This window comes from Geothrix sp. 21YS21S-4 (assembly GCF_030845995.1).
In the GTDB taxonomy this organism is placed as follows: domain Bacteria; phylum Acidobacteriota; class Holophagae; order Holophagales; family Holophagaceae; genus Geothrix.
Window position 1 is genome coordinate 732,896 of record NZ_CP132719.1, and the last position, 113,347, is coordinate 846,242.

The following is a 113,347-nucleotide window of genomic DNA, read 5'->3' on the forward strand; positions in this document are numbered from 1 at the left end:
GCTGGGCGGGTTCGTCTTTCCGCCCGAGCACTGGCGCTGGGCCTTCTTCGTGGCGGCGGCGCTGCTCCTGGCGGCGACGCTGGCCGCCTACGCGGGGCTGCCGGCGGAGCGCCAGGGCGGCGCGCGGGCGGCGGAGACGGTGCGCTTCCGCGACGTGCTGCTGCGCCACGACCTGTTCAGGCTCTACTGCGTGAGCGCCGGGGCGTTCTTCGTGTTCTCGTCGGTGTTCAACTACCTGCCGTTCCACCTGCACGGCGCGCCCTTCCACTGGTCCACGCGGGCGGTGACGCTGCTCTACCTGTCCTACGTCGTGGGCATCGCGATGGGGCCGCTGGCGGGCCGCCTCAGCAACCGGATCGGGAACGGCACCGCCATGGTGGCGGGGGCCGTCGTCTTCGGCGGCGGGCTGGCGGTCACCCTGATTCCCGCGGGGTGGGCCATGGCCCTGGCGCTGGGTCTGGTGTGCGCGGGGTTCTTCACCATCCACGCGTCGGCGGCCGGAGCCCTCAACCGCAAGCTGAGCGCGGGTCGGGGCCGGGCCAACGCCTGCTACGTGCTGTTCTACTACCTCGGCGGCGCCGCGGGCATCACCCTCAGCGGCCACGCTTACCACCGCGCCGGATGGCACGGCGTTGTCGCCCTGGCCGCCATGGTTCTGCTCGTGCCGTTGAGCACGGGCGCCATGGAGATGCGGGGGATGGCGAAAGGCTAAAGATCACCGCCAAGAAGGACAAATCAGGTCTTGATGCTTTTCTTGGTGCTCTTGGCGTCTTGGTGGTGATCCTTTTCGAGGTCAGGGTGCGGCCATCTCCTCCGCGGCGCGGGCGAGGTAGGTCTCCAGGAGGTTGGGCACCTGGTTGGGGGTGAGGGGGCCGTGGACTTCGTCGCCGATCATCACGACGGGGGCCAGGCCGCAGGTGCCGACGCAGCGGGTGCTCTCCAGGCTGAAGATCCCGTCCTTGCTGGTCTCGCCGAAGTGGATGCCCAGTTCGTCCATCAGCTTCTGGGCCACCTTCTCGGCGCCCTTCACGTAGCAGGCGGTGCCGAGGCAGACGTTGATCAGGTACTTCCCGCGGGGCTGGAGGCGGAAGTAGTGATAGAAGGTGGCCACGCCCGTGACCTTGGCGAGGGGAATCTGCATCAGCTGGGCCACGGCCTCCAGCTGGCCGGGACCCAGGTGGCCGAAGTGGGCCTGCACCATGTGGAGGGTCGCGATGAGCATGCTCTCGCTCCGCTCGCCGCGCCGGTTGGCGTCGATGAAGGCGAGGACATCCTCGGGGAGCATGGCGCGGTAGCCGCGCTCCAGGTCGGCCCAGTTGTCGGTGGAGCTGGGGCAGCAGGCGCTCATCGGATCCCCCGGGGCGTGCGGGCGGTGTAGTGCGTGTGGAGCAGGTCGTGGGCCACGGGTCCCAGGGGCTCGCCGAGAAACTCGGCGTACAGCTTCTGGACGTCGGGGTTGTCGTGGCTGCAGCGGACGGTCTTCGCCGCGTCGATGCTGTAGAGCGCCTGGGCCCGGGCCTTGGCGAGCTCGCGGTTCAGGACGTAGGTGCCCATGGGCGGATAGGGCTGGCCCCCGCCGCAGATGCACCCGCCGGGACAGGCCATGATCTCCACCAGGTGGTAGTCCTTCTCGCCGCGCTGGATGGCGTCGAGGATGACCTTGGCGTTCTGGAGGCCGTTGGCGACGGCGACGTTGAGGGTCTTCCCTGCGAGGGTGAGGGAGGTCTCCCGGATCTCGCCGGTGACGCCGCGGACTTCGGTCAGCTCCAGGTTTCCGAGGTTCTTCCCGGTCAGCTTGAAGGCCGCCGTCCGCAGGGCCGCCTCCATCACGCCGCCCGTGGCCGCGAAGATGGCGCCGGCGCCCGAGGACGCGCCCAGGGGATGGTCGAAGTCGCTGTCCGGCAGGCGGGTGAAGTCGATGCCGTAGGACTTGATCATCTGGGCCAGCTCGCGGGTGGTGATCACCGCGTCCGTGGTGGGGATGCCGTCCAGAACGTGCTCCGGCCGCGCTGCCTCGAACTTCTTCGCGACGCAGGGCATCACGGACACCACGTAGATGTCCTTGGGGTCCACGCCCTTCTGCTGCGCGTAGTAGGTCTTGATGAGGGTGGACTGCATCTGCATCGGGCTCTTGCAGCTCGACATGTTGGGGATCAGCTCGGGGTAGAACTTCTCCAGGAAGCTGACCCAGCCGGGGCTGCACGAGGTCAGGAGGGGCAGGGGGCCGCCGCTCTCCAGGCGCCTCAGCAGCTCGTGGGCTTCCTCCATGATCGTGACGTCGGCGCTGAAGTTGACGTCGAACACGGCGTCGAAGCCCATCCGGCGCAGGGCGGTGACCATCTTCCCGGTGACGGCGGTGCCCACGGGCAGCCCGAAGGCCTCGCCCAGGGCCGCGCGGATGGCGGGAGCCGTGGTCACCACCACGTGCTTCTCGGGCCGCGGATGGCTGAGCGCCGCCCACACGCGCTCCGTGTGGTCCTGCTCCAGGAACGCGGCGGTGGGGCACACGTTCACGCACTGCCCGCACTGGATGCAGGCGCTCTCGTCCATGGGCGCGAGGTTGGCGGGGCCGACGACCGTGGTGAAGCCGCGCCCGTGCTGGCTGAGGTTGAACACGCCCTGGACTTCGCCGCAGACGCGGATGCAGCGCCCGCACAGGATGCACTTCTCGGCGTTCCGCACCACGGACGCGCCCGTGTCGTCGATGGGGAACTGCTTGCGCTTCCCCTCGAAGTGGCGCTCGCGCACCCCCATGCGGTAGGCCAGGTTCTGAAGCTCGCAGTTGCCGTCCCGGTCGCAGGTCTGGCAGTCCCTGGGGTGGTTGTCCAGGAGCAGCTCCACGATGTCGCGCCGGGCCTGGCGGATGACGGGGCTGTTGGTCTGGACTTCCATGCCCTCCCAGGCCTTCGTGGCGCAGGAGGCCAGGCAGTGGTCGAAGCCCTCCACCTGGACCACGCACACCCGGCAGTTGCCCTCCAGGCTGAGGTCCGGGTGGTAGCAGAGGCGGGGGATGTGGATCCCGAGCCGCTCCGCCGCGTCCATGACGGTGGTGCCCGTCGGCACGAGGATGGGTTCGCCGTCGATGGTGAGGTTGATCATCTGGGACATGGGACGCTCCTACACCCGGTCGATCGCGGCGAACTTGCAGACGTCGAAGCAGTTCCCGCACTTGATGCAGGCGGCCTGGTCGATGACGTGGACCTCCTTGCGGGAGCCGGAGATGCAGGACACCGGGCAGTTGCGGTCGCAGATGGTGCAGCCGATGCACTTTTCCGCGTTGATCTCGTAGCGGATGAGGGCCACGCACTTCTTCGCGGGGCAGTGCTTGTCCGCGATGTGGGCCATGAACTCGTCGCGGAAGTGCTTGAGGCTGGAGAGCACGGGATTCGGCGCGGCGCGGCCCAGGCCGCACAGGCTGGTGCGCTGGCACAGCTTCGACAGGCGCTCCAGCTTGTCCAGGTCCGCCAGCTCGCCCTTGCCCTGGGTGATGCGCTCCAGGATCTCCAGGATGCGGGTGGTGCCCTCCCGGCAGGGCGTGCACTTGCCGCAGCTCTCCTCCTGGCTGAAGGCCATGTAGAACTTGGCGATGTCGACCATGCAGTCGTCCTCGCCCAGGACGATCATCCCGCCCGAGCCCATGATGGAGCCCGCCTTCTGGAGGGGCTCGAAGTCCACCTCCATGTCCTGCCAGGCGGCGGGGATGAAGCCCCCCGCGGGGCCGCCGGTCTGGATGGCCTTGAGCTGCTTCCCGCCGGAGACGCCGCCGCCGATGTCGTTCACCACGCGGGAGAGGGGCGTGCCCAGGGGCACTTCCACGAGGCCCGTGTGCTTCACCTTCCCCGCGAGGGCGAAGACCTTGGTCCCGCCGCTCTTCGCGGTGCCGATGCGGGCGTACCAGTCGCCGCTGAAGCGCAGGATGGCCGAGACGTTGGCGAAGGTCTCCACGTTGTTGATCACCGTGGGATGGCCCCACAGCCCGCGGTCCGTGGGGTAGGGCGGGCGCACCTTGGGCTGGCCGCGCTCGCCCTCGATGGAGCGGATGAGCGCGGTCTCCTCGCCGCAGACGAAGGCCCCCGCGCCCAGGCGGATCTCCAGGTCGAACTCGAAGCCCGAGCCCATGATGTCCCGGCCCAGCAGGCCTGCGGCGCGGCACACGTCGATGGCGTGCTGGATGCGCTTGATGGCCAGGGGGTACTCGGCGCGGACGTAGAAGAAGCCCTTCTGCGCGCCGATGGTGAACCCGCCGATGATCATGCCTTCGACGATGTTGAAGGGGTCGCTCTCCAGCATGGAGCGGTCCATGAACGCGCCGGGATCGCCCTCGTCGCCGTTGCAGATGATGAAGCGCGCGGGATCCGCCTGCTTCCGGGCCAGGCCCCACTTGGCGCCGGTGAGAAATCCGCCGCCGCCCCGTCCTCGCAGCCGGGCCTTGGTCAGCTCGGCGATCACCCACTCCGGATCGCGCCGCCCCAGGACCTCGGCCAGCGCCTTGAAGCCGTCCAGGGCCACGTACTCGTCCAGGCTCTCGGGATCCACCACGCCCGCGTTCCGCAGGGCGATGCGGCTCTGGCGGTTGAAGAAGGCCACGTCGCCGTAGCGCTCCAGGAACTCCAGGGCGATGGGCTCCTCCCGCACCCGCAGGCGGTCGGCCGCGAGTCCCTCCACGACGTGGACGCGAAGCAGTTCGCGGAGATCGTCCTCCGAGGCCACGCGGTACAGGATCTTCTCGGGGCGGGCGAGGACGAAGGTTCCGGTCTCCTCTTCGGAGCCGCAGGCGCCGAAGCAGCCCGTGGCCACGGTGCCCACCCGGCCCGGGTCCACGCCAGCCTCCGCCAGGAGTTCGAGGAAGCGCGTCCGCAAGTCGGTGCCTCGGCCGCAGCGGCCGCCCTCGCAGAACAGCAGCTCCCGCTCCGGCAGCGCGTCCGTGCCGCGGTCCAGGACGTGCTTGGCCACGGGCGAGCCGCCCTGGATGTGCTCCGTGAAGATCCGGTGGACCAGGTTGCGGTCCACGCGCTCGTACTTCACGGGCAGCCGGCCCGGAATGTGGATGCCGAGGATGGGCTCGCGGGAGCAGCGCCCCGTGCAGCCCGTGCGGTGGAGGACGATGTCGTTCCGTCCGGACGCCCGGATGTGCCGGACGAACTCGTCGGCCACGGCCTGGGAACCGGCGGCGTGCTCGCAGGTGGCGGAGCCCACCTGGACGACGATCCGGTGATCCAGGTCCCGTTCGGCGAGGACCTGCCCGGCGCGGTCCGCCAGGGACCCGTAGAAGTCGCTCACGGAAGAAGGCATGGGATCTCCCGCCACCTCCGCGGAGAGGTGGAGTCGAAGAGGTGGAAGAGCGCGGCGGGGAGGGGACCCTGGGCCGCGGACCGGACATCGCCTGCACAGGGAGTCTGGTCATTGATGACCGATTGGTCAGTGATGCGAATCACATGCGGATGAACCTTTGCGCGGGGCCTTTCGGCGGCCGCCGGGACCGGCGCCCACCCGCCGTCCCAGGCTGTGGATCCGGCCTTCCAGACAGCCCTGGCAGGCTGTCGCGGTTTCGTGGACGCAGGCCTTCCCGGGATAGATCTCGTACTGCACGCGGAAGACCGGCGGCGTCACATTCGGCATCACGACGTTGGCCCCCCGCTGGAGGGCCAGCTCGCGGCCCTGCGCCTGGTCGATGGTCGCCAGGGCCGTGGTGCTGGGGAGGTTCGCGTCGGGGCACAGCAGCCGCGTGAGGGCTACGGCCTTGAGGGTGGTCAGTTCGTCGTTGGGGACCTGGTCTTGCGGCGCGCGGTAGCCGGCGGCCTCCGGCCCGCCCATGGGCGTGCGCGGGCTGGGGAGGAAGGGCCCCACGCCGATCATGTCCATGTCGAACTCGCGGAAGCACAGGAGGTCCGCGGCCAGGGTGCGCCAGGTCTGGCCCGGGATGCCCACCATCACGCCGGTGCCGATCTCGTAGCCCATGTCGCGCATGCGGCGCAGCTGCGCGAAGCGGTCGCTGGCTCGGCCCGGAAGGTCCGGGTGGATCCGGCGGTACAGCGCGGGGTCGCTGGTCTCGAAGCGCAGCAGGTAGCGGTCCGCGCCGGCGGCCTTCCACGCGGCCAGTTCCGCGTCGCCGCGTTCGCCCAGGGACAGCGTGACGGCCAGGGGCGTCTCCGCCTTGATGGCCCGAACTGCCTCCGCGATGAAGGCCTCCGTCAGCCCCGGGTCCTCCCCCGCCTGGATCACGACGCTGCCGTAGCCCAGGCGGTGGGCCTCCCGGGCGGCGTCCAGGATCTCGGCGCCCGTCATCCGGTAGCGGGCCAGACCGGAGGGCGCGCGCAGCCCGCAGTAGTGGCAGCTCCGCACGCAGTGGCTGGAGGCTTCGATGAGCCCGCGCAGGTGGACCTCGTCGCCCACGCGCTCCCGCCGCACCCGGTCCGCCTCGGCCCACAGCTGATCCAGCGCCGCGGGCTCCGTCTCGCGCAGCCAAGCCTCCACGGCGCTCCGGTCGAGGTCACGCACGCAGCAGCTCCAGGGCGGCGGGAAAGGGGCGCAGGGCCCGGGCCAGGATGCCCTTGGCGTGGGCGATGGCGAGGCCGTAGTTGGTGATGGGAACGCCCGCGGCTTCGCAGCGGTGGATGCGGGCGAGCATCTCGCGGCGGTTGCCCATGCAGTTGCCGCAGTGGACCACCAGGGCGTAGGGCGAAGGATCCGCCGGGAAATCGCGGCCCTGCACGTGCTCGAAGCGCAGCGGCGCGCCCGCCTGGGCCTCCAGCCACCGCGGGAGCTTCACGCGGCCGATATCCTCCTCGCCCGGATGATGGGTGCAGCCTTCGGCCACCAGGATCCGGTCGCCGCCCTTGAGCCGGTCCACGGCCAGCGTGCCGCGCACCTGGGCGGTGAGGTCCCCGTGAAACCGGCTGAGCAGGATGCTGAAGGAAGTGAGCGGCACGGCGTCGGGCACCACCGCGGCCACGCCCTGGAAGGCCTGGGAGTCCGTCACCACGAGGGCCGGCGGGCGGCGGAGGATCTCCAGAGCCGCGCCCAGTTCCGCCTCCTGCACCACGAGGGACAGGGCGTGGCCGTCCAGGAGGTCGCGGACGGCCATCACCTGGGGAAGGATCAGCCGGCCCTTGGGCGCTTCCGAGTCGATGGGCATGACCAGGATCGCCACCTGGCCGGGCGGCACCAGGTCGGACAGCAGGTCCCGGGAATCCAGGAAGCCCGCGGGCGCGGCCCGCAGGAGGGCCTCCCGCAGCGCGTCCACGCCGTCCCCCCGAAGGGCGGAGAGAGGAACGGCCACCGCGTCCCTTCCGCGGAGCCGCGCCAGCAGCGCGGGCGGCGGCGCGGCCAGGTCCGCCTTGTTCAGGGCCACCACCACGGGCAGGCCGCGGGCCTTCAGCTCAGCCAGGAGGTCCTCCTCGAAGGCGCCCCAGGCGCCGCCGCCGGCCACCACCAGGGCGAGATCCACGCGGTCCAGGACGGCGCGGCTGCGGGCCACCCGCTGCCTTCCCAGGTCGCCCTCGTCGTCCAGGCCCGCGGTGTCCACGAACAGCACCGGGCCGAAGGGCAGCAGCTCCATGGGCTTCTCCACGGGATCCGTCGTGGTGCCCGCCTCGGGCGAGACCAGGGAGACGGCCTGCCGGGTGAGGGCGTTCAGGACCGACGACTTGCCCACGTTGCGCCGGCCGAAGAGGCCGATGTGCAGGCGGAGGGTGCGGGGGGCGGGCTGCATGGATTCTCCGGCCGTTCAGCAGAACACGTCGCGCTCGCCGCGCCGGACGCGGGCCACCATGGCCTCGGCGCGGGTCCGCGCCCCTTCCTCCATCCCCGCCAGGCTGGCGGCCACCAGGGCTTCCGCCGCCTGGCGGGTGGCGGGACCGGCGTGGTCCTCCGCGAACTCCTGGAGGGTGGAGAGGGCGTTGGGCTCGCAGTGGAGCTTGATCTCGCCGGGCTTGGCCAAGTCCATGAAATCGGCGCCGGTGCGGCCCATCCGGTAGCAGCTGGTGCAGAAGCTCGGGATGAAGCCCGTCTCCGCCAGGTCGCGCACCACCTCGTCCAGGCCGCGGTGGTCGCCGAGGGAGAACTGGGCGCTGGTCCCGTCCTCCGCCTGGTAGCCGCCGGGATTGGTGCGGCTGCCGGCGCTGATCTGGCTGATGCCCAGGTGGAAGACCTCGCGGCGGATCTCCGGCCGTTCCCGGGTGCTGAGGATCAGGCCCGTGTAGGGGACGGCCAGGCGGAGGATGGCCACCAGCTTCCGGAAGTCGGCGTCGGTCACCGCGGAAGGCGGCGCCTCGCTGGCGGCGGAGCCCGCGGCGGGCTCGATCCGCGGCACGCTGATGGTATGCGGGCCGCACCCGAAGCGCGCCTCCAGGTGGCGGGCGTGGCGGAGGATCGCCAGCAGTTCGAAGCGCCAGTCGTGCAGCCCGAACAGGGCGCCGATGCCCACGTCGTCGATGCCCGCGAGCATCGCGCGGTCCATGCAGCCCAGCCGCCAGTCGAAGTCGGCCTTCAGTCCCGCGGGGTGCATCCGGGCGTAGGTGCCGCGGTGGTAGGTCTCCTGGAACAGCTGGTAGGTGCCGATCTCGACGTCCCTCAGTCGCCGGAAGCCGTCCACGTCCAGAGGGGCGATGTTGACGTTCACCCGGCGGATGCTCTCGGCGCCCTCGCGGGTGGCGTAGACGGTCCGCACCGCCTTCAGGACGTAGTCGAGGCCCTCCTGGGGATAGGCCTCGCCCGCCACCAGCACCACGCGCTTGTGCCCCTGGCGGAGGAGGTGGCGGACTTCCCCGGCGATCTCGGCCTGGCTGAGGGCCCGGCGCGGCAGTTCCCGGTTGGAGGCGCGGAAGGCGCAGTAGAGGCATTCGTTCCCGCACAGGTTCGACACGTAGAGGGGCGCGAACAGGACGATCCGGCGGCCGTAGATCTCCTCCTTCACCGCTTTGGCCGCCTCGAACAGCTCCGCCAGCAGCGCCGGGTCGCGGAGGGCCATCAGCGAGGGCAGATCCGCCTCGTCCAGGCCGTCCAGCCCCCGGGCGCGGGCCAGGATCTCGCGGATCCGGCCGGCATCGTCCCGGGGCGGGCCCTCCAGCAGCAGGCCGAGGGCGGATTCATCCAGGGGGAACGATTCCGAAGGGCCGTGCATGGAAGGAACCTCCACCGGGGAGCGCCGCTGGCAAAACATAACCCAGAGGTCCTCTTAGGGCCACCCCCGCCGTCCGGATGTTGGTCACAACCGCGCGGGCTCCCGCCGAGGCAGGGCCTGGCCCGTGCTGTACCACACCAGGGTCCCCAGGATGATCAGCCCCCCCGCGAGGGCCCAGGCGGAGGGGCGCTCGCCGATCCCCAGGAACACCCACACCGGGTTGAGGACGGCCTCCAGGGTGCCGATCACCACGGCGCCCGTGGCGGACAGGTGCTTCATGCCGGCATTGAACAGCAGGTAGGCGATCCCGATCTGGAAGACACCCAGGTAGAGGAGGATCCCCGCCTGGGGAAGGGTGGGGACGGGCCCCGCGAGGAGGGCCGGGGCGCCGAGCACGGCCACGATCAGGTTCCCCAGGATGATCGCCCCGATGGGATCGGCCTCCGGGCGGCGCTCCCGCTGGAGCTTGAGGGTGGCGGAGAAGAGGGCCAGGGAGAGGCCCGACAGAACGCCCAGGAGGTTGCCCGCCAGGGTGCCCGTTCCGAGCCTGCCCACGAAGAACAGGCCCATGGCGCCCAGGGAGATCAGGACGGCCGCCAGGTCCCTGCGGACCACGGGGCGGCCCGACAGCCGGGATTCCAGGAACACCAGGTAGATGGGGGCCGAGAACTGGAGGAAGATCGCGTTCGCCGCGGTGGTGAGCTTCGTGGCGGCCACGAAGAAGACCAGGACGCCCGCGTAGGCCCCGGCGCAGAGCAGGGACAGGCCGTCGGGCCGCGGGAAGGGCCGGCCCCCGCGGCGCTTCACCACCCAGGCCATGGTGAGGGCCGCCACCAGGCTACGAGCGCACGATATCTGCAGGGCGCCCAGGGACAGCACCTTGATGAACAGCCCGCTGGAGCTCCACAGCGTGGCCGCCAGGGCCACCAGGGCCGCGCCTCTCATCCGCTCGCGGGATCCGTCCATGGGACCCATTGGAGCATGGGCGGGAGGCTAGCCGATGGCGCCCATCAGGCTCCGCCACCCCGAGAAATGGATGCCCCCCTCGATCCGGATCAGCGCCCAGCATTCCCCTTCGGGACCCGCGGTGGGGCTGTGCTGGCAGTCGGGGCCGTGGGTGATCCAGTCGCCCGCCCGGAGATGGGCGGGACCGTCGTGGAGGGAACCGCACAGGATCAGGGAGGATTCCGTTCCCGCGTGGCGGTGGAAGGGGATGGTGCGGCCCCCGTTCAGCTTGGCGAGGCTGAAGGAGGCCCCGTTCGCCTTGTTCCGGGCGAGGTGCGCCACTTCCATCCCGCCGAGGCCCCGGCGGGCCCAGCGCCACGTCTCCTCCGGCGGGAGCAGCGGCTTGAGGGTCGCCACGGCATCCGGCGCCGCCGGAATGGCCTGGTCCGGCCCGTAGGTCGCGCGGCAACCGGCGCAGTGGCCCAGGTGGACGCGCAGCATCAGGGCGGTGAATGGGTCGCCGCCAGGCTCCAGCGCCTCCCACAGGGCCGGTTCGGGATGGTGCTGGGGACCCTGGGGCACCCGCCCTTCCCGGAGGGCCGCGAGGGCGCCGCTCAGGGCGCGCTCCGCGGGAGCGGGGGAAGCGACCGAGGAAGTGAGGCTGCGAAGCAGGGGGGCCGTCCGCCGGAGGCTCTCCAGAAAGGCCCGGCAGGGGGGGCACACGCTGAGGTGCAGCTTCAGCCCGAACCAGTCAATGGGCCCGAGCGCTCCGTCCTCGTAGTCCGTGAAGAGGGTGATGACGCGCTCGCAGGTGGGCATCAGGGGGGAGGTCATCGGCTCTCCGCCAATCGCCGGGGGGCGAATTCGGGTAGCAGGGCCCGGAGGGCGAGGCGCGCGCGGTGGACCCGCTGGCGGACCAGTTCCCGGGTAATGCCCAGGTGGCGGCTGATCTCATCCGTGTCCCACCCTTCGAGGTCCCTCAGGACGAAGACGGCGCGCTGGTCATCGGACAGCCGATCCAGGCCCGCGCGAACCTTCGCCTTCAGTTCCTCCTCCTCCACCTTCATCAGCGCCTCCGCGTCCTCGCTCCAGTCCAGAACGGTGTCGACCTCCTTGTGATGCCCCTCGTCCCCGAAACGTGGCATCAGATCTTCGATGGCGTCCTCCCGGCGGCGCACTCGCTTCCGGCGGGCCATCAGGGCCTGGTTGACGCAGATCCGGTAGGCCCAAGTGCTGAATTTGCTGGCACCTTGGAATCCGGGCAGCTCCCGGTGGATGGTCAGCAGGGCGTCCTGGAGGGCGTCCTGGCTCTCGGCCTCGTTTCCCAGGATGCGATCGATCACCCGGAACAGCATTCCCAGGTGGGGCCGGACCAGGGCCTCGAAGGCCTCGGGATCGCCCGTGGACGCGGACCGGATCAGGTCCGCTTCGCCCGGGTTCCGCGCGGCTTCGCTCATGCGGCCTCCTCGGCGGACAGGCAGGGCAGGCGGAGGGTGAAGGCGGAGCCGAGGCCCGGCCCGCGGCTGGCGACGCTGACGTGGCCGCCGTGGCGGGCGGTGATGTCCTTCACCAGGAACAGCCCGATGCCCGTGCCCGCGACTTGGCGGGTCATCTCGTCCCCGGCCCGGAAGAAGCGGTGGAAGATGCGCGGCAGATCCTTGGCCTGGATCCCCTGGCCCCGGTCGCTGACCACGATCACGGCGGCGTCGCCGTCCGCGTCCAGGGTGACGGTGGTCTGGCGCGGCTCCGCGGCGTACTTGAAGGCGTTGGAAAGCAGGTTCTCCACCACGGTGCCCAGGGCCTTGGGATCGGCCTTCACCCACAGGGGAGAGGGGGTGATCTCCAACTGGAGCCCCAGTCCGCCGGGCCCCAGCCGCTGGTCCATGGCTTCGCAGACGCCCCGCAGCCAGGGGCCCAGTTCCAGGGGGCCCAAATGAAGGACGAAGCTGCCGGATTCGGCCCGCGCCACGTCCAGGAGGTTGGCCACCAGCTCGTTCAGGCGGTCCAGGTCCTTCTCCATCAGGCTGCGGATCCGCTGGCGCTGCTCGTCGGCGAGCGTCCGGGTGAACAGGGTCTCCGTCCACACCTTCAGCGAGGCGATGGGCGTCTTCAGCTCATGGGTGACCGCCGACGTGAAGTTCCGCTGCCGCAGCTTGAGATCCAGCTCCTCCGCCAGCTTCCGGTAGAGAAGGACGAACCCGAACAGGACGGCCCCCACCATGAAGGTGCCTTCGGCCGCGGCCCGGAAGACGGCGTGCCACTGCTGGTTCTCCAGCTCGACCATGGGCTCGGGGCGGAGGGTGAGGTAGCCGGATCCGTCGAGCAGGGGGGGGTCGTCGGGCGAAATGGGCGCGGGGACGATGCCCACGTGGGGATACAGCGCCTGGATCGACCGCCGCCGCTCGTCCAGCCCCGGCATCGCCATCGGCGCCCGGGAGGGATCCGCCTGGGTCCGCATGTGGGCCAGGAGATGGAGGCTGTCCATCTGCCAGGCTTCGGCCCGGCTCGCCTTCAGGGCCTGGGAGCGCGCCACCAGCAGGCGCCGGGATTCGCGGATCTGGAGGCTCATCCACCACACCACCTGAATGCCCAGCACCACCGACACGGATAGGAAAATAATCCGCTGGAGCGAGAAGGTCTGGAGGCGGCTTGCCATCCCTCTATCTTGGCAGTCTCGGCCGGGGAGGCCATCCTGGAGTCCGATGTCCGCCTCGAATTCTTCCTCCGGACCCAAGCCGCCCTCTCTTCCTCCGGACGCCAAAGCGGGCTCGGGGCCGAAGCAGGTCCCTTCGCCGGCGCAGCGCCCTCCCGGGGCCGAGCTGCTGGCGGAACTGCTCCAGACCCAGCGGCAGCTGACCCAGGTCACCGCCGAGGGGCGGGACCTGCGGGCGAAGCTGGGCCGCCGCTCCCACCAGATGCAGATGCTCCAGCACGTGTCGGAGATCCTGGCGGCGACGTCGAAGGGGGGCCAGGTCGCCAGCGTCGTCCTGGACGCCCTGGTCCAGGAGTTCCACGCGCCCCGGGCGGCGGTGTGGACCCTGGAGGACGGGGGCGGAGTCTACGTTCCCAAGGAAGCCGTGGGTCTCTCCCGGGCGACCTGGTCCACCATCCGCCTGCCGGCGCCCAATCCCTTTCCCGATGTCCCCCTCGTCCTGTTCCAGAGCCAGTGGCTGGATCCGCCCGTGGGAGAAGATCCCCTGGCCGCCCTCCGCGGCGCCGAGGACGCGCCGCTGTATTTCATCCCCTTCGAGCACCAGTTGCTCCTGCTGGGGTTCATGATCCTGGCCATGCCCGCGGACCGGCGGGTGGACGAGGAGGAGCAGGATTCCATCGCCGTGCTTCAGCGGCAGACGGCGATCTCCCTCTACAACGCGTGGCTGTTCCGCGACCTGTCCGAGCAGCGCGACGCGCTTCAGCGCCAGACCCTGGAACTGGAGCGGGTGAACGACGCCCTCCGCGAAGCCGACCAGCTCAAGAGCGAGTTCCTGGCCCTCACCAGCCACGAGCTGCGCACGCCCCTCACCGGCATCCTGGGTTTCACCCGCCTCGTGATGGAGGGGCTCTACGACGACGCGGAAGAGATGCGGTCCATGCTCCAGGACAGCTACGCCTCGGGCCAGCACCTCCTGGGCCTGCTCAACGACATCCTGGATCTGGCGAAGATCGAATCCGGCCGCCTGGAAGTCCATCCCGAGCCCTGCGCCCTGGGCCCGCTGCTCGACGACGTGCGTCCCATTGCCGAAGCCTATCCGCGCCGGCCCGGCGTCGTCCTGGAATGGCCGGAGCTCGGCGACGTGCCCGAGGTGGTGGTGGATCCCAACCGCTTCAAGCAGGTGCTGCTGAACCTCCTGTCCAACGCCCTCAAGTTCACCAAGGAAGGCCACGTCTCGATCCAGGTGGAGCGCCATCCGGGCGTGGTCACCCTGCTGGTGGTGGACACGGGCATCGGCGTCAGCGCCGAAGCCCAGGCCCGCCTCTTCCAGAAGTTCGCCCAGGCCGAAGGCGGGCACAGCCGCCAGTACGGCGGCACCGGCCTCGGGCTGGTCATCTGCAAGCACCTGATGGAGATGATGGGCGGCGGGATCATCCTCCAGAGCGAGGGCCTGGGGCACGGGAGCACGCTGACCGTCACGATGCCGATCGCGTAGGCGCGGGCCGCGATGTGTGAAAATGGAACCTCCTGATCGGAGTTTCCATGTCCTACCAGCGCCGTTCCGAGTTCCTCCCCTTCACCCGCCCGATGGTGGGCGAAGAGGAGATCGCGGAGATTATCGACACGATCCACAGCGGGTGGATCACCACCGGGCCCAAGTCGGCCAAGTTCGAGGAGGCGCTGAAGGCCTACAACGGGGTGCCCCACTGCCTGGCCATGAACAGCGCCACCACGGCCCAGGAGATCACCATGCAGGTGCTGGGGATCCAGCCCGGCGACGAGGTGATCACGACGTCCCTCACCTGGGTGAGCACCCTCAGCACGGTGGTGCTCCAGGGCGGCGTGCCGGTGCTGGTGGACATCGATCCCGTCACCCTCAACCTCGATCCCGCCAAGCTGGAAGCCGCCATCACGCCCCGGACCAAGGGGATCATCCCCGTGCACCTCACGGGCCTGCCGTGTCCCATGGACGAGATCTGGCGCATCGCGGAGAAGCACGGGCTGTGGGTGATCGAGGACGCGGCCCAGGCCATGGGCGCCCACTACAAGGGCACCAAGATCGGCGGCGACCGGCGCTCGGTGATGAGCGTCTACAGCTTCCATCCCAACAAGAACATGACCACCGGCGAAGGCGGCGCCATCGCGTTCTTCGACGACGACTACGAGAGCCGGATCAAGCGCCTCCGCTTCCACGGCATCGACCGCGACGCGTGGAAGCGCTTCGCCAAGGAGGGCAGCCCCCACACGGAGGTCTACGAGCCGGCCCGCAAGGCCAACTTCATGGATCTCCAGGCGGCCATGGGCCTGCACCAGATCGCCAAGCTGGACGGGTTCAACGCCCGCCGCGGCGTCCTGTTCCACCGCTACCTGGACCTGATGAAGGACATGGAGGAGGTGATGCTCCCGTGGCCCGGCGACGCCGACCACGGCCACTGCTTCCACCTGTTCGTCCTCCGGATCCGCCCCGAGAAGATCGGCCTGGACCGCGACGCGTTCGTGGCCGCGCTGAAAGAGGAGAACATCGGAGCCGGCATCCACTACCGTCCGGCCCACGTCCATCCCTGGTACCGGGACTTCTACGGGGCGAACCCCCGGCACCTGCCCGCGGACGGGCTGCCCCACGCGGAATGGAGCGGGGAGCGCCTCCTCAGCCTTCCGCTGTGGCCCGGCCTCAGCGAGGCGGACCAGGACCAGACGGTGGCCGCCATCCGGCAGGTGATCGCCCGAGCAAAAGCCGATGTTAAAGTCGTCATTTAATCGGCATTTACCTACCGATTGAGGGGCGCCGATAGGGAAAGCGGAGGTCCCCGCCGTGCAGGTTTTCATCCTCATTTTCCTGGCGATGCTGGTGCAAGTGGCAGCGGCGGTCGTCACGTTGAGGATGAGGCGGAGCGCCGGTCCTTCCCTGGCTTGGTTGTGCCTGTTCGCGGCGCTGGTGCTGATGGCCCTCCGCCGGGCCTTTCTGCTGGTGGAGTACGCCCGCAACGGCTTTCCCGCCTACCTCCTTCCCAACGAAGTCATGAGCCTGCTCATCTCCGTCCTGCTGCTCGGGGGCATGTTCCTCGTGCAGGGGATCCTCCGCGACCGGGAGGAACAGGCCAACCGCCTGGAGGAAGCGCGGGAGCGGGCGCGGGAAGAGGCGGACAAACTCACCGCCCTGATGCGCGCCATCCCCGTGCCCCTGTGGATCGCGGAGGACGCCGAGTGCCGCGTGGTCCGGGGCAATCCCGCGGGGGCGGGCCTCCTGCGGATGACCCACGGTCCCGACGGATCCCTGGTCGATTCCAATCAGCCCCGGGCCTTCCGGATGATCCAGGACGGCCATGAGCTGCTTCCCGAGGAGATGCCCCTGCGGCGCGCGGCCCGCGGCGAGGAGGTGCGCGAGGAATCCGTGGATCTGGTCTTCGCCGGCGACGCCGCGCGGCGCCTGATGGCCTACGCCACGCCCCTCCGCCACCCGGACGGGCGGATCCAGGGCGCGATCTGCTGCCTGGTGGACCTCACGGAATTCCGGCGGGTGGAAGGCGCCCTGGCCCGGGCCCACAAGATGGAGAGCCTCGGGATGCTCGCGGGCGGGATCGCCCACGACTTCAACAACATCTTCCAGGCCATGGTGGCGAGCCTCGAACTGATCCGCCGCGGCCTGGCGCCCGCATCTCCCACCCTCGCCCACCTCGATCGCCTGGAGGCCAGCCTGGACCGGGCCTCCCGCCTCAGCCGGGACGTCCTCCACTGTTCGGGAGGCGACCTGCGCCGGCCCGAATTCCTGGACCTGTCCTCCCAGGTGGCCGAGGCCCTGGACGGCCTCGACCTGCCCGTGACCCGGGACCTGCCCGCGGTGCTTCCACGGGTGATGATGGACCCCGTTCTGATCGGCCGCGTGGTGGAGGGACTGGTGCTGAACGCCCTGGAGGCCGACTCCGCGGTGGAGGACGTGCGGGTGCGCACGTTCATGCGGAACCTCAACCGCAGCGACCTCCTGGACGGCCACTGGGCGGAGCCCCTGGGCCCGGGCCTCTATGCCGTCCTGGAAGTCTCCGACCGGGGAGACGGCATCGGAACGACCACCCTTCCCAAGATCTTCGATCCCTTCTTCACCACCCGGAACGTGGGGCGAGGCCTGGGCCTGCCCGCGGCGCTCGGCATCGTCCGCGGCCACCACGGCGGCATCCAGGTGGAGAGCATCGCGGGCGAAGGGAGCGTGTTCCGGGCCTATCTGCCCGTGCCTCACAGCCTGGAGGCGCCGCCGGCTCCGCCGGGGAGGCCGACCTCCGCGCGGAACCTCGTGCTGCTTGCCGACGACGAGCCGGACCTGCGCTTCGTCCTGGCGGAGATGCTGCAGAGCTGGTTCGGCCTGGAGGTGGTGTGCGCCGCCGACGGGCAGGAGGCCCTGGATTTGTTCCGGCAGCGGCCCCACGCCTTCGATCTCGTCATCCTGGACGCCACCATGCCGCGCCTCGGGGGCGTGGAAGCCTTCCGCGCCATGCGGGAGATCCAGCCCGACTTTCCCGGCGTGCTGTGCAGCGGCTACGCCCTGGCCTCCGCGCGGGAACAGGCCGTGGCCCAGGGCTTCGTGGATTTCCTGAAGAAGCCCTTCTCCAGCGGCGACCTGAAGGCCCTGCTGGACCGCGTCCTGGGCGCCCGGGAGCCGGGTTCCGACTCGGGTCGCATCGCGTAGTTCGGAAAAGATTCACCACCAAGACACCAAGAAAAGAGGGGTTCGATCCTCCCGCTCTTCTTGGGGTCTTGGTGGTAAGAGAGGAGCCTGAAGGCGCGTCAGGCCATCCGCTCATGGGGCAGGGTGGGCACGGGCGCGTAGAGCGTGGCGTGGGGGTCGTACATGTACAGGTTCCCCACCCGGCCCGTGTAGGCGCAGGCGAACTGGCGGATCTGGTCGGCGAACCGCGTGGGCTCGTCGCGGTCCCGGAAGATCGGCCCCCACACGGGATTGAAGGCCGCCTCCACCGCCTGCGCGAGGGCGTCGAGATCCTGGCCGTGGGCCTCCGCCTTCCGCTGGAGGGTCTCCGCCTCCGCCGCGAGCTGGACGGCCTCCCGCTCCAGGGCCTGCGCCGCGTCGGGGCTCAGCCGCGGGCCCAGGACGTGGCGCCGTCCGCGATTGCGCTTCCACTGGTCGAGCAGGACCGACGCGCGGCGCAGGGCCCGGCGGCGCTGGGTCTCCAGGTCCAGCATCTCGCGCAGGTCGGCGGCCTTGGCCTCCAGCAGCTTCAGCTCCCGCTCCAGCTCGGGGACCAGCATGAGGGTGCGCCAGGAGGCGTTCTTCTTCGACCGGAGCACGTCGCCGTAGATATGGTCGCCCACGTACAGGATCTGCTCCCCCTGGGCCTCCAGCAGCGATTCCAGCCAGCCGGTATTTCCACCGGAGAAGCACAGTTCCTGCCCTTCGAGTAGGACCGCTTCGGGCGTCTCCAGGAAGAAGGTGGGCTTCCGGCTGCTGACCACCACCAGGTCGAAGTAGTCGCGCCACCGCGGCCGGGCCTCGTCCAGCCCGTCCAGCAGGTGGCTCATCACGCCGTCCGTGAAGCTCCACTCGCTGTTGGTGAGCAGGAACAGCTTCTTGCCCTCGCGCTTCAGGCGATCCAGGGCGAGGCCCACCTGGGGATCGCGGGGGATGAAGAACTCGCGGTGCGCCAGGATCTCGGCCTTCATCTCGCCGTTCCGGTGCGCCATGTCGATGGCCCACCGCACGTCCGCGAAGAGCTCCAGGTAGTTCTCCGCGTCCAGCAGGCCGGCGTCGAACCCGTCCACCATCCGGGCGTAGAGGTAGCTCTCGGGGATCTCGAACAGGGTGTCGATGTTCCGGAAGCCCTTGGCCGCCAGGGACAGCCGCCGCCGGCCGTAGGCCGCGTCCAGCTCGGGGCGCGTCAGGGGGCGGCTGCCGTGGGAGGCGCGCACCACCTGCCGCTCGCGGTTCAGCTTGAGCAGGTTGCCCCGCAGCCCGTCCAGCACCAGGCCGCGGACGGCGAAGGCGGGATCGTAGTCCACCTCCAGCAGCCACGGAGAGTAGCCGCGGTCCCGCACCAGCAGCCGCGCCGACTTCTTGAAAGCCAGTTCGTCGATCTCGGGCGCGCGGTAGCGGGCGAGGGTGTGGTCCATGTCGAACCCCACCGCCCGGATGTCGCCCAGAGGAAGGGTCCGCAGGGCGAAGAGCTTGTGCTCCGGCGGCAGGCGGTCGTCCTCGTCCAGCAGAGGGGGTGCCGAGAACAGAGCAGGATCCCAGTTGGTCATGCAGAGGAGTGTAATCCTCGCGCCTGCCACGGGAAGGGGGGGACAGGGCCCGCGGGGCTCATCCCTCCCCTTCGTTCCCGATGCCGTGGGTGATGCTCTGGTGGCCGAAGGCCTCCCAGGCCAACTGCCGGAACCGCTCCGAATGGCCCCAGTCCCGCTCCCCGTCCATCCACAGCTTGTAGTGGATCAGCTCGTGCTCGAGGATCCTCCGCTGCACCGCTTCGGGATCGTGGCAGTTCATCCCGCACACCTGCTGGGGCCAGGGCCAGTCCCGACGGCGCAGCAGGGGGATCGACAGGCGGATCTCCGGGTGCCACTTTCCGCGCGAATCCCGCTCGATCACGAACAGCCCCGCGCAGCGCGCCATCCGCGGCGACCAGATCACCGGCGGCGGCGTCAGGTCCCACCCCGCCTCGCGGAGGATCGCCTGGGCGCGCTGGCGGAGGGTCACGGTCATGCTTTGATTTTGCGGTGAATCGGACCGGATCAGCTCCTGCCCAGAAAGGCACTGCCTAACGAGGGAATTCTCATGAATGAATTCCTAGGTTATTCCGGCCGTCCCGTCTAACCCCTCTGCTCAATGCGGATCCTCGCCTGCATGCCCTGCCGCTCTCTCATCCTGCTTCCTCGGGTCCGGGAAGTAACCTGCGACGAAGGGCCTCCATCAAAGCGTCTTCGGTCTGAAAGAGAGAGAAAGCATTAATGTTAACTAGATCGAGTTCTTGGAGGACTCGATCGCACTCAGAGGCTGGCAACGTGAACCGCCATAATCGATCTTGGGACGCGAGATTTTGGTCGAAGACGGACTCATGGCGGACGAACTGCCACTTGCTATCGATGAATTGCCAGCAGATGGTGTACTCGGCTTGTTGGAGAAAGTGCCGCGGATGAGTTCGGACGTAGGGACCCTGGGACCGAATCTGAGGGGCATTCGACGATCCAACCTTTCCAATGCCAGCGAATTCCTGGTAGGCGTAGATCGCGATTCGGTCGCCATGAGGTGCCCGGCAGGCGAAATAAGCTGCGATATGGAGGGATCTGGTCCAGTCCAATAAGGGGGAGGGAAATCCGTGGTGCCGAAGGTGTACAAGATAGTCGTAGTTGGGTAATGGAGTGAAGTGCGGTCGCTGGTAATCACTAAAAAGTTTATTGATTTCGATGCAGTTGATGGCATCCCAGCGGCGATCTGTGAATGACTCGATTAGGGGTTTCACTATTTCACCGAGCCGATAGTAGTCGCCAATCGTCCGGATGCTTGGACCATGTCGTTCCAGCGTGGTCTCGAGGCCCCACCTTGCGTCGCCTTGGCCTCGATAAAGGAAAGATGATCGGCTCAGGCGCTCGACAGGACCTGGCGAAAAAATTTCTTGCTGGAGCCCTCGGACTTCATCCTGAAGCATCCGCCAAGACTGGCAATCATACTCACAGAGCATGAAAACTCCTCGGAACTTATGCCTGCGCAGGGTTGCGGTTCACCTTCTGCAAGAAGGATAGAGCAACGCAGAGATGCAAGGTGAGCGCCGTTATTGGCTCAGCCTCCATGAGCAGACTTTCTCTGCATGATTTTTGAGCTGCTCTGGGGCATTCTCTAGATTTTCCTCAGATCGGTAAATATCCCCGGAATTCCGGCGGGTGGTTGGGCCTGCCGATTGTGCCTGTAATCTAGACTGCCCTGGGGCTTCTTATCGAGGCTTAACAGGATGAATCCAATTGAGCTTAAGGTGGGCATAGCTCATGGCAGATCAGCTCTTGCTCCAGGATTTGCCGCTGGATTTGCTCCAGATCGCGGCAGTTGATCCCGCACCCCTTCTGCGCCCACGGCCAGTCGCGGCGACCCCCAGCGGGCTCCCAGGAGAAACATCGCGCGAAGGTACGCTTTCGATGCCGGCATGAATCGAATCCATTTCCCGCCTGTTCACGAAACGAATTTCAGCACGGTGACATAGTGGCTGGTCGTCCCGCCGAGGACGAACAGATGCCAGATGCCATGGCCGTGGGGCACGCGCTTGTCCAGGATGTAGAAAACCACCCCAATCGTGTAGAAGAGGCAGCCGCTCAGCAGCCAAGCCCATCCTTGCCCATGCAGTCCCCGGCTGAGGGGTACGCATACGGCCACGCCGCACCAGCCCATCAGCACGTACATCAACACCTGTGGCGGGGATTCGCGGGCTCGCCACAACTCCTTGAGGATGCCGAGAACGGCCAGGGACCACACCACCCCCAGCAGGCCCCAGCCCAGAGGACCCCGGAGGGACACCATGCAGAAGGGCGTATAGGTTCCGGCGATCAGGATGTAGATGGCAACGTGATCGGCCTTGGCCAGATGTTCCTTGATCGGCCCTCGAAGGCTGTGAAGCAGCGTGGATGCGGCGTAGAGAAGAACCATGGACAGGCCGAAGACACTGAAGCTGACTGTCTTCAGGAGATCACCGTCCTGGAGTGATTGAGCAATCAGAACGGCTGCTCCCGCGATGGCCAAGGCCAACCCCAGCAGATGGGTCAGGCTGTTCAATCGCTCGCCGTGATACATGGGCCCCCCTGGCTAAGGGGTAACGCGCCACGGTGGGGCCCGCAGTGAATTCAATGGAACATCCGATGAGGGGTTGCACGTGGATCTTCACGGCGAAGAAACAGGGATTCCGGATTGATCGCTTCCGCGGGTCATTACACTTGGAACTTGGAGCCGAATACCTTCTAACGGTGAGGCGCGATGCCCTTGCTTTCTCGCATCCGACCGCTGCTTCCCGAAGGGGACGCGCGCGAGTTCAGCCTCCAGGCGGACTACTTCGACGGTCAGATTGACCTGAAGGCCTTTTCCGCAGCCCATCCTCATCACGCCATTCTGAATTCCAATCCCCTGATCTTGGAGCCCCGGCAGGGGAATTACGTATACCTCTCTCGATTCGGAGGGGTCGTATTCTGGAATTGCGCGGGGGACCTGATCCAGCAGGTTCATGATGAACTGAAGCGCCTTCCCGGCCTCAGCCGGATGGAAGAGCAGGCGCGGGACACCCTTCTGGTGCGCGTGGGTTCCACGGAGGATTCCGTGGGATTCAGCGAGGTGAACCTTCGGGGCCTCACCTTGGAGAAGCTGAGCATCGTCAGCCTCGCGCTCGCCCAGAGCGTGGCCCTCGATCACTTCGAGGCGGCTGTCAGTCAAGCCATGGCAAGGTTCCAGCCGGTCGTCCACGCCCTGAGCCGGGATGGAAAGCTGGCGGTCCCCCACCGGGAATTACTGCGCATTGCGGGCTTCGCCATGGAGGTCCGGGCGGTGGTGCTGGAGAATCTGACCTTGTTCGATGACCCTCCCGAGACCTGGGAGAGCGAATCCCTGGCCCACCTTGATGGCGCGCTCTTCGACCAGTTCGACCTTGAGGAACGGCTCGGGGCCATCCGGGAGAAACTCGCCTATCTTCAGGACACAGGCGCCACCTTTTTGGGGCTTCTGGACACCCGCAAGAACCATCGCCTGGAATGGGTGATCATCTTGCTGATTCTTGTCGAAATTCTTCTCGCCGTAGGCAAGGACCTGTTTAACCTGGGAGCCAAGTGAGCAGGATGGGCTCCTCGATTCAAACCGGATGATCAACAGACCTTCGTCGCACGTCTCGATGTTTGAACCTGTGGAGCACGTCTTTGCTGCAGACCCTCCCTCCGCCCGAGTCGCTGACCCATGATTCTTTTGAGGGCTTCCTTAAGACCCTCGAAGGGCAGGTACGGAATTCGGGCTACCTACTGGTTCTTCTCGACGGCCGTCTGCGGCTGGATGTCATGTTGCTGCGCCACGAGAAGAATCCGAGGGTGTACTGGGGGCTGAAGCCCCACCAGGACTGGGCGGTCAAGGCCACGCTGCTCCGGTTCGCCTCCGGGCAAGAACCCGTTCATGTGCTCTTGTCCCAGGAATTGGATGGTTCCTACGACGTGGTCGGATGGCTACTCAAGCGGGCGGAAGGACGCTTTTGGGCGCGCTCCATTCTTCCGGCTCAGGCCCAATCCCACTGGGAACACTGTGTGGCCCCGGCGTCCTCCGACCGGTACGTTTGATCCGTTTCCCTTCATCCTTTCCAGGATGGTGCGGCCGCGATCTTTCCGGTCGGAACGTCCTTGATTTTGGTGCACGCCAGGATCAAGGCCCAGGCTTCAGCCACCCAGGACCGGGATCGCGCGGGGGAAGTCTGAAATCGTGACGTGAACGCGGAGCAGGCTTCCCGCGACCCTTCTCGGTCTTATCGGCGCATCAGTTCAGGGCGCGGTGTACGTCGTCACCACGCCCGCGGGGGTGACGCCGCGGAGGTAGTGGTTGTAGGTGTCGGCCACGACGAGGTTGCCGGCGGGCGTCACGGCGATCCCGCAGGGCAGGTTGAACAGGGCGGCGGTGCCGGAGCCGTCGGCGTTCCCGGAGTTGCCCCCGGAGCCGGCGGGGGTGCTGAGGCTCCCGTCGGCCAGGACGCGGCGGATGGCGTGGTTGTGGGTGTCCGCCACCCACACGGCGCCGGCGCCGTCCACGGCGACGGCCACCGGCCAGTAGAACTGGGCGGAGGTGCCCCGGGCATCGCTGAAGCCGTGGGTGGTCTGGCCCGCCAGGGTCGTCACCTGGGCGCCCGAGGCCACGGTGCGAATGCAGGAATTCCCGTAGTCGGCGACGACCAGGGTGCCATCGGCCTTGAGGGCGAGGCCGCTGGGCTGGTTGAGGCGCGCGGCGGCGCCCGTGGCGTCCAGGAGGCCGGGCGTTCCGGCGGTGCCCGCGAAGGTGGTCACGGTGCCGTTGGCGGCCAGCTTGCGGAGGGTGTGGTTCTGGGTATCCGCCACGTAGATCAGGCCGGTGCTGTCCACGGCCACGCCGCTGGGCGTGTTGAACCGGGCGAGGCTGCCGATGCCGTCCGCCGTGCCCGCCGCGCCGGCGGTGCCCGCCAGCGTGGTGACGGTGCCGTTGGGGGCGATGCGCCGGATGGTGTGGTTGCCGGCGTCGGCCACCACCACGTTGCCCGCGGAATCGAGAGCCAGGCCCGCCGGATTGCGGAACAGGGCCGCGGCGCCCACGCCATCGGCGCTGCCGGCGACCCCTTTGTTTCCGGCCAGGAGGGTCTTGCGGTTGGTGGCGTCCACCTTCCAGATGACGTGGTCCTCGCTGTCGGAGACGAAGATGTTGCCGGAGGCGTCCGCCACGACGCCCATCGGCGCGGTGAGGTCCACGGCCGCGACCACCGTCAGGGCGACCGGCGTGCTGGTGATGGAGCCCAGCGAGTTCGTCACCGTCACCGCGTACGAGCCCGAATCCTGGGCGGTGGGGCTGGAGAGGGTGAGCGTCGCGCTGCGGCCGCCCACGATATTCTGCCCGCCCTTGGTCCACTGGTAGGACAGCGTCACCGCGCCGTCCGCCACCACGGAGAGGCTGACCGACCGCCCGGAGATGACCGAGGTATCGACGGGCTGGGTCTTGATCACCGGCGCCGAGCTTTCGTAGGGCGAGGACTTGCCTTTGGAGCAGCCGGTTCCCAGCGCGACGAAGGCCGCGGACAGGAAGAGGCCCGAGACGAGGGCGCCGGAGCGGACCGCGAACCGCCACCGGCCTGAGATTCCCTGGGGACCGACGGATTCAAGGGACATGGAACCTCACGGGAAAGGGCGCGGAGAGAAGGCAGACCCGCTTCGGGCGGGGGTCGAGCCTCAGAAAAGGATGGAGCGGATGGGGGGAAAGTTCCACGTCATCCGCGGGCCTGAACCTAGAACTCGAAGGTGGGACCGCTGAGGGTCCGCGCGTCCAGGATCTGTCCCTGGGCGTCGAGGGTGACGAGGCCCTGGGCCTGGCGGGGGGTCAACTGGGTGAGCTGCTGGAGAGCCTGGCCGCGGAGTTCGGGATTGCCGTTTTCGGCGCTCTCGAAGAACACGGCGCCCACCCGATAGGTCTGCTGGGTGTCGTGCAGCAGGTGCAGTTCCCGCAACTGGCGCTCGTCCACGGGGCTGGGGGCGTCGGTCATCAGGCAGCGGGCCTGGGCGGTCTTGGGGAAGGCGATGACCTCGCGGATGTTGTCCACGCCCGCCAGGATCATGACCAGGCGATCCAGGCCCAGCGCCAGGCCGCCGTGGGGCGGGGCGCCGTAGCTGAGGGCGTCCAGCAGGAATCCGAACTTGGCGCGGGCTTCGGCCTCGCCGATCCCGATGATCCGGAACATCCGGCTCTGGACTTCCGCGTCGTGGATGCGGATGCTGCCCCCGCCCACCTCGAACCCGTTGAACACCAGGTCGTAGGCCACGGCGCGGCACTTGCCGGGGTCCGTCTCCAGGAGGTCGAGGTCGTCGGGATGGGGGCTGGTGAAGGGATGATGGCAGGCGACGAAGCGCTGCCCCTCCTCGCTCCACTCCAGGAGGGGGAAGTCCACCACCCACAGCAGCTCGAAGCGGGATTCGTCCAGCAGGCCGAACTGCCGGCCCAGGCGCAGGCGCAACTCGCCCAGGACGCGGCTGGTCTGGGCGTCGGGCCCCACCGCGAAGATGGCCAGGCCCTCGCCCTCGATGGCGAGATGGGTCTTGAGCCGGGCTTCGTCCGCGGGCTCCAGGAACTTCTTGAAGCTGCTGGCGAGGCCCTCCTTGCCCCACTTGGCGTAGGGCAGGCCGCCGGCGCCCAGCTGCTTGGCCACTTCCTGCAGCTCGTCCAGCTGCTTGCGGCTCAGGGAACCTGCGGCCTCGCCGGGGAAGAACAGGGCCCTGACCCGGCGCTGGCCCTGGCTCTCGGCGGCGGCGCGGAACAGGTTGAAGCCCGTGTCGGCGAAGACGGCCGTGGCGTCCTGGATCTTCAGGGAGCAGCGGAGGTCGGGCTTGTCGGAGCCGTACCACTCCATGGCGTCCGCGTAGGGCAGGCGGGGGAAGGGCGCCGTCACGTCCTGGCCCACGATCTTGGCCAGCTTGATCATCAGGGGTTCCAGGACGCCCTGGATGTCCTCCTGGCGGACGAAGCTCATCTCCACGTCCACCTGGGTGAACTCGGGCTGGCGGTCGGCGCGCAGGTCCTCGTCCCGGAAGCAGCGGCAGATCTGGACGTAGCGCTCGAAGCCGCTGACCTGGAGCAGCTGCTTGAAGAGCTGGGGGCTCTGGGGCAGGGCGAAGAACTCCCCGGGGTGGACGCGGCTGGGCACCAGGTAGTCGCGGGCGCCTTCCGGCGTGGACTTGGTGAGGATGGGCGTCTCGAGCTCGATGAAATCGTGCTCGCGGAAATGGTTGCGGATGATGTTGGCGGTCTCGCTGCGGAGCAGCATGTTGCGCTGGAGCTTCTCCCGGCGCAGGTCCAGGAAGCGGTAGGTGAGGCGCAGGTCCTCGCCCACGCCCTCGTCCTCCAGGGGGAAGGGCAGGGGCGCGGCGGTGTTGAGGATCCGCAGGCCCGTCAGGCGGACTTCGACGTCGCCCGTGGGCAGGTTGGGATTCTTGCTCTCCCGCTCGGCCACCACGCCCTCGGCGGCCAGCACGAATTCGCTGCGCACGGCCTTGAGCTTGGCCAGGAGTTCCGGATCGGCGGTCTCCTCGTTGGCCACCAGCTGCACCAGGCCCCAGCGGTCGCGCAGGTCCAGGAACACCAGCGAGCCCAGGTTGCGCACCCGGCGGCACCACCCGAACAGGCGCACGGTCTGGCCCGCGTGGTCGAGGCGCAGGTCGCCGTTGCGGTGGGTGCGTTGGAAGTCGCCGAGCTGGTCGAGTCTCATAGCCCTCCAGGATCGCATTCTCCCTGAGGTGGCTCAAGGCGAGGAGAAGGGTCCGGCCGGAAGGGAATGAAAAAAGCGGAGAAAAGCGGAAATACCGAGGAGAGCGGAGATAAATCTGTTTCCGCTTTCCTCAGCTTTTCCGTATCCCTCTGCTTTCTAAATATTTTTCCTGGAGATCTTCCGAACGTGGGGTCAGTGCGCCTCGGCGCTTCGGGAGCGGGAGGCGGCCCGCCACCGCTCCCAGCGCAGGCGGGCGCGGTCCATGTAGAGGTAGATGACGGGGGTGGTGTAGAGGGTGAGGAGCTGGCTGAACAGCAGGCCGCCCACGATGGCGATGCCCAGGGGCCGCCGCAGCTCGGCGCCGGTGCCCATTCCGATGGCCAGGGGCAGGCCGCCCAGGAGGGCCGCCATGGTGGTCATGGTGATGGGCCGGAACCGGAGGAGGCAGGCCTGGAAGATGGCCCGTTCCGGCGTGACGCCCTCGCGCCGCTCCACGTCGATGGCGAAGTCGATCATCAGGATGGCGTTCTTCTTCACGATCCCGATGAGCAGGATGATCCCGATGAAGGCGATGACGCTCAGCTCCGTCCGGCAGGCCAGAAGGGCCAGGAGGGCGCCCACGCCCGCCGAGGGCAGGGTGGACAGGATCGTGAGGGGGTGGATCAGGTTCTCGTACAGCATCCCCAGGACGATGTAGACCGCCAGGAGGGCGGCGGCCACCAGCAGGGGCTGGTTCGACAGCGACGCCTTGAAGGCCTGGGCGGTCCCCATGTAGCTGCCCCGCAGGGTGCCGGGAAGGCGGATCTCCTGCTCGGCCTTGTCGATGGCGGCCACGGCGTCGCCCAGGGCCACGCCCACGGGCAGGTTGAATGAGAGCGTCACCGAGGGCAGCTGGCCCTGGTGGTTGACGGACAGCGGGGTGTTGCGGCGCTCCAGGGTGGTGAAGGCACTGAGGGGCACCATGTCGCCGGTGGTGGAGCGGACGTAGGTGTGGCGCAGTCCGTCCGGCGTCTCCATGAAGGGGGAGTCCACTTCCATCACCACGTGGTACTGGTTCAGCGAGGTGTAGATGGTGGACACGAACCGCTGGCCGAAGGCGTCGTACAGCGTGCTGTCGATGGCCTGGGGCGTGATGCCCAGGCGCGACGCGGTGGCCCGGTCGATGACGAGGGAGGCCTCCAGTCCCTTGTTCTGGAGATCCGAGTTCACGTCCGCCAGCTGGGGCACGGTGCGCAGCTTCTGGAGCACCTTGGGCGCCCAGTCGAACAGCTCCCGGGCGTCGTCCCCCTGAAGGGTGTACTGGTACTGCGAACTGGAAGAGCGTCCGCCCAGGCGGAGGTCCTGCACGGGCTGCATGAACAGGGTGCCGCCCGGGAGGTGGGCGGTCTTGCCCCGGAGCCGGGCGATGATCTGGTCGGCGGTGTCCTTCCGCTCGTCGTTGGGCTTGAGGGACGCGAACAGCCGCCCGGTGTTGCCCCCGCCCACGAAGGCGGTGACGTTCTCGATGCCCGGATCGGCCTGGACGATGGCCACGTACTCGGTCATCAGCTTCTCCATCCCGACGAAGGAGATGTCCTGCGCCGCCTGGATGGCGCCCATGACGCGCCCCGTGTCCTGCTGGGGGAAGAAGCCCTTGGGGATGATCACGTAGAGGCCCACCGTGGCGAGCATGGTCGCGAGGGCCACGCCCAGCGTGAACCGCTGGTGCCGCAGCACCCACGCGAGGGAGGTCTCATAGTGGCGCATGATCCACTCGAAGACGCGCTCGCTGGCCTGGAAGACGCGGCCGTGGGATTCGCCCGCGTGGGGCTTGAGGATGCGGGAGCACATCATCGGCGTCGTGGTGAGCGACACCAGCATGGAGATCAGGATCGAGATCGAGAGGGTGACGGCGAACTCCCGGAAGAGCCGCCCCACGATCCCGCCCATCATCAGGATCGGGATGAACACCGCGATCAGCGAGATGCTGATGGAGATGACCGTGAAGCCGATCTCCTTGGCGCCGTGGAGCGCGGCCTCCATGGGCTCCATCCCGTTTTCCAGGTGGCGCGTGATGTTCTCCACCACCACGATGGCGTCGTCCACCACGAAGCCCGTGGCCACCGTCAGGGCCATCAGCGACAGGTTGTCGATGGTGTAGCCCAGGACATACATGGCGCCGAAGGTCCCGATGAGGGAGATGGGCACCGCGACGGTGGGGATGAGGGTGGAGCGCACGCTCCGCAGAAACACGAAGACGACGAGGATCACCAGGGCGATGGAGATCGCCAGCGCCAGCTGCACATCCTTCACCGAGGCCCGGATGGTGCGGGTGGCGTCGATCAGGACCTTCAACTCCATGGCTGGGGGAAGCGACCCTTGGAGCTGGGGGAGCACGGCCCGCACGCGATCCACCGTTTCGATGATGTTGGCGTCCGGCTGGCGGAAGATGGGCACGATGATGGCCGGGACGCCGTTGGAGAGGCCGCTGTTGCGGACGTTCTCCACGGAATCCGTCACCTGGGCCACGTCCGACAGGCGGACGGCGTTCCCGTTCCGGTAGCGCAGGATGAGCGGCTGGTAGTCGGCGGCGGCCATCAGCTGGTCCGTGGTGGTGATGGACCAGGTGGTGTTCCCGCTGGTGAGGTCGCCCTTCGGCCGGTTGAGGTTGGCCGCAGCGATGGCCACGCGGACGTCCTCCAGGGCGAGGCCCTGGGCGTTGAGCAGCGCGGGGTTCACGTCCACCCGCACCGCGGGCAGGGCGCCGCCCCACACGAAGACCTGGCCCACGCCCTGGATCTGGGACAGCTTCTGCTGGAGCACCGACGAGGCGATGTCGTACATCCGCTCCCGCGGAATCAGGCGGGAGGTCAGCGCCAGCATCATGATCGGCGAGTCCGCCGGGTTCACCTTGCGGTAGGACGGGTTGTTGGGCAGGTTCGTCGGGAGGTCGCCCCGGGCGGCGTTGATGGCGGCCTGGACGTCGCGGGCGGCGGCGTCGATGTTGCGGTTCAGGTCGAACTGGAGGGTGATGTTGGTGGAGCCGAGGGAACTGGCGGAGGTCATCTCCGTGATGCCCGCGATGCGCCCGAACTGGCGCTCCAGGGGCGTGGCCACGGAGGAGGCCATGGTTTCGGGGCTGGCCCCGGGGAGGCCTGCGGAGATCTGGATGGTGGGGAACTCCACCTGGGGCAGGGGCGAGACCGGCAGGAACTGGTAGGCGATGGCCCCCAGCAGCGCCAGGGCCACCGTCAGCAGGGTGGTGGCCACCGGACGGCGGATGAACGGCGTGGAGATGCTCATTTGGCGGGCGCGCCGCGGAGGCCCCGGAGGCGGCGGGCGAGGCGGTCGAACGCCAGGTAGATGACGGGGGTGGTGTAGAGCGTCAGCACCTGGCTGAAGATCAGCCCGCCCACGATCACGATGCCCAGCGGCCGGCGCAGCTCAGCGCCCACGCCGGAACCCAGCGCCAGGGGCACGCCGCCGAGGAGGGCCGCCATGGTGGTCATGATGATCGGCCGGAAGCGCAGCAGCGACGCCTGGTAGATGGCCTCCTCCGGCGGGAGCCCGTCCTTGCGCTCGGCCTCCAGCGCGAAGTCGATCATCATGATCGCGTTCTTCTCCACGATTCCGATCAGCAGGATGATCCCGATGAGCGCGATCACGCTGAAGTCCGTGCGGCAGAGCATCAGGGAGAGCAGCGCGCCCACGCCCGCGGAGGGCAGGGTGGACAGGATCGTGATGGGGTGGATGTAGCTCTCGTAGAGCACGCCGAGGAGGATGTAGACCGTCAGCACCGCCGCCAGGATGAGCAGCGGCGTGTTGGTGAGGGACGCGCCGAAAGCCTGGGCGGTGCCCTGGAACCCGGCTTTGATGCTGGGCGGCAGGTCCATCTCCCGGCGGGCGCCCTGGATCGCCTTCACGGCGTCACCCAGGGATGCCCCCGGCGCCAGATTGAACGACAGCGTGGCGGTGGGGAACTGGCCCTGGTGGTTCACGGCCAGGGGCGCGGTGATGGTCTCGATCCGGGTGAAGGCGCTCAGCGGAACGGAGCCGCCGGAGCCCGACTTGACGTAGATGTCCTGGAGGTCCTGGGGCCGCTGGTACTGCTTGGGGTTGGCCTCCAGCACCACGCGGTACTGATTCAGCTGGGTGAACATGGTGGAGATCTGCCGCTGGCCGAACGCGTCGTAGAGGGCGTCGTCCAGCACCTGGGGCGTGATCCCCAGCCGGGATGCGGTGGTGCGGTCCAGGGTGATCCGGATCTGGAGTCCGGCGTTCTGCTGGTCGCTGGCCACGTCCCGCAGCTCCGGAAGCGCCGACAGGCGGTCCACGAAGCGGGGCACCCATTCGTTCAGCTCCTTCGCGTCCGCGTCCTCCAGGGTGTACTGGTATTGCGTGCGGCTGACGCGGTCCTCCACCGTCAGGTCCTGCACCGGCTGGAGGTAGAGGCGGATGCCCTCGATGGCCGCCAGCTTGGGCTGGAGCCGCCGGATGACTTCCGTAGCGCTCATCCCCCGCGCATCGAGGGGCTTGAGGTTGATCTGGATGCGCCCGCTGTTGAGGGTGGTGTTGGTGCCGTCGATCCCGATGAAGGAGGACAGGCTCTCCACCGCCGGATCCTTCAGGATCTCCGCGGACAGCGCCTGCTGCCGCTCGGCCATGGCGGGGAAGGATACGGTCTGCGGCGCCTCGGAGATGCCGAGGATCACGCCGGTGTCCTGCACGGGGAAGAAGCCCTTGGGGACGGCGAGGTAGAGCAGCACCGTGGACGCCAGGGTGGCGGCGGCCACCAGGAGCGTGCCCGTCTGGTGCTTCAGTACCCACGCCAGGGTCCGGCCGTAGAAGTCGATCACCCGCTGGAACACGCGCTCCGACGACTGGTAGAAGCGGCCCTGCTGCTCGGGCGGCGTGTGCTTCAGCAGCTTGGCGCACATCATCGGCGTCAGCGTCAGCGAGACCACCGCGGAGACCAGGATGGTGACGCTCAAAGTGACGGCGAACTCGCGGAACAGGCGGCCCACGATGTCGCCCATGAACAGCAGCGGGATCAGCACCGCGATCAGCGAGACCGTCAGCGACAGGATGGTGAATCCGATCTGCCCCGAGCCCTTCAGCGCCGCTTCGAGGGGCGATTCGCCCTCCTCGATGTAGCGCATGATGTTCTCGATCATCACGATGGCGTCGTCCACCACGAAGCCCGTGGAGATGGTGAGCGCCATCAAGGTGAGGTTGTTCAGGCTGTAGCCCAGGAGGTACATCACCCCGAAGGTGCCCACCAGGGAGAGCGGCACCGCCACGCTGGGGATCACGGTGGCGGCGAGGGTTCGGAGGAACAGGAAGATCACCATCACCACCAGGGCGATGGTGAGCATCAGCTCGAATTCCACGTCCTCCACCGACGCGCGGATGGTGATGGTGCGGTCCGTCAGGATGGACAGGTCCACCGACGCGGGGAGCGAGCCCCGCAGCTGGGGCAGCAGGTCCTTCACCCGGTCCACCACGGCGATGATGTTGGCGCCGGGCTGCCGCTGGATGTTGAGGATCACCGCGGGGGTGGTGTTCTTCCAGGCGGCGAGGCGGGCGTTCTCCACGTCGTCGGTGACGGTGGCCACGTCGGACAGGACCACGGGCGCGCCGTTCTTGTAGGCGACGATGAGCGGGCGGTAGTCCTCGCTGGACAGGATCTGGTCGTTGGCGCCGATGGCGTAGGCCTGGCGGAGGCCGTCGAAGCTGCCCTTGGCCTGGTTCACGTTGCTCTGGGCCACGGCGGTCCGCACGTCGCTCAGGGCGAGGCCCTTGGCGGCCAGGGCCACGGGATTGGCCTGGATCCGCACGGCGGGCTTCTGGCCGCCGCTGATGCTGACGAGGCCCACGCCCGGAAGCTGGGAGATCTTCTGCGCCAGCCGCGTGTCCGCGAAGTCCTCCACCTTCGACAGGGGCAGGGTCTTCGAGGTGAGCGCCAGGGTGAGGATGGGGGAGTCGGCGGGGTTGATCTTGCTGTAGATCGGCGGATTGGGGAGGTTCGCGGGGAGGTAGGTCCCCGCGGCGTTCACCGCCGCCTGGACCTGCTGTTCCGCCACGTCGATGTTCAGATCCAGCACGAACTGGAGGGTGATGACCGAACTGCCGCCCGAACTGGTGGAGGACATCCGGTTGAGGCCCGGCAGCTGGCCGAACTGGCGCTCCAGGGGCGCGGTGATGGCGGAGGCCATCACGTCCGGGCTGGCGCCCGGATAGAAGGTGACCACCTGGATGGTGGGGTAGTCCACCTGGGGAAGGGCGGAGACGGGCAGCTGGCGGAACGCGAGCAGCCCCACCAGGAGGAGTCCGGCCATCAGCAGCGAGGTGGCGATGGGCCGGAGGATGAACGGCCGGGAGGGATTCATCCGCTCAGCCCTTGGCGCCGGCGGGCTTGGGGAGGGCGACCTTGCTGCCGGGGCGGAGCTTCTCCAGTCCGTCCGTGACCACGGTTTCGCCGCCGGTCAGGCCCTTGCCGATGGCGGTCTCGTCCCCGTCCGTGCCCTGGACCTCGACGGTGCGCAGTTCCGCGGTGCCGTCGGCCTTCACCACGTAGACGAAGACGCCCTGGGGCCCGCGCTGGATGGCGGCGGTGGGGATGATCACCACGCCGCGCAGGGTGTCCACCAGAAGTTGCGCGTTGACGAACTGGTTGGGGAAGAGCGACCGGTCGTCGTTGGCGAACAGGGCCTTCAACCGGACGGTGCCGGTGGCGGGATCCACCTGGTTGTCGATGGCGGCCAAAGCGCCGGAGGCGAGGCGGGTGCGCAGGTCGCGGTCCCAGGCTTCCACGGGCAGTTTGCCCTCCTTGGCGGTCTGGCCCAGCACCTTCTGGATGTTGTCGGCGGGTACGGCGAATACGACGTTGATGGGCTGGAGGGGGGCGACGGTGGCGAGGCCGTTGGTATCCGTGGCGCGCACCATGTTGCCCACGTCCACCAGGCGCAGGCCGACGCGCCCGCTGATGGGCGCGGTGATGCGGCTGTAGACGAGGTTCAGCTTGGCGCTCTCCACCGCGCCCTCGTCCGATTTGAGGGCGGCGGCGTACTGGGCGACGGAGGAGACCTGCGTGTCGAGCTGCTGGCGGGAGATGATCCCGCCCTGCACCAGGCCGTCCAGGCGCTTGAGGTCCGTCGCGGCGTTGTCGTAGGCCGCGCGGTCCTTGGCGAGCTGGCCCTCGGCCTGCATGAGCTGGACCTGGAAGGGGCGGGGATCGATCTCGGCGAGGAGGTCGCCCGCCTTCACCATCTGGCCTTCGGTGAAGGCGACGCGCACCAGCTGGCCGTCCACGCGGCTCCGGACGGTGACATTGTTCAGGGCGGTGACGGTGCCGAGCCCCGTGAGGCGGACCGCCATGTCCCCCTTCCGGGCCTGGGCCACGGCGACGGGGACGGGATGCCCCGCCGGATTCGCGGCCGCATCCTTCTTCCCGCTGCGGGCGTAGAGGACGATGCCGAGGATCAGGACGCCGCCGATCGCCCAGGGGCGCCATCCACGGAGGAGCGCGGGGCGGCCGGCGGCGGGGGTGGAAGAAGGGATGTCGGGAGCGTCCATGAACAGGTCCGGGGCAGGGGGGCGGTGGAGGTCGAAGGTCAGGGGATCAGGAACGGGGGACGCGCGCCGGACCTCGGCCCAGGGCGGCGGAGAAGAGGGTTTCCCAGGTGACGAAGTCGGGTCGGGGCTTCCACTCCGGCCAGGCGGCGGTATCGAAGGAGGCGGCCAGGGCCGCCGCGTCCTTTCCGGGGTTCGCCTTGGCGTGGGCCTGGACGGCCTGGAGGAAGTCGCGGTAGCGGAGCAATTCTTTCTTTCCGCAGACGGGGCCGTGGCCGGGAATGATCCGGGCGCCATCGGGAATCCACGAGGCCACGGAGGCGATCTGGGCGACCAGCCCGTCGAAGCTGCCGCCCCCGCCTTCCAGATCCACGTAGGGCAGGATGCCGAGGAAGAACAGGTCGCCCATGTGCATGACCAGGGCGGCGGGAACTCCCACGATCACGTCGCCGTCCGTGTGGCCGGGGCCCAGGTGCAGCAGGTGGATCTCGGTGCCGTCCAGGTGGATGTTCAGCCGGGCCCGCTCCTTGGGATCCTCGGAGCCGAGGGCCAGTTCCGGCAGGCCGCCGCGCTTGGCGGGCTCCAGCTTCGCCTGTTCCGTCTCCATCCGCTTGCGGACGTTGGCGTGGGCGATGATGGCGCTGACCTGCTTCTCCAGGGCCACGTTGCCGCCCACGTGATCGCCGTGGGCGTGGGTGTTGATCAGGTACTTGATGGGCTTGTCGGTGACGGAGCGGACCGCCTCCACTAGGCCGGGCACGAGCCGCTCGAACTGGTCGTCGATGAGGACGGCATGGCGCGCGGTGACGACGAGGCCGATGTTCCCGCCCTGGCCGAAGATGCAGTAGATGCTGTCCGCGACCTTCTCCACCTTGTGGATCTTCGGCGCTTCCGCCTGCGCCGCGTGATGCGCGGCGTGGGCAGCCAGGGGCAGGGCCGCGGAGGCGACGAGGGCGAGGGCGATCAGAGCGCGCATGCGGAGGCTCCTCCGGGGTCGGCTGCTGATGGTACTCCGAGGAAGGGCTGGCGCGTCACGGGGCCTCGGTCTCGCTGGGCTCCTCGGCCGCGTCCGCGCCGAGCATGCCGTCCAGGTTGCGGATCATGGCGTGCAGTCCGCGGCTCATGGCCGCCTGCTCGGCCGAGTCCATCCCGGCGGCGAGGCCGGTCTTCAGCTCCAGGGCGAGGGCTTCGAGCTCGCGGGCGCGGGGAAGGGTCTCCGGCGCCACTTCGATCAGGATGCGCCGCCCGTGGTGCGGATCCGGCCGCGTGGTGAGCCAGCCGCGGGCCACCATCGCCTTCACCACCCGGCTGGCCGTGGGATCGTCCATCCACACGTGCTGGGCCAGGGGATGAAGGGAACTGGGTCCGCCCCGCAGAAGCACGAGGAGGACCCAGAACTGCTGGGGGCTGAGGCCGTAGGGCGTCAGCCGCGCCCACACCACCTGCTTGAGGCGGCGGCGCACGGCCGCGGCGAGCGTTCCCAGGCCGGCGCCGGAAAGGAGGTCAGAAGGCTGTTCCGGGTGTTCTTGCATAAGCAAGAAGGTTGAAACCGCCTCACCCTCGTGTCAAGGGGTATATCGCGTCCGCCCGCGGCGGCCTTATTTCCCGCGGGCGCCGGGCCGGGAGGGGTGCCGTCCGCGTTCGCCCCGGGGGGCCTGGCCGCCGGCGCCCGAGGGGCGTCCGGGCCGCCGTCCGCTGTCCCGGCGGCCGGTCTGGATGGGCTCGGCGGGAATGGTGGGATCGGGGGCGTAGCCGGGGACGACGCTCTTCGGCAGCTCCTTGCGGAGGAGCTTCTCGATGTCCTTGAGGAGCTTGTGTTCGTCCACGCAGACCAGGGACAGGGCCTCGCCTTCGGACCCGGCCCGGCCCGTGCGGCCGATCCGGTGGATGTAGTCCTCGGGCACCTGGGGCAGTTCGTAGTTCACGACGTGGGGCAGCTGGTCGATGTCCAGGCCCCGAGCGGCGATGTCCGTGGCCACCAGGACCCGCACTTCGCCCTTCTTGAAGGATTCCAGGGCCTTGATCCGCTGGGGCTGGCTCTTGTTCCCGTGGATGGCCATGGAGCTGATGCCGTCCTTGTCGAGCTGCTCCGACAGCCGGTTGGCGCCGTGCTTGGTGCGGGTGAAGACGAGGACCTGCTCCAGTCCGCGGGTCTGGACCAAGTGGGCCAGCAGGGCCCGCTTGCGCTCCCGGTCCACGGGATGGACCACTTGCCGCACCAGCTCCGCGGCGGTGTTGCGCGCGGTGATCTCCACGGAGGCGGGCGTCTTCAGGAAGGTGGAAGCCAGCTGCTTGATCTCGTCCGTGAAGGTGGCCGAGAACAGGAGGCTCTGGCGCTGGGCGGGAAGCAGGGCGAGGATCTTCCGGATGTCCCGGATGAAGCCCATGTCCAGCATCCGGTCAGCCTCGTCCAGGACGAGCACCTCCAGATGGCGGAAGTCGAGGTTCCCCTGCTGGTGGTGGTCCAGCAGCCGGCCGGGGGTGGCGACGAGGATCTCCACGCCCGCCCGGAGGGCCTTGACCTGGGGGTTGATGTTCACGCCGCCGAAGATCACCGCGGAACGCAGCGGCAGGTAGCGGCCGTAGGTGCGGACGCTCTCCTCCACCTGGAGGGCCAGCTCGCGGGTGGGCGTCAGGACCAGGGCGCGGATGGGATGGCGCGCGGGCGAGGCGGAAGTGCTGGCCTGGGGGGCCAGCCGCTGGAGCAGCGGCAGGGTGAAGCCCGCCGTCTTGCCGGTGCCCGTTTGGGCCCGCGCCAGCAGGTCGCGGCCTTCCAGCACCAGGGGAATCGCCTGGGCCTGGATGGGGGTGGGGGCTTCGTAGCCCTGTTCGCGCACGGCGCGCAGAAGCTCGGGCATCAGCCCGAGGGAATCGAAGGACATCATGTGCTCCTGAAAAGGCCCGCCCACGGAGCTTTCCGGGGGCCCGGTCAGGGCGACGAAAGAAGGTTATTCGGACTGAAAAGAGGCGGAGACCGGGGGTCGCCTGCGATCACGAAGCCATTAGTTTATCGGAATGGTCAGGATTTGGCCAGTCGCGCCGCCACTTCATCCGCCGGCCAGCTCTCCTGCTCGCCCGTGGCCATGTGCTTCACGGTGACCGTTCCGGCCTCCAGCTCGCCGTCGCCCAGGATGAGCACCGTCTGGACGCCGGTGCGGTTGGCAGTGGCCATCGCCTTCTTCAGCGCCCCGCCGCGGGTCTCCAACTGCACCGCCGCACCCGCGTCCCACAGCCGGCGCGCCAGTTTCAGGGCCTCGGTCGCCGCGCGTTCCCCCAGGGGGATCAGCAGGGCGGGAACGGCGTGGGGCGCCTCGCCGCGCACCTGCTGGAGGACCATCGCCAGCCGGTCCAGGCCGATGGCCCAGCCGAAGGCGGGAACCTCGGGGCCGCCCAGCTGCTTCACCAGCCCGTCGTAGCGCCCGCCGCCCAGCAGGGCGCTCTGGGCGCCGAGGTCGGAGCTGAGCAGCTCGAAGGCCGTCCGGGTGTAGTAGTCCAGTCCGCGCACCAGGCGCGGGTTCTCCTCGAAGGGAATCTCCAGCTCTGTCAGCAAAGCCTTGAGGCGCACGTGGTGCTTCGCGGAGGCCTCGTCCAAGTGGTCCGTGATGACGGGGTGGCCTTCCAGCGCCGCCTGGCACGCCTCGTTCTTGCAATCCAGGACGCGCAGCGGATTGGTCTCGATGCGCCGGTGGCAATCGGCGCAGAAGCGGTCCGCCCGCTCGGCGAAGAAGGCGCGGAACGCCGCGTGGAAGGCGGGCCGCGACTCCGGCGTGCCCACGCTGTTGATGGAGAAGACCATCCGCTTGAGGCCCAGTTCCTTCAGGAAGCTGTGGAGCAGCAGCAGGCTCTCCGCTTCGCTCTCGGGCGTGGCGACGCCGAAGCTCTCGGCCCCGATCTGCCAGAACTGGCGGTAGCGGCCCGTCTGCATGCGCTCGTAGCGGAACTGCTGGCCGATGTAATAGAACAGGACCGGATCGCTGGAGGCCAGGAGCTTGTGCTGGATGGCCGCGCGGACCACGCCCGCGGTGTTCTCCGGGCGCATCACCACCTGCCGGCCGCCCTTGTCCGTGAACTCGTACATCTCCTTGTTCACGATGTCGGAGCTTTCGCCGACGCTGCGCTTGAAGACCTCCAGCTCTTCGAGGATCGGCGTGCGGATCTCGCCGTAGCCGTGGCGGGCGAACACGCGGCGGGCGGTATCTTCGATATGCTGGAACCAGCGCAGCTCCGCTCCGAACAGATCCCGCATGCCTTTTACCGATTGGGCCATGATCCGACTCCCGAGCCTTCTGCTCGCCACCTTCAGCCTACTGTCTGGCGGCCCCAGCCCCAAATCCGCCGCGGTTCCCGCGCGGCTGAAGGTGATGGTGGATCCGGGCCACGGGGGCGACGACGGAGGCGCGCGGGGACCGAAGGGACTGAAGGAGAAGGCCGCGGCCCTGGACATCGGGAAGGCCGTGGCCGCCCGGCTGGAGGCCGCCGGTTTCGAGGCGCTCCTCACCCGCGACGACGACACCTTCATTCCCCTGTGGGAGCGCGCCCGCGTGGCCAACGTGCGCGGCGCGGACCTGTTCATCAGCCTCCACCTGAACGCCGCCCGCGCCCGCTCCGCCCGGGGCTCCGAGGTCTACTTCCTGAGCCTGGGCAAGGGCGACGATGACGGCCTGGCCGCCGCGGAGAACGCCGGTGCCGGTCCCGAGCCGGGCCCCGACAGCGTGGTCGCCAGCATCCTGGAGGACCTCGCTCAGAAGGCGTTTCTCCAGGATTCCGAGCGCCTGGCCGTGGCGGTCCAGGGCGAGCTCAACCGCCTCGCGGGCATCAAGGAGCGCGGCGTGAAGCAGGCCCCCTTCATCGTCCTGCGCGGCGCCGCCATGCCCGCCGTCCTGGTGGAAGTCGCCTTCATCTCCAACCCCCGCGAAGAAGCGAAGCTGAAGGACCCCGCCTTCCGCGCCAAAGTCGCCGACGCCGTCACCCGCGGCGTCCGTGCCTACTTCGGGCAGGTCAACGGCACGGCGAGGCGGACCGTAGGCGGACCTCAGGGAGCGCTCGCGGCGCCGGTCACACCGTCGGAACCGTCCCGCCGTCGATGACGTACTCCGCGCCGTGGATCGACGCGGCGCGATCCGAGGCCAGGAAGGCCACGAGTTCGGCGATCTCTTCGGGCCAGGCCGGTCTTCCGATCGGGATGCCGCCGAGCGCGTCCATGATGCCCTGGCGAGCCGCATCTTGGCTGGTTCCGCCGCTTTCCGCGAGGCGCTGGACCATCCGGTCGGCCGCCGTGGTCATGATCCAGCCGGGCGAGACCGTATTCACGCGGACGCCCTTGGGGCCCAGTTCCTTCGACAGCGCCTTGCTGTAATTGACGAGGGCGGCTTTCGCCGCCGCATAGGGAATGGTGGATTCGTGGAGCGGCAGCCGGCGCTGGATCGAGGAGATGTGGATCACCCCGCCGGAGCCCCGTTGGATCATGCCGGGCACCAGCAGGCGGTCGAGGCGCACGGCGGCCAGCAGATTCAGGTTCAGCTCTTTCTCCCAGAACGCTTCCGTCGCCGCCGCGAAGCCTCCGCCGGGCGTGCTGGACCCGCCGAGGCAATGGATCAGGATGTCCACACCTCCGAACGTCTCCGTCACCATTGATGCGACCCTTTCCGCGCCTTCCGGCGTCGTGAGGTCCGCCTGGACGAAGAGGTCGCTGGCGCCACCGGAGGGCGGCTCGGACCGGGCGCTGGTCGCGGTCCGCGCGCCGCCCGACGCGAAGCGCCGGACGATGGCTTCACCCGCGCCCTTCGTGCCGCCCGTCACCAGGACCCGCTTCCCGGAAAATTCGGTTGGATCGCTCTTGAAGTGGGGGGCCATCGTCATGACGCGATCTCCAGGCGGCCGATGCGAGATCCGTCGAGCGTGAACTTGAAGCGAAGCGGGACCGGGCTGCCGGGAAACGTGCCCGAGACGAGCGCCGTGACCTGCACGGCGGCACCATCCATGGCGACGTCCTGGATCTCCGCCGTATCCCTGTACTTCCGGCTCGTCTCTTCCATCCAGGCGCGGATGGCGGCCCGTCCTTCATGGCTCTGGCCTTCATCCTTCACGGATGCCGATTCAGAAAAGGCCGACGCGGCGGCGGCAAAGTCCCCGGTGTTCTTTCCGGAGAAATAGCGCTCGATGGATGGCGGCAGTTTTTCGGTCATGGCCTTCTCCTTTGGGAGAGACGCTTCGGCGTGCGCGCTTGTCCCGCCCTCAAGGTGGACGTAGCCTGAGGACGTGACAAGAACCGACGAAAAAGTAAGGCCCTTACTGGAAAGTAAGGACCTCTATCCCACGCCCGGCACCGCCGCGACCGCGGTGGAGAAGATCCTGCGCATGCTCGAAGGCCGCTGGAAATTGGTGATCCTGTTCCGCCTGTTCGGAGGGAAGATCCTCCGCTTCTCGGAACTGGAGCGGGAGATTCCGGGGATCTCCCAGAAGATGCTGATCCAGCAGCTGCGCCAGCTGGAGAAGGACGGGATCGTGCGCCGGGTCGTCTACCCTCAGGTGCCACCGAAGGTGGAATACAGGCTTACCGAGTGGGGGCAGTCGCTTTGTCCGGTCTTGGATGCTCTGTTGAAGTGGGAAGTGAATCGCCCCAATCCATCGGAGAGCGTGGATTTGGAGTAATCGCTTCAATCCGCCCGGTATTACCGAGCCCCCCATAGACCAACCCCCGAAACCGAAGGCTTCAGGGGACTGGATTGGTGCACCCGACTGGAATCGAACCAGCGACCTTTGGCTTCGGAGGCCAACGCTCTATCCAACTGAGCTACGGGTACTTTTTGCCGAAATGATTGGACTTGGTTGCCGATTGTTTGGAAAACATAGCAACATTTTTGAGCTAATGTTGGTTCTTTCTCCTGGCAAAACCCTGGCAATCCCTTCTGCTCTTACATCCTAACCCGAGATCCCAGATCCTAGCTACTCCACCCTACAAGGCACAGTTCAAGGCGTCGTAATTGGTCCTGGAGCCTCTGCCCCATCTGCATCGATTCGGATCGTTCCACCATACCTATCCCAAGGAGGGGGAGATATCCACAAGTCTTGGGTGACCCATGGGTGCCTTGGCCCCGATCCCGATGCGATCCAGTGGGCTCGCGACGCCGTGGCCACCGCGATTCAGCACGTGGGTGTAGGTCATGGTGGTCTCCACGTCCTTGTGGCCGAGTAGTTCCTGGATGGTGTGGATGTCGTAGCCGCTCCCCAGCAGGTGGGTCGTGAAGGAGTGGCGCAGCACATGGGGCGTCACGGGCTTGGCGATGTCGGCTCGCCTAGCGGCCTCGCGAATCGCACGCTGAATACTCTCGGGGTAGATGTGATGGCGCCGGATCACTCCGCTTTCCGGATCGGGTCCTCGCAGTCTGGAAGGGAATACCCACTGCCAGTGCCATTTCTTCCCGAGTCCCCGGTACTTTCGCCCCTAAGGCATGGGGCAGCCAGACCTCGCCGAAGCCAGCCTCCAAGTCCTGGGCGTGGAGCGCCCGCACCTTCAGCAGGTGCTCCTGGAGCGGGCTAACCAGGGCCTCCGGCAGCATGGTCACGCGATCTTTGCCACCCTTGCCTTCTCTTACGATGACCTCGCGCCGCTCGAAATCGAGATCCTTGACGCGAAGGCGGAGGCCTTCCTTCAGGCGCATGCCGGTTCCGTAGAGCAGGCGGGCGAACAGGCCCATGGTGCCGCCCATCTGATCGAGCAGTCTAAACACCTCGGCTGGCGTCAGGACCACGGGAAGGCGGGGCGCCGACTTGGCCTGCACGACCCGGTTCAACCAGGGCAGCTCTGTCTCCAGGACCGCCTTGTAGAGGAAGAGGAGCGCCGCTTTGGCCTGGTTCTGAGTCGAGGGGGCCACCTTCCCCTGGATGGCCAGATGGGAGAGGAAGGCCTCCACCTCATCGGGGCCCATGTCGCGGGGGTACCGTTTCCCGTGGAAGAGGATGAAGCTGCGTATCCACCGGCAGTAGACCGTGTCCGTGGCTGGGCTGAGGTGGCGGATGCTGATGGCCGCGTGGACCTGGTCGAGAAGTCGCGGGGCAGGGGTGGGACCAGGTTCCATATCGCTCCTCGGAGGATTCGGGCTGGCTTCGGAGGCTTGCGGGATGCCTTCAATTAAGGCGAATATTAAGCGAATTTCAACTCAAACTCCGTCCTCCAGGCACCCTGGAAGATCCCGGACATACCAACCTTCCGCCTGGCCAAGGCATCATCTCGGAACGCGGAGCGTTTAGATCGAAGATGACTCACCCATGCGGTATGATTTGCCTGCAAATTTCCTTGAACCCCACCTCATCCGCCAATCATTACGTTTGGAGAATGCCTTCCGAAAATCGGAAATCGTCGCATAGCAGTACATCCCATGCTCCTGTTCCCCCCGTTCTACGACAATTCTTCAAACCCCTCTGTCGCAGAATCTCTAGGTAGGCCGCCATGGACATAAACGCCTACCTTCATGAAATCGAGCATGCTCTAGGAAGCCTACTTGGCTCTATCTGGCATGATCACGAAAGGGCCCAAAAACTCCGGGAGGAGATTCTTCATCTAAAGGAACTCGCGGAAGATCAATACCGAAGAGCAGAGTTCACCCAGATGAATGCAATGGATTCCGAGGATTTGATGGATGGCGTAGGCCTTTACTGGGATACCTATTTTGGCCCTGATAAAGATCAACACTACAAATCCATCTCACTAGAAGAACTCGAAAAAATGTTGGAGGTACGTGAGTTTTCTATCTCGGCACTTTCAGGAAATGTACTTCAACTTGCCAAACAGGGGCTTTCATTGGCCTACGGTTCGCCATCTGATTGGCCTTCTGTTCGCCAAATTGGTTCTCAAACATTAGCTGCAGTTATTCTTCAGGCCCGCAACCAAACCGAGCATTGGGAAGAGGGCAACCCCAAACCGAAAGTGGTGATATGCTTTGATGCGTTGACCGCTGAAATGGGTCCCGAATTCTCACGCTATCGAGAGAAAAATCTTGCCTTTGAAGTTATCTCGCTACTCGGCTGGCATACTCTTGAAGACTTCAATCGAGACTTTCAAACAACGGTTGCAACCAACAGTGATTGATGGGAACTGGCGGCCTAACCCTCAGCTCAACTCGGACCCCGCCTGCATTGCCTCCCGCTCTCTTTCATCTTCCTGCTTCCTCGGCTCCGCTCAGCGCCTCGGTGCAGGCGCGGCCGGTTAGCTTCATTCGTTAGGCCTCGTTCGCCTGTCTATTTCTGTCTTCTGGGCAATCGTGGGCCACACCAGCCCAGCCATCGCGCCACGTTCCATCGCCAAATCGCGCTGTTCGCAGTTCTCCGTCAGTCCAAGAATGGCGTTATTGCTTACTCATCAACCGTCGGCCCATGGATTTCTGCCATCATCGAGGTCGCTTCAGCTTTTGCTCCTTCAGCTTCGCGCAATAACTCCGGCCATTCTCCTTTGGGCTCGTCAGCATGAATGCTCGCTCCCATTCAATCAGGCTCAAATCTCAGCACATCGTGTGCTCGGGTTGCTCCTGCTATGGGCTCGGCCTAACCTTGCGCTCAACTCGGACCCTATCGCTGCGCGCTAGCGTCCTCAAACAATTTAGCATCCCTGTCCCGCAGCAATAGGGCCGGTTAGCTTCATTCGTTAGGCGGCTTCATGAGAATCACTGCCAACCACTAATGTGCAGTTTTACAATTCATCTCGAGGGATCACTATGATATTCGCCCCTTATATACCGCACAATTTACTGAAATACATATATTTGGCAGTTATTCTTAATATGCTTATTTTCTTCTCTCCGCGGGGGTATGCAGCTGATTGCATTTGCCCAACCACAGCTCCATGGTCTGACCCAAATCGTCCTGCGAATGTCAAAGCGGATTTTGGTGCAATGGGAAACGGGGTTGCAAATGACTCCTGCGCCATTATTAATGCCATAAATTCTGGTGCAAAGTACATCCAATTCTCACCTGGGGTATATAAAATTGATTGCGAAATCCCTATAAATACGAGTTGTATTCTCGAGGGAACTGGGCCTGTGAATCAGTACAGCCTCGAATACCCCAATAATTCCACAACAGATCATGGTGCGGTTATTTTGGTTTCACACAATAACTCCGGATTGGGTGGATTCAATGTGGGTGCAGTAAATCCCAATATCCAGGTTACAATTCGAAACCTAGGTTTTGACGCCCCACCTACCTCTTCATCCTTCGCTGCGATTTTATTGCAGTGCACAACGGCCTATTTGTCTGATATTTACACATCTGGAAATCTAAATGGCCTCTTTGTAAATAATTGTTACATTGGTAAAGTGGAACGCTCTATGTTTATGGGAGGGGCTGCCTATGCCATTAAGCAGGTTGGCTCAAATAGTCTGGTGTGGGATACCATTAATTTGGGATCAGGGGCACCAAGCCAGGCACTATGGCAAATTCTTACCACTGGCGGACACACATTAATTAGAAATATTTATCTTGAAGGCCAGAATTGCGCCAATATACATATATTTAATAACTCCGGATCAACCATTACCATTGACGGGGTTTATGCAGAAAATAGCAAGCAATATGATATCTATGCCGATTATGCAAGCGATGTAACAATTCGAAATTATTTAACAAACACAGCTCCAAATGCAATTCTTATTTATAAATCAAATAACATTCGAATTGATGGCATTAGCGCTCAAAGCCCATTCTATTCAAACCCAGTTGTTAATGTGGTCGATTCAACCGGAGTATATATAGAGGGCATAAAATACGTTCCGGGCCTTGGGTACCCCTCATTATCTAGGTCCTATGTAATGATTCGTGGGATGTTTGATGGATGTCCTAGGGTAGGCATGGTGAAATCCTTCCCTCTTATCGAGGGAAGCAGGACAAATCTAATCCCATCAGATCCTCGAGCAATTTTTAGCTCAAATAGCATTCGGGTTTCTCCCGGAGGAAACGTTCAATCGCCGTTTATAAATTGGCGCCCCAGACGAATGGCTGCAATAACTGCGATTTTTAAGTCAAGTACTTTAGGCCCAAATGATTGCTATCTCCTCATTCGTAGTGGTTCTAGTTCTGTAACAATTCTCACGTGTGATTCGATCAATAGTTCTGTCCAAGAAAATGATTTTCAGGTGGTGACTTTGATCACCAAACTTCCAGATTTGCCGCTGACATTCGATGCAAATACCTTCCTAGGATTCTACAACAATTCAAATGCCGACATTCTTCTGCATTACTTGAGCATTCATGAATATGACGGTAGTTCTTTGCCAATGGGTGATTAATTTAAAATCATAAATTAAATTTTATCAACAAAATCAAAAATTCTCGCATTTGTTTAAATTCTATAACCTCCCATGCATACCAGCCGCCTAACCCTCCGCTCAACTCGGACCCCGCCTGCATTGCCTTCCGCTCTCTCTCAACATTTCGCTATTTCGGCTCCGCTCATCGCTTCGGCGCAGGCGCGGCCGGTTAGCCATATTCGTTAGGCCTCTAAGGAAATCCCATGCTCTTCCCCGGTTACATCGCAAAATTGGGCCGGGTTACAGGGGTTACGCTGGCCCTAGTGTCTTGCTCTGCATGCTTCAAATACACTTTGAACGTAAGCAGCAATCCAAAGTACCCGGGAATGGTCGGTTCGTATTACTGTTCATATGTGCTGTGCTTTAGGACTGCCAGAGTTTCCTGGTTGCGAAATAGGTGTTGAACCACTTTTGCCAGGATTCTGGTTCCATTCGTGGCTATTTTGTGGTCACTTTCAGGATGTTTTGTGGCAATTTACATTGGCTCACAGTAAATCATGGGTTGATAAAACATGATTTACCGGTTTTAATCCCCAAGCACTGGAGAGCCTAATCTGGCTTCGGAGGCCAACGCTCTATCCAACTGAGCTACGGGTACTGCGACTTTCCACCATGGCTTCGAACGGCGATTCGTTCAAGCGCGGGTCCGGGTGTCGCGCCTACCCTGGAGGGATATGCGCTTCTCTCCCGTGTCTGCCGCCGCCCGCGTGAATCCATGAGGGCCTGGCTGAAGGCCCGCGTCGGGGAGCCGCTGCTCCGGATGCTGCGGGAGGGATCGAGTCCCCAGCGGTTGGCGTGGAGCCTGGCGGTGGGGCTGGCGCTGGGGGTGACGCCGCTGGTGGGGACGTCCACGCTCCTGTGCGTGGGGGCGGGGTTCCTTTTCCGGTTGAACCAGCCCGCCATGCAGCTCGTCAACTACGCCGCCTATCCGCTCCAGGTGGCGCTGCTGATCCCCTTCATCCGGTTGGGGGAACGGCTGTTCGGCGCACCGCCCCTGCCGCTCTCCCTGTCGGTGCTGCAGGCCGCGCTGAAGGCGGACGCCTGGGGGGCGTTGCACCTGTTCTGGGGCAGCTTCTGGCATGCGGGGGTCGCATGGCTGGTGGTAGTCCCGCTTCCCACGCTGTTTCTCGCATGGCTGCTCACGCCCCTGCTGAGGGCCACCAGCGGGACCTTCCGCCGCTCCTGAGAGGCTGTCGCCTCGTCGAGGTAAGTGGAACCATGACTGGGCCAATTTTTCCTCTCGGGGCGGACGGATCGAATCCTCCTTGCGGAGGGGATGGGAAGCGGGTGAAACCGATCCAAATCGCGGCGGGTTTTGCCCGATGATGGTTCAAACAACTTGACGGACATCACCATGCGATGTATATTCAAGGCCTGGGGACGCACCTAAACCGGAGGGCCTGTGGACCGTGAACTGCTGAAGGGCAGCACCCCGCTGCTGCTGTTGTCGCTGCTCTGCGAGGGGCCCATGTACGGCTACCAGATCATCGAGACGGTCCGCCAGCGCACCGGGGGGACGTACACGCTGAAGGAAGGCGCCCTGTACCCGGCCCTGCACAAGCTGGAGGCCACCGAGTTCATCACCTCCTACTGGGAGACGCAGGAGAACGGCCGCGAGCGCCGTTACTACGCCATCCAGCCCGCGGGGGAGGCCTTCCTGTCGGCCAAGAAGAAGGAATGGAACCAGTTCGTGGACATGGTCCAGGCCTTCGTGGGACCCCGGGCCTAGGAAGCACGATGTCGCGGGCGCTCGAAGCCTATCTCGCCCAGGTAGGCTCAGGCCTGCGGGGCCTGACGCGCTGGCGCCGGACCGCCCTCCTCCGTGAGCTGGAGGCCCACCTCCGGGACGAGGCCGAGGCGCGCGGCGTCGATACCGAATCCGGCATGTCCGCCCTGCTGGCCGAGAAGGAGCACCCCAGCCTTCTGGCGGAGGAACTGGCCGCGGGCGACGGACAGGACGCCAATCACCGGGGCAGCACGGCCCTGGCGGCGGGGATGATCATCGGGCTCGCCACCGGCGGCCACATGTGGTTTGAAGGCTGGCGCTGGTACATCTGCCTGGCCTTTGCCGCCGCCCAGGGCCTGGCGGTCGGAACGGGCTATTTCTGGGCCCGGCGCCATTGGCTGCGGCTCAACCCTTGGGCCCGGACGGCGGTGGCGGTGCTCATCACCTCCCTCCTGTCCATTCCCCTGGGCTTCACCACCCATCACGGCTTCAAGCCCACGCGGCTGCTGTATGGGGCCTACACGGGCTTTCTGCTGGAGCGGCACAGCCAGGAGCGCCCCTGGTGGCAGAGCCTGCTGGAGCCCACCGTCTTCACCATCCTGATGTTCGTCATCGAGGCTGGTTTCCTGGGGCGGGTGCGGTTCCAGTGGTGGAAGGTCCCCCTGGAACTCAGCTTCAACGCCACCTTGCTCCTCAGCGTTCTGGGGGCGCTTAAGCTCAAGCGCATCCTGGCGGAGCGCTGGGTCCTGACGCCCCAGGCCCAGGAGTAGGGACAGGCCGATCGGGGAATCCCCCTTGAGATGAAGGGGATTCGGCGATAGACTGTTGGTCTTGCGTGGACAAGCCGCGTGCAATCACCCCGCTCATGGGGGCATCCGGTCGGTCCCAGGAGGAAAGCGATGCAGGAAAAAATGCACCCCGAGTTGCACGACGTGAAGGTCCACTGCGCCTGCGGGAACGAGTTCATGACCCGTTCCACCAAGAAAGAGCTGCGCGTGGAAATCTGCTCGAACTGCCACCCCTACTTCACCGGCAAGCAGCGCCTGATGGATACCGAAGGCCGCGTGGAGAAGTTCAACAAGAAGTACGCGAAGAAGGAAGTCCCTGCCGCCGCCGCTCCCGAGCCGGTCGCCGAGACGACCGAAGCCTAGCTGCGATGTTCCGAAGGACGGGCCGAGCGATCGGCCCGTCCTTTTGTTTTGGCGTGTCCCAGCATCCGTGAGGCTCCCATGCTCGACCAACTTGAAGCCGTCGATGCCCGCTTCCAGGAAGTGGAGGCGCAGCTGCAGGATCCGTCGGTGGTCTCCGACCCCAAGCGCCTGCGGGAACTGACCAAGCTGCGGGCGGAACTGGAGCCTGTGGTCCTGGCCTTCCAGGCCCAGAAGACGCGCCTCCGGCAGCTGGAGGAAGCAGAGCTGATCCTGGGCGACAAGTCCATGGACGCCGACCTGCGGGAGATGGCGGAACTGGAGATCCCCGACCTGAAGAAGGCCATCGCGGAGGGCGAGGCGGAGATCAAGCGCCTGCTCATCCCCAAGGACCCCGCCGACGCCAAGAACGTGATCCTGGAAGTCCGCGCCGGCACGGGCGGGGAAGAAGCCGCCCTGTTCGCCGCGGAGCTGTTCCGGATGTACATCCGCTTCGCCGAGCGCCGGGGCTTCAAGGTCTCGGTGCTCGACGAGAGCGACGCGGACGCCGGAGGCCTGAAGGAGGCCACCGCCGAGATCCAGGGGGACGGCGCCTACAGCCTCTTCCGCTTCGAGAGCGGCGTCCACCGCGTCCAGCGGGTCCCGAAGACCGAGACCCAGGGCCGGATCCACACCTCCGCCGCCACGGTGGCCGTCATGCCCGAAGCCGAGGAAGTGGACATCGAGATCCATCCCAAGGACCTGCGCATCGACACCTTCTGCTCCGGCGGGAAGGGCGGGCAGAGCGTGAACACCACCTATTCCGCCGTCCGCCTCACCCACCTGCCCACGAATACGGTGGTGAGCTGCCAGGACGAGCGCAGCCAGATCAAGAACATGGCCAAGGCGATGACGGTGCTCCGCTCGCGCCTGCTGCAGAAGGCCCAGGACGAGGCCGACGCCGCCCACTCCGCCCTCCGCAAGTCGCAGGTGGGCAGCGGCGACCGCAGCGAGAAGATCCGCACCTACAACTTCCCCCAGGGCCGCGTCACCGACCACCGCGTGGGCGTCACCATCCACCAGATCGACAGCTTCATGGGCGGCCAGATCGAGCCCATTCTGGAATCCCTCCGCTCGGCCTTCGAGGCGGAGCGGTTGCAGGCCCTGGAGGCATGAAGCTCCGCCGCTGAGCGCTCGCCGCTTCGCGGCTCTGCGCACGCGGCTTTTGGCGGCCCGCGATCGGACGGCCCCCCGGGCCGCCCTCCCGTTCACTTGGCCCTGCGGGCGCTGCGTTCACGGAGCGGGGCCCCCCATGGGCGGCCAGATCGAACCCATTCTGGAATCCCTCCGCGCGGCCTTCGAGGCGGAGCGGTTGCAGGCGCTGGAGGCATGAAGCTCCGCCGCTGAGCGCTCGCCGCTTCGCGGCTCTGCACACGCGGCTTTTGGCGGCCCGCGATCGGACGGCCCCCCGGGCCGCCCTCCCGTTCACTTGGCCCTGCGGGCGCTGCGTTCACGGAGCGGGGCCCCCCATGGGCGGCCAGATCGAACCCATCCTGGAATCCCTCCGCGCGGCCTTCGAGGCCGAGCGGTTGCAGGCTCTGGAGGCCTAAACAAAAGCGGGAGGCTCGCGCCTCCCGCTTTTGCGTTCGCCGAGAGCCGGCGGCTACTTCCTCAGCGTCACCCGCTCGGCGCCCGTGAGGCTGAAGGAGACGGGCTGGGAGGCGGGGATGCGGATCACCGTGTTGGCGGTGGCCGCGGCGGCGGCGGTGCCGGCGGCGGCGCCCACGGCCGCTCCGCCCAAGGCGTGATCGCCCTGGTTCTTCTTGTCGGACAGCAGCCCGATGAGGGCGCCCAGGGCCGCGCCTCCGCCGATGTACTTGGCGTTGCGCTCGCCCCTGGCAGTGGCGACCACCACGTGGGTGTCGGTGTCCACGCCCACGCCGGCGATCTCCGTGAGGCGGATGCCCAGGGCCCCTTGGCCGTTGGCGAGGCGGCCCGCGGCGGCACTCTGGGTCACCACGCCCCGGGCGGCGCTTCCGGCGCTCCACACGAGCTTGCCGTTCACCACCACGTCCGTGGCGAGGGAACCCTCCCAGGCATCCCCGGGCTGGTCTTTGTCGGTGGCCAGCTCGCGCGCCAGGGCGATTTCCAGCTTGGTGCCCACGGGGACGTCCACCACCACCGGCTTGGGCTCCTCCTTGGGAGCGGGGGCGGAGGCCAGGGTGAGGGCCTCCTGCTTCTTGGTCTCCGCCCGTTTCTTGGCATCGGCAACCTGGCGCTCCAGGGCCTTCACCTGGGACCGGGTCACCTGCTGGACGGTCTCCTTGTCGGGGCCTTCGGTCTTGTTCGCCTTGGCCTCGTTCAGCTGCTGTTCGAGCTGGGCCACCTTGGCTTCCGCCGCCTTGGCGGCCTCTTCGGCCTGGACGGCGGCTTCGCTCTTGCGGTTGCACCCCAGGCCTGCGACCAGGACCAGGGATAGGGGGATCAGGATGGTGCGCATGGGACCTCCTTCGAAGGGAATATCCTGCCGTATAGTAGGACCATCCTGCCAGGGACGATCTCAATGGCCCGACCGAACCTCAATCCTCGCGGCGAGTCCGTGCTGCGCACCCTCATTGAGGCCTACTTGGAAGAAGGCGAGCCCGTGGGCTCCCGCCTGCTGGCCAAGCGCTACCCCGAATCCCTGTCCAGCGCCACCATCCGGAACGTCCTGTCGGATCTGGAGGAGGAATCCCTCGTCGCCCAGCCCCACACGTCCGCGGGGCGGGTGCCCACCGAGCGGGCCTACCGCTATTACGTCGACCGCTGCCTGAAGGCCCAGACGCCGGGGCCGGAGGTGGAAGAGCGCCTGTCGGCGGCTCTGGACGGGTGGGACCTGGATCCTGAAGCCTGGGCGCGCCACGCGGGGCGGACCCTGGCGGACGTGATGGGCGGGGTGTGCGTGGCGCTTCCGCTGCCGCTCACCCGGAGCCGCCTAGCGCGGCTGGAGTTCGTGCCCGTCGGCCCCCGCCGGGTGGTGGCGGTATGGGTGGGCACGCGCGGGGAAGTGGAGCATCGGCTGATGGACAACGTCTGGGACTACCCGGACACCGTCCTCACGGAACTGGGGAACTACGCCACGGCCGAGTTCAGCGGCCTCACCCTGGCCGAGATGCGGACGCGGCTGCTGGATGCGCTGGAGGCCGGGGCGCGGGAAGGGGAATCCCTCCAGCTGCGGCTGCAGGATCTCGCGGCCCGCTGGCCCGACGACCGCTCCGACGGGGAACCCCCGGTGCTGGTGTCCGGTCTGGGCCGCCTGGGGGGATTTCCCGAATTCGAGGACATGAGCCGCTTCCGCAGCCTGGTGGCGGCCTTCGAGGAGCACGGGCGCCTGGCGCGGCTGCTGAACGCTTTCGCCGAGCGGGCCGCCGAAGACGTCCAGCTGCTCCTGGGTTCGGAGAATCCCTATCTCGAGGGCTGGCCCCTGGCCACGGCGGTTCGGACTGTGCGGCTGGGCCCCGCGGGCTTCGTGACCTTCGCGCTGGTGGGTCCGCTCCGGATGGACTACGGCCGGCTGATGGGGGGGCTCCGGTGGTGGTCGGGGCAGGTGCAGCGGCGGCAGGAGCGCTGAAATTCCCCGCTCAAAGAAGGCCCCTCCGCTCTCTGCGGGGCTTGTCCGAGTGCGTATACTGCTGCGATGGCCATTGATACCCCGCACGAACCCAATCTCCGCCCCCAGGAGGAGCCGGACGCGCCGCTTTCCGCCGGTGCCGAAGACCTGGTGGACCTCAATCTGGACGAATCCGTCGACGGCGACCTCCAGGCTGTGGCCGACGAGGTGGCCTCGGAATATCCCACCCAGGTCGTGCCTGAAGTGGACCTGGAATCCGCTCTCACCGAGGCGGAGCGCCAGATGGAGGAGATGCTCCGGCGCGAGGCGGAGCTCATGGATCAGCACCGCCGCCTGGCGGCGGACTTCAACAATTTCCGGAACCGCGCGCAGCGGGACGTCGCCCTGGCCGTGGAGCAGGCCGAGCGGAAGCTGCTGCTGGAGTTGCTGCCCGTCCTGGACAACTTCGACCGCGGCCTGAGCGCCAGCTATCAGGACGTGGAATCCTTCCGGTCCGGTGTGGATCTGATCCGCAAGCAGTTCGTGGAGGCCCTCCGGCGGATGAATGTGGAGCCCCTTTCCCTGCAGGTGGGCGACCCCTTCGACGCCCTCCACGCCGAGGCCCTCACGACCTTCACGGATCCCAACCTCCCCGATGGTGCCGTGGCGGCCATCTACGAACGGGGCTTCAACCTGCGGGGCCATCTCCTGAGGGCCGCCCGCGTGGTGGTCAACCGGTTGCCGGAGCCTGGAAAATCCTAGCTTCTCCAGCGCCGAGGCTGGATGCTGCATGGACAACCCATTACCCTGAAGCCGCGAACCCGGAGTTCTCCCATGGCAGGCAAGCTGATCGGCATCGACCTCGGCACCACCAACAGCTGCGTCTGCGTCATGGAGGGCGGGGATTCCCGCGTGATCCCCAACCGGGAAGGGAGCCGCACCACGCCATCGGTGGTGGCGTTCACCGACAAGGGCGACGTCCTCGTGGGCCACATCGCCAAGCGGCAGGCGGTCACCAATCCCCAGCGCACGCTCTTCGCGGTGAAGCGCTTGATCGGGCAGCGGTTCCAGGCGCCGAAGGTGCAGGAGGCGGTGGGTCGGCTGCCCTTCCCCGTGGTGGCCGCGCCCAACGGCGACGTGTGGGTGCGCGTCGGCGAGCGGGACTACGCGCCGCCGGAAGTGACGGCCATCGTCCTCCGGTCGCTCAAGCAGGCGGCGGAAGCGTTCCTCCACGAGGAAGTGGCTGACGCCGTGATCACGGTGCCCGCGTACTTCGACGACGCCCAGCGGCAGGCCACCAAGGACGCGGGCAAGATCGCGGGGCTCAACGTCCAGCGGATCATCAACGAGCCCACGGCCGCCGCCCTCGCCTACGGATTCAACAAGAAGGGCGTGAAGCAGATCCTGGCCATCTACGACTTCGGCGGGGGCACCTTCGACTTCACCCTCATGGAGATGAACGACGGCGTGTTCGAGGTGCTGGCCACCAGCGGCGACACGTTCCTCGGCGGCGAGGACATCGACCTGGCCATCCAGACGTGGCTGGTGGAGCAGTTCAAGGAGCGCACGGGGATCGACCTGTCCTCGGACCGCATGGCGCTCCAGCGCCTGAAGGAAGCCAGCGAGAAGGCCAAGTGCGAGCTGTCCACCCTCGACCGCGTGGACATCCGCCTGCCCTTCATCGCCCAGGGCCCCAGCGGGCCCCAGCACCTGGAGGCCACCCTCAGCCGCGACCAGCTGGAAGAGATGGTGCGGGAACTGGTGGAGCACACCCTCGTTCCGATCCAGGACGCCCTGGAGCAGGGCGGCAAGACCGCCAAGCAGGTGGACGAGGTGATCCTGGTGGGCGGCCAGACGCGGATGCCCCTGGTCCAGCGCCTCGTGAAGGACTTCTTCGGGAAGGAGCCCAACCGCAGCATCAACCCCGACGAGGTGGTGGCCCTCGGCGCCTCCATCCAGGGCGCGGTCCTCAAGGGCGACATCAAGGACCTGGTCCTCCTGGACGTGACGCCCCTGTCGCTGGGCATCGAGACTCAGGGCGGCGGGTTCGTGAAGATCATCCAGCGGAACGCGACCATTCCGATCCGGGACGCCCGCACCTTCACCACGGTCACCGACAACCAGAGCCGGGTGGAGATCCACGTGCTCCAGGGCGAGCGCGAGCTGTCGGAACACAACAAGAGTCTGGGGCGGTTCGACCTCATCAACCTTCCCCCCCTTCCCAAGGGCGTGCCCCAGATCGAAGTGGTCTTCGACATCGATTCCAACGGGATCGTCAAGGTCGCCGCCCGCGACCTGATGACGGGCCTTGAGCAGACCATGAGCATCCGGCCCAGTTCGGGCCTGTCGGAATTGGAGATCCAGCGGATGATCCGCGAGGCCGCCGCCAACGCCGAGACGGACGTGAAGAAGCGCGACGCCCTGAAGTACGTCGCCTCAGCGGAGGGCCTGATCTTCTCCTGCGACAAGAGCTTCGCCGAGTGCGGCAAGTACCTGGCGGAAGAGCAACAGACCATGGTCCGCGAGGTCCTCGCCCGCGCCCGCCAGGCCGTGGCCTCCCAGGATTCCGAAGCCCTGCGCGCCTGTGAAAGCCAGCTCCTTGAGGCGCAGAACCTGCTGACCGATGCGGTCCTGGCCGCCAGCGAGGCGATGATGGCTTCCCTCGACGGCGAAGGCGACGGCGCGGTTCCGCCCAACTAGGTCCCGCACTCCCTGAACGGGGCGTTTTGAGGGAGAATGGCTCCTGGAAGTGGCCATTCGGCAGCATGTCTCGCCGGGGCCTTCCTCCGGTCGCCCGAGCCCGGGCCGGACCGGTGGGGACCAGGCAACGACGACAGAGGACTGACCAGCGATGAAGCGCGACTACTACGAAGTGCTCGGCGTCTCCAAGGATGCCGGGGCCGACGAACTCAAGAAGACCTACCGCAAGCTGGCCCTGGAACTCCATCCCGACCGCAATCCGGGCAACAAGGAAGCGGAGGAGAAGTTCAAGGAGGCTGCCGAGGCCTACAGCGTCCTGTCCGACGCGGAGAAGCGGAAGGTCTACGACCAGTACGGCCACGTCGGTTTGGGCGGTGCGGGCGGCGGCCAGTCCTTCCAGTTCGACCCCAGCCAGTTCGCGGATTTCGAGGACATCCTGGGCAGCTTCTTCGGCGGGGGGATCTTCGGCGACCTGTTCGGCGGGGGACGCCGCCGCTCCGGCGGAGAAGAGCGCGGCTCGGATCTCCAGTACAACCTCAAGCTCAGCTTCCGCGACGCCATCTTCGGGAAGGAATCCGTCGAGCTGAGCATCCCCCGGCTGGAATCCTGCGGGAGCTGCCACGGATCGGGCTGCGAGCCCGGCAGCCGGCCCGAGACCTGCGCCCAGTGCCGGGGCGCGGGCCAGGTCGCCGTCCGCCAGGGCTTCTTCCAGATGCTCGCGCCCTGCCCGCGCTGCGAGGGCCGCGGCCGGATCATCCCCAAGCCCTGCCGCGAATGCCGGGGCGAAGGCCGGATCTCCCGCAAGTCGAAGGTCAGCTTCAAGGTTCCCGCCGGCGTGGACCGGGGCACGCGGCTGCGCCTGCAGAACCAGGGCGAAGCCGGGCGCTTCGGCGGGCGGAGCGGCGACCTGTACGTGGTGTTCGATGTGGAAGCCGATCCCCGCTATGAGCGCGATGGCACCGACCTCCACCAGCGCCTGGAAGTCTCCTGGCCGCTCCTGGTCGCCGGGGGCTCCCTGGACGTCGAGACGCCCTACGGCTCCGACAAGCTGAAGCTGGCCGAGGGAACCCCCGCCGACCATGTGGTGAAGCTGGTGAACGCCGGCGTTCCGCGCCTCCAGGGGAGCGGCCGCGGGGATCTCTATCTGCACCTCCGCGTCGCCGTGCCCAAGTCCCTCACCGCCGAGCAGCGCCAGCTGGTGGACCAGCTCCGCCGCAGCCTGGGCGGAGAGGCCGCCGGCGAGGAGGAGGGCTTTCTGGCCAAGGTGTTCGGCGGGACGGAAAAGAGCGGCAAGAAGAAGCGGAAGTAGGGTCTAGCCGCCCAGGTCCACGCGGCCCTTGCCTTCCCGCTTGGCGCGGAAGAGGGCGCGGTCGGCCTGCTCAAGGAGGCGGCCTGCGCCGTCGGCATGCTCGGGAAAGGCCGCCACGCCCGCGCTGATGGAAACGGCAATGAGGCGGCCGTCCAGCTCCACCGGCTGGGCCTTCAGGGCCTGGAGAAGGCGCTCGCCCAGCTTGTGGGCGCCTTGCGCGGTGGTGGCCGGCATCAGGATGCAGAACTCGTCGCCGCCGTAGCGGTAGAGGCGGTCGTGGGCCCGGCAGATCCGCTGGGCCGTGCGGGCCACCGCCTCCAGGACGAGGCTGCCCGCCGGATGGCCGTGCCGCGTGTTCAGCTGCTTGAGATCGTCCACGTCGAGGAACAGGAGGGCCAGGGGTTCCTTCCGGGCGGCGGCCTCGCGGACGGCGGGGGGCAGCTCCGCCTCCAGGCAGCGGCGGTTCTGCGCCACGGTCAGGTCATCGCGAAAGGAGAGGGCGCGGCTCTCCTCCAGGCGCCACGCATTGAGGAGCAGCGGCTCCACCTCGTCGAAATCCAGCAGGAAGCTGTCGATCCCCTCGCGCGGATCCTGGAGGCGCAGGATGGCGAGCTGCTCCGAGGGCGCCAGAAGGAGCGCCTCGCCGCGGCGCAGCAGGTCCGCGGCTTCGGTCTGGGGAAGGGGGGCTTCCGGGAAGGTGCCGTCGCCCACCCTCTGGTAGAAGAGTTCGTCCTGCCGCAGCCAGATGGCTCCGCCCCGGGCTCCGGACAGCAGCACGGCGCGGTCCAGGATCAGCCGCAGCAGCTCGTCGAGGGTGGCGAGGTGGAGCATCCGGCGCAGCCAGCCCTCGGTTCCCAGGTCGCGGTGGCGGAGGTGGTGGAGGGCCTCCCGCGCCGCCGCCAGAGGCCGGCTCTGCGGCAGCACCCAGCCCGGTTTCAGTCCCAGGACGGCGCTCACCTCTTCCGGCTCCGCCTCCCGCACCCACCACAGGACTTCGGCGCCCTCCGCGGGAACGAGCCGCGGATCCGGGCGGTCCGCCACCAGGATCAGCGTTCCCGTCCCCGGGCCGGGCGTCACGTCGTAGCCCCAGTCGCCCAGCGCCTGCCGCAGAGCCTCGCCCGCGGGCGAGGGGTGCGGTTCCAACCAGTAGATGCGGGACATGGGACTCCGGGAAGGTGCGGGGCGGGGCCGTTCAGCCCAGGGCCGCTTCGAGGCGCAGGGTCAGGTGGCGGAGGTGGGCGGCCAACTGGTCGAGCGCGGGAGCCGGGTCTTCCCGCTGGCTCCGCTCCGCGCGCACCCAGCGCTTGAGCAGGGCCAGGGCCTGCGGATCCCGGCCCCCCAGCCGCTTCGCGGTCTGGATGAGCTTGTGGACGAGGCGCGTCCGCTCCGTTCCTTCCGGGCCGCGGGCGAAGTCGTGAATGATCCCCAGAGCCTGCTGCGCCACGTCGAGATCCTGGCGGATCAGCGGGACGCGGGCGTTCACCCGCAGCAGGAACAGCTCCAGGAACCGCATGGCTTCGGCGAGGGAATCCATGCCCTCCCGCAGGGCCTTGGGCACGTCCTGGGGCGCTTCCAGCACCCATCCCAGCTCCTGGACGAACCGCTCCGCCTCCTCGCGGTCCGGCCGGCGCATCAGCGCGAATTCAGGGCTCTGGCGGAAGGCCAGGAGCTGGCGGTGCGCCTGCGCCAGCCCCAGGGCGAGGCGTGGCCAGTCCCGCAGTTCGAGGTGGAGCAGGAGCTGGCCGTGGAGGGCGGGGATCTGGTCCCACAGCCGCTGGACCCGCACCCGCAGGCGCTCGCCTTCCTCCATGGGGCTGGGGGCTCCGGGAAAGAGGCCGTCCTGGGCCTCCTGGGAGAAGATCCCCACCAGCTCGCCCATCAGCTGCTTCTGGTGGTTCGCCAGCAGGCCGCGCAGGTGCGCGAGGATCCGCGCTTCCTCTTCGGCGGTGGGCGCCGCAAGGATCTCCTGGCGCAGGCCGCGGAGGGTCTCCCCATCCTGCCGGAAGCTGAGCGCCGCCTGGCGGAGGTAGGCGCGGAGGCGCGAGGTTTCGGCGCGGGCGGGATCCAGCAGGGCGCTGCGATCCGGATCGGAAGCCCGCGCGGCGAGACGGGCCAGTTCCGCTTCCATCACGAAAAGGGCGGGGATCGCCTGCGCCGGGGAAGCCTCCGGGAACTCCAGCAGGCCGAGGAGGGAGGCGTGGGCGGCCAGCGCGCGGGCGGTGATCGAAAAGGCGGCGGGATCCGTCTCGCGGAGGGGGACGAGGGCTTGGCGGAGCCGGGGCGGAAGGCGCTTCCGCAGGAGCGGGGGGTCCACCCGCGGCAGCGTCCAGCCCAGGTGCTCCCACACCCAGCGGAGGCTCCCGCGCACCTGTTCCACCGCCGACCAGGGGAAATCCTTCCCGGCGAAGCGCGACAGGCTCATGCGCAGGTTGGCGCCGACGTGCTGGAGCAGGAGAAGCGGGTGGAGCTGGGCGCGGATCTCCTGGGGCAGGCAGGCTTCCAGTTGTTCCGAGAGGCGCCCCAGGGCCTCTTCCGGGCGCCCCTGTCCGCGGATCGCGCGGTTGAAGGCCTTCATCCGCGCGTTCAGTTGCTCCACCGCCGCGGCTCCGGCTTCCGTCCCCTCCAGCGCCGACAGGATCCGGCGGAAGGCTTCGCGGCGCTCCGCCACGAAGGCGGTCCAGCGGTCGCCGCCATCGAGGGAAGCCTCGCCCATCCGCCCCAGGGACGCGAGGAGATCCAGGAGATCCTCCACCCACGGCGGTTGGCCGAGCCCCCGCACCAGCTCGCGTTGCGCGGCTTCCGCCCGCTGGCGCAGATCCTCCAATCCGCGCTGGACCACCGACCCCAGGGCCGCCTGCGCTTCCTCCAGGCGAGCGGGCGAAAGGTGATGGAGGAAGGCGAGGAACAGCCCGAAATGGCGCCGGAGATCCGCCTGAACCGGGGATTCGCCGGCCCCTTCCGTTTCCGCGGGAGCGGTTCCGAACAGCGGTTCAAGGTCTCCCGCGCCCTCCCGCAGCAGGTCTTCCAGCAAGGCAAGATCCGCCTTGGACAGACCCTTCTCCCGGACCAACTGCCGGGCCAGCAGCAGGCGCTGGAGCGGGGATCCTGGGGCAGGCATGGCAAAAGCATACAATGGCTTGGACTTCGGAGCGGGGCGGTGGTGATACCATCCCTTAACCCAGCCGGAGGCAGCCAGTGGTCAGCAAGCTCGGGGAAATGCTCGTCAAGGCCCAGCTCATCACCGACGCCCAGTTGGAAGAAGTCATGAAAATCCAGCGTCGCGAAGGCGGCAAGCTGGGAAGCATTGTGGTGCGCCAGGGCTTCTGTTCGGATCAGGACATCGTCAGTTTTCTGGGAATGCAGTACGGCGTTCCCGCCGCCGACCTGGAGCAGTGGCCGCCCATCGACGCGTCGGTGATCGCGCTGATTCCCAAGGACCTCGCGCAGCGCCACAAGGTGCTTCCGCTCCAGCGCACCGGGAACGTGCTGACCCTCGCCATGTCCGATCCGACGGACATCTTCGCCATGGACGACGTGCGGTTCCATACCGGCTACAACGTGGATCCGGTGGTATCCAGCGAAATGGGGCTGGTGCGGGCCGTGGAGCGGTACTACGGCGGTGCCAGCGCCGTGCGCCTGGCCGATGGTGGCGGGGGACGGAAGGGACCGTCGGCGGGCCCCACCGCCAGCGGTCCGGGAGGAGGCGGGGAACTCGCTCCGTTCAATGAGCAGGACGAGCACTTCGACCTGTCGGAACTGGAGCAGGAGCTGGACGCGGACGCGGAGTACGAAGCCGCGGACGACGACGAGGAGAGCATCAACGTCGGCGCGCTCAAGAAGGGCAGCGAAGACGCGCCGGTGGTCAAGCTGGTGAACATGGTCCTGATCGACGCCATCAAACGCGGCGCCTCGGACATCCACATCGAGCCCTACGAGAAGAACTACCGCATCCGGTTCCGGATCGACGGGATCCTCATGGAGGTCATGAAGCCGAACCTGAAGCTGAAGGATCCCCTCACGTCCCGCGTGAAGATCCTCGCCAAGCTCAACATCGCCGAGAAGCGGCTGCCCCAGGACGGGCGCATCAAGCTCCGCGTGAACATGGGCGGCAAGCAGAAGGTCATCGACTACCGCGTCAGCATCCTGCCCACGCTGTTCGGCGAGAAGATCGTGCTCCGCCTGCTGGACAGCGACAAGCTGATGCTCGACCTCACCAAGCTGGGCTTCGAGCCCGAGAGCCTGGAGCGCTGGGACCGGCAGATCTCCAAGCCCTACGGCATGGTGCTGGTGACGGGGCCCACGGGGTCGGGCAAGACCAACACGCTCTACTCCTCCATCGCCAAGCTGAACACGGTGGACACCAACATCATCACCGCCGAGGATCCCGTGGAGTTCAACTTCCCGGGGATCAACCAGGTGCAGATGAAGGAGCAGATCGGGCTGAACTTCGCCGCGGCGCTGCGCTCCTTCCTCCGCCAGGATCCGAACATCATCCTCGTGGGCGAGATCCGCGACTTCGAGACGGCCGAGATCGCCATCAAGGCCTCGCTCACCGGCCACCTGGTGCTGTCCACCCTCCATACCAACGACGCCCCCAGCACCATCAACCGCCTGATGAACATGGGCGTGGAGCCCTTCCTCGTCGCCACCTCGGTGAACATCATCTGCGCCCAGCGCCTGGTCCGCCGGCTGTGCACCAGCTGCAAGGCCGTGGACACCCACCACCAGCCCGAGGAAGCCCTGCTGAAGGTGGGCTTCACGGCGGAGGAGATCCAGAAGGGCATCACCTTCTACAAGCCCGTGGGCTGTGAACTCTGCAACAAGCGCGGCTACAAGGGGCGCGTGGGCCTCTACGAGGTGCTGGAGATGTCGGAGACCTTGAAGGACATGATCCTCACCGGCGCCTCCGCCATCGAACTGCGCGAGCAGGGCCAGAAGGAGGGGATGATCACCCTCCGCCGGTCGGGCTGCCGCAAGGTTCTCGATGGCATGACGAGCATAGAGGAAATCATCCGCGAGACGGTGCTGTAGCCAGTCTTCCCCTCCATTCGCCTTCCCCGAGGTTCCCATGAGCGAAGTCGGTTCCAACTACGTCGCCTCGCTGCAGCAGCTCCTCAAGACGATGGTGGAGTACGGGGGGACGGACCTCCACATCACCACCGAATCCGCGCCCCAGATCCGCATCGACGGGCGGATGGTGCCCCTCAAGCTGCCGCCCCTGGACGCCTCTCAGACGCGGTGGCTGTGCTACGGCGTGATGACCGACCAGCAGAAGCACCGGCTGGAGGAGGACCTGGAGGTGGACTTCTCCTTCGGCCTTCAGGGGGTCGCGCGGTTCCGCGCCAACGTCTTCAATCAGCGGGGGGCCACCGCCGGCGTGTTCCGCACCATCCCGGAGCAGATCCGCAGCTTCGACCAGCTGGGCCTGCCGCCCTCCGTCGAAGCCCTGTGCAGCAAGCCGCGCGGCCTGGTCCTCGTGACGGGCGTGACGGGCTCCGGCAAATCCACGACCCTCGCCGCCATGGTGGACAAGATCAACGCCGAAGAGCCGGTCCACATCCTCACGATCGAGGATCCGGTGGAATACGTCCACAAGCACCGCCGGGCCCTCGTGAACCAGCGGGAGATCCACGCGGACACCCACAGCTTCAAGAAGGCGCTGCGTTCGGCCCTGCGCCAGGATCCCGACGTGGTGCTGGTGGGCGAGTTGCGCGACCTGGAGACCATCGAATCGGCGCTCACCATCGCCGAGACGGGCCACCTCACCTTCGGCACCCTGCACACCAACAGCACGGTCCAGACCATCAACCGCGTCATCGACGTGTTTCCCGCCCACCAGCAGCCGCAGGTCCGCGCCCAACTCTCATTGGTGCTGGAGGGCGTCATCTGCCAGAGCCTCATTCCCAAGGCGGGCGGGAAGGGGCGGGCCCTGGCCCTCGAGATCATGCTGCCCAACCCTGCCATCCGAAACCTGATCCGGGAGGACAAGATCCACCAGATCTATGGCGTGATGCAGGCCGGGCAGACCAAGTTCGGGATGCAGACGTTCAACCAGAGCCTGTCGGATCTGGTGCTGCGGAAGGAGATCACCCAGGAAGCGGCGTTCGAGTATTCCTCCAACACCGATGAACTGCGGGAGCTCGTCAACCGGGGCGTGGGCGTGGGGGCGGCGGGGGGGCGCAACGCGGCCGCCGCGAACCAGCCCGCGCCGGGCAGTTCCGTGCTCGGGGGGCGCAACCCCAACATCAAGTACACCTGAGCCTTCTCCAACCTGTCCTTCCTGCCTATCCTTGGGTTCAACATCGCCTAGCCGCTCACCGAGGTCCGCATGCCCGCTTACGCATGGAAAGGCAAGAATCGAATGGGGGAGACCCAGGAGGGTGTCCTCATCTCCGATTCCCGGGATGCCGCCGTCAACACCCTGAAGCGCAACGGCATCGAGGTGATGAACGTCCGCACCATGTCGGCGGAGCGCACCAAGTCCTTCGGGAAGGTGAAGCCCAAGGAACTGGCCATCTTCACCCGGCAGTTCAGCGTGATGATCGACGCCGGCCTCCCCCTCGTCCAGTGCCTGGAGATCCTGGGCGCTCAGCAGCAGGACAAGGGCTTCCAGCGCATCATCGAGGCCGTCCGGGAGGACGTGGAGCGGGGGCTCACCCTTCAGGCCGCCCTGGCGAAGCACCCCAAGGCCTTCAACGACCTCTACGTGAACATGGTCGGGGCCGGCGAGAGCGGCGGCATCCTGGACATCATCCTCCAGCGCCTCTCCGGTTACATCGAGAAGGCCGTGAAGCTGACGTCGAAGGTCAAGGGCGCCATGACGTACCCCGTCGCCGTCATCACCATCGCCATCGCGGTGGTGATCATCATCATGGTGAAGGTGATCCCCGTGTTCTCGGCCATGTATGACGGCCTGGGAAGCAAGCTGCCCTTCCCCACGTTGGTGTGCATGGCCCTGTCCAGCGCCCTCATCAACTACAGCTGGGCGTTCATCATCGCCATCGTGGTGATCGTGGTGGGCCTCCGCCAGTACTACAGAACCCCCGCCGGTCGTCTCCAGATCGACGCCCTGATGCTGAAGATCCCCGTCATCGGCGACGTCCTGCGGAAAGTGGCCGTGGCGCGCTTCTGCCGCACCCTGGGAACCCTGATCAGCTCCGGCGTGCCCATCCTCGAAGGCATGGAGATCACCGCCAAGACCGCCGGGAACATGGTCATCCAGAACGCGATCCTCAAGTCCAAGGACGCCGTCGAACAGGGGCGCAACATCAGCGCGCCGCTGGCCGAGACCAAGGTCTTCCCGCCCATGGTCGTCCAGATGGTGGGCGTGGGCGAGGCCACCGGCGCCCTCGACGCCATGCTGTCCAAAGTGGCCGACTTCTACGAGGACGAGGTGGACAACGCCGTCGCCAACCTCACCAGCCTCATGGAGCCCATCATGATCGCCATCCTGGGCGGGATCATCGGGTTCATCGTGGTGGCGATGTACCTCCCGATCTTCAACCTGGCGAATGTGTTCGGGAAGGACTGACGCACGGTCCTTGCAACCCACCCTCAGTCCGGAGGCTTCCATGTTTCGCCCATCCAATGACCGTCCGCGATCCCAGGGGTTCTCGCTGATCGAGCTACTGCTTGTCGTGTTCCTGATTGGCGTCATCAGCGCCATTGCCATTCCCAGCTATCTGGGACAGCGGAAGCGGGCGCGAGTCATTGGGGACGCCATCGCCAACGCCCAGACCCTGCGAATGGGGCTTGAGACGCGCCGGGCGGAAAATGGCCTCTATGGCGTAGCGGGACAGGTTTACACGTGGAAAGCGGATGGCACCGATGCCAGCGGCCCCACACTCATCCCCACCTTCCAGCCCAAGGGTGCGAGCCGCATGAATTACGAGGTCAAGGTGGATGCCAATGGCGTGGCGTACGTGTTGACGGTTACGGATCCCACCATGGGGAATGCAACGGCCTACCAGACCAATCAGGCTGGAGAGATTCTCGCCAAAATGAAGTGAGCGATTGGATCGGGCTCTAGACGCGCGATCGTCCTGCATCCCACCATGCTAAGCACAGCAATGACAAGCCTGCACCCACGCTGAAGAACGCCAGTAGCCATGGCGGAGTCGGAGGTGGGGGCGGAAAGAGTTGTTCGTCCGGAATATTCTGCCAAGTCCGGATCTTCCGTCCACTGGGCAAGCGGAGGACATTTGGCTCCGCTTGGAAAGGCGCTCCGCCCACGTGAGCTTCCTGCTGAATTGGGCCACTACGGATGACTTGTTCGGCAGAAGCGTAGGGCAGCACCCAGGGAATGAGGTCCCGGCGCCACGGTTGAGCCAGTTCCTGGCCAGTAAGCGCCATGGTGAGCAAGAGGCCCACCACCCCGAAAATGAGAGGAACCGCGGCGCTACTGATTCGATCCGAAATCCACAGGTAGATGGCCAGGACGGGCATGCTTCCGATCCACATCCACCCTAGAATTTTCACCACCTGCTGGGTGGGGAACGCCACTGCCAGGGCAGGGTTCAACCACCCCAGAACGGATCGCTCTCCCCAGAGCAATCCGCCCACGACGATCAGCATCACTCCGTTCAGGAGGAATGCCCAGACTGCCTTGGCAAGGAAAAGTCCGCGACGTGATACGGGTTGGGCATGAAGGTGGCGCCATGTCTTGTACCGATGCTCAGGCCGGAAGAGTTGGGCGGGAATCAAGGCCAATGCCACTGGTTGGAGGAAGCCCCCCCAGATGGCCACGGTCATCTTGGGAGGGAGGCTTTCCGCGAGAGCTTGCAGCCGAGGAGAAAGCTCTTTCACTCTCAATAAGGACCGTTCAAAGACGATAAACTCCACGGCGATGAAGAGTAATGGCAGCAACCAAGTTAGGCGCCGGAGGGGAGATCTCCGTAGTTTCAGGGCTTCGGCAGCGAGGAGACGAGGAAAGGCTTTCATGGGGCCTCTATCCATGAACGCGATCCCGGCGCGCGAAATGGGCGATTCCCCCGATGGCGATACCCAGCGCCAGAAGGAGCGCCCCCGGACTGTATCCCCATGGGAGAACCCTCCATCGTTCAAACAGAAGCATCGCCTGGCTTGCAAGGCCCCAGGGGAGAAATTGGGCGGCGACACTGTTGCCCACCATTCTGACGGCAAGCCAACTGCCGATCCCTGCGGTCGCCACGGCGAGCCATAAGCCGGGACTCCACATCGAGAGCCACGTGTGGAATGCCACGATGGCCAGAAGAGCCAGGGCCGAATATCCCAGAAAGCGAAGGAAAAGAGGCCAGGGAAGGGAACCCATGAGAAGGTCCGAATTGGTTTGGAGAACATATCCTCCGGCCACCACCAACAGAGCGAAGAGGATCAGCGACCCCCACGCCAGGACCGCATGACCCACCAGCTTGACCATGAAATGCGCGCTTCGCGGGAAGGGCTGGCACCACAGGTGGTTCCACGCTCGAGCTTCCCGTTCTTGCTCCCATGACAACTCGCTTACCAGTGCGGTTGTCAGGGGCATGACCACCAGATTCCAGGCGATGAAGTTCAATTCCACCCAGAATTGAAAACCAGGCCTGAACATGCGAATCCGGGCATCCGAGAACCAGCAGACGACACCGAGGAAGGCCACCTGGCAGAGAGGAGCGACGATGGTGACGAGCAGCAGCCAACTCTTTCGCCATTTCACGCGCTCTGCTGCGAAAAGAATGCCCAGAACGCTCATGCTTCCTCCAGAAGCGCCAGAAACCGGGCCTCCAGATTGGCTTTGCAAGGCGTGAGTTCAAAAAGAGCACAGCCCTCCTCCACCAGGCACGCGGCAATGGTAGGAGCTTCCTCCCGCGGTGCCCGGATCCTTATCCGTCCTTCCACCTCCCGCAGGGGGAAATGGAAACGATCCAAGGCTGCTAAGGCCTGGGTGGGATTATCGACGCACACGATCAATTCTTCGTTTTCCGCGGTGCCTAGACCTTGGCAGGATCCTTGGTACCGTAACCGCCCCTTGTGGATGATGACGAGATCCTGTGCGACCTGCTCGATCTCGGCCAGCAGGTGACTGGACAGAAAGATCGTCGTTCCGGTTTCCTCAGGGAGGCTTCGGATCAGATTCCGCATATCTTGGATACCCGCGGGATCCAGCCCATTGGTTGGTTCGTCGAGGATCAAGAGCTGCGGGCTGCCCAGTAGCGCCAGGGCCACTCCCAGCCGCTGCCGCATTCCCAGAGAGTATTCCCGGACAGGCCGCCGAGCGTCGCGGATCAAGTCCACTTGCCCCAACACCCGATCTACTTCCGTAAGGGGAAGTCCTCTCAGGATTCGCGTGATCTCAAGGTTTTCCCGACCTGTGAGATGGTCGTAGAGAGAGGGGGATTCCACGAGAGCCCCGATGCGGGCCAGAGCGGCGGGATGGCCCGCCTCGTACCCTAAGACTTCTGCACGTCCAGCGTCGGGTTTGGTGAGGCCGAGCAATAGGGAAATGGTGGTGGTCTTGCCTGCCCCGTTCGGTCCTAAAAATCCCGTAATGGTACGAGTTTGGACGCCCAGGTCAAGCTGATCCACGACGACCTGCGAGCCATAGCGTTTGGTGAGTCCGGACGTAGAAATGGCGAAGTCCATGGGGGAACGATCTCCATCACCAGTCTGCCGTGCTTCGGCTCCCTCTCCGCGTTGGGTGAGTGCAGATTCTTCATGAGAGAGATCTTTGCTTTTTACTTCTCTCTACAGGATGCGGAGACTCAATCCAGATTAGACGTCTTTAGGAACACATTCGTGCTAGCTCCCGATCCATCTTTGAACTGATTTTGGAGATAGACCGCTGAGACGAGTGTGGCCGGAGTGGCTCCGCTAGGGCTGAGCCAGCCGAATTGCACCTGTCCTAATTTGGCAACAGTAGCTGCCGCCTTAGTTGCGGTGCCATCGGAGGAAGTCTCACTGATCGCGGAGGTCGCATAAGCTCCAACCGCGCCTGAGGTATTCCAGGGGTTCTTAGCCTGATAGATGGTAGGGATCATGCTCGTAGCGGTGCTCGTTCCAAATACATTCGTATTGAGCACGGAAAGGGTTTGAACAGCTCCCGTCTGTTCTCGATATTTGTCTGCTGCAGAAATAATGTCCGACAAAATACTCGAGGCATTCTCCTGACATGAACGATCGCGCGCCCGGCTGCGCTGACCAAGGAGGGCTGGGATGGCGATGGCACTAATAATGCCGATGATGGCTAGGACTAGGAGAAGCTCGATAAGTGTAAATCCCTTCTGGTTGGGCATGAGGGGCTCCAGTCTATGGATGATCTTTGATCAAGAAGAATGCCATTTATTAAAAAAATGGGAATCCTGAAATAAATAAAAAAAGAGGGAGACTGAGTCCCCCTCTTTTGGTAGATAATTTCCTACTCTATTCTAGATTGCTGATCTTCATGAAAACATTGGAATTGGCATTGGCCGCATCCTTAAACTGATTCTGCACATACACCGAGGTGACGAAGACGCCTGGTGTGGTGGTCGTAGCAGGAAGAAGGCCCATCTGAACCTGTCCCTGCTTGGCGGCAGTGGCTGCAGCTTTGGTGGCCGTTCCATCCACGGCCGTTTCAGTCACGAGCGTCGTGTTGTAGGCAGGGAGAGCACCACTGGTGTTCCAGGGATTCTTGGACTGCCAAACCGTAGGGATTTTGGAGGTTGCAGCAGTAGTGCCGACAATGTTGGCCTGGACATTGGCGACGGTGTCTGCGGTGATGCCATCTTCCTTGGCCTTATCGATCGCGGCAATGAAATCGCCCACGATGCCGGCGGCATTGTCCTGGCTGCTCTTGTCACGGGCGCGGGAGCGCTGGCCGAGGAGGGCCGGGATGGCGATGGCGCTGATGATGCCGATGATGGCGAGCACGAGCAGCAGCTCGATGAGGGTGAAGCCGGACTGCTTCTTCATGGGCGTCTCCTTAGGAATGGGCCGAGCTTGAGTAATCAAGTCCCGTGCCATGGCGGTGAGTCTGATTCAAGATGCCTTTAGCTCTCTGCAAAGACAAGGGATTTCGGCCTGACGGTTTCTCACGCTCGGGGTGCTGAGGGATCGAGTGCCGGATTGCGTCAGGTGAGGGTGACGCGGTCGGGCCTGGGGGGGGCCTATTCCTTGAGCCCACGCCTCTCGATCAAGCGTCGGAGGGAGGGATTGCGCCCGTACTCGTTGTCCATGTGGTCGATGGTGATGGGCTCGTCGGCCTTCAGGGACTTCACGAGGCGGTCTTCGTTGAAGAGTTCACGGCAGGAGATCTGGCCCTTCTGGAGCGGAACCGCGAGGTAGTAGTCCTCGGCGGTCAGGACGTGGCCTTCGGGCAGGTCGCGGCGGGCGTAGACGCCCCGGACGAGGGCGTCGAGATATTCGACTTCCCGCTCCGGGGGGATTCGCTTCTGGGTGCCCGGGGCGCCGCACATCTCCTTGGCCTTGAGGAACGCCTTGAACCACCGGTCCGCCTGCTCGGGGGTGGAGCAGTAGGGCGAGGGCTTGGGGAAGCCCTCCTGGTCGATGTCGATGTGCCGCTCGAAGGTGCGCGCGCCCTTGGCGTAGGCGATCATCACGCTGGATTCCCAGTCGTGGTACTCGTGGGTGGAGAACCCGATGGTCAGCCCGGGATAGCGGTTCCTCAGGAATTCGATCTGGTTCATCTCGAGCTCCCCATCTTCGCTGGGGTAGAGGGACACGCAGTGGTTCAGGGCCAGGGGGATGCCCCGGTTGCTGAAGAAGGTGACGAGATCATCCACGTCGCGCAGGGAGGAGCCCCCCGTGGAGGCGATGACGGGCTTGCGGGTGCGGGCGATGGCCTCGATGAGGATCCAGTCGTTCAGGTCCGAGCTGGCGAGCTTGATGATGTCCAGTCCCAGGTCCATGCACAGGGCGACGCTGTTCTCGTCGAAGGGCGTGGCCATGGGGATGCAGCCGGAGCGGCGGATCTCGTGGACCAGGGTTTCGAAGCTCTCCCGGTCCAGGCGTGTGTCCACGGTCTTCTTGATGTACCGGATGTCCTTCCGGTCGCGGAAGTCCTTGTGGATGAACGAGTCGACGTCCCGGAACTGGAGCTTGATGGCCGCCCGGACGCTGTTGTAGCGGACCACGCGCCCGAAGTCCCGCACGATCTGGAGCGCGCGGTCGAGGCTGCCCCAGTGGTTGTTGGCGAGCTCGAGGACGAACAGTTCGTCGAAGATGTTCCGATTGATGGATGCGGCCATGGCATGACTCCGGAACAGGGGGGAGGGCAATCGATGTGCCATTTCGTCCAGGCATTTTCGGATGCCTGCTAGCCGATGATCGGCTTTTGAAATAAATGACATGAATGCCGGCGCGATGCCGGAGAAACGCTGACGTGGTTCAGGCCTGCCAGGGCGCGATCAGCAGGTTCTCCGCGAGTTCCTCCCGGCTGAGGAAGGGCGCCAGATCCTCCAGGGGAGAGGTGACCATCCGGCCATCCTCCAGCCGTCGGGAGCTGAGCTTGGGCGCGAAGCCCTGGTCGAGGTCCAGCATCACTTCGCACAGGACGGGGCCCTGGGCGGCCGCGGCCAGGGTCTGGGCGATGGCGGGGGCCATCTCGGCATGGCTCGCCACCCGGAAGTAGGGGATGGCGTAGGCCCCGCACAGGGCCTGGAAATCCGGGAAGCCGAGGCCGCTTTCCGTTCCGCAACCCACGATGTTGTCCGGGAAGAAGGCCCGTTGCGTCTGGCGGATGGAGTGGTAGCCCTGGTTGTTGTAGAGGAAGATCGCCACGGGCAGGCGGTGGGTGGCCAGGGTCTGGAGCTCCTGGAGGTTCATCTGGATGCTGCCGTCCCCCGCCATGCAGATGACGGTTTGGGAGCTGCCGGGTTGATGCCGGGCGGCGACGGCGGCGCCCAGCGCGGCGGGCAGGTCGTAGCCCATGGAGGCGCAGCCCGAGTTGCTGTAGAGGCGCTGCCCCTCCTTCAGGTCGGCGGCCTGGAACGTGGTGACGCACGCTGTTCCGTCCCCGGTGACGATGGTCTGGCCCTCGGGGAGCTGGTGGAACAGCGCCTCCGCGAAGCAGTAGGGATTCACCGGGGCCTCCTTCGCGGAGTACTCCGGCAGGACCACCGGATAGCGGGCCTGGCGGGCCTTGCACCAGGCGAGGAAGTCGCGGTGCGCCGGCGGAATGTCGTGGTTGCCCGCCGCCTCCAGCAGTGCGTCCAGGAAGGCCTTCAGATCAGCTTCCACCGGCAGGTCGATCCGCAGGGTCGGTTTCCGCAGTTCCGCCGGATCGACGTCCACCATCACCTTGAAGGCTGCGCGGGCGAAGGCGTCCCAGTTGTAGCTGATCTGGCGGATGTTCAGCCGGCAGCCCAGGACGAGGAGGAAATCCGAGTTCTGGACGGCAAAATTCCCCGGTCGATCCCCCACCGTTCCGGGCCGCCCCACGTAGCAGGGATGGCTGTTGGGCAGCAGGTCGTGGGCGTTGAAGGCCGTCGCCACGGGGATTCCCAGGCGGTCCACCACGGCTCGGAAGGCCTCATAGGCGCCGGCGATGCGCACGCCCGTTCCCGGCAGGATCACGGGTCGCCGGGCGGCCCGCAGCCGCTGCAGAACCTCTTGAACCTGCGCCTTCAGGGTGGTCGAGGTCCGCGTCGGAGCCTCGACGGCGGGATCGAATCCCTTCAGTGCCGTCTCATCCACCTGCGCGCCCTGGACGTTCATGGGGACGTCGATCCACACCGGTCCCGGCCGCCCCGACTGGGCCAAGTGAATGGCCCGCTCCAAGTGGTAGCGGATCGTGGCGGGATCGGTCACCAGGACCGCGTACTTGGTGATGGGTTCGACGATCCGGACGATGTCCACTTCCTGGTCGCCGAGCTGGCGCAGCTCCGGGTCGCCCTGGCAGGCCACCAGTGTCTCGGTGCGGACCTGTCCCGAGATGACGATCATCGAGATGGAGTCGGTCCAGGCGCCGTGGATGCCCGTGAGCGTGTTCAGCCCCCCCGGTCCCGTCGTGACGTTCACGGCCGCCATGCGCCCCGACAGCCGGGCGTAGCTTTCGGCGGCGATGGCGCAGGCCTGCTCGTGATGGCAGGCCACGTAGCGCATTCCTTCGCAGCGCCCGAAGGCGTCGTTGAGGTGCATGGCCCCGCCGCCGGTGACGAGGAACACGTCGCGGATCCCGTGGGCGGCGAGGGTCTGGGCGATGTAGTCGGCGACGCGGATCATGGGGCCTCCAGGGAGGGAAAGGGAGCGGGCGTCGGGGAGCGGAACTGCCGGTGCCAGGCCAGCGTGCGGGCCACGGCTTCTTCAAGGGTCACGCGGGGACGGAGGTCCAGCTCGCCGGCCATCCGGATCACGGCGGGCACATAGCGGGCGGGCGGCGCCCCGGCCACGGGGACCCGCTCAACCTCCACCGGCAGGCCGGCGGCGGCCCCCACGGTGCGGGCGAGTTCGAGGATGCTGACGCCCCGGTCGCTGCCCACGTGGTAGGCGCCGGATTCCCCCTGGATCAGGAGCGCCCACAGCCAGGCTGCCATCTCCGATGCGTAGAGGTAGGAGCGGAACGGCGTCCCGTCGCCTCCGACGCGGATGGGCCGTCCTTCCAGCGCGTCGCGGATGAAGTTGCCGAAGGCGAAGTGCTGGTCCAGCGGCAGGTGCGGCCCGGCGAAGGCGAAGCAGCGGGCCACGGGGCAGGGGAAGCCGAGGTCCGCGCAGGCGCTTCGGATCAGGCGCTCCGCCTCCCGCTTGCCCTGCGCGTACGCCTGGCCCGGATCATCCGTGTCGGGGGCGAGGGGGAAATCCTCCGGGAAGTGCGTGAGCTCAGGGGGCTGGGGGCCGTAGACGGCGCCGCTGCTGAGGAACAGCACGCGCAATCCGGTCTGGCCTTGCATGGCCTCCATGACGCGCCGGGCGCCGCTGCTGATCGTCTGCCGCATGGCGCGGGGATCTGCGGCGTAGTGGCGGGCGTCGGAGGAGGCCGCGCCGTGGAGCAGATGGGTGAATGGACCCCGCACGGAGGGAAATGAGCAGACGTCTCCCGCGTGGAGTTTCAGCCAGCGGGCCCCTTCGAGGTGGGGCATCGCCTCCAGAAAAGCCCGGGGATTGCGGCTCAGGACGACGGCCTCCACCCCCAGTCCGAAGGTCCGGTCGGCGCGGTCCATTACGTCCAGCAGCCACTTGCCGAAGAAGCCCGTGCCGCCGGTGATGAACAGCCTCGCTCCGCGCAGGCGCTCCCATCCCTGCACCCAGTCCACGGCTTCCCGCAGGTCCGCCTCCGGAAGGGGCGCGCCCATCAGGGGGATCCCAGGCCCGCTTCCAGGGCCGAGGCGATGTGGTCCAGCATCGGAGGGGTGAGGCCGGGGAACACGCCCACCCAGAACGTGCGGTTCATGATCGCGTCGCAGCCGTCGAGGGGTCCCGCCACGCGGTGGGGCACGCCTTTGAAGGCGGGCTGCCGCAGAAGGTTGCCGCCGAAGAGCAGGCGGGTGCCGATCTTCCGGGATTCCAAATACTGGATCAGGCGGTTGCGCGATACCGGCGCGTCCTCCCGCAGCGTGAGGGGAAAGCCGAACCAGCTGGGGTTCGCGTCCGGCAGGCTCTCGGGGAGCATCAGAAAGGATTCCAGGTGGGCGAGCCGGGCGCGCAGGCCGCGGAAGTTCTCCCGGCGGCGGGCGATGAACCCCTCCAGCTTGTCGAGCTGGCTGAGGCCCACGGCAGCCTGCATGTCGGTGAGCTTCAGGTTGTAGCCCAGGTGGCTGTACGTGTACTTGTGGTCGTACCCCGCGGGCAGGTCGCCGAGCTGCCACTCGAAGCGGCGGCGGCAGGTGTTGTCCACGCCGGGTTCGCACCAGCAGTCGCGGCCCCAGTCCCGCAGGGATTCGACGATCTTCTTCAGGGCGGAATCGCGGGTCAGGACGGCGCCGCCCTCTCCCATCGTGAGGTGGTGGGCCGGGTAGAAGCTGACGGTGGCGAGGTGCCCGAAGGTGCCCACCTTGCGGTCGCCGAATTCGGCGCCCACCGCATCGCAGCAGTCCTCCACCACCCAGAGATCATGCTTCTTCGCCAGCGCCATCACCGCGTCCAGGTCGAAGGGATTGCCCAGGGCATGGGCCAGGATGATGGCCCGGGTGCGGGGTCCGACGGCTTCCTCCAAGCGGCTTGGATCGGCGTTGCAGGTGGGCAGGTGGGCGTCCACGAACACGGGGACCAGGCCGTTCTGCAGGATGGGCGTGACCGTGGTGGGGAAGCCCGCCGCGCAGGTGAGCACTTCGTCCCCCGGCACCAGGCGCCGGTCCCCCAACTGGGGCGAGGTGAGGGCGGAGATGGCCAGCAGGTTGGCGCTGGAGCCCGAATTGACCAGCAGGCAGTGGTCCAGGCCCCACCAGACGGCGAAGCGGCGCTCGAATTCCCGGGCGAACCGGCCCGTGGTGAGCCAGAAGTCCAGCGAGGCGTCCACCAGGTTGCGGACGTCGGCCCCGTCGAACACCTTTCCACTGACGGGAACCGGGGTCACGCCGGGCACGAACGGACGCTCCTGCCACCGCTCCGTCGCGTAGGCGGAGACCAATTCCAGGATCTGGGCACGCAGCGCATCGGCGCTCATGGGCGAGCGCCCAGGAAGTCCCGGTACCAGGGGATGGTCCGCGCGAGTCCCGCTTCGAGATCGTGGGCCGGTCGCCACTGGAGGCGCGTGCGGGCCTTTTCGCTGTTCAGGTACTGGTCCTGGATCTCGGCCTTGCCCCCGCCCTGGATCACGGGCTGGAGGTCGGAGCGCCCCATGGCGCGGAGGACGGCCGCGGTCATGTCGAGGACGCTCAGGCGGCTTTCGGGGCTGAAGTTGAAGGCCTCTCCCCGGATGCCTTCCTCGCGGCTCCGCAGCGCGAGCTGCAGGTAGGCGTCCACCACGTCGTCCACGAAGATATAGTCGCGGAGGTTGGTGCCGTTCGAGCGGAGCATAGGCGCCCGCTCCTCCAGGACCGCGCGGATGGTGCCCGGAACGATGCGGCTCCAGTTGAGGTCGCCCCCGCCGTAGATGTTTCCGCAGCGGGCGATGGTCACCGGCAGGCCGTAGGTGTGGGCGTAGGTGTGGGCGATGAGGTCCGTGCAGCTCTTGGAGACGTCGTAGGGGTGGCGCCCCTTGAGCGGCATCTCCTCGACGTAGGGCAGCAGGTCGGAGTCGCCGTAGGCCTTGTCGCTGGACGCCACGACCACGGACTTCACCAGTGCGGAGTGGACGCGGCAGGCCTCCAGGAGGTTGTAGGTGCCCCGAATGTTCGATTCGAACGTGAGGAGCGGACTCCGCAGGGCGACGCCGACGATGGCCTGGGCGCCCAGATGGATGACTGTCTCCACCTCATGCTCGCTGACGGCCCGCTCCACGGCGGCGTAGTCCTCCAGCGCCCCCTGAACCACGCGGCAGGCGCCGATGGTTCCCGCTCGGACCAGTTCGCTCCGCGGATCCCAATCCCGCACGAAGGCAACCACGTCGGCCCCCTCCGCGACCAGGCGCGCGCAGAGGGAGGCGCCGACCACGCCCGTGGCGCCGGTGACAAGAACGGAGGTTCCCCGCCAGCTCATGGCCACACCTTCCAGGGCGCGCGGCCCGATTCCCACAGCGTTTCGAGGAGGTGCTTCTCGCGCAGGGTGTCCATGGGCTGCCAGAACCCTTCGTGGCGGAAGGCGTGGAGCTGGCCGTCCCGGGCGAGCTTCTCGAGGGGATCCAGTTCCCACAGGGTGGCGTCGCCGGAGATGTAGTCGAGAACGCGGCGGTCCAGGACGAAGAACCCCCCGTTGATCCATCCTTCCCCGGTCTGCGGCTTTTCGTCGAACCGGACCACCTCATCGCCCTCCAGCGAGAGTCCGCCGAAGCGGGCGGGGGGGCGGACGGCGGTGATGGTGGCCAGTTTCCCGTGCCGCTTGTGGAAGGCGTACAGCGCCTGTAGGTCGACGTTCCCGAGCCCGTCGCCGTAGGTCATGAAGAAGGTGTCGTCTTCCCCTAGCCACGCCTCGAGCCGCTTGATCCGACCCCCCGTCTGCGTCTGCGCGCCGGTGTCCACCAGGTGCACCACCCAGGGCACGGGAGCGCCGGGCTGGGAGGTGTGGCGGCCCGTTGTGAGATCCACCGTGAGGTTCGCGTTGAGGGCGTGGAAATTCAGGAAGTATTCCTTGATCGCTTCGCCCTTGTAGCCCAGGGCCACGACGAACTCCGCGAACCCGTGCGCGGCGTAGATGTTCATCAGGTGCCAGAGGATGGGCTTCCCACCGATCTCCACCATGGGCTTGGGCCGGATCGCCGTTTCCTCGGCGAGCCTGGTGCCCATGCCGCCGGCGAGGATGAGGGTCTTCACGAAACCTCCGGAACGTGGGGGGAGTCTATCACTTCGGCGCGGCGGGCTCGCGAGGGGGGCGGGCCAGAGCGAGGGTTCCCAGGGTTGTGAGGGTCGCGACGTGGACCACTTCCCCCACCAGGCTCACGGACAGCGCCTCGGCCGGTCCGAATCCGAAGGGGGTCAGGGCGAGGATCACGGCCGCCTGGTGGGATCCCAGCCCGCCGGGCAGGAGGGGGAGGGCGAAGGCCAGCATGACGAAGAGGGCCACGCGCAGAGGGGCGGCGAAGGGCAGGCCGGCGCCGGCGGGAAAGGCGAGAAGGCAACACCAGGCGGACAGGACGTCCACGAAGAAGATCGCCGCCTGCAGCAGTCCGAGTCGGGGCAGCAGGGAGACGTTCCTCAGCGCCGCGGCCTGGTCGTGGATCTCTTCGAAGCGGTCGAGCCAGATGCGCCGACGGGGCTTTCCGGCAGCCCACTGCCTCAGACGCCCGCGCAAGGCGCGACCTGAAATCGCGAGAAAACCCGCCAGAGCCAGGAGGCCCGCGATTCCGAGGGCCAGGGGGACGGTGCCGGGCCTTCCCGTCCATCCGTGACCGGCCACGGCGCCCAGGAGGGCGAGAAGGAGGGCGATGTCGAACATCCGGTCCACGGCCAGGGCCGTTCCCACGCGGGTCAGGGGCAGGCCGAACCGGTGCCGGAGGGCCGCGGCTTTCACGAGCTCTCCGCCCCCCAAAGGCAGGAACAGGCTGGCGAAATAGCCCAGGGACACGCAGCGCCAAGTTCCGGGGAAGGAAAGGCCCTTCCCCAGGACGGCCGAGAGTCGCCAGGCCCGGCAACCCATGCTGATCGCGGTCAGCGCCCCCGCAAGCAGCAGCCAGGGCCAGGCGAGGCCATGAAGGGCCGCCCGCACCTGGCTCCAGGACACCCGGGCGCCGACCCCGACGAGGAGAACGAGTCCCCCCGCCGCCAGGAACCAGGAGCGCCGGGCTTTCCACAGTCCCGCAGGTCCTTCAATCCTGGTCAAAATGTTCAATTCCCGCCCAGCGCTTCCATCAACTCGGCCGCGCCCCGGTGCTTGGGATCGAGTTTGAGGGCTTCGTGTGCAGCGGCGCGGGCTTCGTCCTTGCGGCCGAGGTCGCGGAGGATCTGGCCCTTGCGCCACCAGGCGCCGGGATAGCCGGCGGAGCCGCCTTCCAGGGGCTCCCGCAGGACCTGCTCCAGGGCGGCGAGGCCTTCGGGGCGATGTAGGCCACTGCTCGCGGCGACCTTGCCCAGCTGAAGCCGCAGGAGGCTGGGGGCGTCCACCTGCCCCAACTGGTCCTGGGTGACCTTCCAGGCCATCTCCGGCTGGCCCCCGTGGAGGTAGGCGTCGCTGACGGCGGCGACCCCGTGACCGCGCCCGCGGATGCCGGGCAGCAGGCGGCCGGCTTCGGCCCGGAGGCGGGCGTTCTTCCCCGCCTCGCCGAGCGTTTTCTTGGCCGCGCGGCCGTCGAGGGCGTCCAGCCACTGCGCCACGACTTCCGGATCCTGGGGAGCCTGGGCGAGGGCGCGGCCGAAATAGGGCTCGGCCTCGCGCCACTTGTCCTCCTCCACGAGGATGAGGGCCTGGAGGAGATCCCCGCGGGCGGGCGCCACGCGGCGGAGGCGGTCGGCGCATTCCAGCGCGCGGCGGGTGGAACCCCCCAGCAGGCCGGGCAGCATTTCGTAGGCCAGGCCCAGGCTCGTCCAGGCGGGGGCCAGCCCGGGATCCGCGGCGGTGGCGGCGCGGAGGTCGTCCATGGCGCCCAGGGCGCCCCGCAGGCTCGACAGGTCGCGCTGCCGGATGGCTTCTCCCGCCCGGGCGAGGCCGCGGGCCAGAAGGGCATCCGCCAATCCAGACTGGAGCGCGAGGGCGCGGTCGGCGGCGGCGCGGGCCTCCGCGAACCGCAGGAGGCTGGAGAGCGCCTGGGACTTGGCGGCCCAGGCCGCGGCGTCGTTTCCGTTCTGTCCCAGCCGGCTCTCCGCTGCCGCCAGCACCTTGAGGTAGCGGCCCGCCTCCAGATCCGCGCGGAAGACGGGAGCGGAAGTCTGGGTGAGGAGAAGAAGCGCGGGAACAGGAGCAGCAAGCACGGGAACCCCCAGGCGTGAAGACAGGATGGAGAGGATCCGCGCTCCGTTCCAGCTCGCGGGGGGCCGAGGTCCCGCTCTTGACTCCGGGTATAGCGGGAAATGCGGAGTTGCGCTATGCTGCACGATTGTTTGCACACGACTCTGAAGGAGATCGCATGAGCGCCAAGGGCGGGCTGTTGGAGGGCAAGCGGGGTCTCATCGTCGGCGTGGCGAACAAGCGCTCCATCGCCTGGGGCATCGCCCAGAGGGCGGCGGAAGCGGGCGCCCAGCTCTGCTTGACCTACCAGAACGACCGGCTGGGAGAGAACGTCCGCGAACTGGCGGCGGAACTGGAAGACCCCCTGCTCCTGCCCATGGACGTGGGGAGCGACAGCCAGATCGTGATGGCCTTCGACGAGATCCGCCGGAAGTGGGGCAAGCTCGACTTCGTGGTGCACGCCGTCGCCTACGCGCCCCGTCAGGCGCTGGAAGGCCGCTTCGTGGAGACCAGCCGCGAGGACTTCCGCGTGGCCCACGACATCAGCGCCTACTCGCTCGCCGCCGTCAGCCACGCCGCCGCGCCCCTGATGCCGGAGGGCGGTGCCATCGTGACCCTCAGCTACCTGGGTTCCGAGCGGGTGGTGCCGGGCTACAACGTGATGGGCGTGGCCAAGGCCGCCCTGGAAGCCAGCGTGCGCTACCTGGCCGCCGACCTCGGTCCCCAGGGGATCCGGGTGAACGCCATTTCGGCGGGTCCGATCAAGACGCTGGCCGCGTCGGCCATTCCCGGCATCGGCAGCAAGCTCAAGCAGCACCGCTCCCACACGCCCCTCCAGCGGGACACGGACCAGCTGGAAGTGGGCGACGCGGGCGTGTTCCTGATGAGCGACATGGGTCGCGGCATCACCGGCCAGGTGCTCTACGTGGACGGCGGCTTTAACATCATGGCGGGGTAGGGCTTCACGCCTTCTGCAACCGCGCCAGAACCTCCATCACCTCCGCCACGTGGCCCTTCACGCTGACCTTGGGCCAGACGTGGCGGACGATCCCCTTGGGATCCACCAGGAAGGTGGAGCGGATGATGCCTTCCACTTCCTTCCCGTACATCAGCTTCTTCCCGAACGCGCCCAGCGGCTGCAGGAGCGCGCGTTCCGGATCGGAGAGCAGGCGGAAGGGGAGCTGCTGCTTGGCGATGAATGCCTGGTGGCTCTTGAGGCTGTCGCGGCTGATCCCGTAGACCTGGGCGCCGAGGGACTGCACCCGCGCCAGGTTGTCGCGGAAATCGCAGGCCTCGGTGGTGCAGCCCGGGGTGCTGTCCTTGGGATAGGCGTACAGGACGGTCCACCGCCCCTGGAGATCCTTGTCGGTGACGGTCGCTCCCTGATCGTCCTGGAGGGAGAAAGGGGGAAGCGGGGCGCCGGCTTGGATGGACATGCGGCCAGGGTAGCGGAGGCCTGGATGTGACCCAAGCCCTTCCGTCCGGGGAATGGAATGGAGGACGAGGCCGATCATGCGCTTTTCCGAGTTCCTGGACGCCGAATGGAAGCCCGCCCTGGGCTGCACCGAACCCGCCGCCGTGGCCCACGCGGCCAGTCTCGCCGCCGCTCGGGCTTCGGGTTCCATCCGCCAGGTGCGTCTGGTCCTGGACGTGCGGACCTACAAGAACTGCCACGCGGTAGGCATTCCCAACAGCGGGGGCCGGACCGGCGTGCTGTGGGCCCTCGCCCTGGGCGCCTGCCTTCCGGATTCTTCTCACGGCCTGGCCTGCTTTGGGCACGTGACGCCGGCGGTGCTCGCCGCGGCGGAGGACCTGGTCGCGCGGAAGCTGCTGCGCGTGGAGGTGGACGCCACCCGGCCCGACCTCTACATCGACTGCGCGGTGGAAGGCGAAAGCGGAACGGGCCGGGCGGTGCTGGAGGTGGAGCACACGCACGTGGCCCGGCTGGAGGCGGATGGAGTCCAGGTGGGCGGCACGCCTGCGCCGCGGGGAGACGAACGGCCTTCCGTCAGGGCTGCGGTGGGCGCCCTGGGCCTGGCCGAGATGCGGGATCTGGCGCTGTCCCTCACCGCGGAGGACCGCGGGCGGCTGCGGGAGGGCGCCGCGGCCAACCTGGCCATGGCGGAGCACGGCGTGGGGCTTCTGCCGCCGGGCTTCGTCCCGTCGCCGGGAACGGACCGCCTCGGGCGGATGTCGCGGCTGGTGAGCGCCGGCGTGCTGGCCCGGATGTCCGGGGAGCCCCTCATGGTGGTCTCCCTGGCGGGATCGGGAAACAAGGGGATCACGGTGTCGGTGCCCGTCGCGCTGTGGGGCCGGGAAGGCGGGCACGATCCCGCGAGGATCGACGAGGCCCTCGCCTTCGCCTGCCTGGCGACCTCGGCGACGACTCACCGCCTGGGAACGCTCTCCGCGATGTGCGGTGCGGCCAACGCCGCGGGAATCGGCGTGGCGCTGGGCATCCTCCTGCTCGAAGGGGCGACGCCCGCTCAGATGGACTTGGCGGTGAACACCATGGTCGGCAACCTGGCCGGCATGATCTGCGACGGCGCCAAGATCGGGTGCGCCATGAAGGCGATGACGGGCGTGGAGGCGGCCTTCCGCGCCGCGTCCCTGGCCCTTGCCGATTTCGGGATTCCCGCCACCGACGGAATCGTGGGCGTCGATGGCGACGCGTCGCTCCTCCACCTGGGTCGCCTGGCGCGGAACGGCATGACCGGCGTGGACGCCGAAGTGCTGGAGATCATGCAGGCGAAGCTGTAGTTCCCGCACTGCGCCGAACCGAGAGCCACGCGAGTCCGAGGACCGCCGCCAACGAAGCCCAGCCCAGCGGGCTCGGATCCGTCGCGAGGCGGGGCAGCTCCTCGGCGAGGAGGCGTCCCAGGCTGTCGTGCTGGGGGCCGGGACCCAGTCCCAGGGCGGACAGGGTCGCTTCTCCCCACAGGGCGCCCAGCCAAGCGCTGGGGAATAGCGCCGCGGCCTGCTGCCAGCCCCACGGGCTCCATCGGCGGAGGGTGGAGATCGGAGAGGCGCCCAGGGTGCGCTCTGCGGCCCAGGCGGGAGAGTGACGGAAGGCGTCCAGCCGCGCCCGCAGGGGCGGTTCGAGGTGGGGCGCCAGGAGGAGCCCCAGCACGCAGAACAGGGCGGGCGGTCCCAGTCCGCCCGCCGCGGCGGCCAGGGGCAGGAGGAAGAGAAGGGGCGGCACGCTGCGGAGGGCGGACAGGACGCTCTTCCAACGATCCGCCCGCCAAGCCAGGAGGAGGGCGATCCCCAGGGCGAGGATCGCGCAGGCGCTGGCGAATCCCAGGCTCCGCGATCCGGCCAGAAGGAGGCGGAGCAGGCCGTCGCGCCCGAGGTCGTCGAGCCCCAGCGGGTGGCGGAGGCTGGGCGGTGCGCCGCCCTCGAAAGGCGAGAGCGGCAGCTCGGGGAGGAACAGCGCCAGGAGGAAGAGGAGGCGTCCCTTCACGGCGTTTCCCATTGCGAGGTCTGGGACACCAGCCACAGGAGCGCCAGCGCTCCCACCCACGCGGCGAGGCCCGCCCGATCCCGCGCCGTCACCCTCGCCAGCCAGTCGGTGCCCAGCCCGGGCACGCCCAGGAGCCGCTCCAGGACGAGGGTGGCCGTCAGCCATACCGGCAGACGCGCCGCGAGCCAGCGGCCCCACAGGCGCCGCAGGGCGAGGAACCTCACCCGCCGGACGGCGGCCGGGCCCCAGGCGGCGGGAAAGGGCGATTCCGGGGGGAGGGCCTGGGACAGCCAGCGGATCTCGCCGGGCAGGGCCGATACGAGAAAGGCCGCGAGCCACCCACCCGTCCCCGGCGGACCCCATACGGCGGGCCAGAGGGCGAGCAGGAGCCCCGCCCAGAGGAGGTCCGGAGGCGCTTCCAGCAGCGCGAGGGGCGCCGCCGAGGCCAGGGCCGGTCCCCCGACCCAGGCCGCCAGGGGCGCGACCAGAGCCAGAGCGAACAGGGCCCAGCCGGCGGGGATCAGCGCCGGGAAAGGGAAGGGCGGAGGCGCGGCGGGTTTCCACAGGGCGCCGGGAAGGGCCCAGGCCAGGGCCAGCGCCAAGCCCCACACCGCGAAGCCTCCGGCCAGGGTCGGCAGGCGCCTCATCGCGCCCAGCGCCAGCCCGCGGCCCCCGGCGTGGAGAGGTAGAGACCCTGGGGCCCCGGTTCCACCATCAGGCGCCGGTCCACCCAGATGGCGCTGTGGAAGTCGAGGAGGGGCAGGGCGGCCGGATTCGCGGCCCACAGGGCCTGGAGGCCGCGCCAGCCCGCGTCCCCCGGCTGCTGCGCCTTCGTTGCGAGCTCCCGGAAGCGGGGATGGTGCCAGCCGGTGAAGTTCATGGGTCCCCCGGATTCCAGGTACTCGAACACGGCCCACGGATGGGGATCGAAGACCACCACCGAGCAGGCCAGGTCGAAGTTCCCTTTCTGGAGCCGGTCCACAAGCAGGCCCTGTTCCATCGGGATCAGCTGGAGGTCGTAGCCGTCCCTCCGGGCGCGCTCCCGCAGGGCCAGCAGCAGTTTCTCCACGGATTCCTCGCCCGCGGCGTAGTGCAGTTTCAAGGGCGTTCCGGGCGGAGGCGGCTGAAGACGGTTCTCCCCCGGGTCGATGGCGCGAGGCTCGAAGCCCAGCGTCTCGGGCCACAGGCCGCGGCTGGCCTTCGCGTTGCGGCCCAGGAGGCGGGGCGGGAATGCGTCCTTCCGCCAGCGCTCCAGCAGGAGGAGAGCGCCGGCTCCCGTCCGGCTCCACGCCACCAACTGGGCGTGCATGGGCTGGACCAACAGGCGGTGGGTGGGCGGTGGGTCCCCCTGATGGCGGGGAGGCGGGGCGCCGATGGCGAGCCAGCTCTTTTGGAGCGCCTGGAGGACCGCGTTCGCATCGGGCAGGAGACGGAAGCGGATCCCCTCGATCTGGGGCTTGAGGAAGTGCTCCCGCCGCGTGAAGACCCAGGCCGCGGCCTCCTTGCGGTAGAGGAAGGGACCGGAGCCCCGGTCGGGATGGTTCCTCTGGGCGATGGGGATGCGCGCCAGCTCGAGCAGAAGGCGCGCCGGGGGCCGGGGCGAGCGGAGCCACACGCGCCCATCCTCCACGCCGGTTTCCGCGCCCTCGAGGATGGCCCGCTTGGTGGGGCTGGCGCCGGGGCGCAGCAGTTCGCGAAGGGTCCACACCACGTCCTCTGGCGCCACGGGACTGCCGTCAGGGAACCGCGCGTCGGTCCGCAGGGTGAACAGGAGGGCGCCGTCCTTCCGCAGCTTCCAGGAAGCGGCGAGGCGCGGGACCGTCCGCCCGTCGGCCGCCAGGCCCACCAGCGCGTCTCCCGCGAGGGACTGGAGGATCCACTGCTCGTAGCTGTCGCCGCGGATGAAGTCGAGGGGACCGGGGTCCTGGGGCAGGGACTCCTCCACCATCTGGGCGCGCAGACTCGGCGGACTGAAGGCTGCGAGGAGAGCGAAAAGCAGGGCGGCGAGGCGGTTCCGCATGAATGGGCTCGGAGGTTTCGTCCAGGATGCGCGAGGCCGGCCCCTCTGCCAAGGCGCCTTCGAGGATGGGTGTTGCTACTCTGAATGGCGGAGGCCCCGTGGCGGATCTTTCGGAGTCCAAGGCGTTCTGGTGGTGGCCCCTGCTGGCCCGGCACCGGCGCACGCTGTACACGGGCCTGGTGGCGACGGTGTGGTGCAGCGTGGCCGCTTCGGTGGTGCCCTACTGGTCGGGCAAGGCGGTGCATGCGCTGGAGCGCCACGACTGGCACGGTTCGCGGGTCTTCCTGGCGTGGATGCTGGCCTTCACCGCGGCGGCGGGCGTCGGGCGCTACCTCATGCGCAACATCCTCATCGGCCTCAGCCGCGACGTGGAGCGGGAGCAGCGCGAGTCCCTGTATCTCCACCTGCTGTCCCGGCCCTTCGCCTTCTACGAACAGCAGCGGGTGGGGGATCTCATGTCGCGCCTGGGCGACGACGTGGGCACGGTCCGGATGGCCACGGGGCCGGGCCTGATGAGCTTTCTGCAGGTGCTGTCGATCCTCCCCGTGACGGTGGGACTGATGCTCCACACCAACTGGCGGTTGACCCTGGCCGTCATGCTGCCCTTCTCCCTTCTCGCTTTGGGGTTCTACTTCATCGGGAAGCGGAGTCACGCGGTGCAGCAGAAGCTGCAACTCGCGTTCTCGGCGCTGTCCACCTTCAGCCACGAGACCATCAGCGGCGAGCGCGTGGTCCAGGCCTTCGGGCTGGAGGAGGCCCGCGTGGCGCAGTTCGGCGCGCTCAGCCGCCGCCACGCCTCCCTCAGCATGAAGCAGTCGGTGATCTTCAGCGCCTACGCGCCGCTGTCCGCCTTCATCGGCGGCATGTCCGCGCTGGTGCTCGTCGCCTACGGCGGCCGCCTCGTGGTGCGCGGCGCGCTGAACCTGGGCGATCTCACGGCGTTCACGGGGTTCCTCGCGGCCCTCGCCTGGCCGGTGATGAGCCTGGGGTGGTCCGTGAACCTCTTCCAGCGGGCCAAGGCCGGCCAGGAACGCCTGAACCAGCTGCTCCACAGCCCCGAAGCCCCGCTTCCTCCCGTGGAGGCATGGGCGCTGCCGGCCACGCCCACGGCGCTCTCTCTGGAAGAGGTGACCCATCGGTTCGAGACGGGCCGCGGCGTGGGACCGCTGACCCTGGATTTGGCGCCCGGCGACAGCCTGGCGGTGGTGGGCGGGATCGGGTCGGGCAAGACCCTGCTGCTCCAGATCCTGGCGGGCCTCCGCGAACCCCAGGCCGGGCGGATGCTCGTGGACAGCGAGCCGCTGACGGACGCCAACCTGCGCCGGCACTGGGCGGGCCTCGGCTGGGTTCCCCAGGAGGCCTTCCTCTTCTCGGACACGCTCCGGATGAACCTCGCCATGGGCCGTCCCGATGCCTCCGAGGAGGAGATCTGGGAGATCGCGCGGGTGGTGGCCCTCGACGACCTGATCCGCCGCCTGCCCCAGGGGCTGGATACCGTGGTGGGCGAACGGGGCGTGGCCCTGAGCGGTGGGGAGCGGCAGCGCACGGCCCTGGCGCGCGCCCTCCTCCGCCGGCCGCGGCTGCTGCTGCTGGACGACGCGCTGTCGGCGGTGGATGCCGAGACCGAGAGCCGCATCCTCGAGAACCTGCGGTCCTTCCTGGGAACCTCCACCCTTGTGCTCGCCACGCACCGCGTGTTCGTCGCCGAAACCTGCGGGCGGGTGCTCGTTCTGGAGGAGGGGCGGGCGGTGCAGCTGGGGACTCCCGGGCACTTGGCTGCCGAAGCCGGGCCTTTCGCCCGCCTGCGGGGCCTTCAGAGCCTGGAGCGGGAGTTTCTGGCGCCGGTGGAGCCCGCCTCCTGATTTAGGTTTCATGACATATATTGAAAGCGGCAAAATGCCTGTGAATATAATGGGCATGTAGTATTTTTAATATGAAAAAAATCTTTATTTTATCAAAAACAACCCATTTCAGTTGTATAAATTCATATCCTCTCGGACAATGCCATTATCCTTTGGAGTTTTGAAGGAGAAGCGCAGGATTTATTGGGAGGGCGAAAATGGGCGAACAGAATGTGGGGAGGACCGCGATGGCTGTCGTCAACATTTTGCTGGTCGAGGATGACGATGTCGACGTGATGGCCGTCAAACGGGCCTTCCGGAACCTCAAGATCGCCAATCCCCTTTACGAGGCGAAAGACGGACTGGAAGCCCTGGAGATGCTGCGCGGAACCGGCGGCCAGTCGCCGCTGCCCCGGCCCATCGTGGTCCTGCTCGACCTCAACATGCCGCGGATGGGCGGGCTCGAATTCCTCGACGAGCTGAGGAAGGATCCCGAGCTCCACCGCTGCATCGTCTTCGTGATGACGACCTCCGCCGCCGAGGAGGACCGCGTTCGGGCCTACGACCGGAACGTGGCGGGGTACGTCCTCAAGCACAGTCCGGGCCGCAGCTTCATGGATGCCGTGTCCATGCTCGAGCACTACTGGCGCGTGGTGGAGCTGCCGGACGTTCCATGACGAGTTCCATTCCGACCAATTGCCACATCCTGATCATCGATGACGACAGCGTGGACCGCCGCGCTGCGCATCGGGCCCTGTCGCAGGCGGGGTGGACCGGCGGCATCGCCGAGGCGGCCACGGGCCGCGAGGCGCTGGCCCTGCTGGCGTCCCGCAGCTTCGACTGCATCCTGCTCGACTACCACCTGCCTGGCGAGGACGGCCTGAACCTCCTGAAGAACCTGCAGGGGAGGACGGAAGGGAAAGCGCCGGTGGTGATGCTCACCGGCGAGGGCAACGAGATGGTGGCCGTGGAGGCCATGAAGCGGGGGGCGCTGGACTATCTTCCCAAGTCGATGATGGGCCCGGACCTCCTCTTCCACACCGTGACCACGGCCATCGAGCGGTTCCGCCTCCAGTGGGAACTCGCCCAGGCGGAGGCGCGGCTGGAGCACCTCGCCCTTCACGACGGCCTGACGGGGCTGGGCAACCGCAGCCTGTTCATGCGGGATCTCGCGAGCATGGTCGCGGGCGGCCGACGGCACAGCCAGGGCTTTTGCGTGATGGTGATGGATCTCGACCGCTTCAAGAACGCCAACGACGTCTACGGGCACGAGGCCGGAGACGAGGTGCTGGCGGAGCTGGGGCGCCGTTTCGCGTCCCTGGGGCGCGCCAACGACTTCTTCTACCGCCTGGGTGGGGACGAGTTCACCGCGCTGATCGACGCCGCCGACGTTTCCGCGGCGGCGCGCGTGGGCCACCTGATCGCGCAGGCCGCCTCAGGTCCCGTCCGCTATCAGGAGCACGAGATCTGCGTGGGAATCAGCATCGGAGCGGCTCTCTTTCCCGGTCACGGTGCGGCTTCGGAGACCCTGCTCCGGGCCGCGGACGCGGCTATGTATCGGGCCAAGCGGGGCAGCACGGGCCTCGCGTTCGCCGAAGCCGAGCCGTGAGGCGCCTCGCCCTTTTTACCGCCACCGTCGCGGGGGGCGTTTGGCGGCTCTTCGCCGTCGCGGCGCTTCTCCTCGCCTTCCTCGTGGGAGCGCTCTACTGGAATCTGGAGGCGGCCACGGAGGCCGCCTCCGACGTGGTGCATACCCAGGCCGTCGAGCGGGAACTGCAGGGGCTGGGGGAGGACCTGATCAACGCCGAAACCGGGCAGCGGGGCTATCTCCTGACCGGCCAGGAAAATTACCTGGAGCCCTACAACGCGGGCATCGCTTCCATCGGCGACCGCTTCGCACGGGCGAAGGCGCTGGCCAAGAGCGGAGAAGTGCTGGACGCCCTCCAGAGGATGGAACCCCTGATCAAGGAGAGGCTCGCCATCATGGCGGGGACCCTGGACCTCGCCCGGAAAGGGGATTGGGCGGATGCCCGGGACCTGGTGAAGCAGGGGCAGGGCAAGCAGGTGATGGACGAATTCCGACAGTTGCGGGCGACGGCCATCGAGCATGAGGCCCACCTGCTGGCGGAACGGCGAATCGCGTTCGCGGTGCGGCTCAACCGCCTCCTTCTGGTGGTCGGCGGCGGCGGTCTGCTGGCGGTCGTCCTGCTGGCGATCTCCGCGGCCCGCACGGTGAACCGCCTCAAACAGCCGGTCGTGGCCCTGCTGGGAGGCATCTCGGCCATGTCGGAAGGCGACCTGGGACAGCACGTGGAGGTCACCTCCCACGACGAGATCGGCCGGGTGGCCGAAGCTTTCAACGACATGGCCGCCCGCGTGCAGTCCGCCCACCAGGCGAGGGAAGAGAGCCAGCGGGACCTCGAGCGCAGCAACGCGGAACTGGACAACTTCGCCTATGTGGCTTCCCACGACCTGAAGGCTCCGCTCCGCGGCATCCGCAACCTGGCGGAATGGATCGCGGAGGACCTGGACAATCCGTCCGCGGAGGAGCGGAAGGAGAACCTCCGGCTGCTGCAGACGCGGGTCGATCGTCTCGACGGCCTGCTGGAGAGCCTGCTGACGTATTCTCGCGTGGGCCGGAAGCACAGCGCCGCCGAGAGGCTGGACACCGGCCGGCTGGTTGCGGAAATCGGGGACTATCTGGCGCCGCGGGCCGGCTTCAAAGTGGAAGGCTCCCCCGGCATGCCGATCATCTCCACGCCCCGCGGGCCCCTGGAGCAGGTCTTCATGAACCTCCTCAGCAACGCGCTGAAGCACCACGACGGGCAGACCGGCCGCATCGCCGTCACGGCGCGGGACATGGGCGAGCGGGTGGAATTCCGGGTGAGCGATGACGGCCCCGGAATCCGGCCGGAATTCCATGACCGCGTCTTCCAGATGTTCCAGACCCTCCGTCCCCGCGACGAGGTCGAGGGAAGCGGCATGGGCCTCGCCATCGTCAAGAAGACCGTGGAGTCCTTCGGCGGAACGATCCGCGTGGAGAGCGCCCCGCCGGAGCGGGGAACCACGTTCATCTTCGATTGGCCGAAGGCCGTGATCGCCTGATTTCCGGGGGCGGCCTCAGCTTCCTTCGCGGAACGTGACCTTGTTGATCTCGGTAAAGGTCGTGATCCCCAGGCGCACCTTCTCCACCGCGCTCTCGCGGAGGAACTGCATGCCGCCTCGGCGCGCGGCGGCCTTCACCTCGCGCACGGGCGCGCGCTGGACCAGGAGTTCGCGGATCTCGTCGTTGAGGCCCATGAACTCGATGATGGCCTGCCGGCCCCGGAATCCCGTCCCGTGGCAGTCCACGCAGCCCACCCGGTCGAACAGGGTCGCGCCCCGCAGCCAGGCCTCGTCCACGCCGTTCTCCACCAGCTCCTGGGGGCTGGGAGGCGCGGAGGGCCGCTTGCACTTGGGGCAGAGGACGCGCACCAGGCGCTGGGCCAGGATGCAGTTGAGGGACGAGACGAAGTTGTAGACCTCGACGCCCATGTGCTGGAAGCGGCCGAGCACGTCGAGGACGTTGTTGGCGTGGACGGTGGTGAACACCAGGTGGCCCGTGAGGGCCGACTGGATGGCGATCTGCGCCGTCTCCGGATCGCGGATCTCGCCGACGAGGATCTTGTCGGGATCGTGGCGGAGGATGGAGCGGAGCCCCAGGGCGAAGGTGAGACCCTTTTTCTCGTTCACCGGGATCTGGGTGACCCCTTCGAGCTGGTATTCGACCGGATCCTCGATGGTGATGATCTTGTCCTCGGGGGCCTTGATCTCGCTGAGCACGGCGTAGAGGGTCGTGGTCTTGCCGGAGCCGGTGGGCCCGGTGACCAGGAACATGCCGTAGGGCTCGTGGGCGAAACGGCGGAGCCGCTTCAGCTCGTGCTCGGAGAACCCCAGGATTTCGAGGGTCAAGGCCTGGAACTCCTCGGTGAGGTTCTCCTTGTCGAGGATTCGGATGACCGCGTCCTCGCCGTGGATGGTGGGCATGATGCTCACGCGGAAGTCGATGGCGCGGCCCCGCACCTTGAGCTTGAAGCGGCCGTCCTGGGGCTTGCGCTTCTCGGCGATGTCCAGCTCGGACATCACCTTGATGCGGCTGATGATGGGCGAGGCGAAGCGCCGGTCGATGGGCTCGGCGGCGGGATAGAGGCTGCCGTCGATGCGGTACTTGATCTGGAAGCCCGTGGCCGTGGTTTCCAGGTGGATGTCGGACGCGCGGCGCTGGAGGGCGTTGAAGATCGTGGTGTCCACGAGCCGCACGATGGGCGCCTCGTCCTTGTCCGTGAGGCGCTCCAGGTCGAGGACCTCGTCGTCCCAGTCCTCTTCGTGCAGGACCTGGACCTTGAGGGCCTCGCCGGCCTCGTCCATGACCTTCTGTCCGCTCTCGGACTTCTTCAGGACCTCCTGGATCTGGGCCTGGGGGGCGCCGGCGAACCGGAGGGGCCGCTTCAGGCGGAGGCGGAGCATGTCCTGGGTGGGGATGTCCAGGGGATCGGCCATCGCCAGCCAAAGGGCCCCGTCCCGCTCCTGCACCGGCACGAAATGGTGTTTGAGCATCAAATCCAGGGGCAGGGCCTGGAAGAGGGCGAAATCCACCGGCTCGCGGGTGAGGTCGAGGGTGGGGTACAGCTCCTTGGCCGGGCGGAAATCCTCCAAGGCGGGGGCGCCGGGCTCATTGGGATCCGTGGAGACGGGAGGATTCGTGGACGCCATGGAAGCATCCTAGCGGAACCGTTCCCCGCGGGGGTCCTAGAGCCATTGAAGCCGGTCATGGATCACAAAGGATGCCAAGGTTAGCTTCGAGCGTTGACCTCGCCGGGACCGGGGCTCCACAATGATTTGGTCTTGGAGGCTCCATGCGCGGCTACGCGTCCATTTTGCTGCTGATCCTGGTGGCGGTAGCCCTGCCGATCATCATCTGGAACCTGTCGTGGCTGTTGCGGCCCAGCTGGCCCAGCGCGGCGAAGTACTCCTCCTACGAGTGCGGCATCACCACCACCAGCGAGGCGCGCGAGAAGTTTTCGGTGCGCTACTACTTGATTGCAGTGATGTTCCTGGTGTTCGACGTCGAGACCGTCTTCCTGATGCCCTGGGCCATCCAGATGAAGGAACTCGCCGTGTTCGGGTTCATCGAACTGGGCTTGTTCCTCTTCCTGCTGCTCTTCGGCTACGGCTACATCTGGTCCAAGGGGGCCCTGACATGGGAATGAGCATGAAGCAGGCGTGGAGCGCCCCTTTGCGAAGTGAAGCGCCGCAGGCGTGCGGCACACGAGGTGCCGCATGACGATGAACCAACCCTCCGCCCTTGAGCACGTCCTGATCACCACCAAGGTGGAGAAGCTCATGAACTGGTCCCGCGCCACCAGCGTGTGGCCGGTGACGTTCGGCCTGGCCTGCTGCGCCATCGAGATGATGGCCGCCGGCGCCAGCCGCTTCGACTTCGACCGCTTCGGCGCGGGGATCTTCCGCGCGACGCCGCGCCAGGCCGACCTGATGATCGTGGCCGGCACCGTCACCTACAAGATGGCGCCCATCATTAAGACCCTTTACGACCAGATGCCCGAGCCCAAGTGGGTGATCGCCATGGGCTCCTGCGCCACCGCCGGCGGGCCCTTCGATTCCTACCACACGGTCCAGGGCGTGGACAAAGTGGTGCCCGTGGACGTGTTCATCCCCGGCTGCCCGCCCCGGCCCGAGTCGCTGATCTACGGGTTCATGAAGCTGCAGGACAAGATCATGACCAGCAGCCTGGCCGACCGGTACAAGGACATCTTCGAGGAGGTGGGCTGATGGCGGAAGCGAACGTCCCCCCGGCCGCCGAAGGCCAGCCTGAGGTCGCCGCCGGTCCCTACGTCTACGACTACAAGACCGCGCCCAACCGCCAGATCGCCCTTCCCAAGACCGTGCCCCTTCCGAGCCTCCGGACCTACCTCGCCGAGGTGAAGGCCGCCGCCGAGGCCGACGAGGCCAAGTGGAAGAAGATGCAGGCCGACTACGAGACCGCCAAGGCCAAGGCCGAAGCGGAGGGCAAGGACGCGCCCAAGCCTCCCGTCCGTCCCGTGCCCCGCAAGGATGACAACGACCTGAAGACCCCCTGGCCGCAGGAGGCGAAGGATCCGGATCTGCTCCGGCTCCAGGAGTTGCTGGGCGACAAGGTGGAAGAGGTCTTCGAGCAGGCGGGCGAACTCACCTGCCAGGTGGCGAAGGAAGCCATCCTGGAAGCGCTGCTCCTCTGTCGCGACGACGCGCAGCTGTCCTACGAAATGCTGGCCGACCAGAGTGCCACCCACTATCCGGCGGCGAAGGATTTCGCCTGCAGCGTGGTCTACCACCTGACCAGCATCGCCCGCCGCAAGCGGCTCCGCCTCCGCATCCTCGTGCCCGACGGGTTCGCGCCCAAGAGCGCCTGCGCCGCCTATCCGGGGGCGAACTGGATGGAGCGCGAGATCTACGACATGCTCGGGATCCGCTTCGCCGACCACCCGGACATGACCCGCATCCTCTGTCCCGAGGACTGGGAAGGCTACCCGCTCCGCAAGGACTATCCCGTGGTGGGGTGGGGCCAGCGCGACATCTCGTTCCGCGAAGACCGCGGCGGGATGCTCGAGCGCATCGCCCTCCAGAAGGCCGGCCAGTTGGGCATCAACCTGAAGCAACCCAAGGCTGAGTAGGAGCGGACGGTGTTCAAGAACGAGGAGATGGAAATCAACCTGGGCCCCCAGCACCCGTCCACGCACGGGGTGCTGCGGGTGAAGCTGCGGCTGGACGGCGAGACCATCACGCACTGCCGTCCGATGATCGGCTACCTGCACCGGGGCGTGGAGAAGATCTGCGAGAACCAGACCTTCTTCCAGGGCCAGGTGTGGACGGACCGGATGGACTATTGCTCCGCCGTCGCCAATAACCTGGGCTGGGCCGAAGCCAACGAGAAGCTGTTCGGGATCACCGTGCCCCGCCGGGCGCAGTACATCCGGACGCTGCTGAACGAGTTCAACCGCCTGGCCTCCCACCTCATCTGGCTGGCCACGCACGCCCTCGACATCGGGGCCATGACGGTCTTCCTGTACGCCTTCCGCGAGCGCGAGGACATCCTTGACCTCAACGAGGCCTTCTGCGGCTCGCGTCTCACCACCACCGCCTTCCGCATCGGCGGCCTGCGTGAGGACCTGCCTCCGGGCTTCGAGAAGCTGGCCCGCAAGTTCCTGGCGAAGTTCCCCACCTGCCTCGAGGAGTACGAAAACCTCCTCAACGAGAACCGCATCTGGAAGAAGCGCACAGTGGGCGTCGCCAAGTTCAGCGCCCAGGACGCCATCGCCATGGGCGTCACCGGTCCGGTGCTCCGCGCCGCGGGTGTGCCCTACGACATCCGCAAGGCCTTCCCTTACGCGGCCTACGCGGAGATGGACTTCGAAGTGCCCACCCGCACCGAGGCCGACACCTACGCCCGGTACCTGGTCCGGATGGACGAAATGCGGCAGAGCGCCCGCATCATCCAGCAGTGCCTGGACGGGATGCCCGAAGGCCCCGTCATGGCCAAGCTGCCGAAGATCCTCAAGTCCGAGGTCAACGAGGTCTACCACGCCACCGAGGCCCCCAAGGGCGAGATCGGCTACTACCTCGTGGGCGAGAAGGGCGGGGCGAACCCCTACCGGTTCCACGTGAGGGCGCCCGGATTCATCAACCTCCAATCCCTGCCCAAGATGGCCGAGGGAGGCCTGATCGCCGACATCGTCGCGGCCATCGGCACCCTGGACATCGTGCTCGGCGAGATCGACCGCTAGCCGACGAGGATCCCACCCCATGCCGACTCCGACCCTCATCCAGTCCATCGTGATCACGCTCATCCAGTGCGTGCTGGTGGTCCTCTTCGTATTCGTCGTCGTCCCCCTGACGGTGTTCGCCGAGCGCAAGGTGCTCGGCTACCTCCAGCAGCGCCTGGGCTCCACCCGCATCGCCAGCGGCCATGTGGGCCTGTCGGGCTTCCTGAACCGCGGCATGTGGAAGATGGGCAAGGTGCCCGTCCTCTCCTACTGGCGCGGCATTCCCGGCCTCCTCGCGGACGTACTGAAGCTCATCCTGAAAGAGGACATCATCCCGGCGAAGGCCGACAAGTTCGTGTTCTTCCTCGCCCCGGCCCTCAGCATGGTGTCCGCGGTGGTGGTGTTCGCGGCCATCTCCTTCGTCCCCGGGACCTTCTTCACCTTCCCGACCTGGTTCCCCTTCGTCGGCGGGCTGCCCGTCTCCGGCGGAATCGCGGACATCAACGTGGGCCTGCTGTGGATCCTCGGCGTGGCCAGCGTGGGCGTCTACGGGATCGTGCTGGCGGGTTGGGCGTCCAACTCCAAGTACCCCCTCCTGGGCGGCCTGCGCAGCGCGGCCCAGATGGTGAGCTACGAAGTGCCCCTAGCCCTCAGCCTGCTGGCGCCGGTGGTCCTTTCCGCCAGCCTCAATTTCGGCGAGATGGCCGCGCGCATGGCGACCGGGATGCCCGCCTGGGCCCTGTTCCCCCAAGTGCTGGGCTTCCTGGTCTACCTCACCTGCGGCTTCGCGGAGACCAACCGCCTCCCCTTCGACATGCCCGAGGCGGAAAACGAGCTGGTGGCCGGCTTCCACACCGAGTATTCGGGGATGAAGTTCGGATTCTTCTACCTGGCCGAGTACATCAACATGACCGTGGTCAGCGCGCTGGCGGCGGGCTTCTTCCTGGGCGGCCCCTGGCTCCTGCCTTTCGGCATCCAGGGGCTGGTGAACCCGTACCTCCCGTCCTTCCTGAGTTGGTTCGGCGAGCCCCACGCGATCTTCTTCGTGGCCAAGATCGTCTTCCTCCTGTTTACCTACATCTGGGTCCGCGGCACGATCCCCCGCTACCGCTACGACCAGGTCATGAGCGTGGCCTGGAAGTACCTGATCCCCATGGCGCTGTTCAACCTTCTGTTGGCGGCGGTTGTCCGCTGCTTCGCCGTCTAAGGGAGCGCCGATGAACAAGATCCTGAGGACCCTGATCCCCTTCGACATCGCCAAGGGCCTGTCCATCACCGGCAAGCACTTCAGCAAGGTGTTCTTCACCGCCAACCGCCGGAAGGTGCCGTACCACATCGTGTCGGAATACCCCGAGGTCCCCGTCAAGGTGCAGCCCCGCTACCGCGGCCGCCTCACCCTGCTGAAGGACGACCAGGGCGAGATCAAGTGCGTGTGCTGCCTGGCCTGCGAGAAGATCTGCCCCACGCAGGTGATCACCATCGAGAAGGGCAAGAAGGAGGGGCGCAAGATGCCCTTCCCGGTCCGCTACGACTTCGAGATGGAGCGCTGCATCTTCTGCGAGTTCTGCGTGGAGAGCTGCGGCTTCGATTCCATCATCCTCAACCACCAGTTCGAGCTGGCCGCCTACAACCGGGAGGATTTCTCCCTGGGCATGGAAGGCCTCGAGCAGAACATGTTCGACCCCTCCCCCGTCGGCAAGTTCAGCGTGGCTGAAGACTGACCCATCGCGCATTTCCGAGGACGCCCCATGGAACATCTCATCGAAACGATCGGCCGGAATCTGTTCACGGTCTTCGGCGCCATGGCGCTGGGCGGCGCCGCGTTCATGGTCGCCTCCCGGAGCGCCGTCCACAGCGTGCTCGGGTTCCTCTTCGCGATGCTGAGCATCGCGGGCTGCTTCCTCTCTTTGGAGGCGGAATTCCTCGGCATGGCCCAGATCCTGGTCTACGCGGGCGGCATCGTGGTGCTCTTCCTCTTCGTCGTGATGCTCGTCGAGCTGAGCAAGGCGAAGGAGAATCGTATCTTCCAGAAGCAGACCCGCGCCGGGGTGATCGCCGCCGCCGTGGGAGCTGTCGCCTTCCTGACCATCTTCCGGAAGGCCGTGTTCGGTGCCGCTTCGGTCGACGCGCTGGTGCTGCGCCCGGATCTGGCCCACGGGCTGAACGTGGCGAAGCAGAACGCCCAGGCCGTGAGCCGGGGCCTCTATGCGGACTACCTGCTGCCCTTCGAGATCCTCAGCGTGATCCTCCTCGTCGCGCTCGTGGGCGCGGTGGTCCTGGCCAAGACGGAGCGGGTGTGATGGTCAGCCTCAACACGGTCCTCTTCATCTCCTTCCTCCTGTTCTCCATCGGCGTGGCGGGCGTCCTCATCCGCCGCAACGCCCTGGTGATCCTCATGTGCGTGGAGCTGATGCTCAACGCAGCCAACCTGAACTTCATCGCCTTCGCCCGCCACAGCGGGTCCGTGTCCGGCCAGGCCTTCGCCCTGCTGATCATGGGCTTCGCCGCCGCGGAAGTGGCGGTGGGACTCGCGCTCGTGGTGGCCCTCTACCGCAAGCGCGACACCGTCCAGGTGGACGACATCAATCTGCTGAAGGGATGACGACGACATGACTGCCGACATGACCCTGACGCACGGCGCGAACGCCCTGGCGACCGCCGCGTCCCACCCGAGCAGCCTGCTCTGGCTGATCCCCTTCCTGCCCTTGTTCGGCTTCCTCGTGAACGGCCTCACCGGCCGCCGCCTGAAGCGCACCGGCGTGGTGGACTTCTTCGCCCTCGGCAGCGTGGGCGCGGCCTTCCTGCTCACCCTCTGGCACTTCGCGCAGCTCGTGGGCCTGCCCGCCGAGGGCCGGTCGATCCACCAGCAGCTGTGGACCTGGTTCAGCGTGGGCGGCGCGCAGGTGATGGGCGGGCTCACCACCTACAAGATCGCGTGGGCCTACAAGTTCGACGTCCTCAGCGGCTGCATGGCCCTGCTGGTGACCGGCGCCGGCTTCCTGATCCACCTGTTCAGCACCGGCTACATGGCCGAGGAGCGGAACGACGGCCGCTACTACCGCTTCATGGCCTATCTGAACCTGTTCGTGTTCAGCATGCTCAACCTGATCCTGGGCGCCAACATCATGATGATGTTCCTGGGCTGGGAGGGCGTGGGCCTCTGCTCCTACCTGCTCATCGGGTTCTACTTCGACAAGGAATCCGCCGCCATCGCGGGGAAGAAGGCCTTCGTCACGAACCGCATCGGCGACTTCGGGTTCATGCTTGGGTTCTTCCTGATCTTCCAGGTCTTCGGAAGCCTCGACTACGACACGCTGATGGGCTCCGTCCGCGAAGTGGTGAACCTGCCGGCCATCACCCTCTACGGCCACACCGCCAGCCCCACCTGGTGGTTCAACCTCATCGGCTGCTGCCTGTTCGTGGGCGCTATGGGCAAGTCCGCGCAGATCCCCCTCTACGTCTGGCTGCCGGACGCCATGGCCGGTCCGACGCCCGTCTCCGCCCTGATCCACGCCGCCACCATGGTGACCAGCGGCCTCTACATGATCACGCGGCTGAACTTCATCTACGTCAACGCCCCCACGGCCCTGGCGGTGGTTCTGGCGTTCGGATCGCTGACGGCCTTCGTGGCCGCCACCATGGGTCTGGCCCAGTACGACATCAAGAAGGTGCTGGCCTACTCCACCGTGTCCCAGCTGGGCTTCATGTTCATGGGCATGGGCGCCGGAGCTTTCACCGCGGGCATGTTCCACGTCTTCACCCACGCCTTCTTCAAGGCCAGCCTCTTCCTCGGATCCGGCGCGGTGATCGCGGCCTGCCACCACGAGCAGGACATGCGGAACATGGGCGGCCTCAAGAAGCTGATGCCCATCACCGCCATGAGCATGATCCTGGCGACCTTCGCCATCGCCGGCATCTTCCCCTTCTCGGGCTTCTTCTCGAAGGACGAGATCCTGTGGAAGGTCTTCGAGGGATGGTACAACCACGGCCACTACAACGGTCCCGCCCTGAACCTGGTGGCCTGGATCCTCGGCATGCTGGGCGCCTTCTGCACCGCTTTCTACATGACCCGTCTCATCGCCATGACCTTCTACGGCGAGTATCGCGGAGCAGGGCACGATCCCCACGGCCTGAGTGTGCCCTCGGAGGCTCATGGCCACGGCCATGACGACCACGGGCACGGCGAGCCGGCGCACGGCCACGATGATCACGCGGTCGCGCACGGTCACGGGGCTCACGCCCAGGATTCCCATGGACACGATGCGCACGACGACCACGGCCACGGCCCCACGGAAGTCTCCTGGCGGATGTGGTTCCCCGTTGCGGTTCTCGCGTGCCTGGCGGTGGTCGGCGGATTCCTGAACTACCCGGAGAGCCTGCATCGCATCCTGCCCATCGTGCCCGCCGAGATCTTCAGCAAGTGGCTGGAGCCGCTGCTCTACCAGGCGGCGCCCGCTCACCACGGCGAGCACGTGCCTCCCGCGATCGAGTACGGCCTCATGGCCTGGGCCACCCTGGTGTGGGCGCCGGGCGCCATGCTGCTGGCCTGGTGGATCTACAAGGTGGATCCTACCTGGAGCCGGGCGAGGGCCTTCGTCACCCGCTTCCCGAACCTGTTCCGCTGGGTGAACGCCAAGTACTACGTGGACGAGTTCTACGAGGCCGCCCTCATCGGGCCCATCAAGCGCTTCTCCGCCCAGCTCTGGAGCTTCGATACCTGGGTGGTGGACGGCATGGTGAACGGCGCGGCGCGCGTCACGCTCATCTGGGCGCACATCATGCACTGGGTGGACCAGAAGCTGGTGGACGGCGCGGTCAACCTCACCGCCTTCGTGGTGCAGGAGACCAGCTCGGTCTTCCGCAGCCTGCAGAGCGGCCGCGTCCAGCACTACGCCTTCGTGATGTTCGTCGGCTTCCTCGTCTTCGCCTTCTGGAAATTCCTCGCCTAGCCCTTCCTGGTTGGAGTCCCCCCATGTTCACCGCTAACACGACACTGATGCTGGTGGCGACCTTCCTGCCCCTCCTGGGCGCGCTGGTCCTCCTCCTCGTGCCCAAGGACCAGCGCCGGGTCTTCGAGATCGGCTCCCTGCTGGTGATGCTCGCCAGCCTGCTCCTGAGCCTGCCCTTCTGGTTCGGCTACGACCGCGCCAGCGACGCGGTCCAGTGGGCCGCCGCCTGGAACTGGATCCCCGCCCTCGGGGTGAAGTTCAGCGTGGGCATGGATGGCATCAGCCTCCTGCTCTGGCTCCTCACCACCTTCATCGGGCCCATCGCCGTGGCCTGCTCCTTCACCTCCATCGAGGAGCGGCACAAGGAGTACTACCTCTGGATGCTGGTGCTCCAGACGGCCATGCTCGGCGTGTTCATCACCCAGGACATGTTCCTCTTCTACCTGTTCTGGGAAGTGATGCTGGTGCCCATGTATTTCCTCATTGGCATCTGGGGCGGCCCCCAGAAGCTGTACGCCGCCATCAAGCTCTTCCTCTACACCCTGGCGGGCTCCGTGCTGATGCTGGTGGCGATCCTCGCCATCTACTTCCTGCAGCACAAGACCACCGGCGCCTACGACTTCTCCCTGGCGAGCTTCCAGGCCATGGCGCCCGTGATCGCCCAGCAGTCCAAGGTCTACCAGACCCTCATGGCCCTCGCCTTCTTCATCGGCTTCGCCATCAAGGTGCCGATGTTCCCCTTCCACACCTGGCTGCCTGACGCCCACGTGCAGGCGCCCACCGCCGGCTCCGTGATCCTGGCCGCCATCCTCCTGAAGATGGGCACCTACGGCTTCATCCGGTTCCTGCTGCCCATCCTGCCCACCGCCACGAAGGAGCTGATGCCCTGGCTGATCGCCCTGGCCCTCATCGGGATCATCTACGGCGCGCTGGTGGCCATGATCCAGAAGGACATGAAGAAGCTGGTGGCCTACTCCTCCGTCAGCCACCTCGGCCTCTGCATGCTGGGGATCTTCGCCCTGAACCCCTACGGCATCAAGGGCGGCCTGTTCCAGATGATCAACCACGGAATCAGCACCAGCGGACTCTTCCTCGCGGTGGGCATCGTCTATGAGCGCCGCCACACCCGCATGATCGCGGACTACGGTGGACTTTCGAAGACCATGCCCGTCTACGCCACGATCTTCATGATCATGACCATGAGCAGCATCGGTCTCCCCGTCCTCAACGGGTTCATCGGGGAAGGCGTGATCCTGATGGGCTCCTTCCAGGCCTTCCCCTGGGCGGCCGTCGTGGCGACCCTCGGCATCATCCTCGGCGCCGCCTACATGCTGTGGATGTTCCAGCGCGTGATGTTCGGACCCATCTCTCCCGTGAACGAGAAGATGTCCGACCTGAACCTCCGCGAGGTCCTCTACTTCGCGCCGCTCGTGGCCGCCGCCTTCTGGATCGGCCTCTACCCCAAGCCGATCATGGACGTGATGGACGCCCCCGTCCGGAAGCTCGTCGAGCAGGTCCGCCCCGGCTTCCACGCCGCCGAGAGCCTCGCTGCCAAGCAGGCCGCCGCCGCCAAGCTCGGCATGCAGGGCATGGCCGCCCCGGCCCACGAGGCTGCCGGTCATGAAGCCGCTCCGGCTGGCCACGAGGCCCCCGCCGCCCACGCTCCTGCCCACGGGGGAGGCCACTGATGACCGGCTTCGCTCAGGGGCTTCTGGATGCGCTCCTCCGGGATACGCATCTCATCACGCCCCAACTCTTCCTGATGGCTGTGGCCACGCTGATGCTGTGGCCCGGCGACCTCTTCTTCGACCGGTCGGAGAAGCACAAGTGGGCCTCGATCACCCTGGTGATCCTGGCGGCGACGGCCCTGCTGGTGGGGCGCGTTCCGGACGGCGAGGGCTTCTCCCGGATGTTCCGGATGGACGGCCTCACCCGGGGCTTCCAGATGCTGTGCATCCTCGGCGCCGCCGGCGCCGTGCTCCTCAGCATGAAGGTGCTCGACAGCCTCAAGCAGCAGACGGTGGAGTACTACGCCCTGATCCTGTTTTCCGTGGCGGGGATGCTGTTCCTGTGCGGAGCCTCCGATCTGATCTCCGTCTACTTCAGCATCGAGCTGATGGCCATCTGCATCTACATCCTGGTGGCCTACCTCCGCGACCGCGCCAACAGCGTGGAAGCCGGCATGAAGTACTTTCTGCTCGGGGCCTTCTCCAGCGGGATCCTGGTCTACGGCATCAGCCTGCTCTACGGCGCCGCCGGCGGCGTGACCACCAACCTCGCCGATCTCAACCAGGCCCTGGCCCTCACGCCGACCACCAGCAACCTGCTGGTCTTCGCGGGCGTTCTGATGGTCCTCGTGGGGATGTCCTTCAAGGTGGCTGCGGTGCCCTTCCACATGTGGTCGCCGGACGCCTACGAGGGCGCTCCGACGCCCATCACCGCCTTCATGGCCACCGCGCCCAAGGCCGCGGCCCTGGCGGCCTTCCTCCGCGTTTTCGGCACGGGCTTCCACGGCGTATCCAGCGAGTGGGTCACGCCCCTCGCCTACATCGCCGGCGCCAGCATGATCCTCGGCAACGTGGCCGCCGTGAAGCAGGAGAGCATGAAGCGCCTGCTGGCCTATTCCAGCATCGCCCACGTGGGCTACATGCTGCTGGGCGTCCTGTCCGGCGATCCCAAGGCCGGCGCCCAGGCCGTGTGGCTCTACATGCTCATCTACCTGGTGATGAACACCGGCGCCTTCGCGGTGGTGATCTACCTCCAGGGCAAGGGAGAGGGCGAGCGCATCGAGGATTTCAAGGGCCTGGGCCGCAAGCATCCGGTGTTGGCCTTCGCCATGATGATCTTCCTCCTCAGCCTCGCGGGCATTCCGCCGCTGGTGGGCTTCTTCGGGAAGTTCTACCTGTTCAAGCTGGCCATCGAGCAGGGCTTCGTCACCCTCACCGTCATCGCGCTCCTGACCAGCGCCATCAGCGCCTACTACTACCTGGGCGTGGTGAACCAGATGTACTTCAAGGAGCCCGAGGGCGAAGCCGCCCCCATGAGCTCCGGGCAGATCTTCGTCGTGACCGTGGCCTGCACGCTGGTTCTGGTGGGCACCGCGTTCGGTCCCTGGCTGCTGGATTGGGCCGGCAGGATCTTCTTGATCTGAGGCGGTCCGCGGGACCGCTCCGGTCCCTTGATCCAGGCTTACACTGAACGGCGCGGGGCGACCCGCGCCGTTTCTTTGTCGGAGTGGGCGTGATCTTCAAGCGGGGCGACGGGGTGGATCCCGGAGAGCGGGCGCTGTGGGGGGACCTCATGTCCCTCGGCCTCACGTTCCCCCTGTGCATCGCCCTGGGCTTCTTCCTGGGCCGGTGGATCGGCAGGGGATTCGGACATGCCGCCGTGGGGCAGTGGATCGGTCTGGTGTGGGGCATCGGGGCCGCCTTTTGGGAGTTGTACAAGGTGAACCGCCGGATGGGCCGCCGGGACCAGGAGGAACTGAAGCGCCTCCGCGAAGGGAAGGGGCCGGATGCGCGCGACCAGAGGTGAGGGGGAGGAGCACCTCCGCCGGGTCACGGGCGCCATGGTTGTCCTGGGGTTGGCGGGCATTCCCCTGTGGGGCCTGCTGCGCTCCTGGACCGCCGCCCTCGTCTTCGCCGTGGGAGGGATAGCCAGTCTGGTCTTCTGGAGCCTTCACCGCTTCCTGACCGGCCGGATGCTGACCCCCTCGGTCCGCCGGAGATGGCTGTACGGCTTTCTTTCCCTGGGTAAACTGGCGTTGATCGCGCTGGTGCTGCGTGGGATGATGGCGAAATACCCGGCGGAAGCCCTGCCGCTGGCTGCGGGAATCCTCCTCTTCGTGGCCGGCATCCTCCTGGAAGCCCTGTGCCTGGCCTTCCGGAAACCCGAAGCCGCTCCGCCCGATTGAGGTCCGACCGAAATGGAACACCACGCATCGTTGCTCGCCCAGTGGCTCACCCAGGTGCTGCACCTGGCTCGGCACCCCTGGCCCGGCTTCGCCCATGGCGCGCCCCTGTCGCTTCTGGAGCGCTACGACCACCTCCTGAACGCGACCCTGGCCGCCCTGCTTGCCATGGCGATCACCACCCTCGTGCGGAAGAACCTCGCCCGCATTCCCGGCCCCCTCCAGCAGACCTTCGAAGGCGTGGTCGGCGGGCTGAAGGACATGATCAACGACAACATCGCCCACCACGGCGAGCGCTACCTGCCCTTCATCGGGACCATGGCCCTGTTCGTCTTCTTCAACAACCTCTTCGGTCTCCTGCCCGCCCTCAGCCCCGGCACCAGCAACTGGAACGTCACCCTGGGCGCGGCCCTGGTGGTGTTCGGCTACTACAACTTCCACGGGATGAAGGAGCAGGGCTTCGTCAAGTACTGGGCCCACTTCGCCGGTCCCATCTGGTGGCTGGCGCCCCTGATGTTCCCCCTGGAGATCCTGGGCCTGCTCAGCCGCATTCTCAGCCACTCCCTCCGTCTCTTCGGAAACATCGCCGGCGAGCATGTGGTGGCGGGCATCTTCTTCGGCCTGATGCCCATCCTGCTCCCCGTTCCCATGATGTTCCTGGGGCTGTTCTTCGGCCTGATCCAGACCTTCGTGTTCACGATGCTCGCCACGATCTACCTGAGCGGAGCCGTATCCCACGAGCATTGATGCTGTCCGGGGGGCGCCCGCTTTGCGGGCGGAGGCCCCCCCGGAGCCCCCCGGCGCGTCACCCAGGCAGAGCCTGGTTGCCACGCCAGCCCCCACGACCGCCCTTCGATCCGTCTTTCCCTTAACCGTCCCCGGGATTCCGAACCCCGCGGACACGCTTCAAGGAGCAGTCCCATGAAGAAGTTCCTCACCACCGCCTTCCTGTTCACCCTGGCCGCCGTCGCCTTCGCGCAGGGCGCCCCCGTGGTGGTTCAGAAGAGCCTGTTCGAAGGCCAGTTCGTGGCCCACCTCTCCCTCGCCATCGCGGCCGCCGGCTGCGGTCTGGCCCAGGGCAAGGCCGTGGTCGCCGCCTGCGAGGGCGTGGCCCGCAATCCCCAGGCCGCCGGCAACATCCGCACCACGATGATCATCGGCCTGGCCCTCATCGAGGCCCTCGTGATCTACGTGCTCGTCGCCGCCTTCGCCATCAAGTAGGCCCGATCCGCGCACGCCCAAGGGCGCCCCTCGGGGCGCCCTTTTTTCATGATTTCCCCGCGGGGCCGATCAGAATGCTGGACGCTATGCGAAACGAATCCCTCTTCCCCATGCCCCCGGAGATCACCCAGGTCATCCTGGGGGGCGGGTCCCCCATCGATCTGGATGGCCTGCGGATCCAGTCCCACGACGAGGCCTGGAACTTCGCCCTCAACTACGGCTACGACATGAGCATCCCCAGCCAGTGGGCGCGGGTGGTGAAGGTCTACGAGGACGCCATCGATTTCCTGGAAGGCGTGGTCCTGGAAGGGACGGACCTCCACGTGCCCCACGAGTTGCGGACGCTGGGCGATCCGCTGGATCTCCTCGTATGGGCGTCGGAGCGGCCCCGTACCTTGGACGGGCGCTGGTCCTGCGCCGTCCTGCGGGTGATGCACACCCTCTTCCACGTGGACCACAACGTGAACCTGCGGTATCTCCCGGAGATCCAGCGCCAGGTCTTCGACCGCTACGACCAGTACCTGGTGTGCGAGGACGGGCGGTGGTGCCTGCGGGGGGCCTACGACGTGCCGCTGGTGACGGTGGAGCGGAAGGAGAACAAGGACCGCGTGTCCATGCTCCTGAAGATGCTGCACAAGCCCGAGAACGTGGCGGAGACCATCTACGACCAGATCGGGATCCGCCTGGTGGCCGAGGACCAGCTGGGCGTCCTGATGGTCATCCGCTTCCTGCTGGACCACCACGTCCTGATGCCCACCCACATCAAGCCCAGCCGCAGCCGGAACCTGATGATCGACCTGGAGGCCCTGGCCGCCTGGACCGAGGCCATGCCCCCGCTCTTCCAGGTCTACGACCTCAGTTCCGAGGAGCGCCGGGCCCTCAGCCACACCCTGGCCCTGAAGCCGGGGAGCCAGGAGCAGAATCCCTTTTCCAGCAAGGATTACTCCGCCGTCCAGTTCACGGCCCGCACCCTGATCCGCCTTCCCGGGCCAGCGGCCCCAGCCCTGGAGAGCGTCCAAAAGCGGCTGGAGAGCCTGGGACGATCGGATTTGGTCGATCTTGCCCGCATCCCGGAGTTGATCCAGGAACAGGAGGAGTTTACGTTCTTTTTTGCACATGAAGTCCAAGTGATGGAACAATCGGGGTTTCAAAGCTCACGATCCGGTCCTGCATCCCATTCGGAATACAAACAGCGCCAGCGGGACGCTGCGCGGCGCAGGGTGCTTCAGGGAATTCTTCAGGAGGAACCATGTTGAACATCCAGACCCGCCAAGAGGGCGTCGCCTCGGTGGTGTCGATTCAGGGGAAGGTCAATTTCGAAGTGACCGCCCAGCTGAGGGACGTGATCCGGGAGACCGTCGCGACGGTGCAGCCCAAGCTCCTGGTGATCAACCTGGAGGGCGTCAGCTTCATCGACTCGTCGGGCCTGGGCCTCCTCGTGGCCGCCCGCAACAGCGTGGACAAGTCCGGCGGCAAGCTGCACCTGTGCTGCCTGCCCGCGCCGGTCAAGAAGACCTTCGACCAGACCAACCTCACCAACTACTTCTCCATCTTCTCCACGGAACAGGACGCCCTGCGGGGCGCCTGAGCGGGCACCTTCCCACCTGAGGAACCGGCATGGGCAAGGGCGTAGTCCTGGTCGTGGACGATGAAGCACCGATCCGGGACATTCTGACTTTCTACCTCAAGCGAGCGGGTTACCAGGTCCTGACGGCCGGGCACGGCGTGGAAGCTCTGGAGGAGATGGGCCGGGTGCGGCCCGATCTCATCATCTCGGATCTCCGCATGCCCGAGATGCCCGGGGACGAGCTGTGTAAGCGGGTGAAGAGCGATCCCGCCACCCAGGACGTGTACTTCATCATCCTGTCCGCCCTGGATGGAACGGCCACCCGGATCGGCGGCCTGTCGCTGGGCGCGGACGACATGATCCCCAAGCCCTTCCACGCGCAGGAGGTCCTTGCCAAAGTGGATTCCACCTTCCGCCTCATTGCGATGCAGAAGGAGATCAAGCGCCAGAACAAGGAGCTGACGGCCTTCCAGGAGCGCGTGCGCGAGGAGATGGAACTGGCGGCGGCGCTGCAGATGGGCCTGCTTCCCAAGCTCCCCGGCGAAGCCCCGGGCTCGCACTACACCCACCGCTATTTGCCCGCCGCGGGGATCGGCGGGGACGTCTACGCGATCCTGCCCCTTCCCGACGGATCCACGGCGCTGATGATCGCGGACGTGAGCGGCCACGGCGTCACCGCGGCGCTCATCTCGGCGATGGTGAAGACCTCCTTCGAGAACCAGGTGCGGCTGGGCGGCGAGCCCCTGGCCTGGGCCCAGGGGATGAACGAGGACCTCTGCCGGTCCACGCTGGCGGAGCAGTTCGCCACCGCCTGGCTGGGGCGCCTGGAGCCGACGGCGGACCGCCTGCGCTACGTGGTCGCGGGCCACTGCGCGCCCCTGCGGATCGTCCGGGGCGCCCGCGGCGGGCTCCAGCGGTCCGAGGTGCTGCGCGGGAAGGGCTTCATGCTGGGCCTGGATCCCACGCTTCCCTTCACGGAGCACGAGACGGAGTTTCTGCCGGAAGACCGGCTGGTGCTCTATACCGACGGGCTGGTGGAAGTGGAGCGCGAGGACCGCGTCATGCTGGAGGAGGGCGGCCTGCGCCGCATCTGCGCGGAACTGCCCGTGGGCCCCGAGGAGGCCGCGGACGCCGTCGTCGCCCAGGCGCGGGCCTTCAACAGTCCCGCGCCCTTCGTGGACGACGTCACCCTGGTCGTCCTGGATCGAAAGCCCCGCCCGTAACGCCCGCTACAGCTCCTTGAGGGTGGCCGCGATGCCGGCCTCCAACTCCGTGAAGGGCGCCGTGAAGCCCGCGGCGCGCAGGCTCCGCACGTCCGCCTGGGTGAAGCTCTGGTACTTGCCGCGCAGGACCTCGGGGAACGGGATGTACTCGATGCGTCCCCGGCCCAGGTGGGCGATGAGGGTCCGGGCGATGTCGTTGAAGCTGCGGGCCCGGCCCGTCCCCGCGTTGTGGATGCCCTTCGCCATGGTCCCGCCGCCGAAGTGCAGGTTGATGGCCACCACGTCGCCCACGAAGACGAAGTCGCGCTCCTGGTCGCCGTTCCCGTAGCCGTCGGTTCCCTCGAACAGGCGGCACACGCCCTCCTCCTTGAGCTGGCGGAGAAGCTGGTGGAGGACCGACATCATCCGTCCCTTGTGGTCCTCCCGCGGGCCGAAGACGTTGAAGTAGCGCAGGCCCACCACGGGACTCTGGATGGCGGGAAGGAGGCTACGGACGTGCTGGTCGAAGGCCAGTTTGGAGTAGCCGTAGACGTTGAGGGGCCCCTCGTTCGCGGGGATGGGCTCGAAATCGGGACTGGCGCCGTAGGTGGCCGCGCTGCTGGCGTAGACCAGGGGCGCCTTCCGCGCCAGGCACCAGTGGAGCAGGGCCCTGGAGTCTCCGTAGTTGTTCTCCATCATGTAGCGGCCGTCGGCTTCCATGGTGTCGGAGCAGGCCCCGTTGTGGAACACGGCTTCGGGCTGGAGGTCCAGAGTTCCGGCGTCCAGGCGGGCGCGGAACTCGCGCTTGTCCATGTAGTCCGCCAGCGTGAGGTCCGCCAGGTTCCGGGCTTTCTCGGCGCGCGCCAGGTTGTCCACCACCAGGATGTCCGTGTGCCCGCGCCGGTTCAGCTCCCGCACCAGGTTGCTGCCCACGAATCCCGCGCCGCCCGTGACGATGAACATGCCCACTCCTCTTCCGTTCCAGGATAGCGACTAACCGATGGCCTCTTCGGCGGCGGTCCGCCGGAGGAGTTTGGCGCCCAGTTCCGCCACCAGGGTCGCGCTGAGAATCAACCCGCAGCCCGCGAGCTGGGCGGGCGAGAGGTGTTCGCGAATTCCAGGGACCAGCCCGCTGAGGGCGATGGCGGCGGTCCACACCGGCTCCGTGCTGAACAGGATGGCGCTTTCGGTGGCCCCCAGCCGGGCCTGCATGGTGCTCTGGATGTAGAAGGCGAGGATGGTGGCCAGCAGGCTCATGAAGGCCAGCGCGATCCAGGTTCCGCCTTTGGCGAGGGCCGCGCCCGCGCCGTGGAATCCGTGGGGGGAGGGCAGCGCCAGGGTGATCAGCAGGGAGATGCCCGCGGTGACCGCCACCTGCATGAAGGCCAGGACCCAGCCTTCGGAGCGCCGGGAGAAGTGGGCGGTCATCACGATGTGGAACCCGCAGAGGATGGCCGCAAGGAAGGTCTCCGAATCCCCCCGGTTCCAGCCGCCCCAGCCGGTGCCCGGCTCCCGCACGAGCAGCAGCAGCCCGGCGAGGGCCACCAGCGCCCCCAGGCCGTGGGAAAGGCGCAGCCGGTCCCCCGCCAGCAGGGCCACCGCCGGCGTGAAGATCACGTACAGCCCCGTGATGAACCCGGATTTGGAGGTGGTGGTGAATCGCAGGCCGTCGGTCTGCAGCCAGAACAGGGTGGCCAGGACGAGGCCCAGCCACAGGCCGTCCAGGATGGCCCGGCGGCGGAGGGGCACCCGGAAGGCGAGCAGGAGTAGGCCCAGGCCCACGGTGCCCAGGGTGAATCGCAGGGCCAGGATGGCGCCCACCGAAAGACCCGCCTGAAGGCAGTACTTGGTGGCCGGGAAGCCCCCGCCCCACACCGCCGCAATGGCGCCGAGGGAAACGGCGGCGACCAAATGGGAGCGGCGGGATTCCGGCATCCCTCCAGGCTATCGCCCTCGCCCGGAGAACCGGGACGCAAATGGAGCGGAGTCTTGACGGACTGTCGTTACTTCAACAGCACGGCCACGCGGACCGTCAATTCGGGCTGATCGGGATCGTCCGTGGTGAGGGACAGGAGCTCGCTGTAGCGCCCGGCCTTCAGCGTGGCGGGAACCACCACGGAGAGTTCGTGGTTCGCGGCGCGGGGCCCCATGCCTTCCACCTTCAGCCCGCTGAGGGAGGACCGGCTGCCCGTCACGCGGAAGGCGTGATCGTCCATCTGCTTCAGGACCAGCTTCTGCCGCAGTTCCTTCCCCGGCGCATCCTGGAAGACCAGTTCCACGGGTGAGGCCTGGATGGCGGGCTTCAGCTCCCATTGGATGTTGAGGGGAAGCTGGCCCACGCGGGCATTGGTGAAGCGGACGGTGGCCTGCTCCACGCCGCGCATGCGCCCGGCGGGGACCTTCTTCCCATCGAAGGCCACTTCCAGGACCACGTCCTTCCCTTCGGTCCGGGGGGTGAAGGTGAGGAAGGGCGCGCCGGGGGCCTTGGCGTCGATCAGCTGCACGGCCTCGCCGTTGCCACTGGCATAGCGGACCGTGCTGTGGGCCTGGCCCGATTTGGGCGCCTGGTGGAAGTAGACGGATTCCACCGATGGCATGATCTCCTGCACCACTTCCGCTTCGAGGGTGAGGTGGACCGTGGGGGTCTTGGGGTCGTTGCAGACCACTTCGATGGACTTCCGGACGCCGCCCCGGATGCCCTTGGGATCGAACACGGCTTCCAGATCCGTGCTCTCGCCGGGGGCCATGGACCACTTGCCGAGGACCGTGGCGGTGCACCCGCAACTCGGGCGGACCTGGCTGATGCTGAGGTAGGCGTTGCCGGTGTTGGTCACGCGGTACTTGGCTGCCACCTTGCGGTCCGGCGTGATCCGTCCGAGGGCCACGTGGGTCTTGTCGAAGCTGATGGCGGGCGCCTGGGCCACGAGGGAAACCGCAGCGCAGGCGAGGAAGAGACGTCGGACCATGGCGGGACCTCGGAGAGAGGTTCGATTCTACCCCGAGATGAGGGCGCGGAATTCGCTCCAGACCTGATCCGACCCCAGTTCTGCGAGACACGGGTGGCCGGGGACGAAGCAGTCGGGCTTGAAGCAGGGGGCGCAGAGAATACCCTCCCGCCGCAGCGCGCGGCTCTTGGGCCCCCAGGGCGTCGAGCCGCCGGGGTCCGTCGCGCCGTACAGGGCGAGGACGGGTGCCCCGCAAGCCGCGGCCAGGTGGCTGAGGCCCGAGTCGTTCCCCAGCGCCCCGGCGGAGCCCCGCAGCCAGGCAGCGGCCTCCTTGAGGGTCGTCCGCCCGCAGAGATCCAGCCCTTCGGCACCGGCCACGGCGGCGCAGGTGGCGGCTTCGTCCGGCGAACCCAAGACCGCCACGTCGAAACCCTCCGTGCGGGCCCTCAGCAGCAGCGCGCGGTAGTGCGCCACGGGCCAGGCCTTGGAGGGCCACGTGGAGCCCGGCATCAGACAGATGTAGGGGCCCGCCGGCCGGTCCACGGCCACCCCGGGATCGAAATCCGCGTACGGCATGGGCGGAAGGTCGGGCCAGCGTCGCTTCAGCACCGCGTGGTAGCGGAGGAGGAAGGGGCCGTCCGCTTCCCAGAACGGACCGCTGTGCGTATTGAAGAACCCCGCCAGGCTCTCGTCCACGCCGATGCGCTCGGGCACCCGTGCCAGCCACGCCGCCAGCGCCGGGCGCAGGGACTTGGGGAAGTGGATGCTGCGCGCCGCCCGGTGCCGCCGGAGGAGCTTCGCCATGGCCACGGGCCCAGGCTTGCCCTCGTCGGGCACCGCTGCGTCGCAGAACCAGGTGTCCGCCACCAGCCCCACCGCGGTCTTCGGCCCCCACACCACGAGCGGCCCGGCGTCGATTTCCCGCAGCAGCCGGAGAACGGGGAGCTGCATGGCGGCGTCGCCCACGAAGCGCGGGAAGCGAACCCACGTGGCACCGTTGGGAATCACAGCCACGGGGCAATTACCTCGCGGAACTTGGCCGCGGCATCGTAGTCCCGGGTGAGCGCGGTGCCGAAGGCGTGCGCCCGCGCCCGCTGGGCGTCCCAGGCCGCGGGATCGGCGAGGAGGGGCGCCAGCCGAGCCGCCGCCTCGCGCAACGCGGAATCCTCCACGGGCTTCCGGTCGTCGGTTTTCCGGAGCAGGAAGCCGCCGTCGCCGTCGCGCAGGATGGAGCCGATGCCCCCCACGGGCGGCGCCAGGACGGGGACGCCCCGTTCCAGGGCTTCGATCAGGGCGAGGGGGAAGAAGCCCTCGTTGCGGCTGGTCATCACGTAGAGGTCCAGGGCCGCGAAGGCGTCGCCCAGATCGGGAAGGGCGCCCAGGCGACGGGTCCGCTCGCGCAAGGGGGAGCCCTCCAGAGCGGCCTGGAGCGCGGCGGCGGTCTTATGTTCTTCGCGCCCGGCGAACAGCAGGGCGGGAGCGGAGCCCGTCCTCGCCAGGGCTTCGGCGAACCGCAGGACGGCGACCGGATCCTTGCGCCCGTCGATCTGGCCCACGTAGCCCACCAGGGGGCCGTCCGGAGGAAGGCCGAGGCGCGCGCGGGCGGCGCGGCGGGTTTCAGCGTCCATCGGCTGGGCCTCGGGCCGGGGATAGAGGGGGTGGATGATGGCGCAGGGCGCAGGACTCAGGTGCTCGCGCACGGCGGCGGTGAAATCGTAGGTGCAGATCCAGCGGTCCACCAGTTCCCGGATTCCCCGGTACTTCCGGAGGTGGCGCTCGTAGTGCTCGTGGAGGGTGACCGCGGTGGGGATGCGCCGGCCCAGCCGGGCGAGCCAGGGCAGGGCGCGCTGGACGCCCTTGTGGTTGCACACGACCAGGGCGTCCGGCCGCGCGCGCAGCAGCCACGCGAACGCTCCGAAGGCCCCGGGGATGTGCCGCACGTCGCCCACGTTGGGGTTCCGCGTCCGCAGCTCGGCTTCGATGTCCCGCCGTCCCGGTTCCTTCCGGAAGAGCACCGACACCCGGACGGGCAGTCCGCGCAGGGCCGCGACCTGCTCCAGGAGCACCCGCTCGCCTCCCCCGAAGGACAGCTTCCGGTGGGCGAACACGATGTGCTTCACGGGACTCCAGGAAAGGGTTCAAGATGAGGATAACTGACTCAACGCGTCACTTGCCCAGGGTGCCATGTCCCTCACCTCGACCCAACGGATCCTGCTGGTGGAGGACGAACCCGGCCTTCGGGAGGTGCTTACTCTGGCCCTGGAGGGCGCGGGATTCCGCTGCGAGGCGGTGGCGGGGCTGAAGGACGCGCGGCAGGCGTTGGGAGAAGCGGCCTTCGACGGCGTCCTGTCCGACCTGAAGCTGAAGGACGGCTCGGGGATCGAACTGCTCGGCTGGATGAAGGAGCAGGCTCTTGAGACGCCGGTGGTGATCATGACCGCCTACGCCACGACGGAGACCACCGTCGAAGCCCTGAATCTCGGCGCCGTGGACTTCATCACCAAGCCCTTCCGCCATGAGGACCTCATCGCCACGCTGCAGGGGCTCCTCGCCGCCGCGGGGCCGGAGGCGCCCCCGCCCCAGGATCTGGGCGAGCTGGTGGGCGTGGGGCCGGTGATGCGCAAGATCAACGCCCTGATCGGGAAGGTCTCCCGCGCCGACACCACGGTCCTGCTCACCGGCGAGAGCGGCACGGGCAAGGAGGTGGTGGCCCGGCTGATCCACCGCTATTCCGACCGGGCCCGGGGTCCCTTCGTGGCCGTGAACTGCGGAGCCCTTCCGGAAGCGCTGCTGGAGAGCGAGCTGTTCGGGTTCGAGAAGGGGGCCTTCACCGGCGCCAGCGCCACCAAGCGCGGGCTGTTCGAGGAGGCCGGCGGCGGAATCCTGTTCCTCGATGAGATTGGCGAGATGCCGCCGGCCCTCCAGGTGAAGCTGCTCCGCGTCCTCCAGGAGCGCCGCCTGCGGCGCTTGGGCGCCACGGACGAGCGCCCCGTGGACGTGCGGGTCATCGCCGCCACCAACCGCGACCTGCGGGCCCGGGCCGAGGCGGGGGCCTTCCGGGAGGACCTCTACTACCGCCTGAACATCCTCCAGATCGAGATGCCTCCTCTCCGGGAGCGGCTCGAGGATCTGCCTGTCCTCGCCGAGCACTTCCTCCGCCGCTTCTGCCGGAAGCTGGGGAAGCCCCCCATGCCCCTCCATCCCGAGACCATGGCCGTCCTGGCCGCCCATCGCTTCCCGGGGAACGTCCGGGAGCTGGAGAACCTGATGGAGCGCTGCGTGGCCCTCAATCCCGGCGGCCCCATCACCCGTGACCTGCTTCCCGAGGGACTGGGCGCCCTTCCAGTGGAGGCGGGGGAGCGGAGCGCTCCGCTGGGTATTCCGCCGGAGGGATTCGACCTGGAGGCGTGGCTCACCGCTCTGAAGGGGTATTTCCTCCGCCGCGCGCTGGAAGACGTGGGCGGGGTGAAGACCAAGGCCGGCCGGCGGCTGGGGATGGGCTTCCGGGCCTACCGCTATTGGCTCGCGGAACTGGGGGGCCTCGACGCCCTGCCGGGAGCTTTCCCGTGGCCCGCCGAGTTCCCGCCGCAGGCGGTGGACGAGGGCGGAGGGACCGAGCCCTCGCGGGATCCGTGATGCGCCCGTCGGCGCGTCCCATGCGCCTCAAACCTTGCTTTTCCGGCCATTCCTGGCACACTGGAACGCTCGGGCGCCCCGCGTCCGGGCCCTTTCTGGGGACCCTCCCATGACCTTCCTGACCGCCCGCCGCACGACCCGGGGCTTCTCGCTGCTCGAGCTCCTGGTGGCGCTGATGATCATCGCCATCATCAGCACCCTCGGCTTCAAGAAGTACCAGAACTTCAGCGCCCAGGCCCGCTACGTGAAGGCCCAGGACGACCTCAAGACGGTCGCCGAGGGCCTGGACCAGTACTACCTCAAGCACGCCCGCTACCCGGATTTCGGCAGCTTCGACGCCATGGTGGACGGCAACTCCCCCCTGGTGAAGGAGAACCTGATCAAGGTCGGGATGAGCCCCCTCGATCCCTTCAAGCAGCCGTACGAAGGGAAGTCCAGTCGCGGGGTCTATGAGCTGAAGAGCGCCGGGGATCCTGACCGGCAGGACGAATTCGGGCCCATCACCCGCACGCCGAGCCAGGGCCAGGTGCTCGGCGGATCCGCCGGCGAAGGCACGCCCAAGAGCGAAGCGCCCGCCGCCTCCGGAGCCCCCAAGTGATCGATCTCCACAAGCTGCCCGCCGAGGGGCTCCGCCTGCAGGGCGCCACGGAATCCCTGGCGCTGGAAGGCGGCGTGTCGCTGACGGACGCGACCTGGAGCGTCTTCGCCCTTCCTTCGAACGGCGACGTGTTCCTCGACGTCAAGGGCAAAGCCGTGTGGCAGGGCGCCTGCAGCCGCTGCCTCGCCCCCCTCGACTTGCCTCTTTCAGTAGAAAGTCAGTTCCTGGGGAGCAAGGACGCGGATCTGGTGGCCCGCGGATCGCACACGCTCGGGTCCCAGGATCTGGACGTGGTGTTCCTCCCGGAGGACGCCCTCGACGAGGCGGAGCTGGTGCGGGAGCAGTTCGAGCTGCACGCCCCCATGCATCCCCTGTGCGCCGAGGACTGCAAGGGCCTCTGTCCCACCTGCGGCAAGAACTGGAACAAGGGGCCCTGCCAGTGCCCGTCCGATTCGGGGCGGTCCTCCGTCCTCAACCAGGCCCTCGCGAAGGCCCTGGCGGGAATCAAGCTGGACCCGCAGTCCTGAAACCCTTAACCTGGAACTTTGTGTTCTGTCCCTAGGAGCTAGTCATGCCGAATCCCAAGCGCCGCCATTCCAAGGCCCGCCGCGACCGCCGGCGCACGCACGATTCGCTGGAAGCCATGAGCGCCAGCACCTGCCCCAACTGCCAGACCCCCAAGCTGCCCCACCGCGTGTGCCCCAGCTGCGGCTTCTACCGCGGCAAGCAGGCCATCCGCGTCGCCGAGTCGGTCTAAGGGCCGGCCGGTGGACGGCCATCGCATCGCACTGGACGTCATGGGGGGCGATCACGCGCCCCATGCCACTTTGCAGGGTGCCCGGGAGGCTCTTGAGGCCTGGCCTGGGCTC

The 113,347-nt window shown here is 67.0% G+C and carries 103 protein-coding genes, 1 tRNA gene and 1 pseudogene (2 of these 105 cut by a window edge); 52 read left to right on the forward strand and 53 right to left on the reverse strand.

What is annotated here, in order from left to right; translation table 11 throughout:
- Positions 1-712, forward strand: partial view of an MFS transporter gene (locus RAH39_RS03380; protein WP_306591393.1) — the 3' portion only. 452 nt of this gene lie to the left of the window's left edge; only the last 712 of its 1,164 coding nucleotides appear in the window; its start codon lies off the left edge, out of view; it ends in the stop codon at positions 710-712.
- Between the two features lie 81 nt (positions 713-793).
- On the opposite strand, the gene nuoE is transcribed toward RAH39_RS03380, so the two are convergent.
- From nuoE to RAH39_RS03430, 10 genes are all read right to left on the reverse strand, one after another.
- Positions 794-1,348, reverse strand: a complete 555-nt coding sequence (nuoE, locus tag RAH39_RS03385) for an NADH-quinone oxidoreductase subunit NuoE (RefSeq protein ID WP_306591394.1) — start codon at positions 1,346-1,348, stop codon at positions 794-796.
- Positions 1,345-3,108, reverse strand: a complete 1,764-nt coding sequence (locus RAH39_RS03390; protein WP_306591395.1) for an NADH-dependent [FeFe] hydrogenase, group A6 — start codon at positions 3,106-3,108, stop codon at positions 1,345-1,347. Before RAH39_RS03390 ends, nuoE begins: the two co-directional genes overlap by 4 nt.
- A gap of 9 nt (positions 3,109-3,117) precedes the next feature.
- A complete protein-coding gene (locus tag RAH39_RS03395; protein WP_306591396.1) occupies positions 3,118-5,292 on the reverse strand; it encodes an NADH-ubiquinone oxidoreductase-F iron-sulfur binding region domain-containing protein in 2,175 nt (724 codons plus the stop codon).
- A gap of 126 nt (positions 5,293-5,418) precedes the next feature.
- Positions 5,419-6,498 (reverse strand): [FeFe] hydrogenase H-cluster radical SAM maturase HydE, encoded by a 1,080-nt coding sequence (gene hydE / locus RAH39_RS03400; protein ID WP_306591397.1) that lies wholly within the window; start codon positions 6,496-6,498, stop codon positions 5,419-5,421.
- Entirely contained in the window at positions 6,491-7,711 is a 1,221-nt protein-coding gene (gene hydF, locus RAH39_RS03405; RefSeq protein ID WP_306591398.1) for a [FeFe] hydrogenase H-cluster maturation GTPase HydF, read from the reverse strand. Before hydF ends, hydE begins: the two co-directional genes overlap by 8 nt.
- 15 nt (positions 7,712-7,726) lie before the next feature.
- Entirely contained in the window at positions 7,727-9,121 is a 1,395-nt protein-coding gene (gene hydG / locus RAH39_RS03410; RefSeq protein WP_306591399.1) for a [FeFe] hydrogenase H-cluster radical SAM maturase HydG, read from the reverse strand.
- 84 nt (positions 9,122-9,205) lie between these two features.
- Entirely contained in the window at positions 9,206-10,087 is an 882-nt protein-coding gene (locus tag RAH39_RS03415) for a DMT family transporter (RefSeq protein WP_306591400.1), read from the reverse strand.
- A 27-nt stretch (positions 10,088-10,114) separates the two neighbouring features.
- On the reverse strand, positions 10,115-10,900 hold the full coding sequence (locus tag RAH39_RS03420; RefSeq protein WP_306591401.1) for a cupin domain-containing protein: 786 nt from the start codon (positions 10,898-10,900) through the stop codon (positions 10,115-10,117).
- On the reverse strand, positions 10,897-11,523 hold the full coding sequence (locus tag RAH39_RS03425) for an RNA polymerase sigma factor (RefSeq protein ID WP_306591402.1): 627 nt from the start codon (positions 11,521-11,523) through the stop codon (positions 10,897-10,899). Before RAH39_RS03425 ends, RAH39_RS03420 begins: the two co-directional genes overlap by 4 nt.
- Positions 11,520-12,722 (reverse strand): sensor histidine kinase, encoded by a 1,203-nt coding sequence (locus tag RAH39_RS03430; RefSeq protein WP_306591403.1) that lies wholly within the window; start codon positions 12,720-12,722, stop codon positions 11,520-11,522. Before RAH39_RS03430 ends, RAH39_RS03425 begins: the two co-directional genes overlap by 4 nt.
- A 46-nt stretch (positions 12,723-12,768) precedes the next feature.
- On the opposite strand from RAH39_RS03430, the gene RAH39_RS03435 reads away from it, so the two are divergent.
- From RAH39_RS03435 to RAH39_RS03445, 3 genes are read left to right on the forward strand one after another with little or no spacing between them, the layout of a single operon-like run.
- A complete protein-coding gene (locus tag RAH39_RS03435) occupies positions 12,769-14,214 on the forward strand; it encodes a sensor histidine kinase (RefSeq protein ID WP_306591404.1) in 1,446 nt (481 codons plus the stop codon).
- Between the two features lie 47 nt (positions 14,215-14,261).
- A complete protein-coding gene (locus RAH39_RS03440; RefSeq protein WP_306591405.1) occupies positions 14,262-15,476 on the forward strand; it encodes a DegT/DnrJ/EryC1/StrS family aminotransferase in 1,215 nt (404 codons plus the stop codon).
- 55 nt (positions 15,477-15,531) lie between these two features.
- Entirely contained in the window at positions 15,532-17,397 is a 1,866-nt protein-coding gene (locus RAH39_RS03445) for a hybrid sensor histidine kinase/response regulator (RefSeq protein ID WP_306591406.1), read from the forward strand.
- Between the two features lie 98 nt (positions 17,398-17,495).
- Here RAH39_RS03445 and RAH39_RS03450 read toward each other — a convergent pair whose 3' ends face one another.
- From RAH39_RS03450 to RAH39_RS03460, 4 genes are all read right to left on the reverse strand, one after another.
- The gene (locus RAH39_RS03450) at positions 17,496-18,965 is read right to left on the reverse strand and encodes an HAD-IG family 5'-nucleotidase (RefSeq protein WP_306591407.1); all 1,470 of its coding nucleotides are present in this window, start codon (positions 18,963-18,965) and stop codon (positions 17,496-17,498) included.
- Positions 18,966-19,023: 58 nt separating this feature from the next.
- Positions 19,024-19,422, reverse strand: coding sequence for a SprT family zinc-dependent metalloprotease (locus tag RAH39_RS03455; protein ID WP_306591408.1), 399 nt, complete (start codon positions 19,420-19,422; stop codon positions 19,024-19,026).
- 157 nt (positions 19,423-19,579) lie between these two features.
- Positions 19,580-20,398 carry an FRG domain-containing protein gene (locus tag RAH39_RS14050; protein WP_373467339.1) on the reverse strand — a complete coding sequence of 273 codons (819 nt, stop codon included), beginning with the start codon at positions 20,396-20,398 and terminating at the stop codon, positions 19,580-19,582.
- 482 nt (positions 20,399-20,880) lie between these two features.
- A complete protein-coding gene (locus RAH39_RS03460) occupies positions 20,881-21,495 on the reverse strand; it encodes a PAQR family membrane homeostasis protein TrhA (protein ID WP_306591409.1) in 615 nt (204 codons plus the stop codon).
- Between the two features lie 180 nt (positions 21,496-21,675).
- On the opposite strand from RAH39_RS03460, the gene RAH39_RS03465 reads away from it, so the two are divergent.
- Positions 21,676-22,518: an RMD1 family protein gene (locus RAH39_RS03465; RefSeq protein ID WP_306591410.1), complete on the forward strand. Its 843-nt coding sequence runs from the start codon at positions 21,676-21,678 to the stop codon at positions 22,516-22,518.
- Between the two features lie 83 nt (positions 22,519-22,601).
- The gene (locus tag RAH39_RS03470) at positions 22,602-23,009 is read left to right on the forward strand and encodes a hypothetical protein (protein WP_306591411.1); all 408 of its coding nucleotides are present in this window, start codon (positions 22,602-22,604) and stop codon (positions 23,007-23,009) included.
- A gap of 198 nt (positions 23,010-23,207) precedes the next feature.
- Here the strand turns inward: RAH39_RS03470 and RAH39_RS03475 are convergent, their stop codons facing one another.
- The 9 genes from RAH39_RS03475 to hisS form a co-directional block, all read right to left on the reverse strand.
- Positions 23,208-24,572 carry an SMP-30/gluconolactonase/LRE family protein gene (locus tag RAH39_RS03475; protein WP_306591412.1) on the reverse strand — a complete coding sequence of 455 codons (1,365 nt, stop codon included), beginning with the start codon at positions 24,570-24,572 and terminating at the stop codon, positions 23,208-23,210.
- Positions 24,573-24,688: 116 nt separating this feature from the next.
- Positions 24,689-26,659 carry an aspartate--tRNA ligase gene (gene aspS, locus RAH39_RS03480; RefSeq protein WP_306591413.1) on the reverse strand — a complete coding sequence of 657 codons (1,971 nt, stop codon included), beginning with the start codon at positions 26,657-26,659 and terminating at the stop codon, positions 24,689-24,691.
- 192 nt (positions 26,660-26,851) lie between these two features.
- On the reverse strand, positions 26,852-29,941 hold the full coding sequence (locus RAH39_RS03485) for a multidrug efflux RND transporter permease subunit (protein WP_306591414.1): 3,090 nt from the start codon (positions 29,939-29,941) through the stop codon (positions 26,852-26,854).
- Positions 29,938-33,027 carry an MdtB/MuxB family multidrug efflux RND transporter permease subunit gene (locus RAH39_RS03490; RefSeq protein ID WP_306591415.1) on the reverse strand — a complete coding sequence of 1,030 codons (3,090 nt, stop codon included), beginning with the start codon at positions 33,025-33,027 and terminating at the stop codon, positions 29,938-29,940. Before RAH39_RS03490 ends, RAH39_RS03485 begins: the two co-directional genes overlap by 4 nt.
- A 4-nt stretch (positions 33,028-33,031) precedes the next feature.
- Positions 33,032-34,213: an MdtA/MuxA family multidrug efflux RND transporter periplasmic adaptor subunit gene (locus RAH39_RS03495; RefSeq protein ID WP_306591416.1), complete on the reverse strand. Its 1,182-nt coding sequence runs from the start codon at positions 34,211-34,213 to the stop codon at positions 33,032-33,034.
- Between the two features lie 46 nt (positions 34,214-34,259).
- Positions 34,260-35,186: an MBL fold metallo-hydrolase gene (locus RAH39_RS03500; RefSeq protein ID WP_306591417.1), complete on the reverse strand. Its 927-nt coding sequence runs from the start codon at positions 35,184-35,186 to the stop codon at positions 34,260-34,262.
- Between the two features lie 55 nt (positions 35,187-35,241).
- On the reverse strand, positions 35,242-35,673 hold the full coding sequence (locus RAH39_RS03505; RefSeq protein ID WP_306591418.1) for a MarR family winged helix-turn-helix transcriptional regulator: 432 nt from the start codon (positions 35,671-35,673) through the stop codon (positions 35,242-35,244).
- A gap of 135 nt (positions 35,674-35,808) precedes the next feature.
- Positions 35,809-37,092, reverse strand: coding sequence for a DEAD/DEAH box helicase (locus tag RAH39_RS03510; protein WP_306591419.1), 1,284 nt, complete (start codon positions 37,090-37,092; stop codon positions 35,809-35,811).
- A 137-nt stretch (positions 37,093-37,229) separates the two neighbouring features.
- The gene (hisS, locus tag RAH39_RS03515; RefSeq protein ID WP_306591420.1) at positions 37,230-38,477 is read right to left on the reverse strand and encodes a histidine--tRNA ligase; all 1,248 of its coding nucleotides are present in this window, start codon (positions 38,475-38,477) and stop codon (positions 37,230-37,232) included.
- Here hisS and RAH39_RS03520 point away from each other — a divergent pair.
- Positions 38,476-39,297 (forward strand): N-acetylmuramoyl-L-alanine amidase family protein, encoded by an 822-nt coding sequence (locus RAH39_RS03520; RefSeq protein ID WP_306591421.1) that lies wholly within the window; start codon positions 38,476-38,478, stop codon positions 39,295-39,297. The genes hisS and RAH39_RS03520 overlap by 2 nt on opposite strands.
- Here the strand turns inward: RAH39_RS03520 and RAH39_RS03525 are convergent.
- Together RAH39_RS03525 and RAH39_RS03530 are read right to left on the reverse strand one after the other, a co-directional pair.
- Positions 39,266-40,069, reverse strand: a complete 804-nt coding sequence (locus RAH39_RS03525; protein ID WP_306591422.1) for an SDR family oxidoreductase — start codon at positions 40,067-40,069, stop codon at positions 39,266-39,268. The two genes, RAH39_RS03520 and RAH39_RS03525, sit on opposite strands and share 32 nt — an antisense overlap.
- Positions 40,066-40,395 (reverse strand): nuclear transport factor 2 family protein, encoded by a 330-nt coding sequence (locus RAH39_RS03530; protein WP_306591423.1) that lies wholly within the window; start codon positions 40,393-40,395, stop codon positions 40,066-40,068. Before RAH39_RS03530 ends, RAH39_RS03525 begins: the two co-directional genes overlap by 4 nt.
- Positions 40,396-40,468: 73 nt before the next feature.
- Here RAH39_RS03530 and RAH39_RS03535 point away from each other — a divergent pair, with 73 nt between their 5' ends.
- A complete protein-coding gene (locus RAH39_RS03535) occupies positions 40,469-40,861 on the forward strand; it encodes a winged helix-turn-helix transcriptional regulator (RefSeq protein ID WP_373467340.1) in 393 nt (130 codons plus the stop codon).
- 75 nt (positions 40,862-40,936) lie between these two features.
- On the opposite strand, the gene RAH39_RS03540 is transcribed toward RAH39_RS03535, so the two are convergent.
- A tRNA-Arg gene (locus RAH39_RS03540) sits at positions 40,937-41,013 on the reverse strand.
- 233 nt (positions 41,014-41,246) lie between these two features.
- Positions 41,247-42,288, reverse strand: a pseudogene (locus RAH39_RS03550) (integron integrase).
- A gap of 371 nt (positions 42,289-42,659) precedes the next feature.
- Between RAH39_RS03550 and RAH39_RS03555 the strand changes: the two are divergent.
- The 7 genes from RAH39_RS03555 (at position 42,660) to prfA (ending at position 49,539) form a co-directional block, all read left to right on the forward strand.
- Positions 42,660-43,298 (forward strand): hypothetical protein, encoded by a 639-nt coding sequence (locus RAH39_RS03555; RefSeq protein ID WP_306591427.1) that lies wholly within the window; start codon positions 42,660-42,662, stop codon positions 43,296-43,298.
- Positions 43,299-43,920: 622 nt separating this feature from the next.
- Positions 43,921-45,489, forward strand: a complete 1,569-nt coding sequence (locus tag RAH39_RS03560) for a glycosyl hydrolase family 28-related protein (RefSeq protein ID WP_306591428.1) — start codon at positions 43,921-43,923, stop codon at positions 45,487-45,489.
- Between the two features lie 736 nt (positions 45,490-46,225).
- Positions 46,226-46,696, forward strand: coding sequence for a DUF2062 domain-containing protein (locus tag RAH39_RS03565; RefSeq protein WP_306591429.1), 471 nt, complete (start codon positions 46,226-46,228; stop codon positions 46,694-46,696).
- A 216-nt stretch (positions 46,697-46,912) separates the two neighbouring features.
- Complete coding sequence (locus tag RAH39_RS03570; RefSeq protein ID WP_306591430.1) at positions 46,913-47,239, forward strand: PadR family transcriptional regulator; 327 nt, start codon at positions 46,913-46,915, stop codon at positions 47,237-47,239.
- Positions 47,240-47,247: 8 nt separating this feature from the next.
- Positions 47,248-48,006 carry a hypothetical protein gene (locus RAH39_RS03575; RefSeq protein WP_306591431.1) on the forward strand — a complete coding sequence of 253 codons (759 nt, stop codon included), beginning with the start codon at positions 47,248-47,250 and terminating at the stop codon, positions 48,004-48,006.
- Between the two features lie 129 nt (positions 48,007-48,135).
- Positions 48,136-48,387: a 50S ribosomal protein L31 gene (gene rpmE / locus RAH39_RS03580; RefSeq protein ID WP_306591432.1), complete on the forward strand. Its 252-nt coding sequence runs from the start codon at positions 48,136-48,138 to the stop codon at positions 48,385-48,387.
- Between the two features lie 78 nt (positions 48,388-48,465).
- Positions 48,466-49,539, forward strand: a complete 1,074-nt coding sequence (gene prfA / locus RAH39_RS03585; protein ID WP_306591433.1) for a peptide chain release factor 1 — start codon at positions 48,466-48,468, stop codon at positions 49,537-49,539.
- A gap of 487 nt (positions 49,540-50,026) precedes the next feature.
- Here prfA and RAH39_RS03590 read toward each other — a convergent pair whose 3' ends face one another.
- Complete coding sequence (locus RAH39_RS03590) at positions 50,027-50,863, reverse strand: hypothetical protein (RefSeq protein WP_306591434.1); 837 nt, start codon at positions 50,861-50,863, stop codon at positions 50,027-50,029.
- Positions 50,864-50,926: 63 nt separating this feature from the next.
- Here RAH39_RS03590 and hrcA point away from each other — a divergent pair, with 63 nt between their 5' ends.
- The 4 genes from hrcA (at position 50,927) to dnaJ (ending at position 55,961) form a co-directional block, all read left to right on the forward strand.
- Entirely contained in the window at positions 50,927-51,973 is a 1,047-nt protein-coding gene (gene hrcA / locus RAH39_RS03595) for a heat-inducible transcriptional repressor HrcA (protein WP_306591435.1), read from the forward strand.
- Between the two features lie 66 nt (positions 51,974-52,039).
- The gene (locus tag RAH39_RS03600) at positions 52,040-52,714 is read left to right on the forward strand and encodes a nucleotide exchange factor GrpE (protein ID WP_306591436.1); all 675 of its coding nucleotides are present in this window, start codon (positions 52,040-52,042) and stop codon (positions 52,712-52,714) included.
- 72 nt (positions 52,715-52,786) lie between these two features.
- On the forward strand, positions 52,787-54,652 hold the full coding sequence (gene dnaK / locus RAH39_RS03605) for a molecular chaperone DnaK (protein WP_306591437.1): 1,866 nt from the start codon (positions 52,787-52,789) through the stop codon (positions 54,650-54,652).
- Between the two features lie 151 nt (positions 54,653-54,803).
- Positions 54,804-55,961, forward strand: coding sequence for a molecular chaperone DnaJ (gene dnaJ, locus RAH39_RS03610; RefSeq protein WP_306591438.1), 1,158 nt, complete (start codon positions 54,804-54,806; stop codon positions 55,959-55,961).
- A 3-nt stretch (positions 55,962-55,964) separates the two neighbouring features.
- Here the strand turns inward: dnaJ and RAH39_RS03615 are convergent, their stop codons facing one another.
- Both RAH39_RS03615 and RAH39_RS03620 read right to left on the reverse strand, forming a co-directional pair.
- The gene (locus RAH39_RS03615) at positions 55,965-57,122 is read right to left on the reverse strand and encodes a GGDEF domain-containing protein (protein WP_306591439.1); all 1,158 of its coding nucleotides are present in this window, start codon (positions 57,120-57,122) and stop codon (positions 55,965-55,967) included.
- A 31-nt stretch (positions 57,123-57,153) separates the two neighbouring features.
- Positions 57,154-59,079, reverse strand: coding sequence for a hypothetical protein (locus RAH39_RS03620; RefSeq protein WP_306591440.1), 1,926 nt, complete (start codon positions 59,077-59,079; stop codon positions 57,154-57,156).
- A 77-nt stretch (positions 59,080-59,156) separates the two neighbouring features.
- On the opposite strand from RAH39_RS03620, the gene RAH39_RS03625 reads away from it, so the two are divergent.
- From RAH39_RS03625 to RAH39_RS03640, 4 genes are all read left to right on the forward strand, one after another.
- Entirely contained in the window at positions 59,157-60,992 is a 1,836-nt protein-coding gene (locus RAH39_RS03625; RefSeq protein ID WP_306591441.1) for a GspE/PulE family protein, read from the forward strand.
- A 37-nt stretch (positions 60,993-61,029) separates the two neighbouring features.
- Positions 61,030-62,220 carry a type IV pilus twitching motility protein PilT gene (locus tag RAH39_RS03630; RefSeq protein WP_306591442.1) on the forward strand — a complete coding sequence of 397 codons (1,191 nt, stop codon included), beginning with the start codon at positions 61,030-61,032 and terminating at the stop codon, positions 62,218-62,220.
- 69 nt (positions 62,221-62,289) lie between these two features.
- Positions 62,290-63,492 carry a type II secretion system F family protein gene (locus RAH39_RS03635; protein ID WP_306591443.1) on the forward strand — a complete coding sequence of 401 codons (1,203 nt, stop codon included), beginning with the start codon at positions 62,290-62,292 and terminating at the stop codon, positions 63,490-63,492.
- A gap of 40 nt (positions 63,493-63,532) precedes the next feature.
- A complete protein-coding gene (locus RAH39_RS03640) occupies positions 63,533-63,970 on the forward strand; it encodes a type IV pilin protein (RefSeq protein WP_306591444.1) in 438 nt (145 codons plus the stop codon).
- A 16-nt stretch (positions 63,971-63,986) separates the two neighbouring features.
- On the opposite strand, the gene RAH39_RS03645 is transcribed toward RAH39_RS03640, so the two are convergent.
- The 13 genes from RAH39_RS03645 to RAH39_RS03705 form a co-directional block, all read right to left on the reverse strand.
- A complete protein-coding gene (locus RAH39_RS03645; protein WP_306591445.1) occupies positions 63,987-64,901 on the reverse strand; it encodes an ABC transporter permease in 915 nt (304 codons plus the stop codon).
- A 7-nt stretch (positions 64,902-64,908) separates the two neighbouring features.
- Positions 64,909-65,670 (reverse strand): ABC transporter permease, encoded by a 762-nt coding sequence (locus RAH39_RS03650; protein ID WP_306591446.1) that lies wholly within the window; start codon positions 65,668-65,670, stop codon positions 64,909-64,911.
- Positions 65,667-66,560, reverse strand: a complete 894-nt coding sequence (locus tag RAH39_RS03655) for an ABC transporter ATP-binding protein (protein WP_306591447.1) — start codon at positions 66,558-66,560, stop codon at positions 65,667-65,669. The genes RAH39_RS03650 and RAH39_RS03655 overlap by 4 nt, the downstream gene beginning before the upstream one ends.
- A gap of 119 nt (positions 66,561-66,679) precedes the next feature.
- On the reverse strand, positions 66,680-67,210 hold the full coding sequence (locus RAH39_RS03660) for a type II secretion system protein (RefSeq protein ID WP_306591448.1): 531 nt from the start codon (positions 67,208-67,210) through the stop codon (positions 66,680-66,682).
- Positions 67,211-67,337: 127 nt separating this feature from the next.
- Positions 67,338-67,868: a type II secretion system protein gene (locus tag RAH39_RS14055; RefSeq protein WP_373467341.1), complete on the reverse strand. Its 531-nt coding sequence runs from the start codon at positions 67,866-67,868 to the stop codon at positions 67,338-67,340.
- 194 nt (positions 67,869-68,062) lie between these two features.
- Entirely contained in the window at positions 68,063-69,163 is a 1,101-nt protein-coding gene (locus tag RAH39_RS03670; protein WP_306591449.1) for an N-acetylneuraminate synthase family protein, read from the reverse strand.
- 139 nt (positions 69,164-69,302) lie between these two features.
- Complete coding sequence (locus RAH39_RS03675; RefSeq protein WP_306591450.1) at positions 69,303-71,138, reverse strand: thiamine pyrophosphate-binding protein; 1,836 nt, start codon at positions 71,136-71,138, stop codon at positions 69,303-69,305.
- Positions 71,135-72,205, reverse strand: a complete 1,071-nt coding sequence (locus tag RAH39_RS03680) for an NAD-dependent epimerase/dehydratase family protein (protein WP_306591451.1) — start codon at positions 72,203-72,205, stop codon at positions 71,135-71,137. The genes RAH39_RS03675 and RAH39_RS03680 overlap by 4 nt, the downstream gene beginning before the upstream one ends.
- Complete coding sequence (gene rfbH, locus RAH39_RS03685; RefSeq protein ID WP_306591452.1) at positions 72,205-73,515, reverse strand: lipopolysaccharide biosynthesis protein RfbH; 1,311 nt, start codon at positions 73,513-73,515, stop codon at positions 72,205-72,207. Before rfbH ends, RAH39_RS03680 begins: the two co-directional genes overlap by 1 nt.
- Complete coding sequence (locus RAH39_RS03690) at positions 73,512-74,489, reverse strand: NAD-dependent epimerase/dehydratase family protein (protein ID WP_306591453.1); 978 nt, start codon at positions 74,487-74,489, stop codon at positions 73,512-73,514. The genes rfbH and RAH39_RS03690 overlap by 4 nt, the downstream gene beginning before the upstream one ends.
- Positions 74,486-75,259: a glucose-1-phosphate cytidylyltransferase gene (rfbF, locus tag RAH39_RS03695; protein WP_306591454.1), complete on the reverse strand. Its 774-nt coding sequence runs from the start codon at positions 75,257-75,259 to the stop codon at positions 74,486-74,488. Before rfbF ends, RAH39_RS03690 begins: the two co-directional genes overlap by 4 nt.
- 28 nt (positions 75,260-75,287) lie before the next feature.
- Positions 75,288-76,265: a lysylphosphatidylglycerol synthase transmembrane domain-containing protein gene (locus tag RAH39_RS03700; RefSeq protein WP_306591455.1), complete on the reverse strand. Its 978-nt coding sequence runs from the start codon at positions 76,263-76,265 to the stop codon at positions 75,288-75,290.
- A 5-nt stretch (positions 76,266-76,270) separates the two neighbouring features.
- Entirely contained in the window at positions 76,271-77,350 is a 1,080-nt protein-coding gene (locus RAH39_RS03705; RefSeq protein WP_306591456.1) for a tetratricopeptide repeat protein, read from the reverse strand.
- 155 nt (positions 77,351-77,505) lie between these two features.
- Here RAH39_RS03705 and RAH39_RS03710 point away from each other — a divergent pair, with 155 nt between their 5' ends.
- The gene (locus RAH39_RS03710) at positions 77,506-78,285 is read left to right on the forward strand and encodes an enoyl-ACP reductase FabI (protein ID WP_306591457.1); all 780 of its coding nucleotides are present in this window, start codon (positions 77,506-77,508) and stop codon (positions 78,283-78,285) included.
- A gap of 4 nt (positions 78,286-78,289) precedes the next feature.
- Here RAH39_RS03710 and RAH39_RS03715 read toward each other — a convergent pair whose 3' ends face one another.
- Positions 78,290-78,763: a peroxiredoxin gene (locus tag RAH39_RS03715; RefSeq protein WP_306591458.1), complete on the reverse strand. Its 474-nt coding sequence runs from the start codon at positions 78,761-78,763 to the stop codon at positions 78,290-78,292.
- 76 nt (positions 78,764-78,839) lie between these two features.
- On the opposite strand from RAH39_RS03715, the gene RAH39_RS03720 reads away from it, so the two are divergent.
- The gene (locus RAH39_RS03720; RefSeq protein WP_306591459.1) at positions 78,840-80,087 is read left to right on the forward strand and encodes an L-serine ammonia-lyase, iron-sulfur-dependent, subunit alpha; all 1,248 of its coding nucleotides are present in this window, start codon (positions 78,840-78,842) and stop codon (positions 80,085-80,087) included.
- Here RAH39_RS03720 and RAH39_RS03725 read toward each other — a convergent pair.
- Genes RAH39_RS03725 through RAH39_RS03735 form a run of 3 tightly spaced genes read right to left on the reverse strand, consistent with a single transcriptional unit; the run spans position 80,068 to position 82,810 of the window.
- Positions 80,068-80,790 (reverse strand): hypothetical protein, encoded by a 723-nt coding sequence (locus tag RAH39_RS03725; RefSeq protein ID WP_306591460.1) that lies wholly within the window; start codon positions 80,788-80,790, stop codon positions 80,068-80,070. The two genes, RAH39_RS03720 and RAH39_RS03725, sit on opposite strands and share 20 nt — an antisense overlap.
- Positions 80,787-81,437, reverse strand: a complete 651-nt coding sequence (locus tag RAH39_RS03730; protein WP_306591461.1) for a hypothetical protein — start codon at positions 81,435-81,437, stop codon at positions 80,787-80,789. The genes RAH39_RS03725 and RAH39_RS03730 overlap by 4 nt, the downstream gene beginning before the upstream one ends.
- Entirely contained in the window at positions 81,434-82,810 is a 1,377-nt protein-coding gene (locus RAH39_RS03735; protein WP_306591462.1) for an ABC transporter substrate-binding protein, read from the reverse strand. The genes RAH39_RS03730 and RAH39_RS03735 overlap by 4 nt, the downstream gene beginning before the upstream one ends.
- A gap of 98 nt (positions 82,811-82,908) precedes the next feature.
- Between RAH39_RS03735 and RAH39_RS03740 the strand changes: the two genes are divergently transcribed.
- The 4 genes from RAH39_RS03740 to RAH39_RS03755 all read left to right on the forward strand — a co-directional run bounded on the left by RAH39_RS03740 (position 82,909) and on the right by RAH39_RS03755 (position 87,756).
- Positions 82,909-84,672: an ABC transporter ATP-binding protein gene (locus RAH39_RS03740; RefSeq protein ID WP_306591463.1), complete on the forward strand. Its 1,764-nt coding sequence runs from the start codon at positions 82,909-82,911 to the stop codon at positions 84,670-84,672.
- Between the two features lie 227 nt (positions 84,673-84,899).
- Positions 84,900-85,328 (forward strand): response regulator, encoded by a 429-nt coding sequence (locus RAH39_RS03745; RefSeq protein WP_306591464.1) that lies wholly within the window; start codon positions 84,900-84,902, stop codon positions 85,326-85,328.
- A complete protein-coding gene (locus RAH39_RS03750) occupies positions 85,325-86,260 on the forward strand; it encodes a diguanylate cyclase (RefSeq protein WP_306591465.1) in 936 nt (311 codons plus the stop codon). Before RAH39_RS03745 ends, RAH39_RS03750 begins: the two co-directional genes overlap by 4 nt.
- Positions 86,257-87,756, forward strand: a complete 1,500-nt coding sequence (locus tag RAH39_RS03755; protein WP_306591466.1) for a sensor histidine kinase — start codon at positions 86,257-86,259, stop codon at positions 87,754-87,756. Before RAH39_RS03750 ends, RAH39_RS03755 begins: the two co-directional genes overlap by 4 nt.
- A gap of 15 nt (positions 87,757-87,771) precedes the next feature.
- Here RAH39_RS03755 and RAH39_RS03760 read toward each other — a convergent pair whose 3' ends face one another.
- The gene (locus tag RAH39_RS03760; RefSeq protein ID WP_306591467.1) at positions 87,772-89,403 is read right to left on the reverse strand and encodes a GspE/PulE family protein; all 1,632 of its coding nucleotides are present in this window, start codon (positions 89,401-89,403) and stop codon (positions 87,772-87,774) included.
- 143 nt (positions 89,404-89,546) lie between these two features.
- On the opposite strand from RAH39_RS03760, the gene RAH39_RS03765 reads away from it, so the two are divergent.
- From RAH39_RS03765 to RAH39_RS03850, 18 genes are all read left to right on the forward strand, one after another.
- Positions 89,547-89,900 carry an NADH-quinone oxidoreductase subunit A gene (locus RAH39_RS03765; RefSeq protein WP_306591468.1) on the forward strand — a complete coding sequence of 118 codons (354 nt, stop codon included), beginning with the start codon at positions 89,547-89,549 and terminating at the stop codon, positions 89,898-89,900.
- A 76-nt stretch (positions 89,901-89,976) separates the two neighbouring features.
- Entirely contained in the window at positions 89,977-90,480 is a 504-nt protein-coding gene (locus RAH39_RS03770) for an NADH-quinone oxidoreductase subunit B (protein ID WP_306592103.1), read from the forward strand.
- Positions 90,480-91,361, forward strand: a complete 882-nt coding sequence (locus RAH39_RS03775) for an NADH-quinone oxidoreductase subunit C (protein ID WP_306591469.1) — start codon at positions 90,480-90,482, stop codon at positions 91,359-91,361. The genes RAH39_RS03770 and RAH39_RS03775 overlap by 1 nt, the downstream gene beginning before the upstream one ends.
- Positions 91,362-91,370: 9 nt before the next feature.
- Positions 91,371-92,471 (forward strand): NADH-quinone oxidoreductase subunit D, encoded by a 1,101-nt coding sequence (locus RAH39_RS03780; protein WP_306591470.1) that lies wholly within the window; start codon positions 91,371-91,373, stop codon positions 92,469-92,471.
- Between the two features lie 19 nt (positions 92,472-92,490).
- Positions 92,491-93,657, forward strand: coding sequence for a complex I subunit 1/NuoH family protein (locus RAH39_RS03785; protein WP_306591471.1), 1,167 nt, complete (start codon positions 92,491-92,493; stop codon positions 93,655-93,657).
- Positions 93,658-93,667: 10 nt separating this feature from the next.
- The gene (locus RAH39_RS03790) at positions 93,668-94,171 is read left to right on the forward strand and encodes a NuoI/complex I 23 kDa subunit family protein (RefSeq protein ID WP_306591472.1); all 504 of its coding nucleotides are present in this window, start codon (positions 93,668-93,670) and stop codon (positions 94,169-94,171) included.
- Positions 94,172-94,198: 27 nt separating this feature from the next.
- Complete coding sequence (locus RAH39_RS03795) at positions 94,199-94,750, forward strand: NADH-quinone oxidoreductase subunit J family protein (RefSeq protein ID WP_306591473.1); 552 nt, start codon at positions 94,199-94,201, stop codon at positions 94,748-94,750.
- On the forward strand, positions 94,750-95,052 hold the full coding sequence (gene nuoK / locus RAH39_RS03800; RefSeq protein ID WP_306591474.1) for an NADH-quinone oxidoreductase subunit NuoK: 303 nt from the start codon (positions 94,750-94,752) through the stop codon (positions 95,050-95,052). The genes RAH39_RS03795 and nuoK overlap by 1 nt, the downstream gene beginning before the upstream one ends.
- A 7-nt stretch (positions 95,053-95,059) precedes the next feature.
- Positions 95,060-97,399 (forward strand): NADH-quinone oxidoreductase subunit L, encoded by a 2,340-nt coding sequence (gene nuoL, locus RAH39_RS03805; RefSeq protein WP_306591475.1) that lies wholly within the window; start codon positions 95,060-95,062, stop codon positions 97,397-97,399.
- Positions 97,400-97,422: 23 nt separating this feature from the next.
- A complete protein-coding gene (locus tag RAH39_RS03810) occupies positions 97,423-99,087 on the forward strand; it encodes a complex I subunit 4 family protein (RefSeq protein WP_306591476.1) in 1,665 nt (554 codons plus the stop codon).
- On the forward strand, positions 99,087-100,550 hold the full coding sequence (locus RAH39_RS03815) for an NADH-quinone oxidoreductase subunit N (RefSeq protein WP_306591477.1): 1,464 nt from the start codon (positions 99,087-99,089) through the stop codon (positions 100,548-100,550). Before RAH39_RS03810 ends, RAH39_RS03815 begins: the two co-directional genes overlap by 1 nt.
- Before the next feature lie 89 nt (positions 100,551-100,639).
- The gene (locus RAH39_RS03820; protein ID WP_306591478.1) at positions 100,640-100,933 is read left to right on the forward strand and encodes an AtpZ/AtpI family protein; all 294 of its coding nucleotides are present in this window, start codon (positions 100,640-100,642) and stop codon (positions 100,931-100,933) included.
- Complete coding sequence (locus RAH39_RS03825) at positions 100,914-101,312, forward strand: hypothetical protein (protein ID WP_306591479.1); 399 nt, start codon at positions 100,914-100,916, stop codon at positions 101,310-101,312. The genes RAH39_RS03820 and RAH39_RS03825 overlap by 20 nt, the downstream gene beginning before the upstream one ends.
- 12 nt (positions 101,313-101,324) lie before the next feature.
- Complete coding sequence (gene atpB, locus RAH39_RS03830) at positions 101,325-102,056, forward strand: F0F1 ATP synthase subunit A (RefSeq protein ID WP_306591480.1); 732 nt, start codon at positions 101,325-101,327, stop codon at positions 102,054-102,056.
- 174 nt (positions 102,057-102,230) lie between these two features.
- Positions 102,231-102,530, forward strand: a complete 300-nt coding sequence (locus RAH39_RS03835) for an ATP synthase F0 subunit c (RefSeq protein ID WP_306591481.1) — start codon at positions 102,231-102,233, stop codon at positions 102,528-102,530.
- A gap of 86 nt (positions 102,531-102,616) precedes the next feature.
- Positions 102,617-103,786 carry a TIGR04552 family protein gene (locus RAH39_RS03840; RefSeq protein WP_306591482.1) on the forward strand — a complete coding sequence of 390 codons (1,170 nt, stop codon included), beginning with the start codon at positions 102,617-102,619 and terminating at the stop codon, positions 103,784-103,786.
- Positions 103,780-104,118 carry an STAS domain-containing protein gene (locus RAH39_RS03845; protein ID WP_306591483.1) on the forward strand — a complete coding sequence of 113 codons (339 nt, stop codon included), beginning with the start codon at positions 103,780-103,782 and terminating at the stop codon, positions 104,116-104,118. Before RAH39_RS03840 ends, RAH39_RS03845 begins: the two co-directional genes overlap by 7 nt.
- A gap of 29 nt (positions 104,119-104,147) precedes the next feature.
- A complete protein-coding gene (locus RAH39_RS03850) occupies positions 104,148-105,320 on the forward strand; it encodes a PP2C family protein-serine/threonine phosphatase (protein WP_306591484.1) in 1,173 nt (390 codons plus the stop codon).
- 6 nt (positions 105,321-105,326) lie between these two features.
- On the opposite strand, the gene rfaD is transcribed toward RAH39_RS03850, so the two are convergent.
- From rfaD to RAH39_RS03875, 5 genes are all read right to left on the reverse strand, one after another.
- The gene (gene rfaD, locus RAH39_RS03855; RefSeq protein ID WP_306591485.1) at positions 105,327-106,262 is read right to left on the reverse strand and encodes an ADP-glyceromanno-heptose 6-epimerase; all 936 of its coding nucleotides are present in this window, start codon (positions 106,260-106,262) and stop codon (positions 105,327-105,329) included.
- A 30-nt stretch (positions 106,263-106,292) separates the two neighbouring features.
- Positions 106,293-107,234: a DMT family transporter gene (locus tag RAH39_RS03860; protein ID WP_306591486.1), complete on the reverse strand. Its 942-nt coding sequence runs from the start codon at positions 107,232-107,234 to the stop codon at positions 106,293-106,295.
- A gap of 68 nt (positions 107,235-107,302) precedes the next feature.
- Complete coding sequence (locus tag RAH39_RS03865) at positions 107,303-108,265, reverse strand: DUF1573 domain-containing protein (protein ID WP_306591487.1); 963 nt, start codon at positions 108,263-108,265, stop codon at positions 107,303-107,305.
- A 27-nt stretch (positions 108,266-108,292) separates the two neighbouring features.
- Complete coding sequence (locus tag RAH39_RS03870) at positions 108,293-109,258, reverse strand: glycosyltransferase family 9 protein (RefSeq protein ID WP_306591488.1); 966 nt, start codon at positions 109,256-109,258, stop codon at positions 108,293-108,295.
- A complete protein-coding gene (locus RAH39_RS03875) occupies positions 109,249-110,364 on the reverse strand; it encodes a glycosyltransferase family 4 protein (RefSeq protein ID WP_306591489.1) in 1,116 nt (371 codons plus the stop codon). The genes RAH39_RS03870 and RAH39_RS03875 overlap by 10 nt, the downstream gene beginning before the upstream one ends.
- Before the next feature lie 64 nt (positions 110,365-110,428).
- On the opposite strand from RAH39_RS03875, the gene RAH39_RS03880 reads away from it, so the two are divergent.
- The 5 genes from RAH39_RS03880 to plsX form a co-directional block, all read left to right on the forward strand.
- A complete protein-coding gene (locus RAH39_RS03880; protein ID WP_306591490.1) occupies positions 110,429-111,880 on the forward strand; it encodes a sigma-54-dependent transcriptional regulator in 1,452 nt (483 codons plus the stop codon).
- 109 nt (positions 111,881-111,989) lie between these two features.
- A complete protein-coding gene (locus tag RAH39_RS03885; protein ID WP_306591491.1) occupies positions 111,990-112,478 on the forward strand; it encodes a prepilin-type N-terminal cleavage/methylation domain-containing protein in 489 nt (162 codons plus the stop codon).
- Positions 112,475-113,005 carry a YceD family protein gene (locus RAH39_RS03890; protein WP_306591492.1) on the forward strand — a complete coding sequence of 177 codons (531 nt, stop codon included), beginning with the start codon at positions 112,475-112,477 and terminating at the stop codon, positions 113,003-113,005. The genes RAH39_RS03885 and RAH39_RS03890 overlap by 4 nt, the downstream gene beginning before the upstream one ends.
- A gap of 44 nt (positions 113,006-113,049) precedes the next feature.
- Positions 113,050-113,235, forward strand: coding sequence for a 50S ribosomal protein L32 (gene rpmF, locus RAH39_RS03895; protein ID WP_306591493.1), 186 nt, complete (start codon positions 113,050-113,052; stop codon positions 113,233-113,235).
- A gap of 10 nt (positions 113,236-113,245) precedes the next feature.
- Positions 113,246-113,347 carry the beginning of a phosphate acyltransferase PlsX gene (gene plsX, locus RAH39_RS03900; protein WP_306591494.1) on the forward strand. It continues 924 nt past the right edge of the window, so the window shows 102 of its 1,026 coding nt (coding positions 1-102); its start codon is at positions 113,246-113,248; the stop codon falls past the right edge of the window.

Excerpts from the sequence above, each read along its gene's own strand:
- nuoE (WP_306591394.1), bottom strand. The coding sequence starts at position 1,348 with ATGAGCGCCTGCTGCCCCAGCTCCACCGACAACTGGGCCGACCTGGAG.
- RAH39_RS03390 (WP_306591395.1), bottom strand. The coding sequence starts at position 3,108 with ATGTCCCAGATGATCAACCTCACCATCGACGGCGAACCCATCCTCGTG.
- RAH39_RS03395 (WP_306591396.1), bottom strand. The coding sequence starts at position 5,292 with ATGCCTTCTTCCGTGAGCGACTTCTACGGGTCCCTGGCGGACCGCGCC.
- hydF (WP_306591398.1), bottom strand. The coding sequence starts at position 7,711 with ATGCAGCCCGCCCCCCGCACCCTCCGCCTGCACATCGGCCTCTTCGGC.
- hydG (WP_306591399.1), bottom strand. The coding sequence starts at position 9,121 with ATGCACGGCCCTTCGGAATCGTTCCCCCTGGATGAATCCGCCCTCGGC.
- RAH39_RS03415 (WP_306591400.1), bottom strand. The coding sequence starts at position 10,087 with ATGGACGGATCCCGCGAGCGGATGAGAGGCGCGGCCCTGGTGGCCCTG.
- RAH39_RS03420 (WP_306591401.1), bottom strand. The coding sequence starts at position 10,900 with ATGACCTCCCCCCTGATGCCCACCTGCGAGCGCGTCATCACCCTCTTC.
- RAH39_RS03425 (WP_306591402.1), bottom strand. The coding sequence starts at position 11,523 with ATGAGCGAAGCCGCGCGGAACCCGGGCGAAGCGGACCTGATCCGGTCC.
- RAH39_RS03430 (WP_306591403.1), bottom strand. The coding sequence starts at position 12,722 with ATGGCAAGCCGCCTCCAGACCTTCTCGCTCCAGCGGATTATTTTCCTA.
- RAH39_RS03435 (WP_306591404.1), top strand. The coding sequence starts at position 12,769 with ATGTCCGCCTCGAATTCTTCCTCCGGACCCAAGCCGCCCTCTCTTCCT.
- RAH39_RS03440 (WP_306591405.1), top strand. The coding sequence starts at position 14,262 with ATGTCCTACCAGCGCCGTTCCGAGTTCCTCCCCTTCACCCGCCCGATG.
- RAH39_RS03450 (WP_306591407.1), bottom strand. The coding sequence starts at position 18,965 with ATGACCAACTGGGATCCTGCTCTGTTCTCGGCACCCCCTCTGCTGGAC.
- RAH39_RS03455 (WP_306591408.1), bottom strand. The coding sequence starts at position 19,422 with ATGACCGTGACCCTCCGCCAGCGCGCCCAGGCGATCCTCCGCGAGGCG.
- RAH39_RS14050 (WP_373467339.1), bottom strand. The coding sequence starts at position 20,398 with ATGCTCTGTGAGTATGATTGCCAGTCTTGGCGGATGCTTCAGGATGAA.
- RAH39_RS03460 (WP_306591409.1), bottom strand. The coding sequence starts at position 21,495 with ATGTATCACGGCGAGCGATTGAACAGCCTGACCCATCTGCTGGGGTTG.
- RAH39_RS03465 (WP_306591410.1), top strand. The coding sequence starts at position 21,676 with ATGCCCTTGCTTTCTCGCATCCGACCGCTGCTTCCCGAAGGGGACGCG.
- RAH39_RS03475 (WP_306591412.1), bottom strand. The coding sequence starts at position 24,572 with ATGTCCCTTGAATCCGTCGGTCCCCAGGGAATCTCAGGCCGGTGGCGG.
- aspS (WP_306591413.1), bottom strand. The coding sequence starts at position 26,659 with ATGAGACTCGACCAGCTCGGCGACTTCCAACGCACCCACCGCAACGGC.
- RAH39_RS03485 (WP_306591414.1), bottom strand. The coding sequence starts at position 29,941 with ATGAGCATCTCCACGCCGTTCATCCGCCGTCCGGTGGCCACCACCCTG.
- RAH39_RS03490 (WP_306591415.1), bottom strand. The coding sequence starts at position 33,027 with ATGAATCCCTCCCGGCCGTTCATCCTCCGGCCCATCGCCACCTCGCTG.
- RAH39_RS03495 (WP_306591416.1), bottom strand. The coding sequence starts at position 34,213 with ATGGACGCTCCCGACATCCCTTCTTCCACCCCCGCCGCCGGCCGCCCC.
- RAH39_RS03500 (WP_306591417.1), bottom strand. The coding sequence starts at position 35,186 with ATGCGCGCTCTGATCGCCCTCGCCCTCGTCGCCTCCGCGGCCCTGCCC.
- RAH39_RS03510 (WP_306591419.1), bottom strand. The coding sequence starts at position 37,092 with ATGTCCTTCGATTCCCTCGGGCTGATGCCCGAGCTTCTGCGCGCCGTG.
- RAH39_RS03520 (WP_306591421.1), top strand. The coding sequence starts at position 38,476 with ATGATCCGACTCCCGAGCCTTCTGCTCGCCACCTTCAGCCTACTGTCT.
- hisS (WP_306591420.1), bottom strand. The coding sequence starts at position 38,477 with ATGGCCCAATCGGTAAAAGGCATGCGGGATCTGTTCGGAGCGGAGCTG.
- RAH39_RS03525 (WP_306591422.1), bottom strand. The coding sequence starts at position 40,069 with ATGACGATGGCCCCCCACTTCAAGAGCGATCCAACCGAATTTTCCGGG.
- RAH39_RS03530 (WP_306591423.1), bottom strand. The coding sequence starts at position 40,395 with ATGACCGAAAAACTGCCGCCATCCATCGAGCGCTATTTCTCCGGAAAG.
- RAH39_RS03555 (WP_306591427.1), top strand. The coding sequence starts at position 42,660 with ATGGACATAAACGCCTACCTTCATGAAATCGAGCATGCTCTAGGAAGC.
- RAH39_RS03560 (WP_306591428.1), top strand. The coding sequence starts at position 43,921 with ATGATATTCGCCCCTTATATACCGCACAATTTACTGAAATACATATAT.
- RAH39_RS03565 (WP_306591429.1), top strand. The coding sequence starts at position 46,226 with ATGAGGGCCTGGCTGAAGGCCCGCGTCGGGGAGCCGCTGCTCCGGATG.
- RAH39_RS03575 (WP_306591431.1), top strand. The coding sequence starts at position 47,248 with ATGTCGCGGGCGCTCGAAGCCTATCTCGCCCAGGTAGGCTCAGGCCTG.
- rpmE (WP_306591432.1), top strand. The coding sequence starts at position 48,136 with ATGCAGGAAAAAATGCACCCCGAGTTGCACGACGTGAAGGTCCACTGC.
- prfA (WP_306591433.1), top strand. The coding sequence starts at position 48,466 with ATGCTCGACCAACTTGAAGCCGTCGATGCCCGCTTCCAGGAAGTGGAG.
- RAH39_RS03590 (WP_306591434.1), bottom strand. The coding sequence starts at position 50,863 with ATGCGCACCATCCTGATCCCCCTATCCCTGGTCCTGGTCGCAGGCCTG.
- hrcA (WP_306591435.1), top strand. The coding sequence starts at position 50,927 with ATGGCCCGACCGAACCTCAATCCTCGCGGCGAGTCCGTGCTGCGCACC.
- RAH39_RS03600 (WP_306591436.1), top strand. The coding sequence starts at position 52,040 with ATGGCCATTGATACCCCGCACGAACCCAATCTCCGCCCCCAGGAGGAG.
- dnaK (WP_306591437.1), top strand. The coding sequence starts at position 52,787 with ATGGCAGGCAAGCTGATCGGCATCGACCTCGGCACCACCAACAGCTGC.
- dnaJ (WP_306591438.1), top strand. The coding sequence starts at position 54,804 with ATGAAGCGCGACTACTACGAAGTGCTCGGCGTCTCCAAGGATGCCGGG.
- RAH39_RS03615 (WP_306591439.1), bottom strand. The coding sequence starts at position 57,122 with ATGTCCCGCATCTACTGGTTGGAACCGCACCCCTCGCCCGCGGGCGAG.
- RAH39_RS03620 (WP_306591440.1), bottom strand. The coding sequence starts at position 59,079 with ATGCCTGCCCCAGGATCCCCGCTCCAGCGCCTGCTGCTGGCCCGGCAG.
- RAH39_RS03630 (WP_306591442.1), top strand. The coding sequence starts at position 61,030 with ATGAGCGAAGTCGGTTCCAACTACGTCGCCTCGCTGCAGCAGCTCCTC.
- RAH39_RS03635 (WP_306591443.1), top strand. The coding sequence starts at position 62,290 with ATGCCCGCTTACGCATGGAAAGGCAAGAATCGAATGGGGGAGACCCAG.
- RAH39_RS03640 (WP_306591444.1), top strand. The coding sequence starts at position 63,533 with ATGTTTCGCCCATCCAATGACCGTCCGCGATCCCAGGGGTTCTCGCTG.
- RAH39_RS03645 (WP_306591445.1), bottom strand. The coding sequence starts at position 64,901 with ATGAAAGCCTTTCCTCGTCTCCTCGCTGCCGAAGCCCTGAAACTACGG.
- RAH39_RS03650 (WP_306591446.1), bottom strand. The coding sequence starts at position 65,670 with ATGAGCGTTCTGGGCATTCTTTTCGCAGCAGAGCGCGTGAAATGGCGA.
- RAH39_RS03655 (WP_306591447.1), bottom strand. The coding sequence starts at position 66,560 with ATGGACTTCGCCATTTCTACGTCCGGACTCACCAAACGCTATGGCTCG.
- RAH39_RS03660 (WP_306591448.1), bottom strand. The coding sequence starts at position 67,210 with ATGCCCAACCAGAAGGGATTTACACTTATCGAGCTTCTCCTAGTCCTA.
- RAH39_RS14055 (WP_373467341.1), bottom strand. The coding sequence starts at position 67,868 with ATGAAGAAGCAGTCCGGCTTCACCCTCATCGAGCTGCTGCTCGTGCTC.
- RAH39_RS03670 (WP_306591449.1), bottom strand. The coding sequence starts at position 69,163 with ATGGCCGCATCCATCAATCGGAACATCTTCGACGAACTGTTCGTCCTC.
- RAH39_RS03675 (WP_306591450.1), bottom strand. The coding sequence starts at position 71,138 with ATGATCCGCGTCGCCGACTACATCGCCCAGACCCTCGCCGCCCACGGG.
- RAH39_RS03680 (WP_306591451.1), bottom strand. The coding sequence starts at position 72,205 with ATGGGCGCGCCCCTTCCGGAGGCGGACCTGCGGGAAGCCGTGGACTGG.
- rfbH (WP_306591452.1), bottom strand. The coding sequence starts at position 73,515 with ATGAGCGCCGATGCGCTGCGTGCCCAGATCCTGGAATTGGTCTCCGCC.
- RAH39_RS03690 (WP_306591453.1), bottom strand. The coding sequence starts at position 74,489 with ATGAGCTGGCGGGGAACCTCCGTTCTTGTCACCGGCGCCACGGGCGTG.
- RAH39_RS03710 (WP_306591457.1), top strand. The coding sequence starts at position 77,506 with ATGAGCGCCAAGGGCGGGCTGTTGGAGGGCAAGCGGGGTCTCATCGTC.
- RAH39_RS03715 (WP_306591458.1), bottom strand. The coding sequence starts at position 78,763 with ATGTCCATCCAAGCCGGCGCCCCGCTTCCCCCTTTCTCCCTCCAGGAC.
- RAH39_RS03720 (WP_306591459.1), top strand. The coding sequence starts at position 78,840 with ATGCGCTTTTCCGAGTTCCTGGACGCCGAATGGAAGCCCGCCCTGGGC.
- RAH39_RS03730 (WP_306591461.1), bottom strand. The coding sequence starts at position 81,437 with ATGAGGCGCCTGCCGACCCTGGCCGGAGGCTTCGCGGTGTGGGGCTTG.
- RAH39_RS03735 (WP_306591462.1), bottom strand. The coding sequence starts at position 82,810 with ATGCGGAACCGCCTCGCCGCCCTGCTTTTCGCTCTCCTCGCAGCCTTC.
- RAH39_RS03745 (WP_306591464.1), top strand. The coding sequence starts at position 84,900 with ATGGCTGTCGTCAACATTTTGCTGGTCGAGGATGACGATGTCGACGTG.
- RAH39_RS03750 (WP_306591465.1), top strand. The coding sequence starts at position 85,325 with ATGACGAGTTCCATTCCGACCAATTGCCACATCCTGATCATCGATGAC.
- RAH39_RS03760 (WP_306591467.1), bottom strand. The coding sequence starts at position 89,403 with ATGGCGTCCACGAATCCTCCCGTCTCCACGGATCCCAATGAGCCCGGC.
- RAH39_RS03765 (WP_306591468.1), top strand. The coding sequence starts at position 89,547 with ATGCGCGGCTACGCGTCCATTTTGCTGCTGATCCTGGTGGCGGTAGCC.
- RAH39_RS03770 (WP_306592103.1), top strand. The coding sequence starts at position 89,977 with ATGAACCAACCCTCCGCCCTTGAGCACGTCCTGATCACCACCAAGGTG.
- RAH39_RS03775 (WP_306591469.1), top strand. The coding sequence starts at position 90,480 with ATGGCGGAAGCGAACGTCCCCCCGGCCGCCGAAGGCCAGCCTGAGGTC.
- RAH39_RS03785 (WP_306591471.1), top strand. The coding sequence starts at position 92,491 with ATGCCGACTCCGACCCTCATCCAGTCCATCGTGATCACGCTCATCCAG.
- RAH39_RS03790 (WP_306591472.1), top strand. The coding sequence starts at position 93,668 with ATGAACAAGATCCTGAGGACCCTGATCCCCTTCGACATCGCCAAGGGC.
- RAH39_RS03795 (WP_306591473.1), top strand. The coding sequence starts at position 94,199 with ATGGAACATCTCATCGAAACGATCGGCCGGAATCTGTTCACGGTCTTC.
- nuoK (WP_306591474.1), top strand. The coding sequence starts at position 94,750 with ATGGTCAGCCTCAACACGGTCCTCTTCATCTCCTTCCTCCTGTTCTCC.
- nuoL (WP_306591475.1), top strand. The coding sequence starts at position 95,060 with ATGACTGCCGACATGACCCTGACGCACGGCGCGAACGCCCTGGCGACC.
- RAH39_RS03810 (WP_306591476.1), top strand. The coding sequence starts at position 97,423 with ATGTTCACCGCTAACACGACACTGATGCTGGTGGCGACCTTCCTGCCC.
- RAH39_RS03815 (WP_306591477.1), top strand. The coding sequence starts at position 99,087 with ATGACCGGCTTCGCTCAGGGGCTTCTGGATGCGCTCCTCCGGGATACG.
- RAH39_RS03825 (WP_306591479.1), top strand. The coding sequence starts at position 100,914 with ATGCGCGCGACCAGAGGTGAGGGGGAGGAGCACCTCCGCCGGGTCACG.
- atpB (WP_306591480.1), top strand. The coding sequence starts at position 101,325 with ATGGAACACCACGCATCGTTGCTCGCCCAGTGGCTCACCCAGGTGCTG.
- RAH39_RS03835 (WP_306591481.1), top strand. The coding sequence starts at position 102,231 with ATGAAGAAGTTCCTCACCACCGCCTTCCTGTTCACCCTGGCCGCCGTC.
- RAH39_RS03840 (WP_306591482.1), top strand. The coding sequence starts at position 102,617 with ATGCGAAACGAATCCCTCTTCCCCATGCCCCCGGAGATCACCCAGGTC.
- RAH39_RS03845 (WP_306591483.1), top strand. The coding sequence starts at position 103,780 with ATGTTGAACATCCAGACCCGCCAAGAGGGCGTCGCCTCGGTGGTGTCG.
- RAH39_RS03850 (WP_306591484.1), top strand. The coding sequence starts at position 104,148 with ATGGGCAAGGGCGTAGTCCTGGTCGTGGACGATGAAGCACCGATCCGG.
- rfaD (WP_306591485.1), bottom strand. The coding sequence starts at position 106,262 with ATGTTCATCGTCACGGGCGGCGCGGGATTCGTGGGCAGCAACCTGGTG.
- RAH39_RS03860 (WP_306591486.1), bottom strand. The coding sequence starts at position 107,234 with ATGCCGGAATCCCGCCGCTCCCATTTGGTCGCCGCCGTTTCCCTCGGC.
- RAH39_RS03865 (WP_306591487.1), bottom strand. The coding sequence starts at position 108,265 with ATGGTCCGACGTCTCTTCCTCGCCTGCGCTGCGGTTTCCCTCGTGGCC.
- RAH39_RS03880 (WP_306591490.1), top strand. The coding sequence starts at position 110,429 with ATGTCCCTCACCTCGACCCAACGGATCCTGCTGGTGGAGGACGAACCC.
- RAH39_RS03885 (WP_306591491.1), top strand. The coding sequence starts at position 111,990 with ATGACCTTCCTGACCGCCCGCCGCACGACCCGGGGCTTCTCGCTGCTC.
- rpmF (WP_306591493.1), top strand. The coding sequence starts at position 113,050 with ATGCCGAATCCCAAGCGCCGCCATTCCAAGGCCCGCCGCGACCGCCGG.